This is a genomic window from Mahella australiensis 50-1 BON, assembly GCF_000213255.1.
Lineage (GTDB): Bacteria > Bacillota > Clostridia > Mahellales > Mahellaceae > Mahella > Mahella australiensis.
Window position 1 is genome coordinate 1,727,747 of the sequence record NC_015520.1, and the last position, 115,343, is coordinate 1,843,089.

General features: G+C 43.4%; 106 protein-coding genes, 4 tRNA genes, 1 pseudogene and 2 riboswitches (2 of these 113 running past the window's edge). Of the genes and pseudogenes, 12 read left to right on the forward strand and 99 right to left on the reverse strand.

From position 1 onward, the window contains the following. A riboswitch (purine riboswitch) is annotated at nt 1–57 on the reverse strand; it reaches 45 nt to the left of the window's first position. An 85-nt stretch (nt 58–142) separates the two neighbouring features. From MAHAU_RS16150 to gpr, 25 genes are all read right to left on the reverse strand, one after another. Beyond that, entirely contained in the window at nt 143–289 is a 147-nt protein-coding gene (locus MAHAU_RS16150) for a type II toxin-antitoxin system RelE/ParE family toxin (RefSeq protein WP_083809940.1), read from the reverse strand. 52 nt (nt 290–341) lie between these two features. After that, nucleotides 342–1,877, reverse strand: a complete 1,536-nt coding sequence (gene guaA, locus MAHAU_RS08155) for a glutamine-hydrolyzing GMP synthase (RefSeq protein WP_013781251.1) — start codon at nt 1,875–1,877, stop codon at nt 342–344. Further along, on the reverse strand, nt 1,870–3,066 hold the full coding sequence (larC, locus tag MAHAU_RS08160; RefSeq protein WP_013781252.1) for a nickel pincer cofactor biosynthesis protein LarC: 1,197 nt from the start codon (nt 3,064–3,066) through the stop codon (nt 1,870–1,872). The genes guaA and larC overlap by 8 nt, the downstream gene beginning before the upstream one ends. A gap of 13 nt (nt 3,067–3,079) precedes the next feature. Further along, the gene (gene minE, locus MAHAU_RS08165) at nt 3,080–3,364 is read right to left on the reverse strand and encodes a cell division topological specificity factor MinE (RefSeq protein ID WP_013781253.1); all 285 of its coding nucleotides are present in this window, start codon (nt 3,362–3,364) and stop codon (nt 3,080–3,082) included. A gap of 14 nt (nt 3,365–3,378) precedes the next feature. Next, nucleotides 3,379–4,197, reverse strand: coding sequence for a septum site-determining protein MinD (gene minD / locus MAHAU_RS08170; protein ID WP_013781254.1), 819 nt, complete (start codon nt 4,195–4,197; stop codon nt 3,379–3,381). Then, nucleotides 4,194–4,862, reverse strand: a complete 669-nt coding sequence (gene minC / locus MAHAU_RS08175; protein ID WP_245543967.1) for a septum site-determining protein MinC — start codon at nt 4,860–4,862, stop codon at nt 4,194–4,196. The genes minD and minC overlap by 4 nt, the downstream gene beginning before the upstream one ends. A 5-nt stretch (nt 4,863–4,867) precedes the next feature. After that, nucleotides 4,868–7,237 (reverse strand): penicillin-binding transpeptidase domain-containing protein, encoded by a 2,370-nt coding sequence (locus tag MAHAU_RS08180; RefSeq protein ID WP_013781256.1) that lies wholly within the window; start codon nt 7,235–7,237, stop codon nt 4,868–4,870. A 6-nt stretch (nt 7,238–7,243) separates the two neighbouring features. Beyond that, nucleotides 7,244–7,759 carry a rod shape-determining protein MreD gene (gene mreD / locus MAHAU_RS08185; RefSeq protein WP_013781257.1) on the reverse strand — a complete coding sequence of 172 codons (516 nt, stop codon included), beginning with the start codon at nt 7,757–7,759 and terminating at the stop codon, nt 7,244–7,246. Nucleotides 7,760–7,763: 4 nt separating this feature from the next. After that, nucleotides 7,764–8,624, reverse strand: coding sequence for a rod shape-determining protein MreC (gene mreC / locus MAHAU_RS08190; protein WP_013781258.1), 861 nt, complete (start codon nt 8,622–8,624; stop codon nt 7,764–7,766). A gap of 15 nt (nt 8,625–8,639) precedes the next feature. After that, complete coding sequence (locus MAHAU_RS08195; RefSeq protein WP_013781259.1) at nt 8,640–9,674, reverse strand: rod shape-determining protein; 1,035 nt, start codon at nt 9,672–9,674, stop codon at nt 8,640–8,642. Between the two features lie 24 nt (nt 9,675–9,698). Continuing rightward, nucleotides 9,699–10,394, reverse strand: a complete 696-nt coding sequence (gene radC, locus MAHAU_RS08200) for a RadC family protein (RefSeq protein ID WP_013781260.1) — start codon at nt 10,392–10,394, stop codon at nt 9,699–9,701. Nucleotides 10,395–10,410: 16 nt separating this feature from the next. Further along, complete coding sequence (locus tag MAHAU_RS08205; RefSeq protein ID WP_013781261.1) at nt 10,411–10,989, reverse strand: Maf family protein; 579 nt, start codon at nt 10,987–10,989, stop codon at nt 10,411–10,413. A gap of 3 nt (nt 10,990–10,992) precedes the next feature. Then, entirely contained in the window at nt 10,993–11,244 is a 252-nt protein-coding gene (locus MAHAU_RS08210; RefSeq protein ID WP_013781262.1) for a DUF4321 domain-containing protein, read from the reverse strand. A 156-nt stretch (nt 11,245–11,400) separates the two neighbouring features. Further along, nucleotides 11,401–12,060: a type 2 periplasmic-binding domain-containing protein gene (locus tag MAHAU_RS08215; RefSeq protein ID WP_013781263.1), complete on the reverse strand. Its 660-nt coding sequence runs from the start codon at nt 12,058–12,060 to the stop codon at nt 11,401–11,403. A 12-nt stretch (nt 12,061–12,072) separates the two neighbouring features. Continuing rightward, nucleotides 12,073–13,566 (reverse strand): lysine--tRNA ligase, encoded by a 1,494-nt coding sequence (gene lysS, locus MAHAU_RS08220; protein WP_013781264.1) that lies wholly within the window; start codon nt 13,564–13,566, stop codon nt 12,073–12,075. Nucleotides 13,567–13,605: 39 nt separating this feature from the next. Beyond that, nucleotides 13,606–14,085: a transcription elongation factor GreA gene (gene greA, locus MAHAU_RS08225; RefSeq protein WP_483466651.1), complete on the reverse strand. Its 480-nt coding sequence runs from the start codon at nt 14,083–14,085 to the stop codon at nt 13,606–13,608. A gap of 174 nt (nt 14,086–14,259) precedes the next feature. Further along, nucleotides 14,260–15,213, reverse strand: a complete 954-nt coding sequence (locus tag MAHAU_RS08230; protein ID WP_013781266.1) for a hypothetical protein — start codon at nt 15,211–15,213, stop codon at nt 14,260–14,262. Beyond that, on the reverse strand, nt 15,210–16,112 hold the full coding sequence (locus MAHAU_RS08235) for a hypothetical protein (protein WP_013781267.1): 903 nt from the start codon (nt 16,110–16,112) through the stop codon (nt 15,210–15,212). Before MAHAU_RS08235 ends, MAHAU_RS08230 begins: the two co-directional genes overlap by 4 nt. Nucleotides 16,113–16,136: 24 nt before the next feature. Beyond that, nucleotides 16,137–16,670 (reverse strand): helix-turn-helix domain-containing protein, encoded by a 534-nt coding sequence (locus tag MAHAU_RS08240; RefSeq protein ID WP_013781268.1) that lies wholly within the window; start codon nt 16,668–16,670, stop codon nt 16,137–16,139. Continuing rightward, on the reverse strand, nt 16,667–17,647 hold the full coding sequence (gene dusB, locus MAHAU_RS08245) for a tRNA dihydrouridine synthase DusB (protein ID WP_013781269.1): 981 nt from the start codon (nt 17,645–17,647) through the stop codon (nt 16,667–16,669). Before dusB ends, MAHAU_RS08240 begins: the two co-directional genes overlap by 4 nt. Beyond that, nucleotides 17,644–18,135: a hypothetical protein gene (locus MAHAU_RS08250; RefSeq protein WP_013781270.1), complete on the reverse strand. Its 492-nt coding sequence runs from the start codon at nt 18,133–18,135 to the stop codon at nt 17,644–17,646. Before MAHAU_RS08250 ends, dusB begins: the two co-directional genes overlap by 4 nt. 26 nt (nt 18,136–18,161) lie before the next feature. Next, nucleotides 18,162–19,196, reverse strand: coding sequence for a nicotinate phosphoribosyltransferase (locus MAHAU_RS08255; RefSeq protein ID WP_013781271.1), 1,035 nt, complete (start codon nt 19,194–19,196; stop codon nt 18,162–18,164). A gap of 196 nt (nt 19,197–19,392) precedes the next feature. Next, complete coding sequence (locus tag MAHAU_RS08260) at nt 19,393–19,647, reverse strand: hypothetical protein (RefSeq protein WP_013781272.1); 255 nt, start codon at nt 19,645–19,647, stop codon at nt 19,393–19,395. A gap of 14 nt (nt 19,648–19,661) precedes the next feature. Beyond that, nucleotides 19,662–20,834, reverse strand: a complete 1,173-nt coding sequence (gene spoIIP, locus MAHAU_RS15045; RefSeq protein ID WP_013781273.1) for a stage II sporulation protein P — start codon at nt 20,832–20,834, stop codon at nt 19,662–19,664. Between the two features lie 71 nt (nt 20,835–20,905). Then, entirely contained in the window at nt 20,906–21,883 is a 978-nt protein-coding gene (gene gpr / locus MAHAU_RS08270) for a GPR endopeptidase (protein WP_013781274.1), read from the reverse strand. A 133-nt stretch (nt 21,884–22,016) separates the two neighbouring features. Between gpr and rpsT the strand changes: the two genes are divergently transcribed. After that, nucleotides 22,017–22,283 carry a 30S ribosomal protein S20 gene (rpsT, locus tag MAHAU_RS08275; RefSeq protein WP_013781275.1) on the forward strand — a complete coding sequence of 89 codons (267 nt, stop codon included), beginning with the start codon at nt 22,017–22,019 and terminating at the stop codon, nt 22,281–22,283. A 32-nt stretch (nt 22,284–22,315) separates the two neighbouring features. Here the strand turns inward: rpsT and MAHAU_RS08280 are convergent, their stop codons facing one another. The 19 genes from MAHAU_RS08280 to MAHAU_RS08370 form a co-directional block, all read right to left on the reverse strand. After that, nucleotides 22,316–23,089 carry a CheR family methyltransferase gene (locus MAHAU_RS08280; RefSeq protein ID WP_013781276.1) on the reverse strand — a complete coding sequence of 258 codons (774 nt, stop codon included), beginning with the start codon at nt 23,087–23,089 and terminating at the stop codon, nt 22,316–22,318. A gap of 82 nt (nt 23,090–23,171) precedes the next feature. Continuing rightward, on the reverse strand, nt 23,172–23,354 hold the full coding sequence (locus MAHAU_RS08285; RefSeq protein WP_013781277.1) for a DUF1540 domain-containing protein: 183 nt from the start codon (nt 23,352–23,354) through the stop codon (nt 23,172–23,174). 273 nt (nt 23,355–23,627) lie between these two features. Then, nucleotides 23,628–24,002, reverse strand: coding sequence for an adenosylmethionine decarboxylase (gene speD / locus MAHAU_RS08290; protein ID WP_013781278.1), 375 nt, complete (start codon nt 24,000–24,002; stop codon nt 23,628–23,630). A 162-nt stretch (nt 24,003–24,164) separates the two neighbouring features. Continuing rightward, complete coding sequence (locus tag MAHAU_RS08295) at nt 24,165–26,321, reverse strand: bifunctional 4-hydroxy-3-methylbut-2-enyl diphosphate reductase/30S ribosomal protein S1 (protein WP_013781279.1); 2,157 nt, start codon at nt 26,319–26,321, stop codon at nt 24,165–24,167. Nucleotides 26,322–26,333: 12 nt separating this feature from the next. Further along, on the reverse strand, nt 26,334–27,269 hold the full coding sequence (gene pfkB / locus MAHAU_RS08300) for a 1-phosphofructokinase (RefSeq protein WP_013781280.1): 936 nt from the start codon (nt 27,267–27,269) through the stop codon (nt 26,334–26,336). A 9-nt stretch (nt 27,270–27,278) separates the two neighbouring features. Continuing rightward, the gene (locus tag MAHAU_RS08305) at nt 27,279–28,349 is read right to left on the reverse strand and encodes a bifunctional phosphoglucose/phosphomannose isomerase (RefSeq protein WP_013781281.1); all 1,071 of its coding nucleotides are present in this window, start codon (nt 28,347–28,349) and stop codon (nt 27,279–27,281) included. A gap of 27 nt (nt 28,350–28,376) precedes the next feature. After that, on the reverse strand, nt 28,377–29,240 hold the full coding sequence (gene fba, locus MAHAU_RS08310; protein WP_013781282.1) for a class II fructose-1,6-bisphosphate aldolase: 864 nt from the start codon (nt 29,238–29,240) through the stop codon (nt 28,377–28,379). A 32-nt stretch (nt 29,241–29,272) separates the two neighbouring features. Further along, nucleotides 29,273–29,860, reverse strand: coding sequence for a lysophospholipid acyltransferase family protein (locus MAHAU_RS08315; RefSeq protein WP_013781283.1), 588 nt, complete (start codon nt 29,858–29,860; stop codon nt 29,273–29,275). Next, a complete protein-coding gene (gene lgt, locus MAHAU_RS08320; protein ID WP_013781284.1) occupies nt 29,857–30,675 on the reverse strand; it encodes a prolipoprotein diacylglyceryl transferase in 819 nt (272 codons plus the stop codon). Before lgt ends, MAHAU_RS08315 begins: the two co-directional genes overlap by 4 nt. Nucleotides 30,676–30,796: 121 nt before the next feature. Continuing rightward, a complete protein-coding gene (locus MAHAU_RS08325) occupies nt 30,797–31,777 on the reverse strand; it encodes a glycoside hydrolase family 130 protein (RefSeq protein WP_013781285.1) in 981 nt (326 codons plus the stop codon). An 85-nt stretch (nt 31,778–31,862) separates the two neighbouring features. After that, nucleotides 31,863–32,441 (reverse strand): TetR/AcrR family transcriptional regulator, encoded by a 579-nt coding sequence (locus tag MAHAU_RS15050; RefSeq protein ID WP_013781286.1) that lies wholly within the window; start codon nt 32,439–32,441, stop codon nt 31,863–31,865. 1 nt (nt 32,442) lies between these two features. Further along, the gene (locus MAHAU_RS08335) at nt 32,443–35,598 is read right to left on the reverse strand and encodes an efflux RND transporter permease subunit (protein ID WP_013781287.1); all 3,156 of its coding nucleotides are present in this window, start codon (nt 35,596–35,598) and stop codon (nt 32,443–32,445) included. Between the two features lie 13 nt (nt 35,599–35,611). Continuing rightward, nucleotides 35,612–36,934: an efflux RND transporter periplasmic adaptor subunit gene (locus MAHAU_RS08340; protein WP_013781288.1), complete on the reverse strand. Its 1,323-nt coding sequence runs from the start codon at nt 36,932–36,934 to the stop codon at nt 35,612–35,614. A 182-nt stretch (nt 36,935–37,116) separates the two neighbouring features. Next, complete coding sequence (gene xylB / locus MAHAU_RS08345) at nt 37,117–38,643, reverse strand: xylulokinase (RefSeq protein ID WP_013781289.1); 1,527 nt, start codon at nt 38,641–38,643, stop codon at nt 37,117–37,119. A gap of 332 nt (nt 38,644–38,975) precedes the next feature. Further along, entirely contained in the window at nt 38,976–39,788 is an 813-nt protein-coding gene (locus tag MAHAU_RS08350) for a sugar phosphate isomerase/epimerase family protein (protein WP_013781290.1), read from the reverse strand. A 99-nt stretch (nt 39,789–39,887) separates the two neighbouring features. Next, complete coding sequence (locus MAHAU_RS08355; protein ID WP_013781291.1) at nt 39,888–40,802, reverse strand: carbohydrate ABC transporter permease; 915 nt, start codon at nt 40,800–40,802, stop codon at nt 39,888–39,890. A gap of 13 nt (nt 40,803–40,815) precedes the next feature. Beyond that, nucleotides 40,816–41,772: an ABC transporter permease gene (locus tag MAHAU_RS08360; protein WP_013781292.1), complete on the reverse strand. Its 957-nt coding sequence runs from the start codon at nt 41,770–41,772 to the stop codon at nt 40,816–40,818. Nucleotides 41,773–41,855: 83 nt separating this feature from the next. Then, complete coding sequence (locus MAHAU_RS08365; protein ID WP_013781293.1) at nt 41,856–43,568, reverse strand: type 2 periplasmic-binding domain-containing protein; 1,713 nt, start codon at nt 43,566–43,568, stop codon at nt 41,856–41,858. 169 nt (nt 43,569–43,737) lie between these two features. Beyond that, on the reverse strand, nt 43,738–45,837 hold the full coding sequence (locus MAHAU_RS08370; RefSeq protein ID WP_245543907.1) for an AraC family transcriptional regulator: 2,100 nt from the start codon (nt 45,835–45,837) through the stop codon (nt 43,738–43,740). 457 nt (nt 45,838–46,294) lie between these two features. On the opposite strand from MAHAU_RS08370, the gene MAHAU_RS08375 reads away from it, so the two are divergent. After that, nucleotides 46,295–46,957: an MtnX-like HAD-IB family phosphatase gene (locus MAHAU_RS08375; protein WP_013781295.1), complete on the forward strand. Its 663-nt coding sequence runs from the start codon at nt 46,295–46,297 to the stop codon at nt 46,955–46,957. Here MAHAU_RS08375 and MAHAU_RS08380 read toward each other — a convergent pair. The 14 genes from MAHAU_RS08380 to pta all read right to left on the reverse strand — a co-directional run bounded on the left by MAHAU_RS08380 (nt 46,935) and on the right by pta (nt 62,244). After that, nucleotides 46,935–49,991, reverse strand: a complete 3,057-nt coding sequence (locus tag MAHAU_RS08380) for a glycosyl hydrolase (protein ID WP_013781296.1) — start codon at nt 49,989–49,991, stop codon at nt 46,935–46,937. The two genes, MAHAU_RS08375 and MAHAU_RS08380, sit on opposite strands and share 23 nt — an antisense overlap. Before the next feature lie 74 nt (nt 49,992–50,065). Further along, nucleotides 50,066–50,413 (reverse strand): sulfite exporter TauE/SafE family protein, encoded by a 348-nt coding sequence (locus MAHAU_RS08385; RefSeq protein WP_041644495.1) that lies wholly within the window; start codon nt 50,411–50,413, stop codon nt 50,066–50,068. Then, the gene (locus MAHAU_RS08390) at nt 50,413–50,763 is read right to left on the reverse strand and encodes a sulfite exporter TauE/SafE family protein (RefSeq protein ID WP_041644002.1); all 351 of its coding nucleotides are present in this window, start codon (nt 50,761–50,763) and stop codon (nt 50,413–50,415) included. Before MAHAU_RS08390 ends, MAHAU_RS08385 begins: the two co-directional genes overlap by 1 nt. A gap of 129 nt (nt 50,764–50,892) precedes the next feature. Continuing rightward, nucleotides 50,893–53,526 (reverse strand): valine--tRNA ligase, encoded by a 2,634-nt coding sequence (locus MAHAU_RS08395; RefSeq protein ID WP_013781299.1) that lies wholly within the window; start codon nt 53,524–53,526, stop codon nt 50,893–50,895. Between the two features lie 23 nt (nt 53,527–53,549). After that, nucleotides 53,550–54,059: a CDP-alcohol phosphatidyltransferase family protein gene (locus MAHAU_RS08400; RefSeq protein WP_013781300.1), complete on the reverse strand. Its 510-nt coding sequence runs from the start codon at nt 54,057–54,059 to the stop codon at nt 53,550–53,552. Between the two features lie 108 nt (nt 54,060–54,167). Beyond that, entirely contained in the window at nt 54,168–55,409 is a 1,242-nt protein-coding gene (locus tag MAHAU_RS08405; protein WP_013781301.1) for a M16 family metallopeptidase, read from the reverse strand. A 142-nt stretch (nt 55,410–55,551) separates the two neighbouring features. Beyond that, on the reverse strand, nt 55,552–56,157 hold the full coding sequence (locus MAHAU_RS08410) for a 50S ribosomal protein L25 (RefSeq protein ID WP_013781302.1): 606 nt from the start codon (nt 56,155–56,157) through the stop codon (nt 55,552–55,554). Nucleotides 56,158–56,216: 59 nt separating this feature from the next. Next, a complete protein-coding gene (gene thiI / locus MAHAU_RS08415; RefSeq protein ID WP_013781303.1) occupies nt 56,217–57,389 on the reverse strand; it encodes a tRNA uracil 4-sulfurtransferase ThiI in 1,173 nt (390 codons plus the stop codon). 3 nt (nt 57,390–57,392) lie between these two features. Then, the gene (locus MAHAU_RS08420; RefSeq protein WP_013781304.1) at nt 57,393–58,547 is read right to left on the reverse strand and encodes a cysteine desulfurase family protein; all 1,155 of its coding nucleotides are present in this window, start codon (nt 58,545–58,547) and stop codon (nt 57,393–57,395) included. Nucleotides 58,548–58,555: 8 nt separating this feature from the next. Next, nucleotides 58,556–59,155: a DUF6106 family protein gene (locus MAHAU_RS08425; RefSeq protein ID WP_013781305.1), complete on the reverse strand. Its 600-nt coding sequence runs from the start codon at nt 59,153–59,155 to the stop codon at nt 58,556–58,558. An 83-nt stretch (nt 59,156–59,238) separates the two neighbouring features. Further along, entirely contained in the window at nt 59,239–59,439 is a 201-nt protein-coding gene (gene rpmF / locus MAHAU_RS08430) for a 50S ribosomal protein L32 (RefSeq protein WP_013781306.1), read from the reverse strand. Further along, nucleotides 59,439–59,951 (reverse strand): YceD family protein, encoded by a 513-nt coding sequence (locus MAHAU_RS08435; protein ID WP_013781307.1) that lies wholly within the window; start codon nt 59,949–59,951, stop codon nt 59,439–59,441. The genes rpmF and MAHAU_RS08435 overlap by 1 nt, the downstream gene beginning before the upstream one ends. Before the next feature lie 74 nt (nt 59,952–60,025). Further along, entirely contained in the window at nt 60,026–61,231 is a 1,206-nt protein-coding gene (locus MAHAU_RS08440) for an acetate/propionate family kinase (protein ID WP_013781308.1), read from the reverse strand. Nucleotides 61,232–61,257: 26 nt separating this feature from the next. Then, nucleotides 61,258–62,244 carry a phosphate acetyltransferase gene (pta, locus tag MAHAU_RS08445; RefSeq protein ID WP_013781309.1) on the reverse strand — a complete coding sequence of 329 codons (987 nt, stop codon included), beginning with the start codon at nt 62,242–62,244 and terminating at the stop codon, nt 61,258–61,260. 263 nt (nt 62,245–62,507) lie between these two features. On the opposite strand from pta, the gene MAHAU_RS08450 reads away from it, so the two are divergent. Continuing rightward, nucleotides 62,508–63,566: a YkvI family membrane protein gene (locus MAHAU_RS08450; protein ID WP_041644497.1), complete on the forward strand. Its 1,059-nt coding sequence runs from the start codon at nt 62,508–62,510 to the stop codon at nt 63,564–63,566. 16 nt (nt 63,567–63,582) lie between these two features. Here the strand turns inward: MAHAU_RS08450 and MAHAU_RS08455 are convergent, their stop codons facing one another. The 29 genes and pseudogenes from MAHAU_RS08455 to pheS all read right to left on the reverse strand — a co-directional run. Beyond that, a complete protein-coding gene (locus tag MAHAU_RS08455) occupies nt 63,583–64,758 on the reverse strand; it encodes an NAD(P)-dependent malic enzyme (RefSeq protein ID WP_013781311.1) in 1,176 nt (391 codons plus the stop codon). 90 nt (nt 64,759–64,848) lie between these two features. Then, nucleotides 64,849–64,924 (reverse strand) — tRNA-Ala (locus tag MAHAU_RS08460). Nucleotides 64,925–65,099: 175 nt separating this feature from the next. Next, nucleotides 65,100–66,158, reverse strand: a complete 1,059-nt coding sequence (locus MAHAU_RS08465) for an HD-GYP domain-containing protein (protein WP_013781312.1) — start codon at nt 66,156–66,158, stop codon at nt 65,100–65,102. A gap of 110 nt (nt 66,159–66,268) precedes the next feature. Further along, nucleotides 66,269–66,850: an ANTAR domain-containing response regulator gene (locus tag MAHAU_RS08470; RefSeq protein WP_013781313.1), complete on the reverse strand. Its 582-nt coding sequence runs from the start codon at nt 66,848–66,850 to the stop codon at nt 66,269–66,271. A gap of 39 nt (nt 66,851–66,889) precedes the next feature. Beyond that, on the reverse strand, nt 66,890–68,221 hold the full coding sequence (gene glnA / locus MAHAU_RS08475; RefSeq protein WP_013781314.1) for a type I glutamate--ammonia ligase: 1,332 nt from the start codon (nt 68,219–68,221) through the stop codon (nt 66,890–66,892). Nucleotides 68,222–68,418: 197 nt separating this feature from the next. Then, nucleotides 68,419–69,153: a GltB/FmdC/FwdC-like GXGXG domain-containing protein gene (locus MAHAU_RS08480; protein WP_013781315.1), complete on the reverse strand. Its 735-nt coding sequence runs from the start codon at nt 69,151–69,153 to the stop codon at nt 68,419–68,421. Then, nucleotides 69,150–70,415 carry an NAD(P)/FAD-dependent oxidoreductase gene (locus MAHAU_RS08485; RefSeq protein ID WP_013781316.1) on the reverse strand — a complete coding sequence of 422 codons (1,266 nt, stop codon included), beginning with the start codon at nt 70,413–70,415 and terminating at the stop codon, nt 69,150–69,152. The genes MAHAU_RS08480 and MAHAU_RS08485 overlap by 4 nt, the downstream gene beginning before the upstream one ends. A 6-nt stretch (nt 70,416–70,421) precedes the next feature. After that, on the reverse strand, nt 70,422–70,862 hold the full coding sequence (locus MAHAU_RS08490; protein ID WP_013781317.1) for a 4Fe-4S dicluster domain-containing protein: 441 nt from the start codon (nt 70,860–70,862) through the stop codon (nt 70,422–70,424). A gap of 11 nt (nt 70,863–70,873) precedes the next feature. Next, nucleotides 70,874–72,376 carry a glutamate synthase-related protein gene (locus tag MAHAU_RS08495; RefSeq protein WP_013781318.1) on the reverse strand — a complete coding sequence of 501 codons (1,503 nt, stop codon included), beginning with the start codon at nt 72,374–72,376 and terminating at the stop codon, nt 70,874–70,876. Continuing rightward, entirely contained in the window at nt 72,373–73,464 is a 1,092-nt protein-coding gene (locus MAHAU_RS08500; RefSeq protein WP_013781319.1) for a class II glutamine amidotransferase, read from the reverse strand. The genes MAHAU_RS08495 and MAHAU_RS08500 overlap by 4 nt, the downstream gene beginning before the upstream one ends. Before the next feature lie 461 nt (nt 73,465–73,925). Next, on the reverse strand, nt 73,926–74,780 hold the full coding sequence (dapB, locus tag MAHAU_RS08505) for a 4-hydroxy-tetrahydrodipicolinate reductase (protein ID WP_013781320.1): 855 nt from the start codon (nt 74,778–74,780) through the stop codon (nt 73,926–73,928). Between the two features lie 129 nt (nt 74,781–74,909). After that, nucleotides 74,910–75,048: riboswitch (cyclic di-AMP (ydaO/yuaA leader) on the reverse strand. 140 nt (nt 75,049–75,188) lie between these two features. After that, entirely contained in the window at nt 75,189–75,410 is a 222-nt protein-coding gene (locus MAHAU_RS08510; protein ID WP_013781321.1) for a NifU family protein, read from the reverse strand. Nucleotides 75,411–75,510: 100 nt separating this feature from the next. Continuing rightward, a complete protein-coding gene (gene leuS, locus MAHAU_RS08515; RefSeq protein ID WP_013781322.1) occupies nt 75,511–77,985 on the reverse strand; it encodes a leucine--tRNA ligase in 2,475 nt (824 codons plus the stop codon). Nucleotides 77,986–78,080: 95 nt separating this feature from the next. After that, nucleotides 78,081–78,437: a ribosome silencing factor gene (gene rsfS / locus MAHAU_RS08520; RefSeq protein WP_013781323.1), complete on the reverse strand. Its 357-nt coding sequence runs from the start codon at nt 78,435–78,437 to the stop codon at nt 78,081–78,083. A gap of 74 nt (nt 78,438–78,511) precedes the next feature. Next, nucleotides 78,512–78,733 (reverse strand): CLC_0170 family protein, encoded by a 222-nt coding sequence (locus tag MAHAU_RS08525; protein WP_013781324.1) that lies wholly within the window; start codon nt 78,731–78,733, stop codon nt 78,512–78,514. Between the two features lie 4 nt (nt 78,734–78,737). Then, nucleotides 78,738–79,826 (reverse strand): GerAB/ArcD/ProY family transporter, encoded by a 1,089-nt coding sequence (locus MAHAU_RS08530; RefSeq protein WP_013781325.1) that lies wholly within the window; start codon nt 79,824–79,826, stop codon nt 78,738–78,740. 9 nt (nt 79,827–79,835) lie between these two features. Then, nucleotides 79,836–81,017, reverse strand: coding sequence for a Ger(x)C family spore germination protein (locus tag MAHAU_RS08535; RefSeq protein ID WP_013781326.1), 1,182 nt, complete (start codon nt 81,015–81,017; stop codon nt 79,836–79,838). Next, nucleotides 81,014–82,627 carry a spore germination protein gene (locus tag MAHAU_RS08540; RefSeq protein WP_013781327.1) on the reverse strand — a complete coding sequence of 538 codons (1,614 nt, stop codon included), beginning with the start codon at nt 82,625–82,627 and terminating at the stop codon, nt 81,014–81,016. Before MAHAU_RS08540 ends, MAHAU_RS08535 begins: the two co-directional genes overlap by 4 nt. Nucleotides 82,628–82,688: 61 nt before the next feature. Continuing rightward, nucleotides 82,689–84,686, reverse strand: coding sequence for an NAD-dependent DNA ligase LigA (gene ligA / locus MAHAU_RS08545; protein WP_013781328.1), 1,998 nt, complete (start codon nt 84,684–84,686; stop codon nt 82,689–82,691). Between the two features lie 16 nt (nt 84,687–84,702). Then, on the reverse strand, nt 84,703–86,859 hold the full coding sequence (gene pcrA / locus MAHAU_RS08550) for a DNA helicase PcrA (protein ID WP_013781329.1): 2,157 nt from the start codon (nt 86,857–86,859) through the stop codon (nt 84,703–84,705). Further along, nucleotides 86,859–87,176 (reverse strand): YerC/YecD family TrpR-related protein, encoded by a 318-nt coding sequence (locus MAHAU_RS08555; protein ID WP_013781330.1) that lies wholly within the window; start codon nt 87,174–87,176, stop codon nt 86,859–86,861. The genes pcrA and MAHAU_RS08555 overlap by 1 nt, the downstream gene beginning before the upstream one ends. Further along, nucleotides 87,176–87,928 (reverse strand): fumarylacetoacetate hydrolase family protein, encoded by a 753-nt coding sequence (locus MAHAU_RS08560; protein WP_013781331.1) that lies wholly within the window; start codon nt 87,926–87,928, stop codon nt 87,176–87,178. Before MAHAU_RS08560 ends, MAHAU_RS08555 begins: the two co-directional genes overlap by 1 nt. A gap of 50 nt (nt 87,929–87,978) precedes the next feature. Continuing rightward, the gene (locus tag MAHAU_RS08565) at nt 87,979–88,923 is read right to left on the reverse strand and encodes a transketolase family protein (RefSeq protein WP_013781332.1); all 945 of its coding nucleotides are present in this window, start codon (nt 88,921–88,923) and stop codon (nt 87,979–87,981) included. After that, the gene (locus tag MAHAU_RS08570) at nt 88,916–89,749 is read right to left on the reverse strand and encodes a transketolase (RefSeq protein ID WP_013781333.1); all 834 of its coding nucleotides are present in this window, start codon (nt 89,747–89,749) and stop codon (nt 88,916–88,918) included. The genes MAHAU_RS08565 and MAHAU_RS08570 overlap by 8 nt, the downstream gene beginning before the upstream one ends. A 26-nt stretch (nt 89,750–89,775) precedes the next feature. Continuing rightward, nucleotides 89,776–90,609 (reverse strand): YitT family protein, encoded by an 834-nt coding sequence (locus MAHAU_RS08575; protein ID WP_041644498.1) that lies wholly within the window; start codon nt 90,607–90,609, stop codon nt 89,776–89,778. Nucleotides 90,610–90,672: 63 nt separating this feature from the next. Further along, on the reverse strand, nt 90,673–93,027 hold the full coding sequence (locus MAHAU_RS08580) for an endonuclease MutS2 (RefSeq protein WP_013781335.1): 2,355 nt from the start codon (nt 93,025–93,027) through the stop codon (nt 90,673–90,675). A gap of 19 nt (nt 93,028–93,046) precedes the next feature. Then, nucleotides 93,047–93,406, reverse strand: a complete 360-nt coding sequence (locus MAHAU_RS08585; protein ID WP_013781336.1) for a cell division protein ZapA — start codon at nt 93,404–93,406, stop codon at nt 93,047–93,049. Between the two features lie 90 nt (nt 93,407–93,496). Next, on the reverse strand, nt 93,497–95,884 hold the full coding sequence (gene pheT, locus MAHAU_RS08590) for a phenylalanine--tRNA ligase subunit beta (protein ID WP_013781337.1): 2,388 nt from the start codon (nt 95,882–95,884) through the stop codon (nt 93,497–93,499). Nucleotides 95,885–95,899: 15 nt separating this feature from the next. Then, nucleotides 95,900–96,838 (reverse strand): annotated as a pseudogene (gene pheS, locus MAHAU_RS08595) (phenylalanine--tRNA ligase subunit alpha); the annotation flags it as partial. A gap of 236 nt (nt 96,839–97,074) precedes the next feature. Here pheS and MAHAU_RS08600 point away from each other — a divergent pair. Further along, nucleotides 97,075–97,275, forward strand: a complete 201-nt coding sequence (locus tag MAHAU_RS08600; protein ID WP_013781339.1) for a type II toxin-antitoxin system VapB family antitoxin — start codon at nt 97,075–97,077, stop codon at nt 97,273–97,275. Next, nucleotides 97,276–97,674 (forward strand): type II toxin-antitoxin system VapC family toxin, encoded by a 399-nt coding sequence (gene vapC, locus MAHAU_RS08605; protein ID WP_013781340.1) that lies wholly within the window; start codon nt 97,276–97,278, stop codon nt 97,672–97,674. A 77-nt stretch (nt 97,675–97,751) separates the two neighbouring features. Here vapC and MAHAU_RS15055 read toward each other — a convergent pair whose 3' ends face one another. Further along, a complete protein-coding gene (locus MAHAU_RS15055; protein ID WP_013781341.1) occupies nt 97,752–100,505 on the reverse strand; it encodes a cell wall-binding repeat-containing protein in 2,754 nt (917 codons plus the stop codon). Nucleotides 100,506–100,699: 194 nt separating this feature from the next. Here MAHAU_RS15055 and MAHAU_RS15060 point away from each other — a divergent pair, with 194 nt between their 5' ends. Then, the gene (locus MAHAU_RS15060; RefSeq protein WP_013781342.1) at nt 100,700–101,149 is read left to right on the forward strand and encodes a protease complex subunit PrcB family protein; all 450 of its coding nucleotides are present in this window, start codon (nt 100,700–100,702) and stop codon (nt 101,147–101,149) included. Here MAHAU_RS15060 and MAHAU_RS08620 read toward each other — a convergent pair whose 3' ends face one another. The 9 genes from MAHAU_RS08620 to fusA all read right to left on the reverse strand — a co-directional run bounded on the left by MAHAU_RS08620 (nt 101,150) and on the right by fusA (nt 107,761). Next, on the reverse strand, nt 101,150–101,935 hold the full coding sequence (locus MAHAU_RS08620; RefSeq protein WP_013781343.1) for a TrmH family RNA methyltransferase: 786 nt from the start codon (nt 101,933–101,935) through the stop codon (nt 101,150–101,152). A gap of 3 nt (nt 101,936–101,938) precedes the next feature. Then, complete coding sequence (locus MAHAU_RS08625; RefSeq protein WP_013781344.1) at nt 101,939–102,604, reverse strand: potassium channel family protein; 666 nt, start codon at nt 102,602–102,604, stop codon at nt 101,939–101,941. 13 nt (nt 102,605–102,617) lie between these two features. Then, nucleotides 102,618–103,946: a TrkH family potassium uptake protein gene (locus MAHAU_RS08630; RefSeq protein WP_013781345.1), complete on the reverse strand. Its 1,329-nt coding sequence runs from the start codon at nt 103,944–103,946 to the stop codon at nt 102,618–102,620. 108 nt (nt 103,947–104,054) lie between these two features. Then, a complete protein-coding gene (locus MAHAU_RS08635; RefSeq protein ID WP_013781346.1) occupies nt 104,055–104,963 on the reverse strand; it encodes a TTE1925 family mutarotase in 909 nt (302 codons plus the stop codon). After that, the gene (locus MAHAU_RS08640; protein WP_013781347.1) at nt 104,950–105,228 is read right to left on the reverse strand and encodes a hypothetical protein; all 279 of its coding nucleotides are present in this window, start codon (nt 105,226–105,228) and stop codon (nt 104,950–104,952) included. Before MAHAU_RS08640 ends, MAHAU_RS08635 begins: the two co-directional genes overlap by 14 nt. 154 nt (nt 105,229–105,382) lie before the next feature. Then, nucleotides 105,383–105,459 (reverse strand) — tRNA-Met (locus MAHAU_RS08645). A 1-nt stretch (nt 105,460) separates the two neighbouring features. Further along, a tRNA-Met gene (locus tag MAHAU_RS08650) sits at nt 105,461–105,537 on the reverse strand. 18 nt (nt 105,538–105,555) lie between these two features. After that, nucleotides 105,556–105,644 (reverse strand) — tRNA-Leu (locus MAHAU_RS08655). A 77-nt stretch (nt 105,645–105,721) separates the two neighbouring features. After that, complete coding sequence (gene fusA / locus MAHAU_RS08660; RefSeq protein WP_013781348.1) at nt 105,722–107,761, reverse strand: elongation factor G; 2,040 nt, start codon at nt 107,759–107,761, stop codon at nt 105,722–105,724. A 184-nt stretch (nt 107,762–107,945) separates the two neighbouring features. Between fusA and aroC the strand changes: the two genes are divergently transcribed. The 6 genes from aroC (at nt 107,946) to aroA (ending at nt 114,785) form a co-directional block, all read left to right on the forward strand. Then, nucleotides 107,946–109,106 (forward strand): chorismate synthase, encoded by a 1,161-nt coding sequence (gene aroC / locus MAHAU_RS08665; protein WP_013781349.1) that lies wholly within the window; start codon nt 107,946–107,948, stop codon nt 109,104–109,106. Nucleotides 109,107–109,119: 13 nt separating this feature from the next. Next, complete coding sequence (gene aroB, locus MAHAU_RS08670; RefSeq protein WP_013781350.1) at nt 109,120–110,184, forward strand: 3-dehydroquinate synthase; 1,065 nt, start codon at nt 109,120–109,122, stop codon at nt 110,182–110,184. Between the two features lie 8 nt (nt 110,185–110,192). Beyond that, a complete protein-coding gene (gene hisC, locus MAHAU_RS08675; RefSeq protein WP_041644014.1) occupies nt 110,193–111,281 on the forward strand; it encodes a histidinol-phosphate transaminase in 1,089 nt (362 codons plus the stop codon). Nucleotides 111,282–111,344: 63 nt separating this feature from the next. Next, nucleotides 111,345–112,361: a 3-deoxy-7-phosphoheptulonate synthase gene (gene aroF / locus MAHAU_RS08680; protein WP_013781352.1), complete on the forward strand. Its 1,017-nt coding sequence runs from the start codon at nt 111,345–111,347 to the stop codon at nt 112,359–112,361. Beyond that, the gene (locus MAHAU_RS08685; RefSeq protein WP_013781353.1) at nt 112,354–113,466 is read left to right on the forward strand and encodes a prephenate dehydrogenase; all 1,113 of its coding nucleotides are present in this window, start codon (nt 112,354–112,356) and stop codon (nt 113,464–113,466) included. Before aroF ends, MAHAU_RS08685 begins: the two co-directional genes overlap by 8 nt. 17 nt (nt 113,467–113,483) lie before the next feature. Then, entirely contained in the window at nt 113,484–114,785 is a 1,302-nt protein-coding gene (aroA, locus tag MAHAU_RS08690; RefSeq protein WP_013781354.1) for a 3-phosphoshikimate 1-carboxyvinyltransferase, read from the forward strand. 60 nt (nt 114,786–114,845) lie between these two features. Here the strand turns inward: aroA and MAHAU_RS15065 are convergent, their stop codons facing one another. Next, entirely contained in the window at nt 114,846–115,226 is a 381-nt protein-coding gene (locus tag MAHAU_RS15065; RefSeq protein WP_013781355.1) for a helix-turn-helix domain-containing protein, read from the reverse strand. A 95-nt stretch (nt 115,227–115,321) separates the two neighbouring features. Next, a protein-coding gene (uvrA, locus tag MAHAU_RS08700) for an excinuclease ABC subunit UvrA (protein WP_013781356.1) crosses the window boundary here: on the reverse strand, nt 115,322–115,343 show its end. It continues 2,795 nt past the right edge of the window; only the last 22 of its 2,817 coding nucleotides appear in the window; its start codon lies off the right edge, out of view; the stop codon is at nt 115,322–115,324.

The following is a 115,343-nucleotide window of genomic DNA, read 5'->3' on the forward strand; positions in this document are numbered from 1 at the left end:
GTAGATACTCCCAAACCATATTATTGGGATTATATGAGCTCATATTTCCTTCAACGGTTAAATATTATCAAAATAATCGATGCTTGTCAATAGAAAAATAGAACATTATTTACGTTTGAGCAAATAATGTTCGGATTTAATTCTACAAAACTCGGAGCCAATCGCGTCTCGCATAGAGAATTCTTGCAATATCAACAACTTTTGACTTCTCATCTATTGTGAAAAAAACAACATAATTTTTCACTATTAACTTGCGATAACCAAGCGACGCCAACCGTTCATCATCCATAACGGGCGAATCATAATGCTCGATTTCATCGCATCTAAAGGCTTTTCGTTTACTATTCCCACTCAATGGTAGCTGGAGGTTTGCTGGTGATATCGTATACCACCCGGTTCACATTTTGCACTTCATTGACGATGCGGTTGGATATATTGCTCAACACATCATACGGTATCCTGGCCCAATCGGCCGTCATCCCATCGGTACTGGTCACAGCACGTAATGCTATGGTGTAGTCATACGTGCGCTCGTCGCCCATTACGCCCACGCTGCGCATGCCGGTCAATACAGCAAAGTATTGCCATATCTCTCTATCCAGGCCGGCTTTGGCTATTTCCGCGCGCAATATCGCATCGGCATGGCGCAATATAGCCAGCTTCTCCGGCGTCACTTCGCCTATAATCCGTATAGCAAGGCCGGGGCCGGGAAATGGCTGGCGCCACACAACCTTCTCAGGCATGCCGAGTTCCAGTCCGACCTTTCTTACTTCATCTTTAAACAGATTGCGCAACGGTTCTATTATACCTTTAAAATCTATATCCTCTGGCAATCCGCCAACATTATGATGGCTTTTTATTACAGCAGCATCGCCGCGGCCACTTTCTATGACATCCGGATATATGGTTCCCTGCACAAGGTAATCTATATGGCCAAGTGCCTTGGCTTGCTCTTCAAATACCCTTATGAATTCCTCCCCTATGATCTTACGCTTGCGTTCCGGATCGGTAACACCCTTTAGCTTGCTTAAAAATCGGTCGGAAGCATCGACTACAACCAGATTGACGTTAAATTGCTCCTTGAATACCCTTTCGACCTCTTCGACCTCATCCTGGCGCATAAGACCATGATCCACCAATATACATGTCAACCTGCGACCTATGGCCTTGTGGACCAACATAGCAGCTACCGATGAGTCGACTCCGCCAGACAGGGCACATAAGGCACTGCCATTGCCTACCCTCTCCTTTATGGATGCTACGGTATCCTCTATAAACGATGTCATGGTCCATGTGCCATTGCAGCCGCATACCTTATAAAGGAAGTTTTTAAGCATATCAAAGCCACGTGGCGTATGAGCTACCTCAGGATGAAACTGCACTGCGTAAAGCTTTCTCTCCTCATCCGCCATGGCTGCCACAGGACAATTGAAACTGCTTGCTATCACCTTAAAACCTGCCGGCAGCTCATCTATATAGTCAGTGTGACTCATCCAGCCTACAGTATCTGATTCAATACCATGAAATAGAACGCTCTGGTTATCGATATGAATATCGGTGCGGCCATATTCTCTAACCTGTGCACGCGCCACATGGCCGCCCAGTTGTTTTGCCATTAGCTGTGCGCCATAGCATATGCCCAGTATAGGGATACCAAGCCGGTATATACCATCATCGCAGTATGGGGCGTTATCAGCATACACGCTGGACGGTCCTCCGGTAAATATTATGCCCTTGGGCGCAATGGACCTTATACTCTCCAAAGGCGTATTATATGGTAATACCTCGCAATAAACCTTAGCCTCTCTGACGCGGCGGGCTATGAGCTCATTGTACTGACCGCCAAAATCCAGCACCAATACTACTTCATCATGCATGCTCCAGAGCCCCTTTCAAAGCCTCGGCCAATGCAAACTGATATACATCGCGCAGAGGCACTCCAGCACTATGCGCAGCTCTGGCACAATCTTCATATTCAGGTGCATATTTTACACTGCCGTCGTATTCGGCTGCTTTAACGCGCACCGTTCCCCATGGCGTAGACACATTAACCCAATGGCGCGGCAATGTCATCCGTTCGGCATAATAGCTTCTCACGCCAAATGTTGACGTTTCTTTCATGAGTATATCAGAAAACTTTTTCTCATCTCCTTTGCGGCACAAAACCGTTATCTTAACCGCAGGACGATCCTTTTTCATCATGATGGACGTATAAAATACATCCAAAGCCCCGCCGTCGAACAATCTATCCATGGCATAACCGTATAGTTCGGGGTTCATGTCGTCTATATTGCATTCCAGTACAGCTACCTCATCGCGGCGACTCGACGATTGCTCACCTATTATGATGCGCAGCGCATTGGGTATGTCCAAATCCCTCTTGCCTAAACCATAACCTATACGTTCTACATTCATAAGCGGCATAGGACCGAACTGACGGCATATATACGATAACACCGCTGCCCCTGTAGGCGTAACCAGCTCAGCATCTATATCGGTAGAATATATCGGTACGCCTTTCAATAATTCCAATGCTGCCGGCGCTGGTACGGGCAATAAGCCATGCTGGCATTTGACAAAACCTGATCCTACGTTCAACGGTGAAGCATATACCGCATCAGGTTTTAGGGCATGAAAGCATATGGCTGCCCCTATTATATCTACTATAGAGTCTATAGCTCCAACTTCGTGGAAATGAATTTGATCCAAGGAAGTGCCGTGAATATGAGCCTCTGCTTGCGCCAAACGCATAAATATACCCTTTGCTGTTTGCTTGACATGGTCATCCAAAGCACTGGTGTCAATGATACTCTCTATATCATGAAGATTGCGATGTTCGTGGTGATGATCACCGACTTCATGTTCATGATGGTGCAGCAGCACATCGACGTCAGTACCAGCAATTCCATTTTTTTGCTTTTTAGTTATCTGCAACTCATAACCGTCTATAGGCAATTTAGCCAACTCGCGGCGTAAAAGGCCCTCATCCACCCCGGCATCTAGCATAGCGCCCAGTATCATGTCACCGCTTATGCCTGAAAAACAATCGAAATACAGTATCTTCAAAGTTTCCTCCTGATTACATAGTCTTACCTATGTTCTTAACCTTGCGTATCGGTATATTGGCTACCAATTCCGACGTAGCCCCCCTGCGAACACTAGTGTTTCTGGTCAATTGAACCTGCACGCCGCCTTCATCGATTTCCATATAGCCTGATACCAATTCTATTATATTAGCTTTAAGCATATTGAGTATCTGAGGGGATATGTTGGTTCTGTCTTGGGCTAATACCATCTTCAAGCGCTCGCGCGCTATATCTTTGGAATTAACCTCATCCTTGGTAAAAAACTTAAATAAATCCATAACCGTTCCCTCCATCAAGCATGATCGCTCACGCTGCGCGTGCTTATCCCAAAGAACCGTTTAAGCCTGCTAAGAAATCCTTGGTCTACATTAAATTCCATAAGCGGTACATCTTGGCCTAGTATCCGACGCGCTATATTGTTATAGGCTTGTCCGGCAAGCGATTGCGAGTTGGATACCGCGGGTTCACCGCGATTGGTGGATATTACTATGCTCTCGTCATCAGGGACAACCCCCAGCAAGCTTATACCCAATATATCCAGCGTATCGTCTATGCTCATCATATCGCCGCGGCGCACCATATCCATCTTGAGCCGGTTTATTATCAATTGAGGCTCTTCCAGACCATTTGCTGTCAACAATCCTATGACGCGATCAGCATCCCTTACGGCCGATACCTCAGGTACTGTAATCACAACAGCCCTGTCGGCACCGGCTATGGCATTCTTAAAACCTTGTTCTATACCAGCCGGACAATCTATAAGCACATAGTCGAATTGCTCTTTTAATTCCTCGCACAATTTCTTCATTTGCTCCGGTGTAACAGCCGTCTTCTCCCTGGTCTGCGCTGCCGGTAAAAGATATAATCCATCATAGCGCTTATCTTTTATGAGTGCCTGCTTGAGCCTGCATACCCCCTCCACAACGTCCACTAAGTCGTAGACTATGCGATTCTCCAGGCCCATAACCACATCGAGGTTACGCAATCCTATATCCGCATCCATCAACACCACTTTATTGCCTTGTAATGCCAATGCCGTACCTATATTGGCGGTAGTAGTGGTCTTGCCCACACCACCCTTTCCAGATGTTATGACTATGACCTCGCTCATATGTATCCCTCTCCTCTACGTCGGCTTATTGAAGCCGCTTTTAAATATGGTTCTATTACTATTTCAGAGCCGCTGACATAGGCTATCTCCGGTTGGCTGATAAGCGCTGCATCATTATCGGGGGCACGAGCTATCAGATGTCCTATACGTACCTGCAACGCTCTTATACTCCCCGCAATAATAGCAGCCTTATCGTTTCCATCCGAGCCTGCATGCGCCATACCGCGTATATAACCCGCCACTACGATATTGCCGCCTGCTACGACCTCTGCACCCGGATTTACATCGCCTACCACTATAATATTACCATCATAGGCAATCCTTTGTCCGCTCCTAATAGTATTATATACGAATTTAGCCGGACCTTCAATTATAAGATCATCATTTTCCAAAAAAATTTTCGATGTTATATCATCAGGAGGATCTTTAACAAATACTGGCGCCTCAATTTCTTCTTCTATCAAGTTTTTGAGTTGAGAAATCTCATCCGGTTCCAGCAAGCGACCGGTAAATTGCACTATAAGCCCTGTGCCTTTAAAAAAATCTCCGGCCTGCTGTAGACGCTTGCGCAGAGCATCTTTTAAGCTATCAAATGTTAAATCATCGCCCAAAGATATTTGCAATCCGTCACGGGTACCCTTAAAATTTATACCATTTTCTCTCATTTGGATCAAGGCTTTGCCTCCTCTGTTCGATCGAGTTTAAAATAGGTTTTCAGTATATCTATAGCTACAGGCGATAAATAAGAACCGCTTCGGCCACCCGGTACCACTATTGCTATGGCTATTTCCGGTTTTTCATAAGGCGCAAAGGCCACAAAAACAGCATTACTTTTTTTGGGATCATTCGAGGTCTGAGCTGTGCCGGTTTTACCACCTACTGACATACTAGGATATTGTTTGAGAAACTGGCCGAAGAAAGACGATGCCGTGCCGCCCTCTTCGGTTACCGAATGCATGCCGGCTTTTATAGCCTCTACATATGCCGGATCAAGTTTTAAATCATCTTGTACCTCCGGCTGTATAGTTTCTATAACAGTACCATTATTATCGACCACCTGTTTGACCACATGAGGCGTCATCACTTTGCCGCCGTTTACTACCGCCGATATATAGCGCACTATAGCTATAGGGGTAAGCATAGTTTGCGCCTGGCCTATACCTGTAATAATATGGTCTATAATGCTCCATTGCTGAGTAGCCCATGTGCCTCGCGAGGATGTGAGCGTATCGACCAGTGTATTGTCATCACCTAGATGAAGGTCTTCATCTAGTATAGCTCTAACAGATGTTTTATCATAATATTTGACTTTGAGCAATTTATCGACTGTGGCATTTATTCTCTGCTCCCACTCGGCATTCATTTCCTCTACGTTCAGTGCTTTTTTTATATTATTTGTGATAAACGTCCTCGTAGCAGCCTCACGGCGTCCGGGATTATCCACAAAACTGGATATTTCGCCCGGCAGGTCTATACCGGTCGGCCTGGTTAGCCCTAATCTATCGGCCCATTTATACAGGTTGTCGATACCCATACGGTTAGTTACTTCGAAGAAATAATAATTGCAGGAATCCTTTATGGCATCGCGCACGTCTTCTGGACCATGTGTCTTGCCATGATCATTCCAGTACCAGCATGCTGGCGCGTCTTTAGGATTTAGCGTGTCGTTCAATGTATATAATCCCTTATCTACTATAATGGTATTCGGTGTTACAACGCCTTCCTGGAGAGCGGCCACAGCGGTAGCGATCTTAAAGGTTGAACCAGGCGTATAAGCGCCGGTTATGACCCTGTTCAGAAGGGGATTGCTTTCATCGCTTATAAGCTGCCTGAAATATTTGGCAGCATTATTTCCCACCATCCCATTAGGATCATAAGAAGGATAACTGACCATAGCCAGCACTTCGCCGGTATTTACATTCATAACTACAGCAGCGCCATCATCGGCATATGGGCCCGGTTTATTATATTTGCCATTGCGTATGGCATCTATGGTATTTTTAAGGGATTGCTCTGCCACCTTTTGCAATTCAGCATCTATATTCAATACGACATTGTTGCCCGACTTAGGATCCTTTGCTTTATCAGGTAGCTCTTTTATCAAGCGCCCTACCACGTCTGTCATTACCCAACGCTCACCCAATCTGTCACCTGAGCTACCTGTGAGCTGGTCCTCCATCGACTTTTCTATGCCGCTTTTACCTACCAGAGCTTTTGAAATATCATATCCCTTTGCTTCATACTTATCCTTTTCTTCTTCGGATATTTTGCCGAGGTATCCTACCACATGTGCAGCTGTCTGACCCATGGGATACTGGCGGACATATTGCGTCGATATATTGACTCCGGGCAGTTCTACGCTATGTTCTTCTATTTCAAACACGGTCTTTTGGCTCACATTTATGGCTATAGGCGTGGGTATATACCTCTTATAACCGCTCTGAGACATTTCATATCTTATGGCAACAATCTTTCTGGCTTGCTGAACATCCATATCCTCCGGTATTTTATACTTTTCACGCAAAGCTTTAAAAGCCTCCTCGGCTGAAGCAGATGCCTCTATATTGTTATCATTTTTAAACTTGGCTTCTTTGGCTTTGGCCTTTTCAGCATCATCCGTATCCCAATTAAATGCAAACCCTTTATTGGTCAAAACTATGGGTAGATTATCTATAAAGCCATCGCCATTTTTCTCAAGTATAGCCAGCGTTTTTGTTAATACATCGTTTATAGCCTCATCTATCAGATTATGTCGATACATCTCGACCACATATCGCCGTTCATTAGCTGCCATAACCTGCATATTGCGATCCAATATCTTTCCTCTCGGAGCTTCTATCTTGATGGGACGCATTTTATTTGTCTCGGATTGGTGTAGATAATCCGCCCCATTCACGATCTGCAGATCGGCCAATCTATATAAAAGGGCGCTGAACATAACAATAAACGCCATCACAAAAGCCGTATAGCGCCACTTTAATGCCTTTCTTTGTTTTTTCTCTTCCTCTTTCTTGCTTAGCTTTAAGTTTGCATTTTTCAATTTTTCTCACTTCTCTTTAGAAAAGATATTTTGCTTATTCATGAAACTATATTTCCTATATAACCAATGTAATATATTATATACTATAACACCTACTGCAGCTGTATATAAGCCATTAAATATCGATAAAGTCAAAAGCCCTTGCAGGCTTACCTCCAACCTGGATAACGCAAACATCGCAGCCATAAATACGTTATATATTACAGCCGCGTCAAATGTAATTATAGCAGGCATAATCACGCGATCCACAGCTACTTTATCGCGTAAAACTATAAATCCATAAGCAAAAGCCAAGTACAATAGTGCTGTAGGTCCAACAACATCGGCAAATATTATGTCTTGCAGCAGGCCGCCTGCGATAGCCACGCTGACAGCAGCCAATCGGTCATCCATAAAAGCAAATGCAGCTATCAACGTCAGCAACATATTGGGTTTAACACCCATTACTTCCACAAACGGTAGTAATGTAGTTTCTATGATAAGATCGATGACCACTATAATAGCTATAATAAAGCTCTTCATATAACTACGATCCTACTTCGATATTCTCAACGGGAGATTTTATAACCATTACCTCTTCTATCCTAAGAAAATCCACATGAGGCTTCACCATCGCATACTCCACTTCACCAGTTAACGTCTTTTTTACCTCTTGTACTACGCCTACCGGTATACCCTTTGGAAATACGCCTCCTAGCCCTGATGTTATAACCTCATCCCCTTTATTTAACTTAGAGTCCAATGGAAGATATAGTATTTTTAATAGGTCGGCGTCGGCACCTGACCCGGCTACTAGCATACCCCGGGCCACCCCGTTATCGCGCGTCTTATCAGCTATAATGCTAACCGAGCTGCGTTCATCGATTATAGCCATAACCTTGGCCCAGTGATCGGCTACTTCCATAACGCGCCCAGCTAAACCCTGAGCAGTTATAACGGCCATGTCTACAGCGATGCCGTCAGATGATCCCTTATCTATCACAAATGTTTCAAACCAGTTGCCCGCATTTTTAGCTATGACACGCGCTCCACTCGTCACAAGTTGAGGATTCGCCTCTTTAAAATCCAACATATTTTTAAGCCGTTGATTCTCCTCCTCCAATTCCTTCAGCCTCTGATTCTCTTGCTGCAATTCGTTTATCCGCTGTTGCAACTGGCTGATATCCTTGCCTTGTTGACGGGATAAAACGACATTATCTATAAACGACCTTATACCGTTAACAAAAGTATATACTCCCTTTTGTATAGGAGCCAAAATATCCCCTATAATGCCTTCGGCAGGGCTTACTTGATGGCGTTCTTTTATAGTGACAGCTATAATTGAAGTAAGGGCTATGACCGCTGCTAAAATCAATATAGCAAAACGGTTCTTGAGCAAACGGGGCATAATATAAACACCCCTTTACGCCATATTTTTTGAAGATACTGCTACTTTACTGAGTATATTGATCTCTTCAAGGGCTTTACCGGCACCCATCACAACACAATCCAACGGATTTTCAGCCACGGCTACCGGCATGCCCGTCTCCTGCCTTATCAACTTATCCATGCCCCTTAATAATGAGCCTCCACCGGTGAGCATAATGCCCCTCTCCATTATATCAGCAGCCAATTCCGGCGGTGTTTTCTCCAGTGTGCTCTTTATGGCCTCCAATATGCTTTCCAAGCATTCTTTAAGAGCCTCCTGAACCTCGCTCGATGTTATTGTCAGCGTCTTAGGAAGACCGGTTATGAGATCCCTGCCGCGTATATCTATTGACTCTTCTTTATCCATCGGATAAGCCGATCCTATCTGTATCTTAATATCTTCGGCCGTACGTTCACCTATCATGAGATTGTATTCTTTTTTTATATAGTTTACTATAGCATCATCCATCTTATTGCCGCCCACGCGTGTGGAAACGCTGGTCACTATACCGCCCAACGATATTATAGCGACCTCGCTGGTACCTCCCCCTATATCAACCACCATGCTTCCCGTCGGCTCGGTAACCGGCAAACCTGCACCTATAGCCGCAGCCATAGGCTCTTCCATGAGAAACGATTCACGAGCTCCGGCTTGAGCTGATGCCTCTAACACAGCCCGCCTCTCCACCTGCGTGACTCCGGACGGCACGCATATAACCACCCGCGGATGTACCGGAGAGTATCGTGCCATAGCTTTTTTTATAAATGTTTTAAGCATTTGCTGCGTTATATCGAAATCGGCTATGACGCCCTCTTTCATAGGCCGTATAGCTACTATATTGCCGGGCGTGCGACCTATCATGCGTTTAGCCGCTTCGCCCACAGCCACCACCTGATGGCTTCTGTCATTGCGTATAGCTACCACCGATGGTTCTCTTACCACTATGCCTTTGCCCCTCACATATACGAGCGTATTAGCTGTGCCTAAATCTATACCCATATCCCGTGCAAAAATATCAAGTAATCCCATTTAAATCCTATATCCTCCATTATATCACATAAAATTCTTTTCTTTCAAACTGATTATGGTTCCATCACCTATTATAACATGATCCAATACCGATATTCCGAGTATATCTCCCGCCTGCACCAATCTCTTGGTCGTAGAAATATCCTCATGGCTGGGGCTTGGATCCCCACTCGGGTGATTATGAACCAATATAACCGATGCGCTGCAATGCTTTATAGCGCTTAAGAACACCTCTCGCGGATGCACTATAGACGCATCCAATGTACCTATGGATATATCATCTATGGCTATAACCTTGTTCTTGGTATCCAATTGTACCAGCTTAAAATGCTCCTTTTTCAGATATCTCATCTGGTCCATCAGCAAGGCTGATATATCCTGAGGGGTTTTTATAACCGCTTTATTCATTGCTCCAGTTCGGTTAATACGTCGGCCCAATTCCAAAGCGGCTTTTATTTTACCGGCTTTGACAGGGCCTATGCCTTCTATGGAGCTTATCTCCTCTACGCTGGCCTGCAACAGCCACATCAATCCATTATCGCTCTGCCCGTAGGTCAATACCCTCTGCGCCAAAGCCACCGCCGATTCCTTTTTATTGCCTACCGATATAATTATAGCCAGCAGTTCGGAATTGGATAACACCTCCGGACCGTATTTATATAAGCGCTCCCGTGGTCGCTCCGCCTCGGGCAAATCTTTCATAGTCAAATGATACTCCATCACATCGAGTTCTCCTTTAAAATGCTGTAATGCCACATTGCCCCAGTATCTGAAATAACTTAAATATAGGCAGGCCGACCACGTTATAGTAGCAGCCTTCCACCCTTTCTATAAATACGGCACCTTTCCCCTGTATAGCATAAGCCCCAGCTTTGTCCATAGGTTCGCCAGATGCTATATATCGTTTTATAGTAACCTCATCCATCGGCGACATTTTTACATAGGTAATTTCGCAATCATTTATCTCTAATCTATACTCAGAATCCAATACTGCAATACCGCTGCATACCTCATGATAACCGCCTTGCAAAAACTTCAGCATATCGAAGGCCTGTTTTTCATCTTTAGGTTTACCTAATACTCGGTCATCTTTTACCACTACAGTATCAGCCGCTATTACAGTACGTTGGCCATCGGTTTTATCGTACACATCCCTCGCTTTATCCATAGCCAGGCACATGACCACTTCTTTAGGATGTTTAGCGATCGATATATCCTCGTTTACATTGCTCGGTATTGTTTCAAACTGCAGCCCTATGTTCTTTAACAACCATTCCCTGCGCGGCGATGCCGATGCCAATATCAAACGCTTCATAAGTTATCGCAGATATCCTATGAGCGACAACAGCATGCCTATAATGCTGCCTAGATTGAGCCTTAGCGTCAAACCTAATGTCAGCTTTATAAGGTAAAGGTCCAATTCTAGCGGCTTGGACATGCCTATAACCCAATCGGGTTCAAAGGCCGCTAAGTAATTCCCAAGGATATCTCCTGCTATACCTCCAATAATAGCTCCTGTGAGCAGTATTAAAAGCAAATAGCCCATACCCTTGCTGTTTCTATTGCGCAAGGCAGCTCCTCCTCATCCGTTATTGGCATGCGCATTTTTACTGCGCATCGCACAATAAGTATTATAACATAGCTATTGACATTTTTCGAACTTTTTTTATAAAAATATTTATAAAAAATGCTCTTTCCTATTATGGAAAAGAGCATCTATATGATTTTATTTTACTAATTCGCCGCTGAGCATCAGATTTACCATCCTTATAGCTAACGGTATCTTTTTGCTGTACGCCGGTATACCCAAAATCTTCCCTTTGGTATTATAGCCGGCATTCTCCAATACCTCGTTTCCTTCCACTGATATACCGTAAACCTTGGGCTCCAGTTTTGTTCCGTCCTCTTGTTCTATAGAAGCTTTATATGTTTTTGATGGATCAATCTTTATAGTACCATCTGTTATATATGGTTCCAGGTCTAAAAATAGACCCTGTTTGGCAAATACGTCGAACGTTTTTTGCGAGAATATATAGATATCACCCTGCTGAGCAGCCACTGTAACCATCAGCTTCTGCTGTAAGGCCATATCGCCTTGATCTTTAGGCATTTCATTAGCTTCTACCAAAAGCGGTATATCATAAAAAGATATCTGCTGTAATTCCGGAAAATGAACCAAGGCTTTGTTCCCCAGCTCTTCTAGCTTCTCGGGTTCCTCTATATAATCGTTTACCAGATATATTTCCATGAGCTTTTCGGGAGGAACACGGGTTGCTATGGTATAGACAAAATTCCATACCAGTAGCACCCCTATTATGCCTACAGCGTATTTCCACCAATCATAGGACAAATGGTTCCTTACTATCGTCTTAGTAATTTTATCCAATTATATCGCCCCTTATTGGCTAGTCTTAGGCCGCATGGTTGGAAACAGTATGACATCACGTATGGAATACGAATCGGTGAGCAACATAACCAGCCTGTCCACTCCTATGCCAAGGCCACCGGTAGGTGGCATACCATATTCCATAGCCATGACAAAATCCTCATCCATCATATGAGCCTCTTCATCGCCCGCCGCTCTTTGCTTGGCCTGCATAATAAATCTCTGGCGCTGATCCAGCGGATCGTTCAGTTCGCTAAAAGCATTGGCTATCTCGCGCCCGGTTATGAACAACTCAAAGCGTTCGGCCATCATAGGATCATAATCGGTGCGTTTAGCCAACGGCGATACTTCAATAGGATAATCTAATATAAAAGTCGGCTGCACCAGATGCTCTTCCACAAAGGTCTCGAATACAGCGTTTATAACATTGCCGCGGGTATCAGAATCCTTTATTTCTACTCCAAGACGGCGTGCTAGGGCACGCGCCTGATCATCAGATGCCACAGCTTCGAAATCCTCTCCGGTAAATTCCTTTATGGCATCTACCATACGCATCCTTCTCCACGGAAGGGCCAAATCTATCTCCTGTCCCTGGTATGTTATCTTCAATGTGCCCAATACCTCCTGAGCTATATACGTTATAAGCTGCTCGGTAAGGTCCATCATATCATGATAATCACAGTACGCCTCATACAGTTCTATAGTAGTAAACTCAGGATTATGCTTTATATCCATGCCTTCATTCCTGAAGATTCTGCCTATCTCGTATACCCTTTCAAAGCCACCTATGATCAGCCTTTTGAGATGAAGTTCTGTAGCTATACGAAGGTACATGTCTATATCCAATGCATTGTGGTGTGTGATAAACGGCCTAGCAGTAGCGCCGCCGGCCGTGGTCTGCAATACCGGCGTTTCTACTTCTAAATAACCCCTCGCATCCAAAAAGTTTCTCATAGTTTTTATTATGCGGCTTCTGGTTACAAAGGTTTCTTTAACCTTATCGTTCATTATAAGATCCAAATATCGTCGCCTATAACGTAAATCCGGATCCTGTAAACCATGCCATTTCTCTGGCAGCGGTCTCAACGACTTGGCCAATAATTCGAAGGTTTTTACCTTTACCGATATCTCTCCACTATGCGTCTTAAAAACTATACCAATTACGCCCAATATATCCCCTATATCGAGATCTCTGAACAATTCATAGGCCTCCGACCCTACTTCATCCATCTTGACATATAACTGGATTTCGCCCAATTCATCCATAATATCGCAAAAAGATGCCTTGCCATGACCTCTTTTAGCCATTATACGCCCAGCTATGGATACTTCACAGCCATCCAAGCTGTCAAATTGTTCTTTTACCTCTTTGGAATTATGCGTTATCTGGTATTTCTTGTGAGAAAACGGATTAAGCCCCTTTGCCGTAAGGGCCTCTAATTTATTTCTTCTGATAGCTATAAGTTCATTATCCTCTTGATATTGTATTATATCATCTCTTTCCATTTAAACCTTGGCGCTGCGTCGCGCCTTTCTCCCTTCAGTTTATTTTTTTATATCTACTATGCTGTACCTTATAATACCGTCTGGTACCGTTATTTCCACTATATCGCCTTTGCTTTTGCCCAATAAAGCCTTGCCCACAGGCGATTCGTTGGAAATCTTATGCTTAAACGGATCAGCTTCAGCCGAGCCCACTATGACATACTCTTCATCGTCTCCCATTTCTATATCCCGCAGCACTACGGTTGACCCTATAGTCACTTTATCCGTGGTTATTTCGTCCGCATCGATAACCTTGGCATTGCGGAGCATGTTCTCCAATGTAACTATACGTCCTTCCACAAAGGCCTGTTCATTCTTTGCCTCATCATATTCGGCATTCTCGGATAAATCGCCAAATGCTAAAGCCTGTTTTATTTTAGCAGCGATCTCGCGCCTCTTAACGGTCTTAAGATACTCTAACTCTTTTTCCAGTTTTTCTATGCCTTCCACAGTTAAAAGCGTCTCTTTGTTGATCATTATCATCTCTCCCACTTTTATTGTAATAATTGGGTTTTACTATTATACATAGTCATCATTATATGCGTTAATTTCTCAAATATTCGGTTTAGCTTTAAACTATGCCTTACCCGAATATTATCGACAAACGCTGAGTTCAAATTTTAGATTTTATTCTAGCACCTTTCACCGAATATTTCAAGCTTTAAAAAGTTTCTTTCTTATCTGATTATATGAAAGAGCGCTATCTTCGATTATAAAGCCGGCCAGCTTCATCTCATTGCTGTTTATAATGTTTATTATAGCCTTCAACGCCTCAACATTATAGCCGTCATAGACATCTACTAACCAACCTTGCATCCATCCTATAAGCTCTATCATATACAACGACTCTAAAGGCAATAGCGGCGCTGAGGTATAAAAGAACGGATGGGGATCTACATATCCACCATCTATAACTATGGCGCTTTCATCGAATATGATCCTCTGTTCAGGATAGCAAAGCACGATATCGGCGTTTATTCGGTAACCAGCGGTCAGCTCGGTATCCGTAGATATTAAGATATTATAACGGCGCCCGCATATATCATTGTATAAGTATACGCCGGCAGCTAAACCAAAATCGGTTAATAGCTCTCGTGACAATTCTTTTAATCTTTCTCCATCGCTGCCAGCCAAAACCAGATAATTAACCTTATCGCCCAAATACCGAGCTATCATCTCCCCAGGTGTCCGATCGGCACCTAATACTATTACCTCCTGTTGTGCCCACGAAGATGCTTTCATAGCTAGTATGGATGATATCGCGCATAAACCCGTAGCCCATCGCAACAAGCCCTCCCGGTATACTATATTTATATCTTGCAAATCCGGAAAATCAATAAATGTACACGCCACGCGAGCGACAGCAGGATTATACCTCCGAATAAGCTTCACGCATCGTCTCACAGCGCTTTTGCCTACTTTTTCCGGCAAAAGCGGCAAGGATATGATCTGCCCCATAACATGCTGCCGGTCTGGTTGTTCGACATCATATCGTTTTATAAGGATGTATTTAATGTAAGCGGTAGTTTTTTTAATGAGGCTATGCACAGTTGTTATAGCAGTATAATCTTTCGACATTATCAAAAATATAAAGCGCTCATCTATCATAGATTCTCTACCCTTGGCTTAAAACCTATATCGTCTAATAATTTCAAATAATCCTGCTTGGTCAATTGCTCAGGCCTTTTGCCGGACGCCGCTACCAATATCGCTTCTATAACATTGGTACCAAAAGACCGTCCTTGAAGATCTGGGGTAGATGTTACCAGCATCTTCACACCCCTTTCTCGCAGCAATTCTACATCCTTTGGCGTAACTGTATTGGTGATGATTATCTTGCCAGGCAGGTTATCAGGCAGGTATTTGCGTATATAAATAAAATCGCCGGCTATTATATCGGCCCGCTGATAAAATCTTCCATGCTTAGGCGTGATTTGATCTTGATTACCCCCCACAGGATAAAGCCAGCTAAACGGTAATTGACATAAGACAGGCATCAGCACTACAGCCGCGGCTCGCAAAAGCTTCAGCGAAGTTATCGGTATAGGTATGCCTAAGCTAAATATTAGGTCACCCATAACGAGCTTGGCCCCTAGTTCATCGAAGGCCTCAGCCATACCGAAGCGATCTATCGCCGATACCAGCAACACCTTTTTGTTTCTGATCTTTATATCACATTGTTCGTCTACAAAATACACTACACGGCGTTCCAAAACATTCTTCAATTCTGAACCGTCCACTATGGGTGTCTTTACGGCAGCGTGTACCAGCGGTTTTGAGGATCGTATCATATATTTTGCATTTTCGCTGCCATGCAGATATATATCTATGCCGCCCATACCGAAAGCATCTACCTTGCCATCCAGCTCCCTTATAATTTCTACAGCCTTCTCTATGCTACCATTTGTACCTATGCGTTCTACGAGAAAGTGTTGTCCCAATACATCCAATTCGACTTTATGGTCTCTAGATGATGAGCCCAGGCTCACACTGACGACCCTCTTCACATTATCATACCTCCATATCCTCCATCAAGCCTTTTTATCCTTTATAGATTCAATAACGCTGTCGAGCAAGGCAGGATCTATGTATACGTCCTGAGTCAACGGCGAATGGCCTATATTTATAGTTATAATCTCCTTATCAAGCAGTGCTGCCAACATTTTGCTGCGCATATCGGAAGCTATAACTATGACCACATCGTAAGAACGACCTTTAGCCAACAGGGCCATAAGCTCATTTATCAACTCTGCGCCGTTCTTGCTCTCGGCAAATTCCCTTCGCTCCTGTTCGGTCATAATGATATAAAAGTCTATACCGTGCTTTTCCAATACCGATATGACCTCGTCCTTATTTTTTATAGGAAAACCAGCTACAGCTATATCTTTCCCTTTGTGCACTTCACCTATCCCTTCCAAACGAGAGATAAAGGTACGATCTACATTGAGTTTATCAGCTACCTCTTGCTGCGATAAGCCCGATGAGCGTGCTTCCAAGATTTTATCGATTTTATTATATATTTTTTCTAAGTTTATTACCTTTTCGCCTATATGTATAAGGTTCATTTCATACTCTCCACATGTTCAAGGTAACCCATAAGCAATTTCTTTACATCATCGCTGTTATCCAGACGATTAAGCTTGTCACGCACCAACGATGCATCACGCAGTCCTTTTATATACCATGCTATGTGCTTGCGCATTTGTCTCACCGCCAAATATTCGCCCTTCAATGCAATTTCCATATCGAGGTGTTCTATAGCCTTATTTATTCTATCCTCCGCTGTAGGCAAAGGCAAAAGCTCGCCTGTTCTAAGGTAGTGAATCGTCCTCTTGAATACCCACGGATTGCCACAAGCAGCACGTCCTATCATTACGCCATCGCAGCCTGTATATTCCAGCATTTGTTTAGCATCGTGAGGAGATTTCACATCTCCATTTCCTATAACCGGAATGGATACGCTCTGTTTCACTGCTCCTATAATATCCCAATCTGCTATACCGGTATAGAACTGCTCACGTGTTCTGCCGTGTACCGTTACAGCGCTTATACCGGCATGCTCGGCGGCTACAGCCAATTCTGCTGCATTCACATGCTGCTCATCCCATCCCTTGCGAATTTTCACTGTCACAGGCTGTCGCACGGCATTTACCACTGCCTTCATGATAGAAAAAGCCAACGGTATATCTCGCATCAATGCACAGCCCTCACTTTTGTTAACTACTTTAGCGACCGGGCACCCCATATTTATATCTATGATATCGGGAAAAACATTATGGCATATAATTTTAGCCGCCTCGGCCATTACATCTGGCTCATGGCCGAACAGTTGAATGGCCACTGGTCTCTCTTCAGAACTAACGTGCCATATATCGTCCTTGCTGTTATACAACACACCCTTCGCACTTACCATCTCAGTAGCTACTAAGCCACACCCTTCACGATGGCACAGTATGCGAAAAGCCATATCCGTTACCCCAGCCATAGGCGCCAACAATACATTATTGGCTAAATTAACATCTCCTATAGCCAATAAACTCACTTTACAACACCATCTATCTTCCAGCGGCCATCAGTATATACCATATGCAAGCGTTTTGACGAGTTATTCCATTTTGGGATAACCTGCTTAACGACGTTACCATCCTCATCCTGGCGAGGCACCAGCACTATATCGGTAATTATATCCTCTACCATAATATAAGCCTCTTTAGCCCATGGTGCAAGTATATTGATATGAACCTTAGAACTATGCTTATAAGATGCTATATCAAGGGATTGATAACGTTTTTTAAGTTGATAAAATTCATTATTCAAGTAATTGGAAGTAAAGTATTTGTTCAACTGCTCGATAGGAAGATCGTCTAAAACAGCCTGTGCTTGTTTATCCATGGCTTCATTAACCGTTATATATATATTGGAAAGATTATAAGCCGTGATTCCGCTAAACACCAAAAGCGTAGCTATCAGCGCTATAAGTACCACACGAGTAAGAGTATACACGGCCAATCTCTCCAATATTTTCAGCATTACTACACCTCCATTATAATGTACTATCATTTAACCTTTATGAGTTTAGGATTATCTATAATTCCTGGTATCCGACCACGTTTAGCTATAGGCTTACCGTTTACTTCTTTTATATCCATAGTCATATCTATGGGGTGAGCACCGGATATGTAACTGCCCACTCCAAAAGAATCTACGCCTGCTTGAGCTAATTGGCGTATTTTTTCCGGATAAAGGCCACCTGATACTATTATCTTAACGTGAGGGAAACCAGCTTTGCATAATCTGGCTTTTACTTCTTCTACCAATGCCGGCGTCACGCCGCCTCTTTCACTTGGTGTATCCAATCGTATTCCGTACAATTTATCGCCCAAAAATTCAGCCACTCTGACAGCCTCTTCTGCCTCGTCTTTAAATGTATCTATTAATATAATGCGTGGGTCAGATACTGGCATGGATTCATCATAGGCTTTGGCTACCGCTACAGTATCCCCTGCTATCAAGAAAGCCGCATGAGGTACAGTTCCTGATGGTTCTTTTCCAAATAATTTAGCCCCCAATATACAACTGGCATTGTCAGCGCCACCTACCAAGGCTGCCCTTTCCATCACAGGAGCCACCGCCGGATGGACATGTCTTGCTCCAAAGCACAGCAATTGTTTACCATTACAAGCCTCTTTGCATTCTCTAGCAGCCGTCGCCCATGCACTAGAACTGGCCAAGCAGCCTAATATAACGGTCTCGAACTTGCCGAATTCATCATAACTGCCTTTAATACGTATTATGGTTTCTTTGGGTTCAAATGTTTCCCCTTCTTTTAAACTCCATATCTCAACATTTTTATCGGCCAATATATTAAAGACCTCTTGAACACCAGCCAACATGCCGGGTTTGCGAGCGAATATCTCGGCTACAACCTCGGTATGTGCTAAATTCATATGTTCCAATATTTCCATAGTACGTATGAAATATATATCGGTAGTCGCACCAGCCAGTATTTCGTCGTGCTGCGCGGAATAAAGCTGCCTATCACTTGTTACTTCGTAGCCCTTGACCTGGCTCAGCGTTTTTAGTTCGTCCATATGTATAAATCTTCCGTCCTTTCGAAATAAAATAAATTATTGTTAATATAATAACCCATTTTACAATATTGTTCAACGAAAAAATCATAGAAATGGTTTCAGATATGCATTTAGCTAAAAATAAATGAATATTCAACTGGTTTAGTAACTGGATAGGCTCCGTTTCCGATATCTGTGCAGACAATGACATATGTTATCATTGGGCAGAAGTGATGTGCTGCCACAAAGCATCGAGTATGCCCGACAGCCTGTCCCATATGCGCGCGTCCTGCAACTGTTGGCTTATATTGTCAAAAACTACTGCAGAGCCGGCCTCCCTATTATTCATGGCTGCCAGTGATAAATCAGCTATTATAAAACCACCGATAAACACAAACAAACACAGCATGGTACCAATTATAAAGCATCTGCGCTGTTTTTTTCTTATACGACTGCGTGTAACCCTGTCCACTCTATCTTACCTTTCTATTGCTTTACTATATTAGCTATAGCTTGAGCCAGATATTTGGTTGATTCCAAGGCTTCATCCAATGTATTGTGGTCGCTGCCCACTTCGATCAATACAGCATTGGTAGATATATGTTGGTTATATCGTCCAGTCTTGACCATTATACCCTTACTTATACCCGGAGCCACTTTATCCAATTCATCTTTCAGTTTCAGTGCTAACTTGTAGTTTTCCTTATATTGAGGCTTGTCTTTGAATCCCTGCCCCGTGCCTATTACCATTATTATTCGCGCAGCCGGCACGCCGTTTATGACAACTGTATCATCAGGATTTATATTGCTCGTACCATAAGCATTTCTATGCAGATCCAAAAACATTTTGAGTGTTGGATATTTTTTTATATCTTTTTGTATACTGACCAGCGAATTAGCATATGAGTCATTATAGCTGGGATAATCATGCAATGTAACATCTTGGTAAACATTTATGGCATAATCCTTCTTAAGATAATACGCCAACTGTTTGCCGACCCTCACCATGTTAAAGTCCGTATCGGTAGTACGGCTGTTACTGGGTTTATAGTTATATTTACTGCTCGGTTTATACGACTCGGTAGCATGAGTATGATATATAAGTATCTGAGGCCCGCTGCCGGTAAGTTGTATATCCTCTAAGTCATCGGTTACGTCGTTTATATCTATGTTAACCTCCTCATCGGAATTATGCAGTATTATATCACCGTCTTCATCTTCTATCTTCTCCACGCCCGGCGTTATCCTCGCAGCGCCGCGGCTGGACACGCTTATAGACTGTGGGGCTCCGGCCAGCATAGGTATCTGGAGGTTAAGCAGAGAGTTTGGTTGCCCCATATTTACAGATGCAATGCTGCTTATAAATGAAGCCAGGCTGGCAGATACTTGTGCTTTAGGCGAAGGTTGCCCAAGCAGTACCGGCAATGCCTTGTCAAGGCTGATATTATAGAAATCAGCGTTATCCTGCACCGATATATCCGATGTAGTTTTATCTGACAATTGAGCATTGACTGCAAACGCTGGAGCGGCCGGTTGTTCCATGGGTTCGGTACGGCTTATAAGAAAAAGTCTCAGTACCAGCGCTATTATGAGCGCGATCAATATAATAGCGACGCTATAATACAGCAAGTGAGAAACTTTTATAACCTTAAATCTCATATAGCATCTACCTCGCATAGCAAATAAGTAAAATACTACATATTAATATGCATCGTTCAGCAATAATATGATCAGTTTACATAACGATTCACGTCCTCAAGGGTTACGTTTTCATGGAGCGAGATATTTATACCGTTGGCTATTATACGCGATACATCGTCGATAACGGCATCTATGTCTTTAGGTGTAACCATGAGTTTACCTACATATGGGGATATCACCTCGGTTATTAGGTTGTATTTTTCATCCCTGTCCATGGATTTGAGCACACTATAAAACTGCGTATCGCCCTTGCTCTGTTTCATAAGCGTTTCTATGAGCATATCGATGGTATCGTTAGCCATAGTACCGGCATCTACTACCGTAGGTACACCTATGGCTATAACTGGTATACCCAATACGTCTTGGCTTAAAGCGGATCTATAATTGCCTATGCCAGAGCCTGGATTTATACCGGTATCAGCTATTTGTATGGATGTACTTATCCTATTCATACGTCTTGAAGCCAAAGCATCTATGGCTATTATAAAATCAGGCTTTATCTTTTCTATTATGCCTTCTATGATATCGCTGGTCTCCATGCCGGTAGTTCCGAGTACTCCTGGCGTTATGGCGCATACTGGTCTCAAACCGCTATCCTTATATTCCGGTTTTAGTTCAAGTAGATGCTTGGTCACCATCAATTTAGATATTACGCGTGGGCCAAGTGCATCTGGCGTCACATTCCAATTACCCAGCCCTACTACCAACGCAAGCGCATCTTTATCCACTTTCAGCAATGCTACCATCTCTTTGGCTAGTACGCGGCTGACTTCGTCTTCCACGTCCATATCCCTATCTCTAAGTTTATCAGCCTCAATGGTTATATAAGTACCCATCGGCTTGCCCATAGCTTGTTGCCCTTCTTGAGAAATTATCTTTACCCTTGTAACTTTGACATTAAGGCTGCTCTCGTCTTCAACCTCTACGCCAGGCACCTCGCCGGCATTGCCCTCTTTATATAATTCCCTAGCCTCTACAGCCAAGTCCGTCCGTATATTGTTGTCCAATCGAGCACCTCCGATAAACAATCTTTTCTACTTATGCTCACCAATTAGCGGAATTTTTATACCGCTTGCTTTTTTATCTCTTTCGTGATAAGATAATAGCATTGATTTTTTATATGCATCAGGAGGTGATATTTTGGCAAATATAAAATCGGCTAAAAAGAGGATAGAAATAGCTAAAGCTAATACTTTGAGAAACAAGGCTAATAAGTCCCGTATGAAAACGGCGATAAAGAAATTCGAGATGACATTGGCCAATGGTGATACAGAAAATGCACGCAGAGCTTATACCGAAGCGATAAGCATAATAGACAAGACCGCTTCGAAAGGCATTATTCATAAAAATAAAGCCGCTCGGCATAAAGCAGCTTTAGCTTTTAAATTAAATGCTGTGAGCAAATAATCCATAAAAAGCCCCATTTACTGGCGGCTTTTTTATTTTGCTTTTTGATAGAAGAACGGTTTATAGTTTATAAATCCAAAACGATTGGGCAATATTATCTGTTCCGTACCGCCCACAAATAATATACCGTAAGGCACCAGCGCTTCATAGAATTTCTTATATAACATATTTTTAGCTTCTTCAGTAAAATATATTACCACATTTCTGCATAATATGAGATCATAATAATCGGTTGGAAATGTATCTTTAAGCAAATCTTGTCTTTTAAAATCGACACAAGCTTTTACATCGTCATGTATTCTATACATATTTCCTTGTTTATCAAAATAGTGCTTTATCATATCTGCCGACAAATTTTTCAGACTCTGCTCCGCATATACACCCTCCTGCGCCCTTTTTAGAGCCTCAGCGTCTATATCGCTTGCATCAATACGTATTTTTTGCAAAGGCAAATATCTATTCAGCGCCATGACTAGCGAGTAAGGTTCTTCACCTGATGAACAAGCCGCACTCCATACCCTAGGCGTATGTCCTTTTTGTAATATATCGGGTAATATATCGCGCTCTAAAATCTGCCATTGCATAGGATTTCTATAAAATTCCGAAACATTTATAGTTATATATGTCATAAATTCTTCTCTGGCGGAAGCATCATTTTTTATAAGTTCTATGTAATTTTCATAGTTCCCCATCTGCTTTCTGGCCAACAGAAAATCTATACGCCGCTTCATTTGACGCTCTTTATAAGCAGATAAATCTATGCCCGTAATGTTATATACTTCTTTCTTAAAATCCTCAAAATCCATAAAACTCCCCTTTACCTTAAATCGTGTATATAATATATCACAAAGGCCATTGCTAAAGCAATGGCCTTTGTGATAATCAAATTTACATTTGACCTTTAGGGGTAAAAGTGGCACAATCGGTATCCTGAGAATCATTGGCACCCGGAGGCTGTACTTCTATAGCCTGTGCTTTACATCTATTCCCATTATCCCAATATTGACAGCTATCGACTACACATTTTACACGATCTATAGGGTTATCCAATCTATTCGCTTTGCCTGGCAAAAATATCATCCTCCTTTTAAAGCAATCGGTTTTACTATATAATTATGAGCTTGTTTATGAAAAATTATGCACATGAAAAAGGCCGTGGAGGTTATTGCTCCACGGCTAAGATGTAAAGGGGGTCTCAATGTATTTTGTGAGGTCATTAATTATTATTGACATACTGCAGCAAATTATACATGCACGTTAACAAAAAATGTGCGCACTACATAGCGCACACATTTACACTGCCAAAAGGAAGCAATTCGTTAGGTGTCCTTGCTATTTCGGCAATCAGTAGTTAGCCACTTTTACAGGTTCTTCAAAGATTCCGCGCTTAACCTCGGTAGCAGTCATATGTTCAGCCCGGAACTTCTCTGTTAGATAATTACAGGCATCCCAAGGATTAACTCTAGTACCACACGTAAATACGTCTACGGCTGCATAACCGAATTCTGGCCATGTATGAATAGCCAGATGCGATTCGGATATAACCACTACACCGCTTACGCCTTGCGGGCTGAATTTATGAAAGGCCACTTCCCTGATCTCAGCACCAGCCTCGATAGCAGCCTGTACCATGATTTTTTCCACTGTTTCCTGATCATCCAATATTTCCGGCGCACAGCCATACATTTCTGCCAGAATATGGCGACCTAATGCATACATCTAAGTTTCATTGCCTCCCTCTCATTTAATATCCATTGCAATAGATTAAATTTTAGCAGAATATCCGAAAAAGTCAATAGTTTTTCGCAATAGATTTTATGAAGGCAAATTATCCACCATATTCTCTTGCTTTCTCTCTTTAACGCCGTTTTTCGGCATGATCTAAAATTTATCTTTCATATCGGGATATATATCACCCAGAGTTACACCGCCATCGTCCTGATGAGATACCGAGGTAGAATGATTTTTTTCCTCTCGATCAGCTTTTGCCTTACTCCATTTTTCTTCGCTGTTATTATCAGAATCACCTTGAGCTTCTTTTATGCTCAGCGATATACGATGTTCCTCTGGACGTACGTCCATTATTTTAACTTGCACCTCATCGCCCACTTTAAGCACGTCTTCTACTTTATTTATGCGCTTATTGGCCACTTGCGATATATGTACCAGTCCTTCTAATCCGGGCTCTAACTCCACAAAAGCACCGAAACTGGTTATGCTAACCACTTTACCTCTAACTATATCGCCGACTTTATATTTGTCCATAGCATAATCCCAAGGCTGAGGCTGCAACTGCTTTAATCCTAAAGAAAGCTTTTTATTCTCTTTGTCAGCTGATAATACTATCACATCTACAGTATCACCTGGCTTTACCACCTCTGATGGATGCTTTATTCTTCCCCAGGATAAATCGCCTATGTGAATAAGGCCATCTACACCCCCAATATCCACAAAAGCGCCAAAATCAGTGACGTTTTTCACCTTACCCGTTATGCGCAGACCCTCACGTATATTAGCCCAAGCTTCTTCTTCTTTTTGCCATTTTTCCTGTTCTATGACAGCTTTATGAGATCCTACCGCACGGCGACGCTTTGGAGTTATTTCTATTATCTTAACTTCCATTTCCTTACCCACTAGTACATTTAAATCCTTCACATACCGATCGCTAACATGAGAAGCTGGTACAAATACATCTATGCCGTTGACGTCGAGCAGTATACCACCTTTTATGACCTCTTTTACTACACCGGTAATATTGTTGCCAGTATTGTAGGCATCTTCTATAGCAGCCCACGCTTTTCTGAGCAATAACGGTTTACGCGATAATATAAGGTTATCCTCCTCATTCCGCGCCGTCTTTTTAACTTGGGCCTCTATATCGTCATCTATATGGAAAACTTCAGAGGGACTTACACCTTCATCCAATCCCATCTCTTCGCGAGGTATAACCCCGTCTTGCTTGCCACCAAGACTTACTATTATCTCGCTATCTGAAACACTAGCCACCTTGCCAGAAACCATCTGACCAACATGATATGTGACCAATGTTTCTTCTAATCCCTTAGCGAAATCCACTTCATCGCTACGTCCATTGTCATTATCAGCACCATGTGAAACGCCAGCATCGTTGACCGTTTCCTCTACTGGTGCTTGCTCCGGATGCTCATCAACATGTTCTTCTATATTCTGCTGAGCATCTTTGTTTAATTCTTCCATCTTCGTGATTACCTCCTCTATTATACCATCAGGCGTAGATGCGCCCGCTGTGATCCCGACCACATCGTCGGGCTTTATGGATAAATTATCTATCTCATCCGCCGACTCTATAAGAAATGCCCTATCGCAAACCTTGCAGCATATCTCATATAGCTTGCGGGTATTAGAACTATTTCTACCGCCTATAACTATAACAGCAGTGGATAGTTTAGCTATCTGTAACGCCTCCTCCTGCCTCTGAGACGTGGCGTAACAGATAGTATTGAATATTTGCAGCTCATTCACTTTAGGAAGCAATATCTTCAATATATCTTCCCATTTGCTGCCGTTCAATGTAGTCTGGGCCACTACGCAGACCTTATCCAACTGAGGTAATCGACTAGCCTCATCTACATCATTTACAATGATGGCCGTGTTATTGCACCATCCATTAGTACCTATTACTTCAGGATGATCGGCTTCTCCTGCAATTATTATCTGATAGCCCTTCCTATAGTATTCTTCCACCTTTTTGTGTACCCTGGCCACATAAGGACAGGTAGCATCTATAAATCTTAAATCTTTCGCTTTAAGCCTCTCATATACATCCGGCCCTGCCCCATGTGATCGTATTATGACTAAGCCATCATCTATATCGTCTACATTATTCAGCACTTTAACGCCTTTGCTTGCTAAATCCTCAACTACCTGCGGATTGTGAATTATTGGTCCTAATGTATATATCCTCTCATTCCTGTGCTCTTCTATGCTTTTGTATACATAATCCACCGCTCGTCTTACACCGAAGCAAAAACCCGCGGTTTCGGCCCTTATTATTTTCAATTGCCTTTCACCTCAGCGCTTTATATCGTATATCTCTAATTGGCCAAAAAAGCGCTGTACCGTATCAGACTCAATGGTACCAGCACCATATGTCACAACATTAGCAGTAGCACACGCTGCCCCTAACCTAATCATATCTTTTACACTGTAACCCATCTCTATGCCTGCCGCATATCCAGCCACCATAGAATCACCAGAGCCGACAGCATCCACTACTTCTACATAAGGAGCTTTAACCTTATACACCTGCCCGTAAGCCCATACCAATGACCCTTTCTCACCCATTGAAACCGCTATTATATCTATGCCGTTTTGAGCAATTCCCTCAGCGGCAGATATTATTTCATCATCGTCGGTTATGTTCTTTTGCAATAATGCCTCGAGTTCATGCACATTAGGTTTTATCATCATCGGTTTGCCTTTTATACCCTCTGACAGCGCCTGTCCGCTGGTATCCAGTATAAAAGGTTTCTCTAAACGCCGACATAAAACAGCTATGTCGGCATATATAGTATCAGAAACACCTTGAGGCAAGCTCCCTGACGCCGTAACGACGTTGGCCTGTCCAATTAGATCGTCTAGCTTATTCATAAACTGGTCACAGGCAACGGATGAAATAATGGGGCCTTTCTCCCATATCTCCGTAGTAGTACCTCCATGAGGGTCCAATACAGCTATGCATATGCGGGACTCACCGTCCACATATACGAATTCCGGACGAACCCCCATCTCCTTTACGCCATCCTCTATAAACGCGCCGTTATGGCCGCCTAAGAAACCTGTGGCAGTAACTTGACGCCCTAAAGCCTTAGCGGCCCTAGAAACATTTAAACCTTTGCCACCGGCCAAGGCATGCATTTCGCTCGGTCTAAAATTGCCGCCAGCGTGAAATCCACCAATGGTATATGTTTTATCGATAGCAGCGTTTAAGGTTATTGTAAGGATCATTTAAGCACCTCATTCGGCCATCTTGCGTTTGAATAGATTTATTACCTCTACAGGTGTCGGGTCGACGCCGCGATAAATCGGCGTGTAAAGTGTTACAAAATCACCAAGGTATACGAGCGAAAACAGTCTTGCCAGCCTGCTTTTACCTGTAGCATAGACCTGACGTACTTTACCCATACGTTCGGACAATATCTGTACCGTTATATCCTTGCGCTTTTTAATTTTCTCGGAATCCAGCACGTCATCGCGCAACATTATGAGATAAAACATCTTTATTAACTCTTGAGGCATATCCCAACCTACGGCTTCATCATGATGCAAATTCGGGATAACGTTCCAAAAAGCCATCAATTTGCTGTTCTCGCCAAACTGGTTTTTCCAACGCCACGCTACAGCATCTAAATTATCAAGCGATCCGTATATCAACGGTATATAACCATATAACTCCTGTGCTATCTGTTTTGCCAGATTATTTTCCACAGGAACTTCAGGATTATACTGTTTATTTAACTCTGTAAACAGTGCTATCGTCTCTTCTATATCAGCAGTCTTATCGGATATAAGACCCATTTTAGTAAGCATAACCAGCATGGGTATAAATATGTATCCTAGATCGCGGCGCGGATGCCCTATATCAGCCGGTACGATCAAAAGCGGTATGTTATTTTGCTGGGCTATCTCTTTAAGCTTTCCTCCCGCTGTTATCGCTATAATAGTAGCGCCGGTTTCCATAGCCTGCGACAAGGCATTCAACGTCTCTTCTGTATTACCGGAATGAGACACCACAAATATCAATGAGTGCTCGTCCACAAATGCCGGTATATTATACCCTTGGTTTATAATAACCGGAAGCTTAAGCTCATCGAATAGAAGTGAGCGTATCATACCACCGCTTATGGATGAACCTCCGCCTGTCCCAAGCAATACCAACTCATCCACTTTGTCTGGCAATTCGGGTACTACAAAGTCCTTAACCAACTCCATACCTTCGGCAAATTGTTTATCATAATTCTCTGTAGTTATCAAGGAACCCATGCTATCCAGTTCTCTTATCTTTTTTGCATCATTTAAATCGATCATCTATAACATCCCTTCCAATGTAATATTTTACTCAACAATCGCTTTACCATTGCATCCTATAACGCGTATTTTATCCCTTACAACAACTTCTACAGCATCTCTGGCAGCACCCAAATATTTTCTTGGATCATCTTCATCCGGATTAGCCATAAATATATCGCGTATAGTCCTGGCCATCGGTATCTTTAAATCAGTAGCAAGATTTATTTTATTTATACCACATACTACAGCATTGCGCAACCCTTCATCTGGTACACCAGATGCCCCATGAAGCACTAATGGCACATTTACCATGCTACGTATCTTTTTCAGACGCTCAAAATCCAGTTTCGGCTCACCTTTATAAACGCCATGAGCGGTGCCTATAGCCACAGCCAGATAATCCACGCCGGTATCCTCTATAAATTTGACCGCCTCTTCGGGCACCGTAAAAGTAGCCTCCCTCTCATCGACCGAAATGTCATCCTCAGTGCCGCCGACTTTGCCAAGCTCGGCCTCTACCGACACGCCAGCATAATGGGCTAGTTCCACCACCTTCTTGGTCAGCGCCACATTCTCATCATAGGGTAGTTTTGAACCGTCTATCATAACCGACGTATAGCCTACTCTTATACATTCGACCACTTGCTGATATGTAGTCGCGTGGTCTAAATGCAATGCTATGGGTATATCGGCATCTTCAGCCGCTGCTTTAACGTTGGCAGCCAAAAACTTTGCACCCGCGTACTTAATAGTGCTAGCCGACGTCTGTATTATCAGTGGCGCTCTCTCTTCGATGGCCACGTTTACCACTGCCTGTACAGTTTCCATATTATGTACATTAAATGCCCCTATAGCATAATGGCCGGATAAGGCCTTATCTAGTATTTTTTTGCCTGTTACCAATGACATAGTATATCTTTATCCCTTCTACAAAAATTATGTTACGCTTTTAAGCGAAGTAATGCCTCATACATTATATCACTGATCTCTTCTAATTTGTTAGCGTCATTATTATTTTTAGCATATTGCGATAAATCCAAAGGCTCACCCACATATATGTTTGTGCGACCAAAAAGTTTGTATGGTTCTATAAAAACAGGTATCACCGGAGCGTTTGCCTTCAACGCTATAAGAGCTACCCCTGGCTGCAACATAGCAATATGACCGTCTTTGCTCCTGGTACCTTCTGGAAATATCCCAAAAAGCTCTCCTTTTTTTATCAAATTAAGCGCTTTGCGTATAGCGGTTATATCAGCGGCATTGCGTTTAACTGGAAATGCACCCCAAAGCTTTATGATGTTGCTTAATACGGGAATATGAAAAAGCTCTTCTTTGGCCATAAAGTTTATTGGCCTATCCAACATAGCTCCTATGACCACCGGATCAAGATATGACGTGTGATTGGCATAAATTATGCAGCCACTTTTTTCAGGGATATTTTCCTTATTTACTATGCGCAATCCATACAACAGCATTAGAGTCGGCTTTATTATAAATTTACATATCCTATAAAACCAATCAACCCTCATATATCTCCCACATCATCCTCATCATTTGCGTTTGCCTGTAAAGCAGCGTCTTCCATCGAAAACTGTTGCTTGCCAGTGCGCATCCAGCATACCCTTATAAGCACTGCTACAGCTATAAGGATCAGGCTTAATACCTGTGAAACTCTGAGAGGCCCCCACATAAGGCTGTCTGTGCGCAAGCCCTCTACTATAAAACGCCCTATTCCGTATAATGCAAGATAACCTAAAAAAACATCGCCACTATACCTTTTACGTTTTCTATACCACATAAGGAAAATAAATACCGCCAGATCCCACATAGATTCATAAAAGAACGTGGCCATATGCCACTGACCATCTATGTATACAGCAGCGGGAAACCACTGCCATTTTGGAGAAGAAACCAAATAACCATACGCTTCACCATTAAAGAAATTTCCCCACCGACCTATAGCCTGCCCTAATATAAGGCTGGGTGCTACTATATCGGCCAATCCCCAGAAATCGACCTTACGCACTTTCGCAAATATTATACCCACCAATATACCGGCCAGTACTGCTCCGTATATCGCTATGCCTCCGTGCCAGATCGCTATAATTTCAGATGGATGGGCTCTGTAATAATCCCATTGAAATACAACATAATAAATTCTAGCTCCCACTATGGATATAGGAATAACCCAGAGACAAAAATCTATGAACATATCGGGGTCATACCCCAGGCGCTTAGCTTCGCGCACCGCGAGGTAAATACCCAGCAATACTGCCGCTGCTATAAGTATGCCATACCATCGAACTTCTTTACCAAATATATAAAACGCTACCGGATCTATCATCTTATCACTCCATTTTAAGCAAAATGTAGCCATATTTATTATAAGGCTACTGGCGAGATTTAGTCAAGTGAATATACAACAGTGACGAACCGGTACTGTACGGTTCGTCACTGAGAATAGATCAGTTGGATTTTATAAAGTCTATTATTTCTTCTACCTGAGCAAAAGCAAGACAAGTCACAGTATCTGCTGCTCCATAGTATATAGCTATTCTACCCGTGGGTGCATCGCATAGAGCAGCCGTAGGAAATGTTACATTAGGCACATCGCCAACGCACTCATAAAGCCTCTGTGGCGAAAGCAAATAATTCGAACCTCTATATAGCACCTTCCACGGTTCATCTATATCAAGCAGTGCCGCTCCAAAGCTGTACACAAACCCATTGCACGACGTTAAAACGCCATGATAAAATAGCAGCCACCCTTCGGTAGTTTCTATGGGGATCGGGCCTGCTCCTATTTTTGTACTCTCCCATGGTTTATTTGGCGACATTACATGCCTATGATGGCCCCAATGTATCATGTCAGGACTTTCACTATAGAATATATCGCCAAAAGGCGTATGCCCATTGTCGCTCGGCCTGCTCAACATAGCATATTTACCATGTATCTTTCTGGGGAAAAGTACTCCATTCCTATTAAAAGGTAAAAAGGCATTTTCCATTTGATAAAATTCATTGAAATCATAAGTATATGCGACGCCTATCGTCGGATATCCATGATATCCGTTGCACCATGTAACATAATATTTGTCTTCTATTTTACAAACCCTAGGATCATAAGCATAGTTAAATTTCCCTATATTATCGTCTTCGCATATAAATTCTATACGTTTAGGATCTATATTCCAATTAATACCATCCTCACTGAGTCCCTTATGTACTTCCATTTGCCGGCTTTTAGTATCGCACCGAAATACCCCTGCAAACCCATTCTCAAATGGCACAACAGCGCTGTTAAAGATGCTGTTTGAAGATGGAATTAAGTCCCTCGGTATAACAGGATTGCGCTCATAACGCCATATAACATCATTACATCCAGCCGGTCTGTCCTGCCATGGCATATTAGGAAGTTCAGGACCTATTATAAATTGCTTTCCCATAAACTATCGTCCTCCCAAAATATTTAATTTTATTACGCCACGCTCAGCTAATTTGTGTAAAGAAATCAGCTGAGCGATAACTATATTATACCATACTTATCCCGTGAAAGAATATATCCAGCATCTCCACAGCATTATACTCCTCATGCTCGCAATTATACAAGGTAGCGGCGGCTACTCGGCTGACCATCGCAAGAAATGCCATAGCCGCGATATGCGGTTTTATTTTACGAAAACAGCCTGAAGATATCCCCCCGATTATCACAGAAGCTATCGCTTCTTCTATACGGTGCCTCACATTCATAAACATCTCCATTATTTCTTCGTTGACCTCATTCGGCTGGCTTATAACCACTTTGGCTATTTCAGCATGCTCCCGCATAAAATCTATATTGAACCTCATAAAAGACGACAAAACCTCTTTAGCATTCTTTATTCCTGTTATATGTCGTTCTACCTCTGCTATATACATCTCTACGGCATAACGCATCATCTCTTGAAAAAGCACTTTCTTACTTGGAAAATACTCATATATCGTACCTTTGCCTACACCTGCTGCTACTGCTATATCCTCCATACGGGCGTTGTAAAAGCCTTCTTTTGAGAACACGCGTATAGAGGCTTTTAGTATATCCTCCTTACGGGCTTCTTCCTTGGCAGCCATATTATACCTCCCTGCCGCCTATAGGTATTACATTATCGACAGGCTCATGATGACGGCGGCTGAATCTGTCGAACAGACTATAGATCACAGGCACTATTATAAGCGTTATAATAGTGGATAGCCCAAGTCCGAATATCACCGTTATAGCCATAGGTGCTTCCATCTCCGCTCCCTCGCCTATACCCAGTGCTAAAGGCACAAGGCCGAGTACGGTAGTAAGCGTTGTCATGAGTATAGGGCGCAATCTGGTAGGACCAGCCTTTATAAGAGCTTCCTCACAGCTATAACCTCTGTCCCTTAACTGGTTGGTGTAATCTATAAGCACTATGGCGTTATTGACCACTATACCTGTCAACATTATCACGCCTATATATGCCGGAACGCTCAACGCTTTGCCTGTGAGAAATAATCCGAATACAGCACCACCAAAGGCAAGTGGTACTGCAAACATTATATCAAAAGGATGGATAAACGACTCAAACTGCGCCGCCATTATCATATAAACCAATATAACAGCCAGTATAAGCGCCAAGCCGAGGTCGCCGAACGCATCATTAAGCATCTGACTTTGCCCACTGTAGCTCACGGCATAGCCACTAGGCAATCTGTAGGCATTTATTTTTGCTTGTATATCGGCAGTCACATCGCCCAACGCCCTATCCGATATATTTACGTTAACGCTTATCGTGCGGCGTAAATCCTGACGGTTTATAGCCACCGGCCCTTTAGCTTCCTCCACTTTGGCCAATTCACCAAGCGGAACGTTGCCGCCGGTCATAGTCGGAATCAAAAGCTGGGACAGCTTATCTGGATCAGTTTTATAACTTTCATCGCCATATAATGTCACATCGATTTCGCGCCCTTCAACTTTATAACGCGTAGCCAACTGTCCTTTTATAGCAGATTGAACCGTCGACGCTATGGTAGCTGCATTCAAGCCATATTGCGATGCTTTGTAGCGGTCTATTGTTAAGCGCAGCTCGGGCGCACCTTCTCCCATACTGGTAGTGACGCTGGTTACTCCCGGCACAGTTTCTACAAGCCCCTTTATATCATCGGCAACCTCAGCGAGTGTATCCATATCATCGCCTTTTATATCCACCGATATCGGCGCCCCCATAATCGATGCAGTACCGCCGCCCGTGGCTCCGCTTGCAACATCATTCATTGATGACACCGTTATCTTAGCACCTGGTATATTTTTTACCTGTTGACTCACCCATGCCGCTATTTCATCGGTAGTACGCGTACGTTGTTCCTTTGGCACAAGCGTAACGCTTATGCTTCCAATATTTGTGCTGCTACCGCCCATGCCACCTACCATGGAAACCAGAGCATTCCCTCCCACGGTAGTATATATAGTATCGGCTTCGGGTATCGTTTCCACTATATTTTCTACCTTATTGGTAATGTCGGCCGTCTTGGTATAAACTGTACCTTGGGGCAACTCTATACTTACACTAAATTGACCTTGATCCATAGGTGGCAAAAATTCACTGCCGACAAACGGTATCAGCGCTATCATAGCTATAAAGACTGCTGCTACTATAGCAACAGTTAAGCCCTTATGCTTTAATGCCGACTTGAGCACATTTCTATAAAAACTGTCTAAGCCAGACAATGTTCTGTTAAAAAAGCCATCTATCGACGTCCAGACAGTCCTGCGCTTAGGTTTCCCCTCATCCTCTATGGTCACTAAGCGCGATGCCAGCATTGGAACGATGGTTACGGCTACAACCAATGAGGCTAAAAGCGAAAACGTAACTGTAAGAGCCAGTTCCTTAAAAATCTCGCCGGCTAAGCTCTGAACGAATATTATTGGGAGGAATACTGCTACTGTGGTTAACGTCGAGCCGGTAATAGCCATAGCCACCTCGCCAGCACCATCGCTGGCCGCCTTAATACGCGTTTGCCCTTCTTGTCTGTGCCTGTATATGTTCTCTAATACTACTATAGAATTATCCACCATCATGCCTACGCCCAATGCTAGGCCGCCCATCGATATAAGGTTTAAAGTCATACCCGAAAAATACACCAACACAAAGGTTGCTATGACCGATATAGGTATAGATAATGCTATAACGAGCGAAGAGCGAACATTCCGTAAGAATATCAGCAGTACTATAACAGCTAATATTGCCCCTATTATAGCGTTATTCGCAACATTGTTTATCGACATCTTTATGAACTGCGACTGATCCAATACCGGTATTATCTCCATATTGGGTAATTCTTGGCGCAATTTTTCCAACTCCGCATTGACATCGTCGGCCACCTGAACAGTATTGGCCGTACTTTCCTTTTGCACTGATATGCCTATGCTCTCTTTACCGTTTATTTTATTATATTGGTTTATCTCTTTAAAAGTATCAGCCACGTCTGCTATTTCTGCAAGTTTTACTGTACCACCAGCCGGCGTAGGTATTGTTAATGCCTTTATATCGTCTATGCTCTTGAATTCGCCCATAGTACGGACCACCAACTGCTTGTCATTGCGCACTACTGTGCCTCCAGGCATATTAAGGTTTTCCGCTTTCAAAAGATTGGATATCTGTGTTATAGATAAACCGTATGTAGCCAGCTTCTCAGGCTGTACCGTTATAGATATTTCGCGTTGACGACCGCCGGTTATACTAACCGATGCTACGCCCTCTATACGCTCTATACGGTTATTTATAGTATCCTCTACCACCGCCTGGGCTCTAGATAGATTACCATCCTTGCTGGCTACCGAGATCTGCATAACAGGAAGCATTGTCGGATCAAGCTTTAACACCATCGGATTGGTTACACCGCTAGGCAGCATGCCTTTTATAAGGTCAACCTTTTCGCGCATGTCCAAAGCTGCAAAGTCCATATCAGTACCCTGATTGAATTCTAATATTATTATAGAACTGCCCTCTGTCGATATAGAGCGCACAGAGTTAACATTGGATACCGTACCCAATACACTTTCCAATGGCTTTGTTACCATAGTTTCTATCTCTTCAGGGCCCGCACCCGGATAAGAGGCTGTTACCGCTGCTATCGGCAGATTTATATTCGGCAAAAGATCCAAACCCAATCGACTTAAGGACACGACCCCAAGCACCAATATTATAGCTATTATCATCCATGTCATAACAGGTCGCTTTATAGAACCTTCCCATATCTTCAATTCGACATCACCTCTATTCAGCTATAGTGATGTCAGCGCCATCGGTCAGATACTGTTGACCCTCTACTACGATATTTTGGCCTACATCCAGCCCTTTCTTTATTTCTACCATTTTGCCATCATCCATGCCAATCTCAACCTGCTGCTTTTGAGCCTTTCCGCCGTCAGCTACATATACAACTTTGATACCGTTTTCATCAAGCACTGCTGTGCTAGGCACTACTATAACATCCGTTTTCTTATCCACAGCCAATTCAGCCCGGGCGAACATACCGGCCTTCAAATAATTACCTTTATTATCGATTTGTATGCTAACCGGATAATTTTGTGAACGCGGATCCGGTGTCGGCGATATCATGGTCACCGTCCCATTATATGTTTGATCTGGCACTGCATCGACCTTGATATTTACACTTTGACCTTTTTGTATTTTAGATATATCAGCCTCGGCAACCTGTATGTCCATAAGCAATTTGCTCACATCTATAACATTCATGGGCAGTGTGGTTTGAGCCACCATCTCGCCCTCATCCACATTGACGGAAGCCACTATACCATCTATAGGGGCATATATCTTAGTATTGGTCAATTGATGTTTCGCAAGGTTTAACGCAGCTTCAGCTTGCTTGAGTTGCGCGTTAAGCAGTTCATCGCTAGGTATCTGCATCTTAGATGTAGCTATAGAGCTAATCTGCGTCTGCACTGCTTTTAACGCTTCGTTTACAGAACTCAATCCGTCCTGGGCCTTGGAAAGCTGAGACTCTAGAGCATCTATAGTACTCTGAAGCTGAGCTTTTACCCGCTCATCCGGAGCAGATGCCAATTGTTTTTTAAGATCATTTAGCTGTGACTGCAATTGTTTTACAGTATCATTTAATTGTTTTTGTTGCGATGTCAAGGAATTTTGCTGATCTTTAAGCTTTTTTTCCATATTATCCAGATCTTCTTTTTTCTTTTTAGTATCATTCACATTTATTTTGGCTACATTATAAGCTGCCTGAGCTTGGTCAATTTGCGGCTGTATATCCGACGTATCAAGCTCTAAGAGCAGATCACCTTTTTTCACTGCATCGCCTATTTCAACAGGTATAGCAGTCACTTTACCCGGTAACTTAGGGATTATCATAACATCTTGTATTGGTTTCAGCCTAGCAGTATATTCTCTGCTGTTACCCACGCTGCCTAGAGCTACTTTCTGCACCGATACTGCTACTGCAGCATTTTTTTGTTGATCTTGTGTCGAAGTCTGGGGTTGATCACTACAACCCGTCATCAATAGGCCGACTGTAACAAGCGTTGCGGCCGCTATAGACACCCACTTTATGCTACTATTCAAGTAAGTACACCTCCTGATAAATTAACACGTTAAATTGACTGACCGTTCGGTCGACATCGTTTATTATATATCAGCACCATTTTATTGTAAAGCACAATATTTTATTTCTGCTTCTTAGCACCCTTTATTTTCGCTCTTAACTCTTGGCCACATACAAAAAAAGCGAGCCTGGCGAACCAGGCTCACTCTATCACAGCCACTTTCTTAAATGTGGCTTTTAAATCATTATAAAGCTGTTTATATATGTCATAATACTTATCATATATAGCTAAATTGCCCTCTAAGGGTTGTTGCACCCCTGTTATACGTATGGTGGCCTCACAAGCCTGCGGCACGCTATCATATATTCCAGCTCCTACACCAGCCAACAGCGCTGCGCCGAATGCCGGGCCTTCACTGGAATTAATAGTGGATACTGGATTATGGAAGTTATCGGCCTGCATCTGACGCCATAAGCTACTGCGGCCACCTCCGCCCGAGGCTCTTATCTCATTTACCTCAGCACCCATTTCTCTTATTATCTCTAAGCAATCTCTCAGACTATAGGCTACACCTTCCATAACGGCTCGGAACATGTCCTGCCTTGTGTGCATAGCAGACAGACCGAAAAATACACCTTTGGCATAAGGGTCCAGATGTGGTGTGCGCTCACCCATGAGATATGGTAAATATATAAGCCCCCTACACCCCGCAACAGCTTGGGCAGCTTCTTGAGTCATTATATCGTATGGATCATTGTTTAAAAAAACGCTCAGTTCTTTCTCCATGCCGCCAAAATTATTCCGCATCCACTGCATCGATAAGCCGGCTCCCTGCGTAACGCCCATTATATGCCATGTATTGGGTACAGCATGGCAAAACGTATGCACTCGTCCTTTCGGATCTATACGCACATCATCGGTATAGGCAAACACTACACCTGATGTACCTATAGTAGATGATACAATGCCCGTCTTAACTATACCATTTCCCACAGCACCTGCTGCTTGATCGCCGCCACCACCGACTACCGGCGTGCCGACTTTTAAACCAGTGATATCCGCTACATCCTGTGTCACATAGCCGCTTATTTCGGGCGATTCATATACGGCCGGCATCCATTCCTTATTTATGCCGAGCTTATCCAACACTTCGTCGCTCCATCGCCTGTGAGGAACATCTAAAAACTGCATGCCGCTAGCATCCGATACTTCAGTAGCAAATTCACCTGTTAATTTGAACCTTATGTAGTCCTTCGGCAAAAGTATTTTGTATATTTTCTCAAAAATATCCGGTTGATGTTTTTTTACCCACATGACTTTGGAAGCTGTGAAACCCGTTAATGCCGGATTGGCTGTTATCTCTATCAACCTCCGCCTGCCTATTATGTCGGTTATTTCATCGCATTCAGCTTGAGTACGCTGATCACACCATATAATAGCAGGCCTTAATACGTTATAATCCTTATCCAATAATACCATACCGTGCATTTGTCCAGTCAAACCGATACCTTTTATGTCGGCAGCATCGACGCCACTCTTAGTTATAACCTGCTTTATCGTTTCCACCGAGGCATTCCACCAATCCTCCGGGCGTTGTTCAGCCCAGCCCATCTGTGGTTGATACATAGGATACTCATATAATGCATGAGCCACACTATTGCCATTTTCATCGAACAGTACGGTCTTAGTCCCCGATGTTCCTACGTCTATTCCTAAAAGATAAGCCATTGTTCTACCTCCTAACGAAATAATAGCTCTTACTCACTTCTAAACTATTATATATCATGGCGGGCTTATAAACAATGCTTATTTCCTAGTTTCTGCGATTCGTAATATGGCAAGTTTAGCGCATACAATGATATAAATCCTACGCCCGCTACAGGCTTGACATATATACCGAGCGGGCTTTTGAAGCGTAAGACCACAGCAATCTTTGATTGCGTAGTGGTCCAGCTTCACAGCCGTAGCGAGGTCGAGGTATATATGTCAAGCCTTATGCCACGTAATAATTGCGTATTTACAATTCGTTTCGCTTGAGCAAACTAACGCCGGCTATTTGCTTATGCGGAAAGCATTTTCTTTATATATCTTATATACGCTGGTATGACCAACTCTGGTTCTTCCAGCTCCGGGTGCCATTTTTTCTCCCATTCAAGGGACAGCCATCCGCTATACCCATGTCGCTTGAGTATATCTATGCATTCTGCAATTGGCACATCGCCTTCACCTATAAGGCACAACGTAGCCTCCTTACCCTTACCTTTAGAATCTTTAATATGCGTATGTTTTATATACTTGCCCAACCTTTCAAAGGTAACTTCTATCGGTTCGCCAAAGACTTTATATGGATGATTTATATCCCATAAGACACCTATAGCAGGATTATCTACACGATTTAACACCTGTAACAGGTTATTTGACGAAGAAAAATCTCCATGAGTTTCAATAAGCACGCAGATTCCCTTTCGATCAGCGTATGTGCCCACAGTTTCTAGTCCTTTAGCAACGCGTTTTATCGTTTCTTCCTTTTTCGCTGGATTCGGTATATTATTACCGAACACCCTTATATAAGGCACGCCGAGACTCTGTGCCAAATCTATAGTCTTTTCAGCTTCAAGTATAGCCGCATCGAATCTTTCCGGATCATGAAAAGATGATGATGTATCAAGGCAACAAATTGCTAAGCCTTTTTGTTTTAATACAGATATAGTGTTGTCAATATTTTCCGGCAAAAAAGGTTTCGCTTTGGGTAAGAACATTTCGCCTTCTACGCCTCGTACTTCTATACCGTCATAACCAAGCCGCACTGCCTCCTTCAATATTTTATCCCAACTCCAGTCGGGACATGAAAGCGTCGTAAAAGATATCTTCATCGCTGCCATCCTTTCCAATATTTACTCATTCACTACGGTAAATCGATTACCGTGCATTCGCATAATCCATGATAATATAAGATACATATTTCTGTCCAATTATTCTTTTAGGGAACCGATCATTACACCTTTCACAAAATATTTTTGCAAGAATGGATATAAAGCCAATATAGGTACCGTAGCCACTACTATGGTACAATATTTCACCAGCTCTCTGGCAAAATATACTACGTCTGTCCCAGCTTGCATCGCTGCACCTCCGACTAAATTGCCAACATCGCTCATCGACTGCAGATCATTGGCAAGCAATATCTCCCTCAATATAAGCTGCAATGGAAACAAATTTCTGTCGCGCAAATATATCATAGCGTTGAACCATGCGTTCCAGTGTCCCACACCATAGAATAATACCATAACCGCCAAAACAGCTGTAGATAAGGGAAGTATTATCCTAAATAGAACTATAAAATCATTGGCGCCATCCATTTTTGCCGATTCCTCTAAGCTGTCTGGTATAGCCGCAAATGAGGTACGCATTATAATCATATTATAAGTTGAAATAGCGCCAGGTATCAAAATAGCCCATCTGGTATTTAACATATTCAGATTCTTTACCAACAAATACGTCGGTATCATGCCGCCACTGAAAAACATAGTAAAAGTTACAATAAACATCATCAGGTTTCTCCACAAAACGTTCTTTCTGGAAAGCACATAGGCCCCCAATGAAGTCATGAATATATTTATAGCAGTACCGGCCACTACGTAAATTATAGTATTTTTGTAACCATTAGTTATACTGGGATTCTGAAACACTAATTTATAACCCTCGATTGTGGGATTTCCAAGTGGCCACAAAAGAAGCCCTCTATGTTTCATAAGTTCTATCGGATCGCTAAAAGACGCAAATACAACATAGAGCATCGGGTATATGCAAACTATACAAAGTATAATGAGTATAAAAGCGTTTATTATATCGAAAATCCTTTCACCGGCAGTCCTTTTTACAAGCATTTATTTCACCCCTTTACCACAAGCTTGTTTCCGATACTTTTCTGCTAATAGCATTGGCCGCCACTAATAATCCAAAATTTATCAGAGAGTTAAATAAACCTACCGCCGTACTAAAACTGTAATCAAAATCAAGCAATCCTCTCCTATAAACATAAGTGGAAATCACATCAGCCGTTTCCATAGTGGTAGGATTATAGAGCAGCAGTATTTTTTCATGACCCACGCTCATTAATCCACCCAATCTAAGAATTAAAAGGATGACAATAGTGGGCGTTATTCCCGGAATTGTTATGTGAAATGTTTGTCGCCATCTACTGGCACCATCTATTGTTGCCGCTTCATATAACTGAGGGTCTATGTTTGTTATAGCAGCAAGATATATTATGCTGCCCCAGCCTATTTCCTGCCATATTCCAGAGCCTATATATATTGTTCTGAACCATTCCGGCTTCATCATAAAATTAGTTCTTTGTCCACCCAGCATCTCTATTATATCATTTATTACGCCGTCTGAAGCAGTAAAATCTACTATCAGACCGCACACCACAACCAATGAAATAAAATGCGGAAGATATGTTATTGTCTGGACGGTTCTTTTAAATGTATTATTTCTGACCTCATTTAATAACAAAGCCAATATTATAGGTGCTGGAAATCCCCATAATAAACTATATATACTGATGAGCAATGTATTCCTTATTAATTGCCAAGCATACGGCCCGTTGAAAAAACTTTCAAAATGCTTAAAGCCAACCCATGGACTACCCCATATGCCTTTACCTGGACTAAAATCTTTAAAAGCTATCATAAGGCCATACATCGGCCCATACTGAAAAATTATATAGTAGGCTAAAACAGGTATAGCCATTATATATATATACTTATTTCTTACAAAGTCTTTAGCAATAATCGTTCTCCAATTATCCTTTTTTCCTATATTTAACGGCGATTGGGCTATCGGTGTACTCATAATTTCGGTTCTTCCTTTCTTTCCCAAGTCATATATTTACTGAAAAGGGTAGGGATTTAACCGCTACCCCTTTTAAATAAAAACTATCGTTCATTATACCGTTTAAGAGCCGCTTCTTGAATGGCTATAGCCTTATCAATACCTAAAGATTTTATCTGTTCTACATACTTATCAAAGCTGCTTAATGGTTCTGTGCCCATTATAAATTTCAATATCATCTGGTCTTTGTAAGTATCCACATCGCTCATAATAGACGCGTACTCAGCACCTTCTTGATCTGTCATAGTTATTGGCGGTAAAACATAATCGTCCGGTTGATTCTCCCATGTCACACGATATGATTCCAAGTCTTCCATCCATCTTCTCGGATTTGATCTAAGATCGCTCTTTAGATAAGGTCCATTATGCAATCTAAATACCATATTAATTCTATCGAAACCTTGATAATTATCCTTAGCCAGAGGATATTCATTCCCATCTATTTCTATATGCTCAAGATACTTCGGCCTTCCTTTTTCGTCCAAACCATCATATGTTTTGCCTTCTGGACCAAAGTTGCACAATTTAAATCCATCTTCAGTATAATGATAATCAAACCATTTAACAGCCAATTCAGGGTTTTTGCACGCCGATGTTATAACACCATAATTAGCTCTGCATAAAGGATTCGTATATCTCCAATGAATATCAGATGAGGCATCTTTTTTAGGATAAGGTGCTCCAGCAAATTCTACATTCACAGCCCTAGCCTTCAGTACTAGACCTGTACCCTCCTGCAATACCGCTCCCACCTTTCCATCCATATACAAAGCCTGAGAGCTTTTGTTATCTCTGGTCGGAAAATCAGGATCGATCAATCCCTCGCTATACCATTTATTTATCATAGTTAAATATTCCTTAAATCCGGCCTCAATCGGCCCATATTTAACCTTATTGTCCTTTGTATCAAGATAAAAACCCGGCCCTATATCAAAAGCACTCACAAACGTACCAGCTGTTGTGTCTATACCATTCGGGTGATACATAAATAATATTGGCACTTCAGCATTTTTTTGTTCCTTAAATGCTTTCAATGCAGTATACCATTCATCTACAGCGGACGGGATAGGAAGTCCTAATTCATCCAGCCAATCCTTTCTTATGAACGGTCCAGTCCATGAATTTTCTTTAGCTACATCAAGTGGCACTGGGTTATCAGGCGTACCATATACGTCGCTGGTTACCATGCCAAAACCCGATAGATTTCCTTGATCGGTATATACCTCTTTCTTTAATTGTGGGTTAGATTCTATCGCTTTTTTATAATTTGGGGCATATTTATCTACCAACTCATTCAACCTTATATAAATACCATCGGCTATTGCTCTATCTATACCACCTTTATAACGCTCACCTTGCTCAATGATATCAGGCAAATCACCTGACGCTACCATAAGGTTAAACTGTTCTACTTCTTGTCCTTCAGCCGGATGAACAAACTCTATTTTTACATTAGTTAATTTCTCCAATTCTTGATAAACCAAATTGTGGCTTAGGTCCGTTATAACCTCCTTTGACGTACCGCCAAATGGCACCCAATAAGTAAAGGTTATCGGTTCTTGCGTAAGCGGCAGTGTTACAGTCCCATCGCTTGTTTGTGTGCCCCCTTCTTCCGAATTCTGTCCTTTATCCACCTTTTCTCCAGCCAGTACTGCATCGTTGTCCGATGAGCCACCGGAGCCTCCACAAGCAGCCAATAAGCTACCTATAAGGACCGCCACCAACAAAAGAGCTAACAGTTTAGAATTTCTTTTCACGGCAAATACCTCCTATAAAATTGAAAATGCGTAGACCATATGCTTTGGTCTACGCATTTATTCTAATATGGGTACGATAAAAATGTAAATTATCAGGTGGCGTTATTATACTTGCAATGCTTTAGAATACAGCTATCATCTCTTTGACTACAACTATCATTTCTTTATATTATGGGTTATCAGACATGGTGTCTTTAAATTTACCGGGGGTTATTCCTTCGTATTTCTTAAATGCTCTTATAAGCGCTAAATCATTAGTATAACCTACATTCTGAGCTGTTTCAGACAATGTACAGCCTTGCTTTAATATTTCTTTAGCATGCTTTAAACGCACTTGATTTATATAATCCGATAAATTAATACCCGTTTGCTCCTTGAAAAAATGGGACAGATAGGCTTCGCTAATACCTATCTTATTGGCCAGATATGAAAGGCCTAGCTTATTATTCCTATAATCTTTTCCCACCAAATCAAGTATTATTTCTCTTAATTCCTCATTATGACTTTTTTTATTGGCATTTATATGCTCGCATATCTTTGTAAATATCCCTTTTAGTTCTTGATGCATTTGTTCTACAGTATCGCATTTGCACAGGCTTTCCATGGGAAGCTGTTCCAAACCGATTTCATTCATTATTTTTATTCCAGTGCTCATTATATCAAAAAATAAACACTGCAACAGCTCATAGGGCAATTTCCTCTTTTGAAAGTTTTCTTTCAATGTTTCATCTAATAAAGCAAGAGCCTTTTGAGCATCACCAGCTTTTACATAATTTATAAGTTTGCTTTCAACTTCCAAAGGATAGTAATAATATTCTTTTTTATTTCTTTCTTCTATTTGTGAATAATCTGCTATAACACCGTATCCCATAGCTATTTTATAGTTCATCACTGTAACCGCTTGAGCATAAGAATTTTTTATTTCCTTTATGTTATATACTATACCGCCTATATAAGCGCTAAAGAGTATTGAAAATTCCCCTTGTATAATTCCCTGCACTTTCTTAAGCTCAGCAATTATTTCATCTAAAACAGCATCTTTCATATTAATTATTACATCGATAGTACGCTCATCAGATTCCATTATATAGCATTTACCATATGGGGCTAACACCTCTTCAGCTATATTCGTTATTATAAATTTCGCTAATGCCAATTCCTTTTCTAATTCACTGCTTATAGCAAATTTACTATAATCGTCTATGTGGATGATGCATACCAAAAATTTATTATCATCAAAATGTAGGTTATAAAATTCAAGCGAATCTTTTATAACATCATAATTCACATCTTTGCCAACTAAAAGCCTTTTTAAAAATTCCGACCTAAGTATGGGCATCCTAGCATCCAATTGATGTCTCATTTGTTGTTCATTAATTATGCTAGATATAGCCGTCCGCTCTATAAAGTCGTATTCATCGCGTATATTGGCTATGTTATTTTTATCAGCATGCACCATTAATTGTTGTATAATCTTCTTTATAGGGTTGTAGTCCCTGTATGCCATAAAATAAGCTATTATAATACCCAACACCAAACATATTGCAATTATTACAACAGTCATATATTTTATATCTTGTACTGGAGCTAAATATACATCGCTAGGTATTGCAACCACATACCTCCATCCGATCTGTCTGGATGCGATGTAAGAAAAAGCAACTTCTTTATTATTTATTGTTTTATAAAATATCCCATTGTCAGATTTAACATCATTCAATACATCCAACGACAGTTCGCTATTATCGTTGGATACTACTATTCTATTATTATCATCGATTATATATAAATCACTCTTACTAGTTTCTGCTATCTCCTTCAACATTTGTTGTAATTTTTGTACAGAAATGAGTTGTACAATATTTGCATAGTTACCGGAAGAGTTGTCCAATGGTACCGTTCGAATATACGTTAAGTACTTTCTATCGCTATTGCTGCTGGATTGCATGGTTGGATAGATAAAATCGCTTTTTACAAAACGTTTCTTTAGTACATTATCATACCAATAATCAGGACCTAAGTTCTGATAGCAATATCCCACTCTGTAAAACATTTCAGGGTCATATTTACCATCAGGAGTTAATATAACATCACTGGCGGAAAAATAGACATAAAAGTCATCTATAGAATTACTGACATTTTTGTACGCAGCTAAGTCCTTTATAAGTTGTACAGCATTATAACGGTCAAAACTATTTGAAGGATTGGAAACATACAAAAAACCTTTTACTGCGTTATTTAGCGATACCTCAGTAATTATTTGATTCATCTGATCTATTCTACCATCCAACGTATCCCTTAGCTGTAACAACATTGCGTTATCATATTTGGCGTTCTGCTCCGTTAATGCTGAAATAGCTCTGTTATATATTATACTTCCCGTAGTGATGGGTATGAACAATATTATAATATATGATATAAAGAATCCTATAAAAACCTTGCTGGCTCTTCGTTTTTTTAACCCCATATTCAACACTTCCCCTCCTCAAAGCATACAGAACACATGACTAAGCTCCTGCTTATCATAGCACATTATACATTATATGTATACACTATGCAAGCAGTTCTGCGGTTCCAGTTCATCTTATATAACTATTCATGTACCATCGCGCATAGGCGACGATAACGATTAATCTCAAGATGATGGAAATTAAAGAAATGCTATTATTAGCGCTGAAAATATGATATAGTCTATATAAGCGAAAATAACATTAAGGAAGGACTTTATGGATAAAAAATACGCTGTACTAACGGATTTTGACGGTACCATATCCACTCTAGATATAGGCGACCAGGTTATACAAGAATTTATACGGGTGGATAACGGCAAACAATTGGAAAGCGATTTCCGCAATAAGGTTATAGGATCAGCCGAACTGTACAGGCGGCTGTATGCAGGATTTCATGGTACCGAACAAGACGTGGTCGAATTTGTGAAGGGCTTTTACCTCGACCCTTATTTTAAGCAATTTATAGGCTTTTGCCAACAAAATAACCTAGAGCTGGCCGTACTAAGCGACGGTTTTCAGTATTATATAAAAGCCTTGTTTGAAAAATATGGTATAAATATGTCGGACGTGACCGTATATTGTAACAGAGCGCATTTTAATGCAGATAAGGTTGTACTGGAATTCCCATATCAAAACCCGTACTGCGACATATGTGCCAACTGCAAAGCAGGAGCTTATATAAAATACAAGGATATAGGCTACGATGTTATATTTATAGGCGACGGTTTCTCTGATCGGTACGTTGCTGAGAAAGCCGACATAGTATTCGCAAAAAGCCATTTGGCTCAATATTGCGAGAACAACAGCATAGCCTATATACCGTTCGGCGATTTTAACGATGTAAAAAATGCACTATCTATGATGTTATCATTATCTTAGGCTGCGATGATAAACCGAAACGCGTAAAGCAGTATCTATCCGTCCATATATCATCGCAGTCAATATCAGCATCAGTCCAACCTTTACGATTTGTAAAGCTTAATGGGCCAACAGCGTATAGCTCACCAGCTATATGATGATGTGGGCCCAACAGGTTCCGGCAGCTGCCCATCAGTTCCACTCCCAAAGTATTTTGTCCGCTCTTCAGAACATCAGTAACATCTATTTTATAGGGAGCCCACGGAATATTACCAGCAACTTTTTCGTTTATCCATACTTTGGTAAGTACATCATCTGGTTTTGTGCATAAATCCAAATAAACCCTTTGTCCTAGTTTCAAATGGGGTATGTCGATATGTTGAATGAGTTTTACATTACCTGCATAAAATACCAGGCCCTGTACACTAAGATCGCCAATTGTTACCGTCGTGGGCATCTGGCGGCACACAAAAGGTCCATCGGTAAATACAGCCCTACGGTCTCCATATTTATGATCAGACATGCTATATACACCAAAATGCCCTAAAAGGTATATGCTCTCTATCTCAGTATCGTATGTCATCTTATTTGTCTGCGATTCATGAATATTAGGCGTCGTTAAAAGCTGATAGACATCATCGGAATATTCAAAGTCAGTTTTCAATATAACCTCATTTATGCCACAACAAACATATTTGCTTATATCCACCTTTTTAATGGATTTATCGCGCCACCAACCTATATCATCATATTCCACATGTCGTCCGTTTACCTCTATATCAAACCTAACTGCATCTTCTATGCCAAGATATATTTCCTCATTATAGAAAGGTTGATATTCAACATTAAAGCTAAACTTCAATGCCACCCGGGCAGCTCGTCCCATGCGCAAAAGCATGTCCTGTATAGCTATAACTGGCATCGGCTTAGACCACGGACCAGCATCTACCGATACACAGGCATAATCCAACGTCAGCGCATTATAATCTTCCAACTCTATATACCACTGATCAGCCAAGATAACCGGTATTTCTTCAAGCTGAGCAATATGTAATACAGCCCCATTATTATCTGTTCCGTTTTTATCCAGCAATATAGCATAAGACTGCATGGGCATAAAATTCAATTCAATCGACGTGCTACCTTCAGCATAACCTGCCGATATGACCTCGTATTCTCCATTTTCCAACCGGCATAGTTTGGGATACCAGCTTCCCTCTAATACCATACGCGCACATACACTATCGGTTTGACTTATATTGACCGCAAATATGAGCCTTTGACCGCCATTTATATCCCTTTGCTGAACATATATATAACTTATATCATTGCCATTCTGATCACATATATTAAGCCTCAAATCGCTTAAAGCAACCTTTATCTCACTCTTATCCAACTCTATACACTTTACTTTCGATCTTAACATAACCAAATCATCGCTGTCCCGCCCATTGACAAGCATCGGAAAATTCCCTATCGATATAACCCTTCCGCCTGATTGAACAAAGCGCTGAATCAGTCGCACTGTAGCCTTGTCCAATGTAAAAGCCGGAGGTATAACCACTACCTTATAACGTGCTTTACCTACCGCAAGGGTATGACCATCTACATCAGCATATTCGCTCAATATGCTTTCATCGCCATAATCGTAATCTATGTGTAATTCCATAAGCCAACGGCTCACATCGTTCAAGGCCTCATCCAGTTTCTTTATAGACTCGTTATCGATAGGACTATATTCCATCCAGGCACTGTGCAAAGGATGGAGCACTAAAACATCACATATATGTTGTCCTTCGGTTAGCAACAAGCTCAAACGCGCAAAATAATCGTTAAACAACTTATAATCAGGCCACCACGGTTGCTGGTAAAATAAGCTGGGGGGATAGTCCCTCTTTCGCAAGCCTTTCATGCTGTACCACTCAAGATGCTGACACACAGTATTTACGCCAAGTACGTATTGCCATTCGGCTATCCACTTGAGTTCTTCAAAACTGATGTTCCAACCCGAGCAACCAAACATTTCTGATATAATATGCTTTTGGCCCAGTTGATGAGCTATCGATGATACCTGCTTGACTGTAATCGTTCCGCCTATGCGGCGCAATAGCCAGTCTATGCCAGGCATTTGCATGTAATGATAAAAGGGCATGGCACCTGCTGTACCCCCCATTTGTGCCATCATATTGTCTTCAGACATTACATGCCCGGTAGATACTATACTATGATTCCGGCACCAGTCCCCTATTTGCTTGCTGAAGGCTTCCGTAAATAGACGACTGACCGTCTTCCAAAAGTCATATCTTATGCTTTGGTATCCCTCTATTTTATAAAACAGTGCAGGAAGAACTGAGATTATACTATATCCATGTTCGTTTTCAAACTGTTCGGCTAAGGAAAATGACCACGGAATTCTGTTGGAGGCATACTGGGGTTCATCGGTGAATATACCCTTTATAACGCTGCCAAAGCTATCTTTCATACGCTCATAATATACTTCGTGCGTATTGTCTATAAAGGAACGTATGGCTTGTTCATTTAAAACATCCACATAGTAAGGGTTACTTACCCATCCTATATGCACCATTACCTCCTTGGGCCCCAAAATGGTAATACTTTCTTGGCCTGAAGCATATCTGAAAGTTCTATAACTATCGCCTAGGATATATATACCGATAGTTTCATCAGTCCACGAGATATTATCTGGTTCTATCTGCCGACATTCCAGCCATTTCTGCTGATAGTCGATGCCCAAGGCAGGCACTTTGCCATCGGCAAAACCACTAGGCCATCCATTTTCATCATAAAGCCACGGGCTTATGCCCTGTCGCTTGCCTTCTTCCACGCATATTTCGATGGCTTGCAGCCATTCATCAGACATATACGGCGTCTTTAAACCAGAACGAGCATGCATAAAATAACCGCCCAATCCTGCCTCCTTCATTTGCCTTATTTGCCAACGCAGCTCATCATCATTCAGTTTATCATTCAACGCCCAAAAAGGTATAGCTCTATATTCTTCGGGCGGATTTTTCAGCTGATCCTTCCAATCCAAAGCAACAGCCCTCCTCAACATTCTTCAAGCATTATTCTACCCTAATAGACGCCGATATGCAATACTTATGGTTTTTATGTTTTGCGGAAGAATTCATATATACCCATGATCATGAGGAATATGCCGAACGATATGCGCAGTGTCCTCGATGATAAGCCTATAGCCATCCATGAACCTATCAGGGCACCTGCTATGCCCGATATAGTGATCCATATTGCCAGCTTATATTTTATATTACCGTTTTTCCAATGAATTGCTATAGCTATTATAGCCGTAGGTATAAATGCCGTAAGATTGACGCTCTGGGCAACGTGCTGTTCTATGCCACCGAATAAAATAAGAGCGGGTATAAGTATAGTGCCCCCACCTATACCCATCCCGCTTATAATACCTGATAATAAACCTATGATAAACATCCAGATCAAAATATCATTCTCACCGCCGCTATGATCATAAATACCGCGAATATCTTACGCAAAGTATCGGCAGGTACCACATGCAACAAACGCGCGCCTATATAGCCTCCCGAAACACCGCCTAAAGCCACTTTCCATGTAAGTTGCCAGTCGACGATACCACTTTTGGCATATATAAATATGCTCACGATAGTAAGGGGAAGTATTATGGATAAAGCCGTTGCATGAGCATCATGCTCTTCAATGCCCAATATCATAGACATAGCCGGTACAACTATCATGCCTCCCCCCGAACCAAAAAGGCCGTTGAATAAACCAGTAACAAATCCTATAGCTGTTATCTTTAAGGCTCTCATAAAAAATACCCGTTTATAAAAATTCACGGCATTCTCGGAATCGATATCTCTTCGAAATATAATTTCTCAATATCTGTTCCTCAAATGCCGCTAGTCATACTATGGCCTGAACACCCTTGCTTTATACATTTATTTTTCAAGATGCTCCAATCGCTCTTTTATGCTGTCTATCATAGCCTGATATTGAACTGCCTTATCCCTTTCAGCCTGCACTACTGCGGTAGGTGCCTTGGTAATAAAGCTTTGATTGGATAATTTAGCCTTTGTCCTATCGAGTTCAGCACAAAGTTCATCATATTCCTTTTTCAAGCGCGCTGTTTCCTTGGCTATATCTACCAATTCACCCAATGGTATATATATATCCGCCCGTCCGGTTACCGCAGACACCGCATCGGCAGATATATCGCTTTTATCAGATTTTATACTCAACTCACTTACGCCTGCCAACCTTTCTATATACCGGGCATTGGCTTGAAATAGAGGCTCGTAAGAAGGATCAGTAACCAATACGACTTTCGGCTTTCGGCCAGCCTCCACATTCATTTCAGCCTTTATATTTCGTATAGCTTGTATTACATCCATTATGGACTGCATATTATCTATGCTGTCTTCAAACACAAACTCTGCCTCAACGCATGGCCAATCCGCAAGCATTATTGTACCATACGATCCCGGTAAATGATGCCATATTTCCTCGGTAATAAACGGCATGTATGGGTGTAGCAACCTTAAGATACCATCCAATACATGGCACAGCACATAAAGCGTATTCGTCTTAACAGCCTCGCCCTGCTGAAGCTGTACTTTAGATAATTCTATATACCAGTCGCAGTATTCGCTCCAGATGAAGTCATAGAGTTTTTGTGCCGCAAGACCTAGTTCAAACCGCTCCAGGTTGGATGTCACTTCTTCAACCAACTGACTATAACGTGTCAGTATCCATCTATCCGGCAACGTTAACTCATCAAGCGATGTGGGCTTGATGTCTTGTTCATTTAAATTGAGCAATACAAACCTGGCCGCATTCCATATCTTATTCGCAAAATTACGGCTAGCTTCTACTTTATCCCAGTAAAAGCGCATATCGTTGCCGGGAGCATTGCCGGTTACCAGCGTAAACCGCAAGGCGTCAGCACCGTATTTATCGACCACATCTAGCGGATCGACACCGTTTCCGAGGGATTTGCTCATCTTGCGCCCTTCATCATCGCGCACTATACCGTGTATAAGCACATATTTGAAAGGTATATCACCCATATGTTCAAGGCTGGAGAATATCATACGCGCTACCCAAAAGAAAATGATCTCGTAGGCGGTAACCAAAACATCAGTTGGGTAAAAATAATCTAATTCCAGCGTACGATCCGGCCAACCCAGCGTGGAGAATGGCCATAGCGCCGAGCTAAACCATGTATCCAAGACATCAGGATCCTGCTCTATATCATCAGAGCCGCATTTATCACAAGTATGGGGTCGCTGAGACAATACCATAATATTGCCGCATACGTGGCAGTAATACGCCGGGATGCGGTGACCCCACCACAGTTGGCGTGATATGCACCAATCCTTTATATTTTCCATCCAGTTAAAATATATATTAGCAAAGCGCTGGGGAATAAACTGTATACGGCCATCGCGTACAGCTTCTATAGCAGGTTCAGCCAATGGCTCCATCTTAACAAACCACTGTTTGGACACTATAGGCTCCACTATAGTGGAACATCTGTAGCAATGCCCCACATTGTGAACATGATTTTCAATTTTATCTATAAACCCTTGCGCTTCGAGGTCCGCTAATACAGCGCGGCGAGCTTCATACCTCTCCATACCATTATAACGACCGGCGTTCTCATTCATATGCCCATCATCAGCCATGACGCGTATAACTGGTAAGTTATGCCTTATCCCCACTTCAAAGTCATTGGGATCATGGGCCGGCGTGATCTTTACAGCACCGGTACCGAATTCCATATCAACATATTCATCGGCTATTACCGATATCTCCCTGTTTATAAGAGGCAATATAACAGTTTTGCCTATAACATCTTTATAACGCTCATCATTCGGATTTACAGCTACTGCTGTATCACCCAGCATGGTTTCAGGCCTTGTCGTAGCTACCACCATATAACCTGAACCATCGGTAAACGGATAGCGTATATGCCAAAGGTGACCGTGTTCCTCCTCGTACTCAACCTCGGCATCAGACAACGCTGTTTTACACTCGGGACACCAGTTTATTATGCGATCACCGCGATATATCAAGCCTTTCTCATACAATCGCACGAATACTTCTATGACGGCCCTGCTACATCCTTCATCCATCGTAAAGCGTTCCCGCGACCAGTCGCACGATACCCCAAGCCTTTTCAATTGAGCAGTTATCCGGCGGCCGTATTTTTCACGCCACTGCCATGCTCTCTCCAGAAATTTTTCTCTGCCCAGATCATATTTTGTAATACCTTCTTTAGCTAGTTCATCTTTTATCTTGGCCTCGGTAGCTATGCTGGCATGATCAGTGCCCGGTATCCAAAGCGCATTATAACCTTGCATACGGCGCCAACGTATAAGTATATCCTGTAATGTATTATTCACAGCATGACCTATGTGAAGCTGTCCAGTAATATTGGGAGGTGGCATAACTATGCAAAAGGGCTGTTTATTCTTATCCACTTCAGCCCTGAAATATCCCTTGTCCATCCATTCTGTGTACCATTTATCTTCCACCTTCGACGGATCATAAGCTTTGCTCAACTGCTCCATACTATTCCTCCTATCAATTCAGTTTATATCAATTTATAATAATCGTACAAATATTTTACAAGCGAGGCTACATTAAGCATGACAGCTATTGTCAATACAACCGATGCATACGGCACGTCGAACACCACTGCAACTATCGCTATATAAAATATCACTGCGGCTGCTTTACCGTACCAGCGCGAATAAGCTACTACCTTTTTATTTTTATACAATATGTAAGCACCCAAAGCCGTTATACCTTCTCTCACCAATACTATAATAAAAACAATCCATGGTATCAAGCCGACGCTGGACAATGCAAACAGCATTGCCAGCAACATGGCTTTATCGGCTATAGGATCTAGTATTTTGCCTAAATCGCTTATCATATTATAATGCCTTGCTATATAACCATCTAAAACATCGCTTAATTCGGCCAAAGTAAATACTAAAAATGAATACAAAATATTATTATTGTCCAAACCATAAAAGGTATATAAAAAAACGCCTACCAATCCCAGCCGAAAGGTAGTAAGCACATTGGGCAACGTCATCTTATATCTCCAATCCTAAATATATTAATGCATTTTCATCGCTCCGCTATAACATGGGCATATTATACCATATACTTGCTGCAAGCACAATAAGACGAGTTTCATTTTTTAATAATGCAAATCGTCGGGTATACTGCCGACAAAGGCTGCACAGGTTATATCAGTATTGAATAACCGACTAGCGACAACATTCATCTGTTCTTCTGTAACATCTTCTATTTTTTGCAATATTTCATCTGGTGTAAATATTCTGCCCATTACCAGCTCGGCCCTGCCTAAAGCACTCATACGATTGCTGGTACTTTCTAACCCAAGTACATAGTTGCCCTTTAACTGCTCCTTGGCCCGCTTATATTCTTCATGGGATATCCCATCCTTTGATATATTACGTATTTCTTCTTTTATAAGATAAATCACTTCATTGATTTGCGATGGATTTATAGCAGCATACACGCTGAACATACCGATATTAGGATAAAACGATGGGTATGAAAATACCGAATAGGCCATGCCGCGTTCTTCCCTTATCTTCTGAAATAAACGCGAACTCATGCCCCCTCCTATTATATTATTCAAGGCTAGCAGAGCATACATATCGGGGTCATCCTGCTTGAGCCCCTCCACAGATATGCAGCAATGGATTTGCTCTATAGGTTTTTCTTTTTTTAAAACAGTTGGTTTTACAACGTGAGACGGAAATATGGGCTTACTCTTGGAATTATTATTCCATTTACTGAAGTACTTGTTTATACACCTTACCAACTCATCCTCATCATAACTGCCAGCCACAGCCAATACCGCATTAGATGGATTATACCACTCGCTATAATATTCCATTATAGACCTTTTATCCATATTCATCACATTATACTGGTTGCCCAAAATAGGCATACCAAGCGGATGTTCCCTGAAAAAAGCCTTAGCCATAAGCTCTTGAACCAGATCCTCAGGCGAATCCTCCGCCATGTGTATCTCCTCCGCTATGACGGCTTTCTCCTTCTGAATATCGTCCTCGCTAAGTTTAGGATTCAATACCATATCCGACAATAAATCCAATGCTACGTCTATATGTTCATCCATGACTTTGACATAAAAGCATGTACATTCTTTGGCAGTAAAACCGTTTATTTGGCCTCCCACGCCATCTATTATATCGGCGATATTCTTGGCACTGTGCCGATTCGTGCCTTTAAATATCATATGTTCTATGAAATGGGATACACCGTTATTCTCCAATGTTTCATTTATAGAGCCGCTACCTATCCATAGACCTATGGACACTGATTTAAAGAAAGGCAATCTCTCTGACACTACACGTAAACCATTGGGTAACAATTTTCTTTGATACATTAATACTCCTCCTGCAATAACTAAAAATTGTCGCACATGATTTTGATTATATACTATGTATATACTTTTTTCAACATGGAAAATATAACAGCAGGGTCCCATATAGAATATACGGAACCCTGCCAACGATACGTTATGCAAATTATAATTGTTCTTCCTCGTTATTTTCCTCATTTTCGATTTCTTGTATCCCCGATTTAGTCTCCATTACGGCTAGCACAATTTCATCGGGATTGGAAATTATGCGTACATTTTCCGGAACGTTTATATCGGCGACTTTCAAGCTCTGTCCTACTTCCATATCCGATACATCGATCTCTATAACTTCCGGCAGGCTATCTGGCAAACATTCCACATCCAATTCATCCAATTGAAGCATCACCAGGCCACCTTTGCTCTCTATCAAGCCTTCTCCTTGAAGACGTATGGGTACTTTTGTCTTTATGACCTCGTTCATGAGTATATGTTGAAAATCCACGTGTTCGTACTGTGTACCCATTAAATCATGTTGTAAGTCCTTTATAACAGCGGCCAGCGTTTGCCCTTCAATATTCAGATTCAGCACCGCGTTACGACCATGTTTTGATATAATCTCACGAAGCTCTTTGACAGGCACTTTTACATTAATCGGCGCAATACTTTTGCCGTATACCACACCTGGTATCATGCCACTTCTGCGCAAGCGCGCCGCAGCTCCGCTGCCTGTTTCTTGTCGTTTTTCTATTGCTAAAGCTACTCTTTCTGCCATATTTATCTTCCCCTTTCTTATGTATGCTGATTATATACTACCACAATTCGCCCATATGCTCAAGCTTTTATAGGTACTATTTCCATATTTTCTATAGCACATTGCTCTAGATACTCTATATCCAGTAATTCTTCAGAATTCTCTATAGCTTCTAATTTGGGTTTGGTAACCGGATGGCGCGGCAAAAATACTGTGCAGCAGTCCTCATAAGGCAATATAGAGGTTTCATATGTGCCTATCTTCTTAGCTGCATCCATTATCTCTACTTTATCGAAAGCTATGAGTGGCCTTAATACCAACATATCAACCGCCGCCTCAGTAACAGCCAGGCTATCTATCGTTTGGCTAGCCACTTGGCCAATGCTTTCGCCGGTCACAATAGCCTTGCAGCCATTTTGCCGAGCAAGTTTCTGGGCTATTCGCATCATGAAGCGCCGCGTCAAAATGGTAAGCTGATTATCGGGACAGCGCTCATATATGGCTTGTTGTATATCGGTAAACGGCACCATATGAATTTTTATAGGGCCGGTATAAGCGCTCAATATACGGCATATGTCCTCGACTTTATCCCTTGCCCGCTGGCTGGTATATGGAAAGCTATAGTAATGCACTGCTGACAGCTCCACACCTCGTTTGGCTATCATATATCCGGCTACCGGGCTATCTATCCCGCCTGATATGAGGAGCATGGCTTTCCCGGCAGTCCCCACAGGCATACCTCCGGGGCCATCTATGCGGTTATAATATATATAAGCGTTCTCGCGTATCTCAATATTCAATACGACATCCGGCATATGGACGTCTACTTTTAAGCCATCGATGCTTTCCAATATATAACCGCCGACTTCTCTACTTATATCCGGCGATTTATACGGAAATGTTTTATCCGAACGCCGGCTTTCAACCTTGAAAGTTGTACTGCCGGTTTTGTATGCACGTTTCATCTGCTCAACAGAAACAGCCTTTATGACATCCATATCCTTGTCCACTTCTGCCGCAACGCTTATCGATACTATGCCGAAAACTTTCCTTATTCTAGTTATAGCTTCATCTATTCTCTGCGGTTCAATGCCCCTTACGTAGAAACGCCCCTCGCCTTTGAGCACTTCAGCATTGTCAAATCCCGCTAATGCATGCCTTATGTTTCTGACCAGTGTATTCTCAAAAAAAGGCCTATTGAGTCCTTTAAGATGTATCTCGCCGTATCGTATCAATATAACGGTATTGTTCAAATCCTACCTCCTGCTAAAACGCATCAGCGATGGCACTATTTGTCTCACCGCATTTATAGTATATTCTATATCATCTTGGGTATTCAATGTTGACAAACTGAACCTTATAGCACTTTCACATGAAGCTGTTGGCAAGCCCATGGCTTTGAGCACATGGCTCACCTTTTGTTTTCTAGATGAACAAGCCGAACCCGTGCTGACATATATACCTTCCTGCTCCAAAGCATGGACCAGCACCTCTCCTCTCACGCCATTGAAAGAAATATTCAATATATGCGGCGCTCCTTTATCCACATCCGGCCCATTTATACTGGCGTTGGGCACAGCCTCCAGTATGCCTTTGGCCAGCATCTGTTTCAGACTTAAAAGATAAACGAAACTTTTATCTGACAACGCCTCTACTGCGGCAGCAAAACCTGCTGCTCCGGGCACATTCTCTGTACCCGAACGTATATCCCTCTCTTGACCTCCACCATATATAAGAGGTTTAATCCTTGTACCTTCGCGTATATACAGAGCCGCGATGCCTTTGGGGCCATGTATTTTATGTGCGCTGACGGTCATAAGATCGGCAAATGGCATGAGGGGCTTTAAAGATAGTTTGCCGTAAGCCTGTACAGCGTCGACATGAAAGATAATACGATGATCACTTCTATTTAATAGCGAACCTATATCCTGTACCGGCAATATTGAGCCCACCTCGTTGTTCACGTACATAACGCTCACCAACACAGTGTCGCACCTTATAGTAGCGTTCATCTCATCTATATCGATGTTACCGTACCGATCTGCGCCTATATACGATACGCTGAAACCCTCGTCCTCCAGCGCTTTAAAAGTATTGAGCACCGATGGGTGCTCAATACTGGTAGTTATCAAATGCTTACCAAAGCGCGCATAGGTATGCGCTACGCCTTGTATGGCCAGATTATTGGCCTCGGTACCGCTGCCTGTGAAAATAATGCTTTTATCGTCTGCGCCGATGGAATCAGCTATAATATGCCTGGCATGTTTCAGAATTCTCTCGGCCTCAATGCCCTTTTGATGCAGCGACGACGGATTCCCATAGCTGCACAAAAAGCATTCTTCCATATCTTGTATTGCCCGAGGCAATACCACTGTAGTAGCGCTGTTGTCAAGATATACTTCTTTTGGCATCTCAAGTATTAACCTTTTACCTTTATATTTCGCGGTATATAAGCCTTAAACATATTCAAAAGCTCTTCGCTAGGCTCAAATAGTAAAATACTCCTTACGCCGTCATGGTTAAATAAACCATAGTACAAGCGATCGACATCGTTATTCCTGAAGGCCTTGTATACTTTCATATCTTTCATACTATTGGCCAACCGCTTATAGCTGTCATCGGATACTGGCGCTATACTCTCAAATTCCTTGGCATTAGCCGATAACAATTTCTTACGTTTATTATTCATTATAACAGCTGCTACATCCAGCTCTCCATTGGTAAATGTGTATTCGTATTCAGTACTCTGTTTATTGCGGGTCACATACGCTAAATAAGCCAATCCGCCAAAAGCCACAAGTAATATAGCCGGGGCTATTGCCATAGCAAATTGACCGGATAAGAGCAGCGGTAATATATTCATCAACATGAATAACGCCAATATACCGAAGACTATCATAGCTATATAACTTAAGACATACAATAGCGAATCCATAGTAGTCTTATCCTTCATCACAACTTCTTCATGGAAATTATCCATTAAGTGAAATCCGCCCTTTTTGAGGAAATCATTTTCCATCCATATCCCTCCTTAACTAGTTTTATTATAGCATAAATGTACAACACGAGCAATATAGCCCTCGAAAAACAAAAAAGCAGTATCTATACTGCTTTTTTGTTTTCCTTCTCAGCAATTTTCATTACCTTTTTGCCATCATAATACCCACAATACGGGCATACATGATGAGGCAATTTTTCTTTATGGCATTGAGGGCATTCCATCATTGTCGGAGCGCTCAATTTCCAATTGGCCCTTCTTTTATCCCTTCTAGCCTTTGAAGTTTTGCGTTTAGGTACCGCCATTATCGTTCACCTCCATTTTTATCAAACCAGTTGCTCAAGCCAGCAAGGCGTATGTCGGCGTTCTCGCGTTCACATTCACAGCGCTGATAATTGAGATTAACGCCACATTTTTGGCATAAACCCTTGCATTCCAAGGTACATAGAGATTTCATGGGAATTTCCAGTACTATATCATTGTATATGATGCTATCTATATCCAGATAATTCCCTTCATATATATTGAGAACGTCCCCGTCAGAAACAGCCGTATGCGCAAACTCTTCCTCTAACTTTATAAACAACGGCCACACGAATGTCTCAAGGCAACGATCGCATCTCAGCAGTATAGCACCCGTTATAATCCCTTTCATATTCAATATGCCGTCGCTGTTGCTTATAGTTCCCTCTACATGCACGCTCCACGGTAGCCTCCAGCTATCACCCTTTGTTACGAACTCATCGAGTTTGCCGTCCACTGCAAAGTCCATGATTCCGCTTTCTTGTTCGAGCAGTGCGCCAACATCTATGCGCATCAATTTTATCACCTCTCTTGGGGAAAATACAACATTATTCATTATATAGACTAATATAGGCTCTTGTCAAGTATTCAATTTTGACCTTCTACAATGGACCTGGTTTCACGCGCTATCATGAGCTCTTCATTGGTCGGCACAACAAACACTTTGACCTTTGAATCTTCTGCGCTTATATCGGCTTCTATGCCGCGCACTTTATTCTTTTCTAAATCCAGCTTTATGCCCAAATTCTCTAAACCTTGGCATATACCATTCCTTACGGTAGCATTATTCTCTCCTATGCCGGCGGTAAACACCAGTGCATCCACGCCATTTAATGCTGCTATATATGAACCTATATATTTTTTCGCCCTATAACAAAGCATATCCATAGCCAACTGCGCCCTCTCATTGCCCGCTACCGCAGCATCTTCCACATCTCGCAAATCGCTGCTAACGCCTGATATACCAAGTATGCCCGATTCCTTATTCAAGTAATCATTCATTTCGGATGGCGACATGCCTTTTTTCTCCATGAGATATGTTACCACTGCAGGATCAAGATCGCCTGATCTCGTACCCATTATGAGACCCTCCAATGGCGTAAATCCCATGCTGGTATCTATGGCCTTGCCATGACTTACAGCGCTGATACTGGACCCGTTACCCAAATGGCACGTTATCAATTTAACCTCTTCGGGAGCCTTGCCCAACATCTTAGCGGCCCTCAGCGAGACATACTTATGAGATGTGCCATGGGCGCCGTAACGCCTTATCTTATATTGAGTATATACGTCATACGGTAAGCCATACATATACGCATATCGCGGTAAAGTTTTAAAAAACTCGGTATCCACCACCACCACCATAGGCGTATCGGGCATAAGCTTGCGACAGGCCTCCATTCCCATCAGAGCGCCCGGGTTATGCAGCGGCGCAAATTCTATAACCTCATTCTTCATGGTCTCTATTATCTCATCGGTCAACAGTATAGGATCTATAAACCTCTCACCGCCGTTTACCATCCTATGGCCCACTGCGGATATTTTCGATATATCCTTTATGACACCGTATTCAGGATCGGTTATAGCCTTTATAACGAGCTTAAAAGCCTCGAGATGGTCTTGCACATCTTGCTTTATCTCTGCCTTACCATTTCCATTGTACTGGTGTTTTAATACCGAGCCATCTAATCCTATCCTCTCTACATTGCCTTTAGCCCTCACCGATTCCGTAGTCATATCGATCAACTGATATTTGAGCGACGAACTTCCAGCATTTATAACCAATATATTCACTTTATAATTTCAACCCCTTGCTCTTTCTACATAGATTGTACGGCCGTAATAGCCACTGCATCGACTATATCTTCAGGTTTGCAACCGCGCGATAAATCGTTCACCGGCTTGGCTATACCCTGACATATAGGCCCTACTGCAGTAGCACCGGCCAAACGCTCTACTAATTTATAACCTATATTGCCTGCCTGTAAATCTGGGAATATTAATACGTTGGCCTTGCCTCCTACAGGACTACCAGGAGCTTTTAACTCAGCCACGCTTTCCACTAGTGCCGCATCCACCTGTAATTCGCCGTCCAGAGCTATATCCGGAGCTAGTTGTTTGGCTATTTGCGTAGCCTGCACTACTTTATCCACGAGTTCATGCTGAGCACTGCCTTTGGTGGAGAATGATAACATAGCTACCCGAGGCTCAGCCCCTACGAGGTTCTTAAAAGTATTAGCTGATGTAACGGCTATATGAGCCAATTCCTCAGCGTTTGGATTCGGATTTACACCACAATCGGCAAAGATGAAAACCCCATCGTGGCCATAACTGCTATTTGGCACTTCCATAAGAAAGCACCCAGATACTAGTGCTATCCCCGGAGCCGTCTTTATGATCTGAAGTGCCGGCCGCAGCACATCCGGCGTAGAATGTATAGCTCCAGCTACCATGCCGTCTGCTTGTCCCATTTTAACGAGCATGACACCATAATATAGCGGATCAAGGACCAATTGACGAGCTTTCTCAATGGTAACGCCTTTGTTTTTGCGCAGCTCATATAGCTCCTGCGCCAATCTTTCAGTATCCGGCGAGTTAGACGGATCTCTAAAGGTTACGCCGTCGAGAACTGAAGACGGGGCTGATTTCTTAAACTCGTCTTCATCTCCTAGCATTATCAATTCGGCTATGCCTTCTTTTAATATGCTTTCAGCCGCTTTAAGCGTTCGCTTTTCCGTTCCTTCAGCTAGCACTATGCACCGTTTACTAGCTTTTGCTTTTTCCTTTATACTTTCTAATACGCTCATTTTATTTTATCCTCCCATCGTTCAATATATATTATAAACAAATAAAAAGCTAATTTAAAGCTATAAGCAGTTAAATATTCGTTAAAATCGCTTAAAATCCTTCGATTTTGATAAAGTTCTAATATTGTGATAATTTCGACTAATATTAGCTTATCCGCAGACTATGTTACCATGCTTAAAAATCGATTATGGAATGTTTGATGAATATATTGATTACAATAGAAACATCAAGAAAACTAAAAAATATAAAATGGGGTTTAATAATGATGGATAGAAACATTCCTACGTGGAAGATAGCGGCTACCTATATAGGTACAGTTGTCGGCGCAGGTTTTGCGTCAGGACAGGAGATATTGCAGTTTTTTGCTGTATTCGGCATAAATGGATTATTGGGTTTAAGCATAGCAACCCTTTTATTTATGGTGTTCGGATATATAATTATGGACTTAGGCAGACGTCTCGATTCACGTTCACATATCGAGATAATAAAGTTTTCGGGCAATAATTGGATCAGTACCTTTATAGATTATTTAATAATCTTCTTTTTATTTGGAGCTTTGACCACCATGATAGCCGGCTCAGGCGCTATGTTAGCCCAACAATTCAATATATCCGGTATATGGGGAAACGCTCTTATGACTATAACCGCAACTATAACTGTATTGACCGGTTTGAATGGCGTGGTTAACTCCATAAGTTTTGTTGTACCTTTTCTGCTCATATCGGCTACGGGCATAAGCGTGGTATCGGTATTAAATACACCCTCTGCTTCGGAAATTACAACGATTGCATCAACAGCCGGCAGCTTAGTTAACAATTGGTTATTGTCTGCCGTTTTATATACTTCATACAATATATTGCTTTCAGTATCTATATTAGCACCTCTCGGCTCAAGAGCCGAGAGTAAAAAAGCCGTCAACCGCGGGGCTTTAATAGGCAGCATCGGACTGGGATTGGGAGCTACAGTCATATATCTGGCATTGACTAAAAGCATGGCTTCCGTAAAAAACCTGGAAGTGCCTATGATATTTATAGCCGGCCGCATCTCTTACCCCGTACAATTGATCTACGCTACAGTCCTTTTAACCGAAATATATACTACAGCCGTAAGCAGCCTATATGGTTTTGTAGCTAGAATAACCGATTTGAGGAGCCCATTGGCAAAATTCCTTATAATCGGTACTGCCGTATTGGCTTTTATTGCCAGCCAGCTCGGATTTTCGACAATGATAAAATATTTGTATCCCTTAGCAGGTTACGGTGGTATTGTAATGTTGGTAGTGCTGGTTATAAATAAGATGAAAGTATCCGTGATAAAATGATAAACATATGCGGCGATTAAAATCTTGCCGCCACACCCGTTTTTTGGGCTGCATCAGCTACTGCATTGGCTACTCTAGCAGCTACGTTTTTGTTAAAAGCATACGGAATGATAAAGTTTTCTTTCAGCTCATTTACGCTAACTGATTCAGCTATAGCATAAGCTGCAGCAATTTTCATCTCGTCATTTATCTGACGTGCCCTTACATCCAACGCGCCGCGAAATATGCCGGGGAATGCCAGCACATTGTTTATCTGATTGGGAAAATCCGAACGGCCGGTACCCACTATTCTCGCCCCGGCGCCTTTTGCATCGTCCGGAAATATTTCGGGCACAGGGTTCGCCATAGCAAATACCATCGGTTCGGGTGCCATGGACCGAACCATGTCTGCCGTAAGCACGCCAGGCGATGATACACCTATGAATACGTCTGCACCTTTTATGATATCAGCAAGATTCCCTTTTTTATTATCCAAATTAGTTATAGTTGCCATTTGCCGTTTTATGTCATTAAGTCCTTCTCTTCCTTCATATATAGCACCCTGCCTGTCGCAGAGTACTACGTCCTTTAGGCCCATTTTCATAAGCAGCTTGGCTATGGCTACGCCGGCTGCTCCCGCACCGTTAATGACCACGCTCAGATCTTCCATAACCTTGCCTGTCAACTTCAGGGCATTTATCATAGCCGCCAGCACAACTACTGCGGTGCCATGTTGATCATCGTGGAATACCGGTATATCCAGTTCGGCCTTTAGGCGATCCTCTATTTCAAAGCACCTAGGAGCTGATATATCTTCAAGATTTATGCCTCCAAATCCAGGAGATATGAGTTTTACAGTTTTCACTATCTCTTCCACATCCTTGGTAGCAAGGCATATAGGAAATGCATCAACATTGCCAAATGTTTTAAATAATACAGCTTTGCCCTCCATAACAGGAAGTCCAGCTTCAGGGCCGATATCACCCAAACCCAGCACAGCAGTGCCGTCAGTTACAACCGCTATAGTATTACCTTTGACTGTATACTTGTAGACATCATCGCGGTTCTCATGTATCTTGTTGCACGGTTCCGCTACTCCCGGCGTATATGCAAGACTTAAGTCGTAAGCGGATTCCACTTTTGCCTTGGGTGCTATCTCAAGTTTCCCCTTAAGCTCTTCATGTAGTTTTAATGCTTCTTCTTGAATATTCATATATACATGCTCCTCGCATAATAGCTTTATAAATATATTTGTATACAAAAATAACCCCTGATAAAATCAGAGGTTATTTATTATATTATATGGTGGAGATAAGGGGAGTCGAACCCCTGACCTCTTGAATGCCATTCAAGCGCTCTCCCAACTGAGCTATACCCCCACGTATAACTTTCAGCACCTCTTTCTGCTGACAAAGGATATTATACAGGTTACAAGCGACACTGTCAATACCCCCTTAGATAAAAATTTTAGCGCAAAGTTATAATGCGTGATCATTCAGGCGCTGCTTATATAAGCGAAGGTAACGATTAGCCTGGAAGATAACTGAATAATCATCACAATACATCTTTTATATATAACTCATAGTGTTCCCGCAAATCTACAAAACTGCCGTTCTCAAGCTCTATAAGCGGTCTAGTAGGCAATGCTTTATCCAAATATACGACCCTGCCAATTTCACCATTACTTAACTCCACATTATCGCCAACAAACAAATCGATTATGTGAGAAATAAATGTCCTGACTATGTCTAGATCCAATTTGCCTATACAATTCCACTGCAGTACATCTATTACATAATAAGGCGAGTAATGATCTTTATATGGGCGTTGGCTTATCATAGCATCATATGTATCCATAACAGCCACTATCTTTGCCACAAGCGGTATTTTAGGAGCATTTAGGCCAAATGGATAGCCGCTGCCGTCCTCCCTTTCATGATGAAATAACACGCCATAATATATATTTTTATCAAATTTGCCAGACTTCGACATTATATCGTATCCGTATAATGGATGATTCTTCATCACGGCAAATTCCTTTTGAGTAAGTTTATCTGGCTTATTAAGTATATCTAACGGAATTTTAGCTTTGCCTATATCATGCATAAAACCAGCATAGACTAGATGGAGTAGACTCCTATCAGAAGCTTTAAGCCACCTTCCCATAAGTCCACACAAAATAGCCACATCCACACAGTGCTTGTATGTATATTCGCTTTCGGTCCTTAGCTCCTGTAAGCCACGTACAATGTCAGTACAGTTATTTATCTTATCCACTATTTCCTCAACCACATTCATAGTAGATGCTATATCTACTCTGCCGTTATGCCGTACATTGTCCATAGTATTTTTGATTACATTATGAGCATTATCATATACCTCTTTTAACACATCCTGACTTGCGGACTCTTGAGGTAAATTTGCATCGGATGATAATACATATACGCCCTTTATATCCAACATCTGTAATCTTTTTATCATACGTTGAGTAATCTCGGTATCCTTTGGTATTAACACCGCACCGAACTCCAATGATACATCTTCATTCAAAATCATCCCCGGCCTTAAATCTTCTGTCTTTACAAATATCCTATGCAAACTTTCTGTACTCACGGCAACCTCCGACGAATTATATCTTTATAAATATAATATCGGCACTTGTAGACAGAAACTAGATAGGGCCTAGGAACTACACAGTTCCAAAGCCCTATCTATGCAAATCATTATTTACCGGTTTCATATGCCACTATGATCGCTCTGGCTATATCACGCATAGGCATGCCCTTGTCCATGCTCTGTTTCTGCATTTTACGAAAGGCTTCTTTTTCTGATAAATTGAGCACTTCCATCAATATTCCCTTTGCCCTTTCGACGTCCTTCCTGGCTTCAAGATCGTCCTTTAATTTAGCAACCTCTTGCTCTAGCCTTGATATGCGGCGATAAGATATAGCCACCAATTGCATGGCTTGCAGCAATGCCAATTTGGTAAACGGCTTATTTATATAGGCGAAATCCCATTGACCGCAATGTATATCAATGAAAGTGCTTTGGGATATAGGTGCCATAACGAGAGCCGGTGCTATATGATCCTCCTCGGATATTTTAGCCACTTCAAGACCTCCTGTAACTGGGAGATCAAAGTCTACCAATACTAAGTCAGGATGAATCATACGTACCTTGCGTATAGCACTTGGTCCATCGGTTGCACAATCTATAATATGGTACTCGCTATCAGCCAAATACCGTTTTATCTTCTCTAGTTCCTGGGGTTCGTGTTCGGCTACAAATATATCCTTTCCATCCATCAAACGGCCTCCACCCCCAAATCTTTCTTTGTAAAGTCATTAAAACTGGCTTATATACCGATCTATTTCCCATTGCGATATTTTAGTTCTATACTCATCCCATTCCAACATCTTGGCTTCTACATATTTGGTATATATATGCTCGCCTAGGGTTTCGCGAATAAGCGGATCTTTATCCATTTCTTTGAGCGCTTCATCCAGGCTACCCGGCAAGCTGTCTATGCCGCGCTCTACTCTCGCGCCATCGTTCATATGGAATATGTTTTCATCAACTGAGGCCGGTGGTTGAATCTTGTTCTTTATGCCATCAAGGCCAGCTTTTAACATAACAGCCAATGCCAGATATGGATTGGCTGTAGGATCCGGATTGCGCAATTCCACTCTGGTAGCCGCTCCGCGTTTTGCTGGTACACGTATCAGCGGACTGCGGTTTTTGGGCGACCACGCTATATATACAGGTGCTTCATAACCGGGTACAAGCCTCTTATAAGAATTCACGGTCGGATTGGTAATAGCCGCCATAGCCTTGGCATGCTTCATAAGGCCGCCTATATAATAATATGCTTCCTGGCTAAGCCCTAATGGGCCACTAGGATCGTCAAAGGCATTTTTGCCCTCTTTAGATAACGATTGATTGGTGTGCATACCCGAGCCATTTATACCAAATACCGGCTTGGGCATAAATGTGGCATGCAATCCATGGCGCTTAGCGATAGTGCGCACAACCATCTTAAATGTCATGACTTTATCCGCCGTAGATAAGGCGTCATCATACTTAAAATCAATTTCATGCTGCCCTGGTGCTACTTCGTGATGAGATGCTTCGATCTCGAAGCCCATTTGCTGCAACGTCAGGCACATATCGCGCCGCGCATCTTCTCCTAAATCCACAGGAGCTAGATCAAAGTAACCGGCATTATCATGGGTAACAGTAGTCGGCTTGCCTTCGGCATCAGTCAAAAATAAGAAAAATTCACATTCAGGTCCCACTGACATACCATAGCCCATTTGAGCTGCTTCATCGAGTGCTTTTTTCAGCACATTCCTTGGACAACCTTGAAATGGCGTGCCATCTGGGTTGTACACGTCGCATATCAATCGGGCTACCTTCCCTTCATTAGGTCTCCATGGAAATATAGCGAAACTTGAAGGATCCGGTCTAAGATACATATCGGACTCTTCAATGCGGACGAAACCCTCTATAGAGGAACCGTCAAACATTATTTCGTTATTGAGAGCCTTATCCAGCTCATTGACCGTTATGGCCACATTCTTCAATACACCGAATATATCAGTGAATTGAAGGCGTATAAACATAACGTCTTGTTCCACGGCTATTCGCATTACATCTTCCTTCGAATACTTTGGCATAATATGCACTCTCCTCATTTTATATTTTGGGGTAATATAAGAAAAAGGCGCCTTAACCACTTGATGTTAAGAACGCCATTGTTCTAAAATTATTTTCGCCTTGATCCCATAATAAAATGACATGGGCTCTGGCTGATCTCATTATAACAGATACACCATACAAACGCAACAGAAAATTTTTTACCCCATATATAGGCTCATGAATAAAGCTTGCCGTACGGTCGTTTGCCAAATGGCACTAGTTTTGTAAACGTACCATTCAAAATATCTTCGGCATCGTAGTCGAAATATTCCGCAAACTGCTCTATATACATGCGCAACACCTTTTGGTCTTTATCATCTATGGATTGCATATCGGCTTCCTTGCCCAACCGATATTTGTCCACTTCACCTCTTATATATATCACACCGCCATGCATACCGGTACCACAATAATTGCCTACTACGGACTCATCGGCTTGTAATCCAATGCCCAGCAATATGAGTATGCCTCCTGCCATGTATTCGCCGAAGAAATCGCCTGCTTTGCCACCGACTACTATAGCGGGTATCTTGTCCTCGTATTCCTTCATGTGTATTCCCACACGGTATCCCACATCATCGCGTACGAATATTGTACCGCCGCGCATGGCGTATCCTATGGTATCCCCTGCATGACCATTTATTACAACCTTGCCTGCGTTCATGGTATTGCCTACGGCGTCTTGTGTATTGCCCTTTACAACGATCATAGGGCCATCCATAAAGGCCGCCATATCATTGCCGGGTATACCCTCCACCGTTATGGTCAGGTTACCGCGCATGCCGTCGCCTATATATCGCTGGCCTCGCACATTTAGCACCCTTATATCATCTTCGCCTGAGGCAGCAGCTTGTTTGAGCAAAGCGTTCAGTTGCTGATAATGCATAGCGTTGGCGTCTATAACCTTCATTTGCGTTTCACCCCCAGCAGCTTTTCCTTCCTATAGCTTTTTGGCATATAGACAAAGCCAAAGTCTTCATCCAAAAGTTTATTCTTGAAAGCCGTTACATCGATTTTATCTTTTATAAGGCCTGTCAATATCCCCGCTCGATCGATGTCGGTTAATCGTATAAATCCTACCAATCGATTATCCTTAAATACTGCTTTCTTGTAAACCTTTTTATCGGGCTGTATTACCGATGCCACTTCATAATCATCGCCAGTCGGCTTTATAATGCCGGCTGTTATCATCGGCAAACCGAAGAAAGCTATGGAATTCCTTGCAAAGCCGCCGTCGAATGCGACGTCATCGCCGGCCATATTGCGCCCCGCTACTTCACCCTGTATATATGCATTGGGCCATATAGGCGTCACGCGCTGGTCCTCATAAACGATGTCATAGGCTTCGGCTACATCGCCTGCCGCATATACATCGTTTATATCGGAGCACATATGATCATCGACTTTTATACCTCGATTTATGCTTATGTCGGTATTTGCCACCACATCGGTATTCGGGCGCACACCTATAGCCGTTATTATCATATCGCACTCGATGCTGTCACCGTTTTTCAATATCACCCCCGACGCTCGATCATCGCCTATAACCTCTGTTACGGTGTTGTTCAATATAATGTTTATGCCATGTTCTTCTAATACTTCCTGCACCATAGCCGCAGCCTGCTCATCCAATATAGTGCTCAGTATCCGGTCGGCCAATTCTACCACCGTCACGCTGACGCCACATTTTACCAAACCCTCAGCCGCCTTAAGTCCTATGAGGCCACCGCCTATGACCACAGCCTTTTTACCCGGCTTGGCAATCGCTTTCAATTGCTCGGCATCATCGCGCTTTATAAAAGTATATACACCTTTTTTGTCACTGCCCTTCGTAGGCGGTACAAAAGGCTTGCCGCCCGTAGCTATGAGCAACCTATCATATGTTACCGTTTTGCCATCGGATAGTAGCACCTGTTTTCCGGCTGTATCTATAGAAACCGCCTTCACGCCAAGGAGCAGCGATACATCATTATCCTCATAGAAACCGGCATCTCTATATGCCATTTTCTTGTCATCGACTGTTCCAGCCAACAGATACGATATCAATGGCCTGGAATAGGCGTAATATGGTTCTTCCGATATAACGGTTATATTGCCGGCATCATCTACCTGTCTTATGCCCTCCACAGCACCTACCGCGGCTGCTGAGTTACCTATTATAACGTATTCCACGACGTCTCACCCCCTATTCACATATATGAGCGCTTCGTTCGGACAATGCGATACGCAGGCCGGCTGCGGCAACTCCGGACATAGATCGCATTTTGAAACCACTTTATCTCCATTCTCATTGCGCTTTATAGCGCCATAAGGACAGGCCATAATGCAGGTCCAGCAACCCACGCATTTATCGGTATTACATGCCACGGCCCCGCGCTCATCCCTATGCATAGCACCCGTTATGCATGATTTTATACATGCGGCATCATCACAATGCCGACACTGCAAGCCAAATGATACGGGTTTTGCTTCTTCTACCAGTATACCGGGCAGAGGGCGTGGGTTTTCCACCTTAAAAGCCCAGATGATGTCCTTTGATTGTGAATGGGCTACTATACAATTTATTTCGCATAAGCGACAGCCCACACAGTATTCTTCTAAAGCATATACGCGTTTCATATTATCTATCCTCACTCTCCAGCGGCCTTTATACCCAGTATATCCAGCTCCTTTTGGGTTAGTCCAACGCCTCTTAACATCTCGCGGTTGCCGCGCAGGCTTTCTATGGAATTTATACCCATGCCTCCCAGCATCTCCTTTATCTCATGCTCCCACGCCGTTATAAGGTTAACCAGGCGGCGCGCCCCTATATTGGGATTCAGCCTCTTAACCAATTGCGGGTCCTGCGTTGCTATCCCCCAGTTGCATTTGCCGGTATTGCATTTCTGGCACATATGACATCCTATGGCTATCAAGGCTGATGTAGCTATATAAACCGCATCCGCTCCCAATGCTATAGCCTTTATTATATCGGCGCTGTTGCGCATGCTGCCGGCAGCCACCACCGATACCTGATGGCGTATACCTTCTTCTTTAAGCCTGGTATCCACTGCTGCTATGGCCATCTCTATCGGAATACCGACATTATCGCGTATGCGCAGCGGCGCTGCCCCTGTACCTCCGCGAAAACCATCTATGGCTATAATATCAGCACCGGCACGAGCTATACCTGACGCTATGGCCGCAACGTTATGCACAGCCGCTATCTTAACGCTTATCGGCTTTGTATAATTCGTAGCCTCTTTAAGCGCATATATGAGCTGGCGCAGGTCTTCTATCGAATATATATCATGATGCGGTGCCGGGGATATGGCGTCGCTACCCTCCGGTATCATACGCGTAGCCGATACCTCCGCGCCTACCTTCTCGCCGGGCAAATGCCCTCCAATGCCAGGCTTTGCACCTTGCCCTATTTTTATTTCCAATGCCGCAGCAGTATTCAAATAATCGGCATGGACACCGAATCTACCGGATGCCACCTGAGCTATGGTATTCTTGCCGTAACGGTACAGACTGCTGTGGAGGCCGCCTTCACCAGTATTATAATATATACCGAGCTCAGTGGCCGCACGGGCCAATGCCTCACAAGCATTTAAGCTTATGGAACCGAAGGACATAGCAGAAAACATGATAGGTACCTTGAGTATTAACTGCGGCGTAAGCTTAGTCATAAGCTTACCGTCTTGGTCAAACTCCAACCTATCGGGTTTGCGTCCCAGATATGTTTTGAGTTCCATAGGCTCGCGCAATGGGTCTATAGAAGGATTAGTAACCTGACTGGCATTGAGCACTATTTTATCCCAGTATATTGGATATCCTTGAGGATTACCCATACTGGTCAACATTACAGTACCGCTCTCAGCCTGTTTCTGCACTTCTGTGATAGCCTTTTTGGTCCAATTAGCATTGGCTTTGAATTCCTGTGGATTCGGTATTATAGTTAGCGCATGCGTCGGGCAAAAAGTGACGCAACGCTGGCAATCTACGCACTTAGCATCATCGGCTTTTACTTTACCGTCTTTTTCATCTAGATAATGCACTTCATTAGCGCACTGTCTAACGCATACCTGGCATTGTATGCATCTATTTTCATCACGTACCACCAAAAATTCCGGTAAAACGTAGCTTATCATACTTTCACCCCCTCTAACACACCTATAACCGGCTCTCCTGCTCTAGGTGCCCATATCCTGTCCGGATTAGCACATATCTCTACGATGGCCGATTCCTCACTGGATACATATAGCACATCGCCTTTTTCAGCAGCTACAAGCGGCCTCAACTTTATCCTATCGTTTAGAGCAAGCATAACATTGTTAAAAGCCACTATGATGGAAAACGGCCCGTTCATCATAGCCTTGCCATATACCGCTCTTAAAGCGGTATAAAACGCTTTATTTCCATCAGGCATACGCTCTATCTCATCCCACATAGGCGGGGCCATGATCTTGCACGCTGTCTCCAAAGGCATACCCTGCCGGCGCACAAACAGATCCAAAAGATAGGCCACCACTTCAGTATCGGTCTGCATAGTACATTCATAGCCGAATTCATTGAGGTAATGGCGGTTTGCACCATAAGAAGACAGCTCGCCGTTATGAACCACCGAGAGATCGAGCAGTGTAAACGGATGTGCGCCACCCCACCAACCTGGCGTATTGGTAGGAAAACGGCCATGTGCTGTCCACATATACCCTTCGTAGTTATACAACTGATAAAATTCGCCTATGTCTTCAGGATAGCCCACACCCTTAAATGCGCCCATATTCTTGCCGCTGGATACCACAAAAGCACCGTCTATCCTTTTATTAAGATTGATAACGCATTGAGCCACAAATTCGTCTGATGAAAGCCCTGAAGAAGTCAGCTTTTCCTCTTTGGGTAGTGCAAAATAACGCCATATTATAGGCTCGTTGTTTATCGAACTCACCTTTGTGTTAGGTATGGGCCCTGCTTCGGCGATATTGAAATGCTCGTTCAAAAAGCGCTCACTGGTCTCCCTTGCCTGTTCATCATCATAAAACATATGGAAAGCATAATGATCCTTATATTCCGGATATATGCCATAGGCCGCGAAGCCACCGCCCAAGCCGTTGGAGCGCTCTCTCATAAGAGCTATCGACTGTATTATATCGTTGCCGGAGAACCTTCGCCCGCTGCGGTCCATTATGCCGCTGACCGCACAGCCCGACGGTACCCTCTCGTATTTTTCCCTTAACATCCATAAAACCCCCTCAACGGATTATGAATTTTATTTATCAAGCATCATGCATTTATAAAAACGTAAACAAATGCATTTACTCATATAGCCGCATTTAACTGATTATATATTAAGGATATAATGAGTTAAATGCATAATTTTAATCTAAAACTTGCATAAAAGGGTTAAAATTAAGCGCCTCATCAGAACATACTCAAATGTTCTAATGACGCGCCGAACAAATCTATCTCTGCGCACTTGATCACGCCATTGTGTTCAAGTAATAATATTTTAACATGCAAAACGTAGAAATGCAAATATTTTTTTCAGACTTCTGCAATTCGTAATATATAACTGAAACGGGTGATATAAAGCGAGGTATATATGCCAAGCCTGTAGCAGGCATAGGCTTTATATCATTGCACGCGCTGAATTTGTTATATTACGAATTACAGTTCAGGCTTTTTAGGGTACGTTTGCCATTATGCGTGTGAATCCCTCTGCTTATTGGCAAATCGTTCCAACGCCTCCTCAAGATTCAAAACATCGGCCATATCATAAACGCCCTTTCGTCCGACAATAAATTTAGCTGCTTTAATAGCCCCTTTGGCAAATGCAGAGCGAGTAAAAGACTGATGCATTATCTCCACGCTATCTTCGTCGCTGGCAAACATTACCTTATGTACGCCAACTATACCACCGGCCCTGAGAGAATGTATGGGTATAATATTCGCTCCCCTTAAAGATATGGCGTCATTCTCAGTTAATATCTTAACACTATCCTCTATACCCCGCCCTTCGGATATGCTTTCCGCTATTTTTATAGCCGTACCGGATGGTATATCCTTTTTATCTTTAAAATGCTCTTCTATTATTTCTACATCATAATCATCCAATAATTGAGCTGCAATTTTGCACAAAAACTGTAACACATTTACACCAAGCGTAATATTAGGTGCTATAACCATACCTACCTTGTTTTGAACGGCTATGCTCCGAAGTTTCTGAAATTGTATATCGGTAAATCCTGTAGTTGCTATTACTGCATTTATCTTATTGCGTGCTAGCACTGTTGCATTCGTTATGCAAGCCTCTGGATTAGTGAAGTCTATCGCTACGTCAGGTTTAAAAATCCTTAATCCTTCATTTAGCAAGTTGCTGCCCATTACTTTTATGCCTGTCTCAGATATGCCTAATAGAGTTCCCACATCCTGTCCTATCTTATCACTGCCGGGCCTGCAAACGGCCATAACCAATTGAATATCCTTTCTCCCTATCATGTTCTTCGCTACTATCTTACCAGTTCTACCTAAACCTATCATACATGCTTTAACCATCTCTTACCTCCTTAAAATGACATTATTTGGACTTAAACATCGAATTTATATCCATATTATTACATCTAATGAGGAAAAATAAAACCGTGGAGTCAACCACGGCTTTATTATCATATAATCATATCACCGTTCACTCCCTTTCAACGCTTACGAGGTTAGCTGACAGGCTCGAGCTGAAAGAGTTGCTCTATCCTTTCGGAATACGCCTCATATTATCCTAATGGGTCCCCCGTTTTCCTATATTCAGGAAATTAAGCGAATCAAACTTGAGATGTTTATATTTTAATATTTTTCAGTGCTGATGTCAAGCAAATGTTACCTATAATTGGTATGGAAAGTCTTATATTATAGCCATAACATAAGTCCGAAAAAGGCGTTGCTATATGCAACGCCTTTTTAGTATGAGTCTTATACAGCCACTACTTCTTTTACCTCAGGTACGCTCTCTTTAAGCGTTTCCTCTATACCCTGTTTCAATGTCATCAGAGCAAACGGGCATGCGCCGCAAGCCCCGGTCAATTTGACCTTTACTACACCGTCACTTGCCACATCGACTAATTCCACATCGCCACCGTCAGCCTTTAAAGCCGGGCGTATTTTTTCCAATGCTGCTTCTACTTTTTCTTTCATAGGATTTATCCTCCTCTGCATAAAATAATCGGTCAGCATATATCGCTATATCGCTGTATGGGTATTATATCATACAAAACCTATCATTTCAATTATATTTTTATCTCACAACAATATTTACCAACTTATCCGGCACAGACACAACCTTTATGATGTTTTTATCAGCTATAGACGCCGCTACCTTAGACGACTGCATAGCCAGGATTTTCATTTTGTCCTCATCGGCCCCGGCAGGCATCATAACCTTATCGCGCACCTTGCCATTTACTTGCACCACCACCTCTACCTGCTGTTTTACCAGGGCATCGGCATCGTATATCGGCCATGCTTGCAGGTAAAGCGGAGCACCATGACCCGTCCTATGCCACATTTCCTCGGAAATATGTGGTACAAACGGAGCCAACAACAACAACAACGTTTCTACGGCTTCCATCATAACAGTCGATGGACTATCAGCAGTATCACTCTGATACATGGCATTAACCATTTCCATTATAGCACTTATAGCGGTATTGAAGTTATAGCGTTCGGCTATATCATCGCTGACCTTCTTTATAGTGTAGTTTATGATATAGCGCAACTCTTTATCCCCATCGCTTATTAAATCGGTTTCAGGCTTTCCATTTTCTACCCACTCTTTTACAGCATCGGCATATTGATCCACCAATCTCCATACGCGGTTCAAAAAGCGAAAGCATCCTTCTACGCTTTGATCGCTCCATTCCAAATCCCTTTCGGGTGGCGCGGCAAACAGTATAAACAGGCGTGCCGTATCCGCACCGTATTTATCCACTATGTCTTCCGGGCTTACTATATTGCCTTTGGATTTGGACATCTTGGAACCATCCTTGAGCACCATACCTTGGGTCAACAAATTGACAAATGGCTCATTCACATCTACTAGCCCCAAATCATGCAATACTTTGGTAAAGAAGCGCGAATATAAAAGATGAAGTATTGCGTGCTCTACGCCGCCCACGTATTGATCCACCGGCATCCAATATGATGCCTTCTCTTTGTTGAATGCCTCTTTATCATTCCTCGGATCGGTGTAGCGCAAATAATACCATGAGGAACATACAAATGTGTCCATGGTATCGACTTCACGCCGTGCTGGACCGCCGCATATGGGACATTTGGTATTCACGAAGCTTTCTGATGTAGTAAGCGGCGATTGGCCTGTCCCTGTAAATACTACATCGGTAGGCAGCATAACCGGCAATTGGTCCTCGGGCACTGGCACCTCGCCGCATTTTTCGCAATACACTATCGGTATAGGCGCACCCCAGTATCGCTGCCGCGATATAAGCCAGTCTCTAAGCTTATAAGTTGTTTTGCGTCGACCTAGCCCGTTTTCTTCCATATAACTTATGACACGCTCTATACCGTCTCGATTATCAAAGCCATTAAATTGACCTGAATTTATCATGATGCCGTCATCCTCATAGGCCTGCTCCAGGTCAAAATCCTGTGCGGCATCAGCCGGTTTTATAACAGGCACTATGGGTAATCCATATTTCTTTGCAAACTCAAAATCCCTGCCATCATGAGCCGGCACACCCATCACTGCACCGGTACCGTATTCCATCAGCACATAATTGGCTGTATATATAGGTATACGTGCGCCGTTCATAGGATTTATAGCATATCGGCCGATAAATACGCCCTCTTTTTCGGCTTCGGTCGATGTGCGGGTTATTTCATCGAGTGCTTCTATCTTCTTTTGAAAGTCCTTAACCTGTTTATAATATGGTGTTTTCTTTGCTAATTTTTCTATCAGAGGATGCTCCGGTGCCAACACTACAAACGATACGCCGAATATGGTATCAGGTCTGGTGGTAAATACTGTGATTTTTTCGTTCTTTACATCCTCTATACTGAAGATAACCTCGGCGCCGTAGCTCTTGCCTATCCAGTTACGCTGCATGCTTTTGACCTTATCTGGCCAACCGTCCAGTTTATCTATATCCTGAAGCAACCTTTCAGCATAATCGGTAATTTTGAAAAACCACTGCTCCAAATCCTTTTTACCTACCGGCGTACCGCACCTTTCACAGCAACCAGCGACTACCTGTTCGTTAGCCAGCACCGTGCCACACGACGGACACCAATTAACGCGCGCCTTTTTCTTATAGGCCAGACCGTTCTTATAAAACTGAAGGAACAACCACTGAGTCCATTTGTAGTAAGCCGGGTGACAAGATGCCACCTCGCGATCCCAATCATAACTTATACCTAATTGTTTGAGCTGGCGGCGCATATTGTTTATATTATCCCATGTCCATTTGCTAGGCTCCACACCGTTTTTTATAGCGGCATTCTCAGCCGGCAGACCAAATGCATCCCAGCCCATAGGATGCAATACATTATAGCCCTGCATACGCTTATAACGAGCTATGACATCGCCTATCGAATAATTGCGAACATGACCCATATGTAATTTCCCTGACGGATACGGGAACATCTCCAACATATAATATTTGGGCTTTTGATTGTCTTCCGTCGCCTTAAAAGCTTTGGTTTTTTCCCATTCATCTTGCCATCGGCCTTCTATAGCCTTAAAATCATAAATCAATTACTGTCTAACCTTCCTCTCTTAATAGACATCTATGTATCGACAAATGCTTCGAGCACACTACCCGAAGCATTTGATAAATGCATCTTTATAAATTATGCTTTGGCGGCGACATGTATATTGTCGCCCTCACTCCATAATCTTTCCAGACTGTAAAATTCTCTTTCTTGCTGCCGAAATATATGGACTATCACATCGCCATAATCCATAACTATCCAGCAGCCTTCCCTGTATCCTTCCAGACGCCTGAGTGGAATATGACACTCATCCATTTTCTCTTCGATATAATCGCACAATGCCCTAGACTGTACCGTCGACCTCACGCTGCATATCACGAATTCATCCGCTATAATGGTCATCTCAGCCACATCCAAAACGATTATATCCTGCGCCTTTTTGTCATCCATCATGCGCCCTATCATCAACGCCATCTCTTTTGATTTCAATGCCAAAAAATCATTACCCCCATTTATTTTTGTTTACAAATATATTATACAACCTTTTGGCTTAATTGCAATATCACATCTTAACCGAACAATTTGGCCAATATCTGTATAATTATAAAAATAACCGGCCCGGCTATAATGTATATGATACCTATGGCATGCGAGAAATGAGCCTCTCTTATTAAGCCTTTATGATGCATCTCCGGTGCATCCACTATGATATCGAATAGGCCTATAACGACTACCATGACCATCGTCCATATATTGTAGATGCTCTTTGCGGCATCCATAATACCTGCCATATATCTAGTCTTTTATCCTCCTTATAACAGCTATTGTATATAGAATTATTGGCATAATGAATAATATACCTATACCATATGGTATCAGAAAGCGGAAGAATTTATTTGCCTCTATGATATTTTGCGGTATAAGGGATATTGTATATATGATCGGCACCAAGGGCATGATCAACGGCTTATATTCGGTAAAGCCCAACATTTGTGACAGGACTAGTGCTGCAGCCCATAACAACCCCGCTATGGTAGGCAAAACCATCATAAGCCATAAACCTATAAAGATGGTGGGCAAACGTTCTATGAACATGCCCGGGTATTCCGCCGCTGACAACGCTGATACCGATGGTACAATAGATGTCTTCGCCCCATTTTCTCCTATAGTACCTATAGTAAGGAATATCATAAAGATTCCGATAAAAGCTACGATGACAGAGGCGTACAGTGCCTCTTTGCCTATAGCCCTGGGTTTGCTTAAAAACGGGACTATAATAAAAAGAAGGCTCATTTCCTCCCAATCCGCAATTCCTTTTACGCCGGCTTTTAATATGGGTATAGGGCCTTCGGCCATAAAAGGCAACAGATTATCGAGTTTTACATTCGGTATAACAAATGCAAATAGAAGCAATATAAGCGGCAAAACGCTTATGCCGAGCAGCATCGACATGCGCGATAACGGTTCTATACCGTATCGAGCTATGTATATGGCCGCAACCAAAAAAGAAAACGCTATAACCTCAGTAGGGGTTTTGTCCAACAGAGTCAACTTTGTTATCTCACACATACCCCTAAGCGCCCGAGCTGATACAAGCAGCCAGTACGCAGCCAAAATCATTGACAATACCAATCCTATCCATGCCCCCATTATAATGCAGCTATACTCGACAAATCCGTGTTTATAGAACCTCTTACTCAAGGCACCCATAGCCAGTATTCCAGGCAAGACAAAAGCATATCCCGTCAAATAGGCCAGCCACGCGTCCGGCCCCGATTCCTGCGCTAGAAGACGTGCATCTATCAAAGAACCGATCTCTATCATAGTAGCCACAAGAAAGAACATTGCTTCTTGTTCATTTATCCTATCATTATTTTTAAACATACCTACACCTCAATATTTCATACCAACACGTCGTATCTTAGTATCTACATGCACCGATACCGGCATGGACCCATATATATCATCCCACTTTTTTTCGATGCCCTTCCATTCTTTATAATGATGCTTTTCCATATAATCGCCAAAACCCAAAGCATCGGTCTTATACTGCTTCTGCAATTTATCTATCATGAAATCTATTTCCCGCTCTAACTCTTCCGATACCGCCTGCTCGGCTTTAGCTATATAAGCCTCATCCGCTGTCTTATCGCCGTTTATCTCGGCAATATTGCCTTCCATCCTTATCTCTATAGCCATAGAAGGCTTCTTATCCTTAAAGTCAGCTTTTAACTGGGTATGCTCTCCATATATTTCAAATGTCAAAGACCCTGCCTTGCTTTTAGGATCCTTCACTACTATCTCGCCACCTTTTATCTTTCCCATAACGAACTGCGCAGCTCGGGTCTCTTGCTCTCCCAACCATCCCGCTAACTTACCATCCTTTATAAGGCCGCTGCCAGCTATTTTTATGTCTTTATCTTCAGATATGCTTATGCGCCCCGTAAGCATACTGTATCCATCGCCGAGTTTATGCAGAAAATCACAGAGATCAGTATCTATAAAACGGCCGGTCTTAGCACCCTGCTGTAGCTGATCTGATATAAACATGGAAACCGAGTGAGCTATTTGCGGCTGAGCAGAAAATATATCTTTGGCCGAACCGTCAGCTATAAGCACCTTTATGCCACGCATACTTTCCGGGTCTCGTGCCCAAAAATCCAGTACATCGAGCAGATTATAGCGCTCAGCCAGTTCTTCCCCTATGACGAGCACTTTCTGGTGACCGAAGAATAATACGCGGTCGGAACGAGTGGCCATTTGGCGTTCTATTTCAAAGAAACTCGTACCGGTGCTGCTGTACACCCATGCAGGTTTTTGATTTCCAGCGCTACCTGCATTACTGCTTCCATTATTCTGACCTAACATGAATCTAAATACGGGTATCTCGAGCGTCAGCATAAACGGATTGACATTATATCCTTCTATATTTTCCATACCTTTATTCTTATTGCTTTCGGGCGCCACATCGGCAGCGGCGCCCAACACAAAGGCCTGCTTATCTATTTCTACCTTATCCCAACAACCTGTTAATATCGGCGCTAATATCAATCCTAATATCAATAGTTTTTTCAATGTTTAACGACCTTCTCACGATACACGACGTCACTTGTCTTATCCTTATTCATGCGCTGTTCATCCTGCAGATGTAAATAGCTCTCCCTGGTACGCATAGACACCCACGGCGCCCGTATTATGCTATCTTTAAGGTCGCGCAAGTTCAGCGGTATCCAAGGCGCCATATATGGTATGCCGAAACTTTTTAAGATAGACAGATGGCTGACTATCATCATCACAGTCAATATGATGCCATATAATCCTAGGGTTGTAGCCAAAATCATTAAAATAAAGCGCAATATACGAAAACTTATGGCAAGATCATAGCTCGGTATAGCAAAATTGGCTATGGCAGTCAATGCTACCACCACCACCATAGCCGGGCTCACTATATTGGCTCCCACTGCTGCCTGGCCTATGATAATAGCACCAACTACGCCTATGGTTTGTCCCATGGCACCGGGCAGGCGCATGCCGGCCTCGCGCAGCAATTCCAGTGAACCCTCCATTATAAAGGCCTCTATAAAAGCCGGAAAGGGCAATCCCTCCCGGCCTGCTGCCATAGATAAAGCCAGCGACGTCGGTATCATTTCTGGATGATAGGAAAGCATAGCAATGTAAAGCGATGGTAATAGTAGAGCTACGATAGTCCCTATAAAACGTGTAAAACGTATTAAGCTGCTTATAAGCCAGCGCTGATAGTAATCATCGGGTGCCTGCATGAAACTATTCAGCGTCGTAGGCAGCAGCAGTACGAATGGCGTGTTGTCGACCGCAATGCATACCTTGCCCCCCATCAGCGCAGCGGCCGCTTTATCCGGCCGTTCTGTGGTTTGGATCTGCGGAAACGGCGAGATCCAATCGTCCTCTATAAGATGTTCTATTAAGGCGCTACCTACGACGCTGTCGACATCTATGCCATCTAAGCGCTTATTAAGCTCATCGAGCACATTAACGTTAACGATGCTCTCTATATACATCACCGCCACATCAGTTTTGCTGCGGCGACCGATATGATAGGTCTTGAGCTTAAGCCTAGGATCACGTATATATCGCCGCACCAGCATTGTGTTTATGCGCAAAGTCTCGGTAAAAGCATCTTTTGGACCGCGCACGGTGGGTTCGACAGCAGGGTCGCTCACCTGGCGATGTTCCCAACCTTTAACTTCTACTATGACACACCTGGCTATACCATCTATAAATATAACTGTACTACCGCTCATGATATTAAAGACTATACCATCCATGTCATCGCCTTCTCTCACGCTTGCTGCCGATATCACGGCTTCTTTGGCATAGCAAAAGGCATCATCCGCACCTTCTATTTCAATGTCAGCCATGCGCGATTCCAATGTTAATGGCTTGATTATATAGTTATCGATAAAGTCCGTATTGACCAGACCGTCTAAAAATACCAGTTCGGCTTTCATCTTGCCTGCTATCCTGAAAGAACGGTACACTATGTCGTCGCAGTCCTTGAGTATGGTCTGCATCATTTTTACATTTTTATCCAGTTTTTTATCAAGCTTAATGCCATGATACGATCCATCGGCTGATGCAATGTTGTCGTCGGGATCTTTCCCAAGCACAAAATCTTTTAATCTATGATATATGGTAGACAAATGCATATAAAAAACCTCCGCTACAGATAGCAAACTTTAGGTTAAGTATCTGCAAACGGAGGGTATATTATTCTTGACCGATCAACCATTCGAATTCATTTTCATCTATGACTTTCACACCGAGCTGGAGCGCCTTATCCAATTTGCTGCCGGGACCATCTCCGGCTATAACATAGTCGGTTTTTTTACTGACGCTGCCTGTTACCTTACCTCCCAAGCCTTCGATAATTTCGGTAGCCTGTTCACGCGTATATTTGGAAAGCGTACCAGTCAACACAAATGTAAGGCCGGCCAACGGGGCATTGCCCTTTTGCTTTTTATCGGCCGTCAAGCGTACGCCGGCCGTTTCTAAACGCTTTATCAGATCTTTGGTCTGCTCCTGCTTAAAAAAAGTCACAACGCTCTCGGCGATCTTAGGTCCTATCTCCGGTATGGCAGTAAGCTGTGCCTGGTCAGCCTTCATAAGCTCATATATATCGCCAAATCGTTCCGCCAATATAGATGCGGCTCTTGTGCCAACCAGCGGTATACCCAAAGCGTATAGTAGTCGCGCCAATCCTCTATCCTTGCTGGCTTGTATGGCATTTATAAGATTTTGGGCTGATTTAGGCCCCATGCGCTCCAATTTTACGAGATCCTCATACTTCAGATAGTATATATCGGCTTCATCGCGTATGAGTTTTTTATTCAAAAGCTGCCGGACAACAGCAGGTCCAAGTCCCTCTATATCCATAGCGTCGCGCGATGCAAAGTGTATAAGCCCGCGCTCTACCTGGGCAGGGCATGACACTCCTGTGCATCTTCTGGCCGCTTCTCCGTCGATACGTACTGCATCGGCACCGCACACAGGGCATTTGTCGGGCATTTCAAATATACGCTCGTCACCGGTACGCTTCTCTTTTATAACCGATACCACTTCGGGAATGATATCGCCGGCCTTTTGCACAAGCACATGATCGCCTATGCGTATGTCCTTTTCTTTTATATAATCTTCGTTATGCAGCGTGGCTCTGGAAACGGTGGTGCCAGCTAGTCTGACCGGCTCCAATACGGCTGTCGGCGTAAGCACACCCGTTCGTCCGACCTGCACGACTATATGCTTTATAATCGACTCCTTGCGCTCAGCCGGAAATTTATAAGCTACTGCCCAGCGCGGTGTCTTGGATGTGTTACCCAGTATCTCTCGTTGGCGCAAGCTGTTCACCTTTATCACAAGACCATCGATCTCATATGGCAGCTCATACCGCTTGCCCTCCCATAAACGGCATTGTTCTATGGCCTCATCTATGGTATCGCACGGTATTAGGTACGGCATGATCTTAAATCCTTGTTCTTTGAGAAACATCAGGCTTTCGACATGTGTCTCAAAGGCATATCCCTCTATACGCTGCAGGTTGAATACAAATATGTCAAGATGGCGCTGTGCCGTAATAGCCGGGTCGAGTTGGCGTACCGAACCGGCTGCGGCGTTGCGCGGATTGGCGAATAGGGGTAAGCCATCCTTTTCTCTCTGCTCATTAAGTTTGTAGAAGTACTTCTTAGGCATAAAGACTTCGCCGCGGACTTCTACATTTATGGGCATCTTCAGGCGCAACGGTATCGAACGTATCGTCCTTAAATTGGCTGTAACATCCTCTCCGACAAATCCATCACCGCGCGTAGCACCGCGGATAAACAGACCGTCCTGATATGTAAGCGCTACCGATAGGCCGTCTATTTTGACCTCCAGCACGTACTGTACGTCCTCATTTAGCGCTGCACGCACTCGCCTGTCAAAGTCTCTGATCTCACTTTCGGAAAATACATCGTTCAAGCTGAGCAGTGGCACGCTATGAACTACCGGCTGGAATTGGCCGGACACCTGACCACCTACCCTCTGTGTAGGTGAATCAGGTGTTATAATCTCTGGATATTTGGACTCCAGTTGCTCCAATTCGCGCATCAGGGCATCGTATTCGGCATCAGATATTTCGGGACTATCGAGTACATAATACATATAATTATGATGTTCTATAATCTGCCTCAGTTCATTCACGCGTTGTATTACATCTTCTGTAACAGCCATATTTCACCTCGTCATGTTATATCGGTTCTATCGGTGCATATTTTACCAATAATTGCTTTACACCACCTTTGGGGAACGCCACTTTGAGCTCTATATCCTCGCCGCTACCTTTCACCTCCACTATAGTGCCTACACCGAATCGCGGATGTTTTATCTTCTCCCCCAATTTATAAAATACTTTAGCATCAGCATCGCTCCGATCATGTATTTTGGTAACAGCTATGGAATCCTTGCCTTCAATCGCCTGGCCTACCCCTTCGAGCAATTCCTGCGGTATCTCATCGAGGAATCGTGACGGTATGCCATCCATTATATTACCGAATATCATGCGCTGCCTGGCATATGTCATGTAAAGCTGCTGCCTGGCACGCGTTATAGCTACGTAGCACAGCCGCCTTTCTTCTTCCATCTGGCTTTCCTCGTTAAATGCGCGGCCACTCGGAAAGAGCCCTTCTTCCATACCCGATATAAATACCACAGGGAATTCAAGTCCTTTAGCACCGTGGATGGTCATAAGAACGACAGCATCGCCATCTTCCGACAGTTCATCGGTACCAGATATAAGCGCTACATTTTCCAAAAAAGCCTCCAATGTCGGTTCATCGGCCGAATTTTCAAATTCTTTAACTGCCGACACCAGCTGCCCTATATTATCTATACGCGCTTTGGCCTCATCGGTATCCTCTGCTTCCAATGCTCTAATATAGCCTGTGGCGTCCAGCAACTGTTGTATGAATTCCGACGGAGACAGCAATTCTTTCATAGCCATAAGCTGTACCATAGCATCGGCAAAAGGCTTTATTCTGTTCTTAACCCTGGATGATATTTCATCTATCTGATCTATATTCCATATTATATCGAAAAGCGACTGTCCACTTTTTTGTGCCAAATCCTCCATAGCACGCACTGTAGCATCGCCTATGCCGCGCTTGGGTTCATTTATTATGCGTCTCAAGCTGACACTATCCATCGGGTTGGCTATAACGCGCAGATAGGCTATGATATCCTTTATCTCCTTTCGGTCGTAGAAACGCAGGCCGCCTATTACTTTATACGGTATGCCGGCATAAACCATATTTTCTTCTATAGCCCTGGATTGGGCATTCATGCGGTATAATACTGCAAAATCGCCATAGCGGCGCCCGTCATTCTGCACGCCTTCCAGTATACGGTGGCATATAAATTGAGCCTCGTCATGTTCGTTATAGGCCGCATAGCATCTTATACGCTCTCCCGGTTTATTGGCAGTCCATAGTTTTTTGCCTTTGCGTCCTCTGTTATTCCCTATAACGTTGTTGGCCGCATCGAGTATATTCTGCGTGGAGCGGTAATTCTGCTCCAGCTTTATCACCTTAGCATCCGGAAAATCCTTCTCGAACTCTAATATATTGCGTATATCAGCGCCACGCCAGCCATATATGCTCTGATCATCATCGCCCACGACACACAAATTTTTATAACGGCGCGACAACATCTGCACCATCATATATTGAGCATAATTGGTATCCTGGTATTCATCCACCAGTATATACTTAAACTTTTGCTGATAAAAATCCAGTACATCCGGACGCAATTGAAATAACTCTATGGTCTTCATTATGAGGTCATCGAAATCCAACGCATTATTGCTTTGAAGTTTTTTTTGATAGAGGGCGTAGAGCTGGGCTATCTTGTCGGCTCTAAAATCGCCGCCGAAATATTTAAGGTAATCGGCCGGCCCTATCAGGTTATTCTTGGCGTTGCTTATCTTTGCCTTTATATCCCTATCGGAAAAATATTTGTCGTTAAGGGCCATTTCCTTTACACATTCTTTTATCAAAGTAGATTGATCACCATCATCAAATATGGTAAAGTTACGCTCATAACCTATCTTATCTATCTCACGCCTCAATATGTGGGCACAGCACGAATGGAAGGTGCTTATCCATATATCCTTCGATATAACGCCAACCAGTCCTGCCACCCTCTGTTTCATTTCATCCGCGGCCTTATTGGTAAATGTTATAGCAAGTATATTCCATGGCGATACGCCTTTATCGTTTATGAGATGGGCTATCCGATAGGTCAATACCCTCGTCTTTCCGCTGCCGGCACCAGCCAGCACCAAGAGCGGTCCTTCTGTATAAAGCACCGCTTTTTGCTGCTGTTCATTCAACTGCTTCAAGTGATCCATCAAGCATCGCCATCCTGTCCGGACTTCAATCGATCCAATATGAGCTGATATCCTCCGGCACCGTATTCCAGGCATCGGTTGACGCGGCTTATAGTAGCAGTGCTGGCTCCTGTCCGCTCAGCTATCTCATTATACGTTTCTCCATTTCTCAGCATCTCGGCAACCTCTAAACGCTGGGCCAACGATTTTATTTCATTGATAGTGCACAGATCTTCAAAAAACCGATAACATTCATCGATATCCTTCAATCGAAGTATAGCCTCAAACAGGCGATCAACAGTCGAATTCTTTATTTTAGATTCATAAACCACAGCCATCACCTCACGTAATTTTCCAGCACGCCTATACCCTCTATTTCTACTTCTACTACATCGCCGGGTTTTATGGGTGAAATGCCTGAAGGCGTACCTGTAGCTATCACGTCACCCGGCAGCAACGTCATGACCTTGGATATGAAGCTGACCAATTCCTCCACATTATGCAGCAAAAATGACGTATTGCTGCTCTGCTTGACCTCTCCGTTGACCCTGACTTCCAAATCCAGATAATGAGCATCTAGCCCTCTCGCTATCCACGGCCCCATCGGCGCAAATGTATCGAAAGATTTGGCCCTGGTCCATTGACCATCTATTGACTGCAGATCCCTTGCCGTTACATCATTAAAACAAGTAAATCCGAATATATAGTCATTGGCATCCTCTTCTTCAACGTCTTTACATCGTCTACCTATGACCACCGCCAACTCACCCTCATAATCCACCCTCTGCGACATAGCCGGGCATACTATATAATCCTTATGCCCTATAACGGCTGTCGACGGCTTTATAAAGAGCACTGGATCTTTCCTGGCTTCCTCAGTCATCTCGCTTATATGGTCGGCATAATTCAAGCCTACAGCTACTATTTTGCTCGGCATGCACGGTGCCAAGAGCCTTACTTCGTCGAGCGCGAAACGCTGCGTGGTAATCTCATAGCTGTTAAATACATCGCCTTTTATACGACGCACCGTATCGCCATCGGCTATGCCGTAAGATACGAGATCGTCTTTCGCAAATCGCACTACCCTCATCTTACACCTCCTCATCTATCTAACATTGTGGTAAACCGCGCTCATCGATGTCACGGTTTGCGCTGCAACAACGCTTTGGCCTCGTAAGCTATATCATCCGGCGTAAGCTTATATAGTTTGAGCAAATCATCGGGTTTACCCGATTGACCGAATTGGTCATACAGACCCATGCGTTTCATTATTGTAGGCCTGTATTCCGAAAGCACTTCCGCTACAGCACTACCCAGACCACCGTTTACCACATGTTCCTCTACTGTAAGTACAGCTCCAGTTTCTTCGGCAGCTTTTACAATTATGTCCTTATCTATCGGCTTTATGGTATGAATATCTATCACTCTGGCGTTTATGCCCTCCTGGCTCAATTTTTGCCTTGCCTCGAGAGCGCTGCCTACCATCATACCGGTAGCAATAATAGCAATATCATTACCCGGAGCTGTCTCTACACCTTTGCCCATCTCGAATACATAATTAGCCTTATCGTATATGACTGGAACGGCCAAACGGCCAAATCTAAGATATACCGGACCATCGTATTCAATGGCTGCTTTTACGGCAGCGCGACTCTCCACAGCATCCGCCGGACTTATGACGACCATATTGGGAACGGCTCTCATAAGCGCTATATCCTCTACGGCCTGATGTGAGCCGCCGTCCTCACCCACCGTTATTCCTGCATGGGTAGCGCCTATCTTGACATTAAGCCTGGGATAGGCTATAGAGTTGCGCACCTGCTCGAAAGCGCGTCCAGCGGCGAATATGGCGAAAGTGCTGGCAAATACTATTTTGCCTGTGGTAGCTATACCGGCAGCCGTAGCCATCATATCGCTCTCGGATATTCCCATATTTATAAACCTTTCGGGAAATTTCTTCTTAAATTCCTCGGTTTTAGTAGATTTAGACAAATCGGCGTCCAGCACGATTATATTTTCATATTGTGCTCCGAACTCAGCCAGCGCCAAGCCATAAGCCTCTCTCGTAGCTATTTTATCAGACATTTACCTCTACCCCCAGTTCTTTCAGAGCTTGTTCCTTTTGTTGCGCATTAGGCGCTATGCCATGCCATCCAGCCTGACATTCCATGAAGGATACACCCTTGCCTTTGACGGTTTCGGCTATTATTACCGTAGGTTTACCTTTGGTAGCTTTAGCCTGTTCTACAGCTTCTAATATCTCATTCATATCGTGACCATTTATACACAATACATTCCAACCAAATGCCTTAAACTTCTCATCCACCGGCTCGGGCGATTTAACATCAGTGATAAATCCGTCTATCTGCAGATGGTTATGGTCCACAAACGCCGTGAGGTTATCCAGCTTATAGTGAGCCGCTGTCATGGCCGCTTCCCATACCTCACCCTCCTCTAATTCGCCATCGCCTAAAAGAGCATATACGCGGTAATCTTTTTTATCTATCTTACCCGCCAACGCCATCCCGTTGGCCGCCGATATACCTTGCCCCAATGAACCAGTCGACATATCCACGCCAGGTGTGCGTTTCATATCGGGATGACCCTGCAATATCGAGCCTGCCTGCCGCAATGTCCACAGGTGATCCCTCGAAAAATAACCCTTATGCGCCAACACTGCATACAGAGCCGGAGCAGCGTGCCCCTTGGATAACACAAATCGATCGCGATCCGGCCATTTCGGTTGGTCAGGCCGCACGTTCATCACTTCAAAATATAACGCCACCAATATATCGGCTGCCGACAGTGAACCGCCGGTATGGCCCGAATTAGCCGATGCCAATGAGCAGATGATGTCCGCTCTTACCTGCTTAGCTTTTTCTTCCAGAAACTCAATTTTATTCTGTTGCATACTTCTCCTCCTATGTAATGTAATATCTAAAAGCCTTCACCGTGCACCTCGCGGGCATCGGTTATTATAAGAAAGGCTTTGTTATCTATAGCTGTTATGATTTCTTTAAGCCTTATAACCTCGGTGCGGCTGACCACACAGAGTATGACATCTTTCTTCCTTTGGGTATAAGCACCTCGTCCCTCTAACAGTGTAACACCTCTGTCGATATCATGCAATATGACTTTGGATATTTCGTCCGCTTTATCCGATACAACTATGAAGGCTTTGGCACTGCCCAAGCCTTCTTGAATGAGGTCTATAACATATGAACTGATAAAAAGCGCTATTATCGCATAAAGCGCTTGCTCCGGTCCAAATACCGCACCTGCAAACGTCACTACGGCGGTATCTATCATAAACAGCAACCAACCCATGGTAATATAAGGCATAAATTTATGTACTATTTTGGCCGCCAGATCGGTTCCTCCCGTAGTGGCATCCGAACGAAATACTATGCCAAGACCTATGCCCATAATTATACCGCCGTATACCGCTGCCAATATCTCATTATGTGTCAACGGCTGCAATTTTATAGCGTCTATGAAAAACGAGAGCAATACCGTAGCTATAAGCGTCTTAAATCCAAAACCGGCGCCATGTACCTTTACACCGGCCAAAAACAGCGGTATGTTTAATACCAACATGGTGGTCCCAACAGGAAATTTAAATAAGTAGTATAAAACTGTAGCTATACCACCTACACCGCCGGGCGCTATTTTATTCGGTACAAAGAAGAGATTAAAGGATAAGGCTACTATGAGGGTACCCAAAATAATGCCAAGATAATCATAAAAAACGTCTCTATATTTGCGCCACATATCCGCCAAGCATTGTCTCAAATGCACACCTTCTTTTCACAATCTGGTAATATTATATACAATTTATTTCAGTTTTACCACTGTAACGCCCATTTCACCTTCACCGTAACGTCCTGTCCTATAGGAGGCAACATGGGGATGATGGCCAAGAAAATCCTGTATACCGGTGCGCAATACCCCTGTACCTTTGCCATGTATTATAAAAACCTCTTCCAATCCGCTTATAGCTGCATCATCCAAGTATTTATCTATATTGGCCAATGCTTCTTCCAACATCTGTCCTCTTACATCTATCTCCAATCCAACATCTCGCGAACGGGATGTGCTCGCTGCCTTACCTGTCGGTTGACTTTTGACTTGCGCCTCATGTTCAGGCAATTCTGCAAGATCGGATAAGCTTGCCGCGGCCTTCATTATGCCGACCTGTACCTGCACATTGCCATTGGCATCAGGCGGCGTAAGGATAAAGCCGCTAGCTCTGAGAGGAACGATATATACCTGCATACCAGGCTTAACATTCGTAACCGGTTTGTAATGCTCTCCCGCCTCCTGCTCCGGGCTTAGCTCCTCTATTTCCTTTTTAAGCGTTGTGCGCGCTTGCTCTATGGTCTTATTAGCCTCTTTCGAAGCCTGCATCTGTGCATCACGCAATTCTTTGATTATTTGATCAGCCTGGCTCTTAGCCCTGCTTAATACAACCTTAGCCTCTTGGCGGGCTTTGTGTATTATATCGTTTCTCTTTTGTTCAAGCTGCGTATTTAATTGCTGATACTTTTGCTCCAATAAGCGCGCCTGCTCCAGTACCTGAGCAGCCTCTGCGCGTTCCTTTTCGGCCATATGGCGCTGTTCTTCGAGCTTGCCTATAACGTCTTCAAAACGCAGGTCGCTTTCATTTAGCAAAGCCTGCGCTCTTGCTAAAACTTCATCGCTCAACCCCAATTTACGCGATATGATAAAGGCATTGCTCTTACCCGGTACACCTACTATAAGGCGATACGTTGGCCTTAGCGTTTCTACATCGAACTCCATACCGGCATTTATCACGCCAGGTGTTTTCAATGCATATGCTTTAAGCTGGCTATAATGCGTGGTAGCCGCCACTATAGCACCTTTATGCCTTAATTCATCCAATATGGCCATAGCCAGCGCAGCTCCCTCAGTAGGATCAGTACCAGCCCCCAGCTCATCAAGCAGCACCAGCGAGCGGTGATCAGCCGAATTTAAAATGTGCACTATATTGGTCATATGCGATGAAAATGTGCTAAGACTTTGTTCTATACTCTGTTCATCACCTATGTCGGCATATACGCCTGTAAAAATCCTTATCTGCGTGCCGATGCCAGCCGGTACATGCAATCCCGCCTGAGCCATGAGCGTAAGCAAACCTATGGTTTTAAGCGTTACGGTTTTACCGCCAGTATTAGGGCCGGTAATTATGAGCTGGGTAAATTGACGCCCTAACTCCAAATCTATAGGCACTACTTTATCAGGATCAATGAGCGGATGTCGGGCTCTTTTAAATATTATGCCATCATTCTCTGTAAGCAGCGGCCGTACAGCATTCATCTCAATGCTAAGCTGGCCCTTGGCGAATATCAAGTCCAATTGAGCGAGTATCCCCAAGTCGTTCAATATATCTTCGGAGTGCTGGCCGATCATATGGCTGAACGAGGCAAGAATGCGTTCTATTTCCTCCTGTTCCTGAAGCATGTATGCCCTCAGGTCATTATTGGCCTCCACCACCGCCATAGGCTCTATAAACAGCGTCGCGCCGCTGCCCGATTGGTCCTGTATAAGTCCTTCAAAACTGCTGCGGCATTCCTGCTTTATTGGCACCACATAACGGCCATTCCTTATTGTGACTATAGGGTCTTGCAGCATACGTTGATACTGAGTAGAATGGATTATATCGTTTAATTTATCCCTTATTCTTTGATTGGCCTGCGCTATATGCCGCCGTATATCTTTAAGCTCCGGCGTGGCATCATCGGCTATCTCATCCTCGGATAATATACAGCGATATATCTCATCTTCCACAGCCTTCATGCTGTGTAGGCTATAACAGAGATCCGCTATAAGGTCGGCGTTTTCATTCTCTTGCGCATATCCTTTCATCAATCGGGCGGTCTTTATCACAGATGCTATATCGAGCAATTCTTTAGGCCTTAAAGTAGCACCAACGGCAGCGGCATTAACAGAATCCTTTACATCCCTTATACCTTCCAGTGGCGGTAAACCGAGGCGCCGAATATATGATACAGCTTCATCGGTCTGGCGCTGCCACATATCGATAGTATATTTATCCAGCGAAGGCGATAAAGCCTCTGCCACATCAGCTCCCAATGCAGAAAAAGCTTTGGATTTAAGCTTTTGGATTATCTTGTCGAATTCTAATATTTTTAAGGTTCGATGATCCATTTATTTTTAAAAAGAAACCCTAGGCATTGCGTTGTTCGCTACCCGGGGCCTGATCCTGCCTCTCTGTTTTTTTGTATTTCTGATTTATGTCATAAAGTTGCGGCGACCTGCTCAAAGCGTCTTTGAGCCTTTGAATCTCTTTCTCTAGTTTGCTAGTGCGTTCTCTTTCTTTCAGAAGCTCGTCGGCCACATTCAACGCCGTAAGTATAGCCAGCATGGTGGTGCTTAAGTTAGGATTTATCTTTTCGATATCTTCCATTTTACGGTCCACATAAATAGCCACTTTATGGATGTATTCCTCAGATTCGGAAGCCTTCATGACGTATTCTCTGCCGCGAATCTTAACAGTGGTACGGGTCTTGGTATCGACTTTATCCATTTCTCCACGGCCTTTCTTTAATATCGAATAATCTATTTCTATTATACATCACCACCATCTAATAAACAATACTCTTGTCGAATTTTGTAATTATCCGCGCAACTGTGCTCCTACTTGCTCTCCTAAAGCCCTTATTATACGCTCTTGGAGCTTATCTACCTCTTGATCAGTAAGCGTTCTGTCAGAGGCTCTGTATACTATGGAATAGGCAACGCTCTTATAGCCTTCTGGAATCTGAGATCCCTCATATACATCAAAAAGTTTCACATCCTCTATAAGTTTGCCACCACTTTTCTTTATTACATTTTCTATATCTCTAGCCAATACATGCTTTGGAACCATTATGGCGATATCCCTTTGTACGGCCGGGAATTTGGGCAACGCAACATATGTCCTATCCAAAGTACCGTTGTCCAACAACATATCGAGATCCAGCTCGGCTATATAAATCCTTTTTTCTACATCGAAACTATCCAGTACATCGGGATGAACCTCCCCCATGACACCTACGACAGTGGTGTCAAAAGCAACCTCAGCCGTTCTGCCGGGATGAAAGCCGTCACGTTGAGTAGGTGAAAAGTATATGCCCTTTATGGCTAAAGCCTCTAAAACAGCCTCTATTATACCCTTTAATGTAAAGAAATCGACGTTCCCATAGAGCCCTACGGCTAATCGCATAGGCTGCTGCGGTAATGTAATCGGCGGCAGTTCATTTGCCAAAAATACAGGGGCCGCTTCAAACACGCCAAATGAATCCACCCCGCGGTTTATATTGCGCGCCAATACCTCCAGCATCGATGGTATTAGAGTAGGACGCATGAGGCTCTGATCTTCACCCAATGCATTTTTTATAGTCACCGGCTTAAATGATTCGTCCATTTTTATCCCGGCTTGTTTGAGTTGTCTATATCCGGTAAAAGAATAGGTATTCACCTCATATAAACCGCACGCCGTCAGTACGTCCTTTATATATTCCATAAGCTGTTGCCTAATGTTGCGCCGCCCCACCGATATGCCGCTCTTCATAAGCGTGGGTTTTATTCTATCATAGCCATAAAAGCGTGCCACCTCTTCGGCTAAATCGGCCATCTCCACAACATCCTGCCTGAATGACGGCACTTTTACCGACATACGGCTATCATGGCACTCTACTTCAAAGGCGAGCGGGAGTAGCATAGCCCTCATCTCATCTGCCGAAATAGTAGTACCCAATAAGGCATTTATACTTTCGACATCGGTTTGTATAACGCGCTGTTCCGGTTTAATCGAATATACATCTATAACACCCTGCATGGGTGTACCGGCCCCCAGCATATTGAACAACTCGGCTGCTCTATCCAAAGCCAGTGCAACCAGCTCAGGGTCCAGGCCCTTCTCAAAACGCGACGAAGCTTCTGTTCTCAAGCCCAACTTACGCGACGTATTGCGCACACTGACCTTGTTGAAATTGGCCGACTCCAATAATACGGTATGTGTATCATCGCTTATCTCGCTATTGGCTCCACCCATAACGCCGGCCACAGCTACGGGGTTCATACCATCGGTTATCACAAGCATATCGCCGTCCAGCCTGCGCTGCACGCCATCCAGCGTTTCGAACAACTCTCCGTCATGTGCTGTTCTAACGACTATCCTTCGCTGTTTTAGACTGTTTAGATCAAAAGCATGCATGGGCTGGCCGCATTCGAGCATAACATAATTGGTTATATCGACCACGTTGTTTATAGGCCGGATACCGGCAGCCTTGAGTCTGTCACGCATCCATTTCGGCGACGGACCTATCTTTACATTCGTTATAATGCGGGTGGCATATCTGGGACAAAGCTGAGGACATTCCACTGTTATAGATGCTGCAGCTTCTACCATCTCGGGGCCTTCTTTTACTATCGGATCTAATGCATTGAAAGGCTTCTTAAAAGTCGCGGCAGCTTCGCGCCCTATTCCCATTATCGACAGGCAATCCGGTCGGTTTGGCGTTATCTCAAAATCCACAACCGTTTCCTCTAATCCCAGCACTTTTTTTATATCGGCACCCAACTCATACGGCTTATCCAATATCAATATGCCATGGGTTTCAGCTCCGGGATAATCCTCTTCGGTAAGGCCGAGCTCCTTGCCGGAGCACATCATGCCTTCTGATACTTCCCCGCGCAATTTACCGCGTTTTATTTTAACACCGCCGACCAAATCTGCTCCATGTAAAGCCACAGGTATGTAATCACCCGTCTCTATATTATCAGCAGCAGTAACTATCTGAACTGTAGAGCCACCTATGTCCACCTGGCAGACCTGCAGGCGATCGGCGTTGGGGTGCTTATGCCGCTCTATAATGCGGCCTACCACAACGTTGTTTATCTCCCCACCGAGCTGTTCCACAGCCTCTACCTTGCTACCGCTCATAGTCATGCGATCAACAAAATCCTCTAATGGTACATCTATGTCAACGAAATCCTTTAACCAGCTCAACGGAACTTTCATCTATTATCCTCCCGATCAAAATTGCTTTAAAAATCTATAGTCGTTTTCGAATAGCAAGCGCATATCATCTATGCCGTACTTAAGCATGGTCAGCCTATCCAGACCAAGGCCGAACGCAAAACCGCTGTATTCATCTGGATTTATGCCTACAGTGCGCAATACATTTGGGTGCACCATGCCCGCTCCCAGCACCTCTATCCAGCCCGAGTAACCGCATATGCGGCAGCCTTGACCGTGACACCACGCACATGTGACGTCGACCTCGGCGCTGGGTTCGGTGAATGGAAAGTAATGTGGCCGAAATTTTGTCTTAGTATCCTCGCCATACAGTGCTTTAGCAAATACATCCAATACGCCTTTCAAGTCACCCATCGTAATACCGTGATCCACCACCAGTCCTTCCATTTGATGGAATATAGGCGAGTGCGTGGCATCCACTTCATCTGCCCGATAAACCCTGCCCGGGGCTATTATGCGTATAGGTGGTCTATGACTCTCCATGACGCGGATCTGCACGGGCGATGTCTGCGTCCTCAAAACGATATTATCGGTTATATAAAACGTATCCTGAAGATCCCTGGACGGATGATCTTTCGGAATATTGAGCGCCTCAAAGTTATAATAATCATATTCTACTTCCGGCCCGTCGGCTATTTCAAAGCCCATGCCTATGAATATATCTTCTATCTGGCGGCGTACTATGCTGAGCGGATGTCTACCGCCTATAACCGGCCTTTTGCCCGGCATAGTGACATCTATAGCCTCCGCTTCCAGCTTGCGCTGCCTCTCCATGGCTTTTATCTGAAGTGCTTTATCCTCCAGCAGTACTGTAAGCTCTTCTTTAAGACCATTAATAGCTTGGCCGGTCGCTGGACGTTCCTCCGACGGTAATTTACCCATGCCTTTTAATAGCGAGGTAATCAAGCCCTTTTTACCCATGTATTTAACCCTTAAAGCTTCCAGAGCTTCGGAATCGCTTATCTGTTCCAATTCGTTTACAAATCCTTGTTTTACTTCGTCCAATTCATCATGCAACATCCGAAAATATTAACTCCCTTCGCAACGCATCTCTATGCCTAACATTGTAACAAACTTTCCGTTAAAAGACAATAGCAGCGTTCGATCTCGATTATCGATTCTTGACATCGGTTATAATACACACTATAATGTGTATATGGAGGTGTATAAAAATGCGGACAAATATTGTACTGGACGACAAACTTGTCGAAGAAGCCTTCAGGCTAAGCAACGCTAAAACAAAAAGGGAATTGATACAACTGGCATTAGAGGAATATGTGGATAACCGCAAGCGGAAGAATCTGATGGACTTAAAGGGCAAAATACAGTTTGCCGACGATTATGATTATAAAAGCATGAGGGAAGGCATTTGAATGGTCTTAGTAGATACATCGGTTCTGATAAAATTTTTTAAAGGATTAAGAAATGAAAAAGTAATCCGATTTGAAGAAATAATCGAGAAAGATATACCTTATGGCATCAACAATTTCATTTATCAAGAATTGATTCAAGGGGCAAGGACCGAAAAAGAATTCAATTTGCTCAACGATTATCTTAAAAGCCAAAGGTTCTATGAGTTAAAGAATGGGACTAAATCTTTTGAAATGGCAGCAAGGTTATATATGAAATGCAGGAAAAGCGGCATTACGGTACGAAGCACAATCGATCTGCTAATAGTGCAGATCGCTATTGAAAATGATCTTTATCTGTTGCATGATGATAATGACTTCACAAACATTTCAACGGTAGAAAAGAAACTAAAAGTGTATTAAGTCGATGATCGGCTATTATAGCAAGAGAGACCTGCCTATGTGCAGGTCTCTCTTGCTATATTTCTAATATGTTTCTCCTATTTTGACGGCATTATTTTGTTCCTTATATACCCTTCCACGCTGTTATCAACCACGCCTGTACCGCCCATTATCATGACCCTGCTATCCTCATTTATGATACTATCTAAATAGGCATCCGCATTTTTGTCTAACTGCTCTTGCTGCGTATACAGTACGGCGCTTTTTTCGATCGAACCTACATATCCCGCTGCTACGGCGTCGGCCAACCCATTGTAGCCTACCATGACAGCATTTGGCAGTTTTAACCTTTCAGCCAACGCTATGCTCGTAGCTATTCTATCTATCCCGCCTGCGCGTACAACAGTACCGCTTACCAGTTCTTCTAACTCATCGGCTACTACTGGCGATACAACGCCTGTACCACCCACTATTATGATATTCTTTATGACGGACTCGTTCAAGATGTTTCTTGTGGAAACAGGTATGCTGTTTCTATTCACCATCAGGAGCGGCATGCCGTCGCTTACCGCCGGACCTGCAGCCAATGCATCGGCCGGAGCATAACCATTAACCACAATAGCGGTATCCTTTAATTGACCGCCCAATTCTTCGGCCTTATTAGCTATCGCTGCAGCAGTAGCTTCTCGATTATCTCCATAAATTCTCGTTACAGTGTATTTTTTGTCGACCAATTCTTTCTCTATATCTTCGGATATTACCGTAGGTCCTCCAAGCAGATATACATTCTTAACACCAGCATGCATCATATATTTATCTACAGCAGCCGGAATCTCATCGGTATTGGTTAGCAATATCGGTGCTTCTAAAGTCCCAGCTAACATGTTCGCCGCTAATCCATCTGCAAAATCGTTGGTATTTGCGGCCAGTATTACCGTAGATGTCAGAGGATAGTATTTTTTGGCGGCTGCCACAGCGGTTTCAAATCTGTCCTGGCCGCTTATCCGTGCCGGAGGTACAACATCAACCTTTATAGGAAGAATATTGCTTATATAGGTGTTGACGCCGTCGTTTACCTCTGCCCATATATTTACAGTCACATCATCTGCGGGCCTGTTCTGTGCCGTTACGGTACCATCCGCAGCTACTTTCAACACATCGTCATTGTAGGATTGGTATGTGATAGCTGCATTGGAAAGATCGATATCTTCGCCTGTTTCATCTTTAGCTGCTATACTGAGTTCAACAGTTCCGTTTGAATCGGCCGATATTGAATCCTTATCTGGCGCAAGCGATACATCTACATCTGCTTTGTTCAATGTAAAGCTGTCATAGAGGAATGTGTCCTTTACCACCGTATTCGCCTCACTGTCAAATCCGGTCATATAAGTATCAAATTTAACGCTATCCTCGGATACAGTTACCGCCACAAAAGTGGGAGCCCTATAAAAATTCGGATTGGCCTCTTCCTGTTCATCGTCGGTGCTCGGTCCAAGAGGATTAAGCGCATGCCCCACAGGCATAGCCGAATCAATATCCAAGAAACCGTAATCCGGTGCAACGGGGTCATATTCCGAGATCCAGTCATTATCCTTGAGCGGGGAATAGAATTTGAGAGTGCTCCCGCAATTTGCCACATAATATAACGGCGCATGCCCCGGAGCCTTGGCGCTATATGTCCTATCCCCTATCTTTTCTGTAACATCCGCCTTATAACCGTTCAGTTTTACAAGGCCGCGGCTCAAGACATGGTCGTGCCCTTGGAGTACCATGTCCACATCCAATTCGACAAAAACCGGAGCCAGACGCTGCCTCAATAACTTGACATCGGCATCGTCCATATGGTCTCCGCCTGAATACGGAGTTTTGTGCATGCCGACTATCGTCCATTTGCCCTCATCTTTAGCTTCGGCCACTTCCTGGCGCAAAAAAGCAATCTGTTTTTCCAAATCCTCGTCTGCGCGATACTCCGTATTGAGTATTATAAAACGGGCTGCTCCATAATCAAATGCATACGTTACAGGAATACCGTCTATTTGGCTTAACCATGTATAGTGGCTTGCCATGCCGTCTGCTCCGTCCTTGTTAGGACCGCCATCATGATTGCCCATGGTGGCTGCCACAGGCAATTCGGATATCCAACTACCGCTATATTTATCGTTATACTGCTCATTTCCCGGCTGATTGAAGAAGCCTTCCCACTGCCCCTCATTAGGCGTTTTATCTGTAAGGTCACCGGCTATATAGATAAAACGTGCATCCGGAAACATTTCCTTTGCGATATCCAGATTTGCGTTCCAAGCCTTAGCATGAAAGCCGCTTACTTGCGGATCAGCTACATAGATGAATGTATATGGATCTTCCGATGCCGGCGCTGTCTTGAAATTCCTCACCTCTCCGGTTATTTTAGTTTCACCATCGTAGGCGACAAGGCGATAAGAATACTCTGTGTTCGGTTTCAATTCATCCAATGTCGCTGAATAGAAGTTTTTCTCAGTTATGACTTGTCCATTCTCGTCTTTAATGATCGATTCGACCACAGTTCTCTTCTCGATACTCGCCTCATATGTTACCGCTGTGCTTTCCTCGGCATTCTTCTCCCATACTTTAACCTGTGCATCGGTCAAAGTCGTATCGATCGTTGTCCAATTGATGCTGATACTGGTTTGCGGGTCATCAGTCATGGCAAGGCCTATCTGCTGCGGCAATTTTGCAGCGGGTATTTCATCTCCACTGGCTAAAGCTGTTTTAAGCATCGCAGACGTTGTAATCCCCGATATCATCACCAGTATTGCCAATAATAACAATAAGGAACCAGCACATAATTTCTTCATGCCGAATCTTTTAGACATTGTATTTTACCCCCTCTATAGTATAATTAATTTATATAGATTCACTCACCGGTGTGAATCCTCTTATAGAATAGCACTATAGAGAAAATTTGTGTTAAATTCACGTAAATGCTATGTTAAGTTTATGTAAAATCTGTTAACTGGAACTTTTGGGTTTGTTCATACGTCTATACAGATAGGAAGGAGTGAACATCGTGAAGAATATTTTTACAATAATATTTATTGCGCTGGTTATGATACTAGGAACACTGGCTTGTTCATCATCAGGCAATAGCAACACAGCCCAAAATAATATAAAATACGAAAAAATAGACGTCTCAGATGCCCCATTAAAACTACAGGAAACTATAGAGCAGGTAAAGAAGAAAAAAGGTTATATCTATTACACTGAAAACGACAGCGACTACATCTATGTAGCAGCCGGTGAAAAACCCACAGGCGGATATACCGTTGAGGTATTGGACCTTATCGAGAACAAAAATGGCAAACTTACGCTTACAGTACGCTTTACTGAGCCCGGCAAAAACGATATGGTAACGCAGGTTATCACTTATCCTTATGCACTGATACGATTTAAGGCCATTGACAAACCTGTTGAAGTAATAGATGAGAGCAACGATAAACTTCCCCAATTGGGCCAGTGATCAGTTAGTGGAGTACCAGCGGCGTGATATCTCATACATTATTATGCCGGCTGCGATAGACGCATTGAGCGATTCTGCGCGGCCGGGCATACCTATGCTAACCGTATATGCCGCATTATCCATAACCTTATCACTTATACCCCGCGCCTCATTGCCTATAATGATAGCTGTTCTGTCAGCTAGAGGCGCCTCATCTATATCTATCCCGCCGCGTGGCACAGCTGCCAATACAGATACTCGCTCCATTAATTCGGTCAATGCTTCAGGCAATGGAACATCATTATAAACCGGCATATGAAACGACGAACCCATAGCGGCGCGCAGTACTTTAGGGTTGTATTGATCAGCGGTACCTCGACCGGCTATAACAGCGCTAAAGCCCATCGCATCCGCTGTGCGTATCATGGTACCTACATTTCCCGGGTCCTGTACGGCATCCAATACCAACAGCAGGCAGTGTTCGAGCATCATTATCTCATGCCAATCCCTTTGTTGTTGTTTTAATACAGCAAGGACGCCTTGCGGTGTTGCGGTATCTGCAATATTGACAAATACATCAGGCAAAACCGAAAAATTATCTATATCTCTATCGATAATGAGTTTCAGAAGAGTGCTGTCACCGAAATCGGATGAATAAACAATAAATAAGATATCCTCATTTGCCTTTATAGCCTCTTCTATCAACTTTGCCCCTTCAATAAAATATAGGCCGCTTTTCTTTCTCCCATGCGAGGAGGCAAGGCTTCTTACCAATTTAATGCGCGGGTTACCATCGGAGATAATCATATATTAGCCTGCCACTCTTCCGGATAGCGCCTCTAATTTACCTATATCATCAGCAGTACCTACTACTATTAACACATCGCCTTTGCGAAGCACATCATCCGCTTTGGGCGTCACATTTATTGATTCCCCTCGCTTTATAGCTATAACATTTATGCCATACTTTGTACGCATGTTTAGCTCTTTAAGCGATTTACCAACCCAAATGGGCAATACTGACAATTCCATTAAGCTATAATTGGGTGACAACTCTATATAATCCATTATATTGGTAGATACGAGGTTATGAGCCACGCGAATCCCCATGTCTCTTTCCGGAAATACTACTCTATCGGCCCCTATTTTGTATAGCACTCGTGCATGCATATCATTCTGGGCTTTCGCTAACACATATTTAACGCCAAGTTCCTTTACTATCATAGTAACCATTATGCTGGCTTCTATATCGCCTCCGATAGCCACCACAGCCACATCAAAATTTTTTATGCCTAGTGACTGTAATACGCCTTCCTCGGATGCATCGCCTTGAACAGCATGCGTCGTATAATCCGATATAGCGCTGATCAATTCCTCATTTTTGTCTATAGCCAACACATCATGTCCCATTTCGTATAAAGTTTTGGCCACGCTTATGCCAAATCTTCCTAACCCTATAACTGCAAACTGCTTCATAAAAACCTCCATATTATCCCACCATAATTTTTTCTTCAGGATATCTGCATAAGTCCTTCATCCCATGCTGCCTTTGCAGCAGCGCTACGGCAATGGTAAGCGGTCCCACCCTGCCGGCAAACATAGTAAACGCAAGTGCTATTTTCGAAACCGCCGACAACGTAGGCGTTATGCCTGTAGATAATCCCACTGTACCAAAAGCCGATACGGTTTCAAACAGTACTTTTATAAACGCTTGATTTTCGGCTAAAGACAATATAATAGTAACCGCTGATATCAAACCTAATGCTAGCACAGCTATGGAAAGCGAGCGCATCACCAGCGTCCATGACAGCCTTTTGCCGTATATATTGACATTCTCTCTGCCTCTGAGCACAGCAGCCACCGCTAAGATTATGGTACTCAACGTGGTAGTCTTTATACCACCGCCAGTAGAAGCAGGAGAAGCGCCGGTATACATGAGCAAAATGGTCACAAACTTGGATGCATCGGTGAGGTCTCCTTCTGAGATGGTGTTGAAACCGGCTGTCCTTGGTGTTATAGATTGAAAAAGAGCAGCCATAGCCTTAACTGGTACGGACAAAGGGCCGAGCGTTTTTGGATTATTATATTCCACAAAGAAAAAGAACAAAAAACCAGCAACTATCAACACAGTAGTAGTAGTAAGCACCAGTTTTGTATGCAGCGAAAGGCGCTTTACATGCCAGTTGTAGAACACATCCATTATGACAGCAAAGCCTATACCCCCTATTATGATCAGGCCCATTACAGTGAAGTTTATAATTATGTCACCTACAAACGGAGTAAAGCTGACAAAATCCCCTATAATATCGAATCCGGCGTTATTAAATGCCGACACAGCGTGGAATAAAGAGAAATAAAGCCCTTTGCCTATACCGTAAATCGGTATAAAGCGCGTCGATAGTAACGCCATACCTGAGAGCTCAAATAATGCCGTGGTTATCAATATGCGCTGCGTTAGCTTGACCAAACCTTGCAGTGAAAACTCGTTCAATGCCTCCTGTATCACCAGACGCTCTTTCAGACCTATACGCCTTCCAAGCAGCATAGAGGCGAGCGTGGCCATAGTCATAAAGCCGAGGCCACCCGCCTGTATCAATAGCATTATCACTATCTGGCCAAACAGCGACCAATAAGTGCCGGTATCCACCACTACCAGGCCAGTGACACACACAGCTGATGTGGCCGTAAATAGCGAGGTAATGAAGTCAGTATTTTGTCCCGCTGCAGAAGATATGGGCAGCATCAACAACAGCGTGCCCGTAAGTATTATAGCGGCAAAACCCATAACTAATATTTGTGTTGGAGTAAATCTAGTCAATATAATACCTCTTATTCATTTATAAATTATTCAACTATAAATTTGCTCCAACTATTATACCATCAATAAATAAAAAATAAAGAGCCTTTGCGTAAAATTTTCTTTAATTTAACTCAAGCCGATGGCTTTGATTAACTCATCGATTTGCCTTTCATCATCAGACGGCATGGATATATTATCGAATAGCAACCATTCTTCGCTATGCTCTACCGATTCGCCAGGCTGCAACTCTACCATGGGGCCTAGCGACTCTATCTCGGTCATAAAGTCAGTGGTATACGTCTCAAACGATACACCGAAATCAGGGTAGGCAGCATCAGGCTGATGCTTATACCGTTTTACAAACATATGCCCGTGGTTGGCATAAGCTGCCCAGCCATATTCGTTTGAAAGGCCAAATTTAAACGGCGGCTCACAATCAGGATCCTGAAGCAGCGTTATGTATTTATCACCCCAACACACCCTATGATCGTTCATTTTTGAATAAGGCCACAACACTAGAAGCCGATTGGCCAGCAGGCCTGTATCCCTTTGCGGTTGAGGTACTATCTCTTTTCCCCCGGTAGCCATAACCGTCAATGCCCATGGCGCCAATCGTACGGGCCAAAGCCCTTCGTTGATCAATCTATGTTTTATATTGACAGCAGCTTTATCAGCAGCCATCGTTATTTCCATTTCTTTTTTTATATGGGTCTCAGGTTCGGTATCTTGGCTGAGTTTTATTCCATCATCTATGATGCTCCATGCTACCGGCTTATTGTCTGGAATATACGAACGCGGCTTTGCTTCCGGACTATGCCATAACCTATGCCCGCCATATATGTACCACTCATCCCCGCCTTTCTTGCCTACCTGATCCTTTCTTTCACAAAATTCATTTACATCGCCTTTAAAACCAAAACGTATTATGCGCGGGCCCACATCTGTGGTAGCCACTATATCAATTATTCCGTTGGATACCTGGATACAATTATCCCACCCTGCATAATGAATTTTATGCACATCAATCATTGTCATATGTACCATCCTCCTTTTCAAATTTATCCTCGATTTTATCCAAACGCTCCACAATCGTTTGCTGTCCTTGCTTTAACCCTGCTATATCGACCTCTACCTTATCCATGCGCTGTTCTAAAGCACCCACACGTTGCTCAAGCCTATCCATACGTTCATCGAAGTGCTGCTCAAGCCCATGTATGCGCTCATTGAAGCGCCGCTCTAGATTATCCATGGCATCCAGCACTCGATTAAAACCATCCATCATGAACTTCTCGTCTACCACAAATACTGGCCCTCCTTTGCTCAAAATTTACTAATATTATTATAGCGCTGTTTATAGAAAAAGTCACTAGCAATGTTAGAATCGGTAACATAAGGTTCTATGCAAAATAAAATACCTGTTGAGAATTGTAGACTTCTCAACAGGTAATAAAAATTGGTGGCGGTGAGTGGATTCGAACCACTGACACTGCGGGTATGAACCGCATGCTCTAGCCACCTGAGCTACACCGCCATGGTTGCGGGGGAAGGATTTGAACCTTCGACCTTCGGGTTATGAGCCCGACGAGCTACCTGACTGCTCCACCCCGCGACGATATAATAATCTTGCTGGTGCCGGAGACCGGAATCGAACCGGTACGGCTCTCTCGAGCCGCGGGATTTTAAGTCCCGTGCGTCTGCCAGTTCCGCCACTCCGGCAATATTTTGACCAGCAACAACTATTGTACACCACTGTAATGCCTCTGTCAAGAGGCATTACAGCATATTTTTTATCCTTATTCTTCCTGTTGTGCTCGTTTGGCTTCCTCTATAATTTTAGCCGCTATATTAGAAGGTACTTCTTCGTAACGCTCAAAACGCATTGCAAATGTCCCTCGGGCCTGCGTCATAGACCTGAGCTCAGTGGCATATTTGAACATCTCGGCCATAGGTACCTCAGCCACTATTTGCTGCAAACCGCCTTCCACCTGGTTCATGCCAAGTATGCGCCCCCGTCTCTTATTTATATCGCCCATTATATCTCCCATGTATTCTTCCGGAACAATAACCTCTACATGCATTATAGGCTCCAATAAAACCGGATCAGCTTCTGCTATACCCTTCTTATACGCTAGAGAGGCTGCCACCTTAAATGCCATTTCTGAAGAATCTACCGGGTGATATGAACCATCGTATAATATGGCTTTAACCCCTATCAACGGATATCCTGCCAACACACCATGCTCTATGCACTCCCTAAGGCCTTTCTCTACCGCAGGTATGTATTGACGCGGTACCACGCCACCCACTATCTTGTCTTCAAATACAAACGTCTCCGAGGAATCGTTCAAAGGTTGAAATTCAATCCATACATGACCGTATTGGCCGTGTCCACCAGTCTGTTTTTTATGCTTGCCTTCCGCTTTGGCAGATTTACGAATGGTCTCCCTATAGGGTATTTTAGGGTCCCTTAATATAACATCGGTACCGAACTTACTATGAAGCTTCTGGGTTATAATCTCCAAATGCAGCTCCCCAATACCCGATATGAGCATATCGCCGGTTTCCACATTTTTTTCTACTGTAAACGTGGGGTCTTCTTCAGCCAGCCTATGTAATCCCATTGATATCTTGTCTTCATCGCCTTTGGATTTAGGCTCTACCGCTTTAGATATAACCGGAGCGGGGAAATCTATACCTTTCAATCTAACAGGATGCGCAGGATCGCATAATGTATCCCCTGTAACAGTATACTGCAGTTTAGCTATAGCCCCTATATCACCGGCGTTTATGGCATCTACTGGTACCTGTTTTTTCCCTCTCATCAGATATATTTGTCCGACTTTCTCGGTTTTATCCTGATTAGAGTTATACACAGCGGTATCAGAGGTTAAACGGCCCGACTCCACACGGAAAAGTGAGAGTTTACCCACAAACGGGTCAGCCACTGTTTTAAATACTACAGCGGAAAATGGCTTATTCTCATCAGCCCCTTTGTCTTTAGGCGAGGGCATATAATCTATTATAGCATCCATAGCATAATTTATGCCTGCCACAATAAATCCAGCGCCGCACAATACGGGTACTACAGAACCATCCAAAACGCCTGCTTTTATGCCCCGCTTTATCTCATCAATGGTTAATTGTTGGCCATCAAAGAACTTCTCCATCAGCGCTTCATCGCCTTCAGCGGCCGACTCTATAATGGCTTCACGCGCTTCCTGCACGCTATCGTTCATATCGGGAGGGATAGGGATCTCTTTGGTTTGACCATTATTATCTACAGCATATGCTTTGAGTTCGATCAGATCTATAAATCCAGCAAAACGATCGTTTTGCATAATAGCCAACTGCAATGGCAATATATGAGTGCCATATTTATCTTTGAGCTGAGATACCGTTTTATCGAAATCAGCATTTTCTCTATCCATCTGGTTAACAAACACCATTTTAGACAAACCATATTGGTCAGCATAATCCCATGCTTTTTCTGTGCCGACCTCTATACCCGACACGGCACTAACCACTATCATCGCACCGTCTACGGCTCTCAAGCCTTCCAGCATCTCGCCTACAAAGTCGAAATACCCTGGGGTATCTATTATATTTAATTTGCAGTTATGCCATTCAATAGGTAATACAGAGGTATTCAGCGATATCTTCCTCTTTATTTCTTCGGGATCGTAATCCGATACTGTATTGCCCTCGGTCACTTTGCCCAATCGATCAGTGGCCTTACCCAAATACAACATCGCCTCAGCTACGGTGGTCTTGCCATCGCTGCCATGGCCTACCAAAGCTACATTTCTCAATTCATCAGCATGATAATCTTTCAAAGCACATTCCCCCTGATTCGAAATATTTAGCTTCCGCTATTGGTTTCATTATATCATAGAATTAATATTAATTTAACACGAATTTAACACAAATTCAACTTTATTTGCATCGCCCGGGGCATATTGCGTTGCATGCCGTTTTGGTATAAAATAATTTCAATATATAAAGAGAGGACGGTTGGCCATGCTCAGATACCTTACAGCCGGCGAATCCCACGGGTTTATGCTAAGCGTCATAATAGACGGTATGCCTGCTAATGTGGATATAAACACCGATGATATCAATGTCGAACTTCAGCGCCGTCAACGCGGTTACGGCCGCGGCGGCCGCATGAAAATAGAAAGCGATAGCGTGCATATAGACGGCGGTATACTTCATGGTAAGACTACCGGAGCCCCCATAGCGCTGCATATATGCAATAAAGATTGGTCCCACTGGCAGGATTATATGGACCCCCAAGCGCCGCCGCCAGATGATAAAAAAACCGTTACCCGTCCCAGACCGGGACACGCTGATCTTGCCGGTGCCATAAAGTATAATCTTCAGGATATCCGCCCTGTATTGGAGCGATCCAGCGCCCGCGAAACGGCTGCTCGGGTAGCGGTCGGAGCTGTTGCGCGCCAGCTTTTAAAGCCGTTAGGCATAGGCATTTGCAGCCATGTAACGCGAATAGGATCTGTAGCATTGAGCGAACAGCCCCATTCCATTGATAAAATTGCCGAATTAGCCGACGCATCGCTCGTGAGGTGCATAGATCCGGCAGTATCCAAAGCCATGATGGCTGAGATAGATAGCTGCCGCCGGCAAGGCGATTCGCTAGGAGGAGTATTTGAGGTCATAATATACAACGTGCCTGTAGGGTTGGGCAGTCATGTGCAATGGGACCGACGCTTGGATGGCTTGCTGGCTCAGGCCTTTATGAGCATACAAGCCATAAAAGGTATAGAGATAGGCCTTGGCTTTCAAGGAGCCGCTATGCCTGGCTCCACGGTCCACGATGAAATATATTACTCATCGGAACACGGGTTCTATCGGCAAACCAACAATGCCGGCGGTATAGAAGGCGGTATATCCAACGGACAGCCTATAGTGATTCGCGCCGCGATGAAACCTATACCCACACTATACAAACCGTTAAACAGCGTTGATATAAAGACCAAAGAGGCTTTTAGCGCAAGTATAGAGCGATCGGACATATGTGCCGTACCGGCGGCCAGTATAGTAGGCGAAGCCGCAGCGGCATGGACTATGGCCTGCGCTGTAGTGGAAAAATTCGGCGGAGATTCTCTAGAAGAACTCAAGCGCAATTATATGGGATATATAAAACAAGCGAGTGAGATGTAAAGGAGCTTTTATAATGGAGATTGTAAATGTAGAACTCAAGAGCCGCTCTTATCCGATATTTATAGGAACCGGACTGCTACAAGATGCAGCTTCGCTGCTCAAACCTTGGATAAAAGGCAAGGCCATGATCGTAACCGATCAGAATGTGGAGCTTCTATATGGTCAAACGCTGCCAGCATCCTTCACAGAAAACGGTATGACAATCCATATGCAACCGATGCCCCCCGGTGAAACCACAAAAACTATGGATCATGCCATGGAACTATATACAGCGGCCTTAAAAGCCGGCATGGATCGCCGCTCATGCATCATCGCTCTGGGCGGCGGCGTTATAGGCGATCTGGCAGGTTTTGTTGCAGCCACATATATGCGCGGTATCGACTTTATACAAATACCGACTTCGTTATTGGCCCAGGTAGACAGCAGTGTAGGAGGCAAGGTTGCTGTAGACCATCCTATGGCCAAAAACATTATAGGAGCATTTCACCAGCCAAAAGCTGTTATAGCCGATATATCCGTTCTCAAAACATTGCCCAAGCGCGAGCTTTCAGCCGGATTAGCCGAGGTAATAAAATACGGTGCAGGCTTGGACGAGGTTTTTTTCTATTGGCTGGAACAACATATAAGTGATATAATGTCATTAGATGAAGCAGCCTTGGCATACGCCGTCAAGCGCTCGTGTCAAATAAAAGCCGGTATAGTTCAGAGCGATGAAACAGAAAACGGCAAAAGAGCACTGCTCAATTTCGGGCACACCTTCGGCCACGCTATAGAGGTAGAAGCAGGGTACGGCGCTTATCTGCACGGTGAAGCTGTATCCATAGGTATGGTATACGCCGCCAGATTGGCTAATATCATGGGACTCACAGATAAAAGCTATACGGAGAGGTTAATCAAGCTTCTCAAAGCCGCTTCCTTGCCCGTAGAGCCTCCAGGCATAACTATGCGGCAGTTATTGCCGGCCATGTATCACGACAAGAAGGTCGCCGACGGCAAGCTGACTTTTATACTGCCCACCGGCATCGGTCAAACAGGTATATTCAGCGATATACCAGAGAATTTACTGCTGAAATTATAGAAAGGATGATGATAGTGCTAAAACCGAGAGAAGTTATACCCAAAATGAAACCTTATATACCCGGCAAGCCTATCGGCGATGTAAAGCGCGAACTGGGTTTACAAAACGTTATAAAGCTGGCATCCAATGAAAACCCTTTAGGGTGCTCGCCGCTGGCCAAAAAAGCCATATCAGACATGATGGGCGAACTGGCCATCTATCCCGACGGCAATTGCACCGAATTGAGACAGGCTATGGTCAAAAAACTCAATGTCAAGCCCGAGCAATTGATATTCGGAAACGGCTCGGATGAAATAGTAGAATTGATATCACACGTATATATAGAACCCGGCGATCAGGCTTTAATAGGTAACGTTACGTTTTCAGAATACCAGGCATCCGTTGAGCTGATGGGCGGCCAATGCATAGAGGTACCTCTTAAGAATCATACATTTGACCTCGACGCATTTTATAGCGCCATAACCGACAAGACCAAGGTTATATGGCTGTGCAACCCCAATAACCCTACGGGTACCATATATTCGGGCGTAAAACAACTGGAGTTTATAGATGCAGTACCTAAAAACATACTCGTCGTCATAGACGAGGCATATAACGAATATACCGATGATCCGTCTTATCCGGAAAGCATAAATTTGGTAGATAGGTATGATAACATCATAGTATTGAGAACTTTTTCCAAAATATATGGTTTGGCCTCATTGAGGCTAGGCTACGGTATTGCAAATCCGGCTATTATAGACCTGCTGAACCGCATAAGGGCGCCGTTTAACGTAAACAGCGTCGCTCAATCAGCCGCCCTGGCCGCGCTTGAAGACAGGGATTTTTTATCCAAAAGCAAGCAGAATAATGATGAAGGCAAGAAATACCTGTATGCTGCTTTCGATGAAATGGGTTTGGAATATATACCCACACAGGCCAATTTCATTATGGTAAACGTTGACCGCGATAGCCGTCAGATATTCCGCGATTTATTGACTCACGGCATCATAGTTCGTTCGGGTGAAATCTTTAAAATGGACAATTGGATCAGGGTAACAATAGGTACTCCCGAGCAAAACGAGGCGTTCATAAGCGCATTAAAAGAGGTCCTATAATACCAAAAGCAGAAGAATGGTAGTATGGTGAAAACATAAATCATAGAAAGGAAGCATGGTAATATGGTTATAGTAATGAAACCCAATGCAACCCAACAACAAATCGATAACATATCGGAATATCTGAAAAAACTCGGCCTTGGCGTTCATATATCGACGGGAGCCGAGTACACCATAATAGGCATTATAGGGGACAAACGCCTATTGGGCGATACCCCCATAGAGCTTATGCCCGGCGTGGAAAAGACCATACCGATAGCCGAACCATACAAATTGGTCACTAAAACTTTCAAACCCGAACCTACTGTCATAGAGGTACGAGGCCACAAGATCGGCGGCGGCTCTCTAACGGTGATAGCCGGTCCATGCGCTGTAGAAAGCGAGGAACAAACCCTGGCCACGGCCATAGCCGTCAAAAATGCCGGCGCTCATATGCTGCGCGGCGGCGCATACAAACCTCGGACATCCCCTTATTCATTTCAAGGCCTGGAAGAAGAGGGCCTTAAGATATTGGCCGAAGCCAGAGACGCCACAGGTTTGCCCATTGTATCGGAGGTTATCTCGCCGGCCACTTTGGAAATATCCTTGAAATACTTGGACATCATACAGATAGGCGCACGCAATATGCAAAACTTTCAGCTCCTCCGCGAGGCCGGCCAGGCTCGAGTGCCTGTCATACTGAAGCGCGGCATATCGGCCACCATAGAGGAATGGTTAAATGCAGCCGAATATATAATGAGCGAGGGTAATTACCAGGTCATACTGTGCGAACGTGGCATAAGAACTTTTGAAACCGCCACGCGTAATACGCTGGATATAAGCGCCGTACCAGTATTAAAGGAGAAGACACATTTGCCGGTAATAGTAGATCCCAGCCATGGCACCGGTAAACGCGACTTAGTTATACCTATGTCGCTGGCTGCTATAGCAGCCGGCGCTGACGGGCTTATAGTGGAAGTGCACCGGGATCCATTGCATGCATTATCCGACGGCCCTCAATCCTTAGCGCCAGACGACTTCGCTGACCTTATGAAGAGAGTAACGATTTTACACGACGCTATGGAGCATGTAAATGGATGATATAGCTGCGGTAGCCGTAGTAGGTTTAGGGCTCATAGGAGGTTCCATAGCCAGGGCACTAAGGTACAAGGCTGATATTCATCGCATAATCGGCATAGATAAAAATGCCGATTATGTCCATGCAGCCCTTGAAGATAATGTAATATCGGACGGTATAGTAGTGGATGATCCAAATATACCAGGCCCAATCGACGCCGATATCGTTTTTATATGCACGCCCGTCTCTTCTGTTCAAGCAATGGTAAGCGCTATCGTACCGCATGTCAAAAAGGGCTGTATACTAACCGATACGGCTAGCGTTAAAGCGCCTATAATGTATGGTATAGAAACTATTTTGCTCGGCGATACCATTTTCATAGGCGGCCATCCAATGGCCGGTACTGAGAAATCAGGATATCATGCCGGAAACAGCCGTCTATTGGAAAATGCCTACTATATATTGACACCACCTTCAACATGCGATGATGAAGCGTTAGACAAATTATCGCATATAATACGCTCGATGGGGGCTATACCTGTAATAATGGACGCAGATACGCATGATGAGGTAGTAGCCGCTGTAAGCCACCTGCCGCATGTATTGGCATCTTCGCTCATGCATTTTACAAAGGACCAACATAACGCCGAATATATGAAATTACTGGCTGCCGGGGCATTCAGGGATATGACGCGAATAGCAGCATCGAATCCATACATGTGGCGCGAAATATGCCTGGCCAACGCCTCCGCTGTAAAACGGTCTATAGATGACTTCATAGCCGTATTATCGCGTTTTGCCAATATGTTAGACGATAAGGATGCTGAGTCAATTTTATCCTATTTTATCGATGCCAAACAGTGGCGCAGCGATATGCCGATTGTAAACAAATCATATGTTTATCCCACATTCGATATAATAGTAGACGTAGACGATAAACCCGGTACAATAGGAGAAATAGCCACACTACTTGGACAACACAGCTTGAATATAAAGAATATCGGCATATTAAACAGCCGCGAGGATACATCGGGGGCGCTAAAGATATCCTTCAGCGACAGGGAAACACAGCGCACCGCTGTCGATATACTGCAAAGCCATGGCTATAAAGTGTTTGCCGATTCATAGGAGGTTGGTAAGATAAAATGAAAATAAACATATCCCCAAAAAGCCATATAAGGGGTTCAATAACCGTACCCGGCGACAAATCCATATCGCATAGAGCTGTGATGCTCAGCTCTATAGCCGACGGCATCACTTATATAGACGGCTTTCTCATGGGCGCCGACTGCTTAAGCACCATCGCATGCTTTAAAGAACTCGGCGTATCCATCGATGTAAGCGGCGACAGGGTATGCGTACAAGGTGTCGGTATGCATGGCCTCAAACCGCCGACGCACCCGCTGGATGTCGGAAACTCAGGCACTACTATAAGGTTGCTGAGCGGCATACTGGCCGCTCAGCACTTTAGCACCACTTTAACCGGCGATGCATCCATACTCTCCCGTCCCATGATGCGCGTTGTGGAACCGTTGCGCCAGATGGGAGCTGAAATAAACAGCCCTGATGGGGGCATACACGCTCCTTTAATAATACATGGCAAACCGCTGCACGGTATAAATTACGCTATGCCGGTGGCCAGCGCACAGGTCAAATCCGCCATATTGCTGGCCGGTTTATATGCCGATAGCCCTACAACCATAACCGAACCTTATCCAAGCCGCGATCATACTGAACTAATGCTCAAAGCTATGGACGTACGTATTTTAGCCGATGAGCTGGACTTTGAGAGCCCCCGTTCCACCACCATATGGCCTGCGCAAGCGCTGCACTGCGCGCATATAAACGTACCCGGCGACATATCGTCGGCTGCGTTTATCATAACAGCGGCTATGCTGTGCCCTGAATCGCATATAACTATACAAGATGTCGGCATAAATCCAACGCGTACCGGCATACTGGATGCATACAAGGATATGGGAGCCGACATAACGATATCAAACCGGCGCTTATGGAATATGGAGGAGGTAGCTGATATATCCGTAGCCACCAGCCGCCTGCACGGCATAACCATAAGCGGCGGCATTATACCCCGTCTTATAGATGAAATCCCGATACTGGCAGTAGCGGCCTCGTTAGCCGAAGGGACTACCGTAATAAAAGATGCTCAAGAACTGCGCGTGAAAGAAAGCGATAGGATAGCTGCTATAAGCCATATGCTGCGCAATTTCGGGGCAGAAGTGGACACAACCGATGACAGCATAATCATAAAGGGAAAATCGCGTTTAAAAGGATGTCACACAAATCCGAAAGGTGACCACCGCATAGCTATGGCAGCGGCTATAGCCGCCTTGCTAGCCGACGGTAATACTTCTATAGAAGGGGCTGAATGCGTTGAAGTGTCGTTTCCGGGGTTTTTTGAACTGCTGAATTCGCTTGGTTACTAGGACAAAAGTCCTTATCGCATATTATATGTCCGCTTTTGCTTATTTATGCCATTTTTGCGGTTATTTATCGTCTCTGGCCCTTTGCCTTTTGCTTTTTATACCGTACAGATGGGTGAGCAGGCTTTCTTTTTCATCGGCTGTTATATAATCCAGCTCATCTAGCGCTTCCCTTATATCCGGATCGCGCAGTATAAAATCCGCTTTATTGCCCGCCTTATATGTCGTGCGTGCTACTCCGCATCTATCATCGGTACGACCTAACAAATAATCCACAGATACGTTAAAAAAATCCGCCAAACGGCATATCGTCTGAAAATCCGGTTGCCTTTTATCCGTTTCATATAGAGAAAGAGCGCTGCGTGAAATACCCAATACATTAGCCAATTCCTCTTGCGTCATCTTCCTCTCTTTGCGCAATTCCACCAAGCGTTCATATAACATAAAATAATACCACCGCTCTATAATATAGTATTATTATAAGAGCAGGTGGTATTGGCAGGCAATTAATGTAACTAAAAGCAGCATATCAGCATTTTTCAGCTACATACCGTGGCATCT

What these genes read in the sequence shown, in the direction of transcription:
- MAHAU_RS16150 (WP_083809940.1), bottom strand. Translation starts at nt 289, where the DNA reads ATGGATGATGAACGGTTGGCGTCGCTTGGTTATCGCAAGTTAATAGTG.
- guaA (WP_013781251.1), bottom strand. Translation starts at nt 1,877, where the DNA reads ATGCATGATGAAGTAGTATTGGTGCTGGATTTTGGCGGTCAGTACAAT.
- minE (WP_013781253.1), bottom strand. Translation starts at nt 3,364, where the DNA reads ATGGATTTATTTAAGTTTTTTACCAAGGATGAGGTTAATTCCAAAGAT.
- minD (WP_013781254.1), bottom strand. Translation starts at nt 4,197, where the DNA reads ATGAGCGAGGTCATAGTCATAACATCTGGAAAGGGTGGTGTGGGCAAG.
- minC (WP_245543967.1), bottom strand. Translation starts at nt 4,862, where the DNA reads ATGAGAGAAAATGGTATAAATTTTAAGGGTACCCGTGACGGATTGCAA.
- mreD (WP_013781257.1), bottom strand. Translation starts at nt 7,759, where the DNA reads ATGAAGAGCTTTATTATAGCTATTATAGTGGTCATCGATCTTATCATA.
- mreC (WP_013781258.1), bottom strand. Translation starts at nt 8,624, where the DNA reads ATGCCCCGTTTGCTCAAGAACCGTTTTGCTATATTGATTTTAGCAGCG.
- MAHAU_RS08195 (WP_013781259.1), bottom strand. Translation starts at nt 9,674, where the DNA reads ATGGGATTACTTGATATTTTTGCACGGGATATGGGTATAGATTTAGGC.
- radC (WP_013781260.1), bottom strand. Translation starts at nt 10,394, where the DNA reads ATGGAGTATCATTTGACTATGAAAGATTTGCCCGAGGCGGAGCGACCA.
- MAHAU_RS08205 (WP_013781261.1), bottom strand. Translation starts at nt 10,989, where the DNA reads ATGAAGCGTTTGATATTGGCATCGGCATCGCCGCGCAGGGAATGGTTG.
- lysS (WP_013781264.1), bottom strand. Translation starts at nt 13,566, where the DNA reads ATGGAAAGAGATGATATAATACAATATCAAGAGGATAATGAACTTATA.
- MAHAU_RS08230 (WP_013781266.1), bottom strand. Translation starts at nt 15,213, where the DNA reads ATGATAGATGAGCGCTTTATATTTTTGATAATGTCGAAAGATTATACT.
- MAHAU_RS08240 (WP_013781268.1), bottom strand. Translation starts at nt 16,670, where the DNA reads ATGAACCTTATACATATAGGCGAAAAGGTAATAAACTTAGAAAAAATA.
- MAHAU_RS08250 (WP_013781270.1), bottom strand. Translation starts at nt 18,135, where the DNA reads ATGCTGAAAATATTGGAGAGATTGGCCGTGTATACTCTTACTCGTGTG.
- MAHAU_RS08255 (WP_013781271.1), bottom strand. Translation starts at nt 19,196, where the DNA reads ATGGACGAACTAAAAACGCTGAGCCAGGTCAAGGGCTACGAAGTAACA.
- spoIIP (WP_013781273.1), bottom strand. Translation starts at nt 20,834, where the DNA reads ATGAGATTTAAGGTTATAAAAGTTTCTCACTTGCTGTATTATAGCGTC.
- MAHAU_RS08280 (WP_013781276.1), bottom strand. Translation starts at nt 23,089, where the DNA reads ATGGATTTTGAGGATTTTAAGAAAGAAGTATATAACATTACGGGCATA.
- speD (WP_013781278.1), bottom strand. Translation starts at nt 24,002, where the DNA reads ATGTATGCATTAGGTCGCCATATTCTGGCAGAAATGTATGGCTGTGCG.
- pfkB (WP_013781280.1), bottom strand. Translation starts at nt 27,269, where the DNA reads ATGATCCTTACAATAACCTTAAACGCTGCTATCGATAAAACATATACC.
- MAHAU_RS08305 (WP_013781281.1), bottom strand. Translation starts at nt 28,349, where the DNA reads ATGATCGATTTAAATGATGCAAAAAAGATAAGAGAACTGGATAGCATG.
- fba (WP_013781282.1), bottom strand. Translation starts at nt 29,240, where the DNA reads ATGTCATTGGTAACAGGCAAAAAAATACTAGATAAGGCCTTATCCGGC.
- MAHAU_RS08315 (WP_013781283.1), bottom strand. Translation starts at nt 29,860, where the DNA reads ATGAGGGTTGATTGGTTTTATAGGATATGTAAATTTATAATAAAGCCG.
- lgt (WP_013781284.1), bottom strand. Translation starts at nt 30,675, where the DNA reads ATGATAGATCCGGTAGCGTTTTATATATTTGGTAAAGAAGTTCGATGG.
- MAHAU_RS08325 (WP_013781285.1), bottom strand. Translation starts at nt 31,777, where the DNA reads ATGGGAAAGCAATTTATAATAGGTCCTGAACTTCCTAATATGCCATGG.
- MAHAU_RS15050 (WP_013781286.1), bottom strand. Translation starts at nt 32,441, where the DNA reads ATGGCTGCCAAGGAAGAAGCCCGTAAGGAGGATATACTAAAAGCCTCT.
- xylB (WP_013781289.1), bottom strand. Translation starts at nt 38,643, where the DNA reads ATGGCTTATCTTTTAGGAATAGACGTAGGAACATCGGGGACTAAGACC.
- MAHAU_RS08350 (WP_013781290.1), bottom strand. Translation starts at nt 39,788, where the DNA reads ATGAAGATATCTTTTACGACGCTTTCATGTCCCGACTGGAGTTGGGAT.
- MAHAU_RS08355 (WP_013781291.1), bottom strand. Translation starts at nt 40,802, where the DNA reads ATGCTTGTAAAAAGGACTGCCGGTGAAAGGATTTTCGATATAATAAAC.
- MAHAU_RS08360 (WP_013781292.1), bottom strand. Translation starts at nt 41,772, where the DNA reads ATGAGTACACCGATAGCCCAATCGCCGTTAAATATAGGAAAAAAGGAT.
- MAHAU_RS08370 (WP_245543907.1), bottom strand. Translation starts at nt 45,837, where the DNA reads ATGAATCAAATAATTACTGAGGTATCGCTAAATAACGCAGTAAAAGGT.
- MAHAU_RS08375 (WP_013781295.1), top strand. Translation starts at nt 46,295, where the DNA reads ATGGATAAAAAATACGCTGTACTAACGGATTTTGACGGTACCATATCC.
- MAHAU_RS08390 (WP_041644002.1), bottom strand. Translation starts at nt 50,763, where the DNA reads ATGAGAGCCTTAAAGATAACAGCTATAGGATTTGTTACTGGTTTATTC.
- MAHAU_RS08395 (WP_013781299.1), bottom strand. Translation starts at nt 53,526, where the DNA reads ATGGAGCAGTTGAGCAAAGCTTATGATCCGTCGAAGGTGGAAGATAAA.
- MAHAU_RS08400 (WP_013781300.1), bottom strand. Translation starts at nt 54,059, where the DNA reads ATGACGTTGCCCAATGTGCTTACTACCTTTCGGCTGGGATTGGTAGGC.
- MAHAU_RS08405 (WP_013781301.1), bottom strand. Translation starts at nt 55,409, where the DNA reads ATGTATCAAAGAAAATTGTTACCCAATGGTTTACGTGTAGTGTCAGAG.
- MAHAU_RS08410 (WP_013781302.1), bottom strand. Translation starts at nt 56,157, where the DNA reads ATGGCAGAAAGAGTAGCTTTAGCAATAGAAAAACGACAAGAAACAGGC.
- MAHAU_RS08420 (WP_013781304.1), bottom strand. Translation starts at nt 58,547, where the DNA reads ATGCCAAAAGAAGTATATCTTGACAACAGCGCTACTACAGTGGTATTG.
- MAHAU_RS08425 (WP_013781305.1), bottom strand. Translation starts at nt 59,155, where the DNA reads ATGGAAAATGATTTCCTCAAAAAGGGCGGATTTCACTTAATGGATAAT.
- rpmF (WP_013781306.1), bottom strand. Translation starts at nt 59,439, where the DNA reads ATGGCGGTACCTAAACGCAAAACTTCAAAGGCTAGAAGGGATAAAAGA.
- MAHAU_RS08435 (WP_013781307.1), bottom strand. Translation starts at nt 59,951, where the DNA reads ATGCGCATAGATGTTGGCGCACTGCTCGAACAAGAAAGCGGAATCATG.
- pta (WP_013781309.1), bottom strand. Translation starts at nt 62,244, where the DNA reads ATGAGCGTATTAGAAAGTATAAAGGAAAAAGCAAAAGCTAGTAAACGG.
- MAHAU_RS08450 (WP_041644497.1), top strand. Translation starts at nt 62,508, where the DNA reads ATGATGGATAGAAACATTCCTACGTGGAAGATAGCGGCTACCTATATA.
- MAHAU_RS08455 (WP_013781311.1), bottom strand. Translation starts at nt 64,758, where the DNA reads ATGAATATTCAAGAAGAAGCATTAAAACTACATGAAGAGCTTAAGGGG.
- MAHAU_RS08470 (WP_013781313.1), bottom strand. Translation starts at nt 66,850, where the DNA reads ATGGATGGAAAGGATATATTTGTAGCCGAACACGAACCCCAGGAACTA.
- glnA (WP_013781314.1), bottom strand. Translation starts at nt 68,221, where the DNA reads ATGCCAAAGTATTCGAAGGAAGATGTAATGCGAATAGCCGTGGAACAA.
- MAHAU_RS08480 (WP_013781315.1), bottom strand. Translation starts at nt 69,153, where the DNA reads ATGAAGGTTATAGACGCCAACGCTATGCATTATCAGCAACTGAACGCT.
- MAHAU_RS08490 (WP_013781317.1), bottom strand. Translation starts at nt 70,862, where the DNA reads ATGAAACGCGTATATGCTTTAGAAGAATACTGTGTGGGCTGTCGCTTA.
- MAHAU_RS08495 (WP_013781318.1), bottom strand. Translation starts at nt 72,376, where the DNA reads ATGATAAGCTACGTTTTACCGGAATTTTTGGTGGTACGTGATGAAAAT.
- MAHAU_RS08500 (WP_013781319.1), bottom strand. Translation starts at nt 73,464, where the DNA reads ATGTTAAGGGAAAAATACGAGAGGGTACCGTCGGGCTGTGCGGTCAGC.
- dapB (WP_013781320.1), bottom strand. Translation starts at nt 74,780, where the DNA reads ATGGTTAAAGCATGTATGATAGGTTTAGGTAGAACTGGTAAGATAGTA.
- MAHAU_RS08510 (WP_013781321.1), bottom strand. Translation starts at nt 75,410, where the DNA reads ATGAAAGAAAAAGTAGAAGCAGCATTGGAAAAAATACGCCCGGCTTTA.
- MAHAU_RS08525 (WP_013781324.1), bottom strand. Translation starts at nt 78,733, where the DNA reads ATGGCAGGTATTATGGATGCCGCAAAGAGCATCTACAATATATGGACG.
- MAHAU_RS08530 (WP_013781325.1), bottom strand. Translation starts at nt 79,826, where the DNA reads ATGTTTAAAAATAATGATAGGATAAATGAACAAGAAGCAATGTTCTTT.
- MAHAU_RS08540 (WP_013781327.1), bottom strand. Translation starts at nt 82,627, where the DNA reads ATGCATTTGTCTACCATATATCATAGATTAAAAGATTTTGTGCTTGGG.
- ligA (WP_013781328.1), bottom strand. Translation starts at nt 84,686, where the DNA reads ATGGCTGTTACAGAAGATGTAATACAACGCGTGAATGAACTGAGGCAG.
- pcrA (WP_013781329.1), bottom strand. Translation starts at nt 86,859, where the DNA reads ATGGATCACTTGAAGCAGTTGAATGAACAGCAGCAAAAAGCGGTGCTT.
- MAHAU_RS08555 (WP_013781330.1), bottom strand. Translation starts at nt 87,176, where the DNA reads ATGGCTGTGGTTTATGAATCTAAAATAAAGAATTCGACTGTTGATCGC.
- MAHAU_RS08560 (WP_013781331.1), bottom strand. Translation starts at nt 87,928, where the DNA reads ATGAGGGTAGTGCGATTTGCGAAAGACGATCTCGTATCTTACGGCATA.
- MAHAU_RS08565 (WP_013781332.1), bottom strand. Translation starts at nt 88,923, where the DNA reads ATGTCTGATAAAATAGCTACGAGAGAGGCTTATGGCTTGGCGCTGGCT.
- MAHAU_RS08570 (WP_013781333.1), bottom strand. Translation starts at nt 89,749, where the DNA reads ATGCAACAGAATAAAATTGAGTTTCTGGAAGAAAAAGCTAAGCAGGTA.
- MAHAU_RS08575 (WP_041644498.1), bottom strand. Translation starts at nt 90,609, where the DNA reads ATGTGGCGCAAATATAGAGACGTTTTTTATGATTATCTTGGCATTATT.
- MAHAU_RS08580 (WP_013781335.1), bottom strand. Translation starts at nt 93,027, where the DNA reads ATGGATCATCGAACCTTAAAAATATTAGAATTCGACAAGATAATCCAA.
- MAHAU_RS08585 (WP_013781336.1), bottom strand. Translation starts at nt 93,406, where the DNA reads ATGGATAAAGTCGATACCAAGACCCGTACCACTGTTAAGATTCGCGGC.
- pheT (WP_013781337.1), bottom strand. Translation starts at nt 95,884, where the DNA reads ATGAAAGTTCCGTTGAGCTGGTTAAAGGATTTCGTTGACATAGATGTA.
- MAHAU_RS08600 (WP_013781339.1), top strand. Translation starts at nt 97,075, where the DNA reads ATGCGGACAAATATTGTACTGGACGACAAACTTGTCGAAGAAGCCTTC.
- vapC (WP_013781340.1), top strand. Translation starts at nt 97,276, where the DNA reads ATGGTCTTAGTAGATACATCGGTTCTGATAAAATTTTTTAAAGGATTA.
- MAHAU_RS15055 (WP_013781341.1), bottom strand. Translation starts at nt 100,505, where the DNA reads ATGTCTAAAAGATTCGGCATGAAGAAATTATGTGCTGGTTCCTTATTG.
- MAHAU_RS08620 (WP_013781343.1), bottom strand. Translation starts at nt 101,935, where the DNA reads ATGATTATCTCCGATGGTAACCCGCGCATTAAATTGGTAAGAAGCCTT.
- MAHAU_RS08625 (WP_013781344.1), bottom strand. Translation starts at nt 102,604, where the DNA reads ATGAAGCAGTTTGCAGTTATAGGGTTAGGAAGATTTGGCATAAGCGTG.
- MAHAU_RS08635 (WP_013781346.1), bottom strand. Translation starts at nt 104,963, where the DNA reads ATGACAATGATTGATGTGCATAAAATTCATTATGCAGGGTGGGATAAT.
- aroC (WP_013781349.1), top strand. Translation starts at nt 107,946, where the DNA reads ATGCTCAGATACCTTACAGCCGGCGAATCCCACGGGTTTATGCTAAGC.
- aroB (WP_013781350.1), top strand. Translation starts at nt 109,120, where the DNA reads ATGGAGATTGTAAATGTAGAACTCAAGAGCCGCTCTTATCCGATATTT.
- hisC (WP_041644014.1), top strand. Translation starts at nt 110,193, where the DNA reads ATGATAGTGCTAAAACCGAGAGAAGTTATACCCAAAATGAAACCTTAT.
- aroF (WP_013781352.1), top strand. Translation starts at nt 111,345, where the DNA reads ATGGTTATAGTAATGAAACCCAATGCAACCCAACAACAAATCGATAAC.
- MAHAU_RS08685 (WP_013781353.1), top strand. Translation starts at nt 112,354, where the DNA reads ATGGATGATATAGCTGCGGTAGCCGTAGTAGGTTTAGGGCTCATAGGA.
- aroA (WP_013781354.1), top strand. Translation starts at nt 113,484, where the DNA reads ATGAAAATAAACATATCCCCAAAAAGCCATATAAGGGGTTCAATAACC.
- MAHAU_RS15065 (WP_013781355.1), bottom strand. Translation starts at nt 115,226, where the DNA reads ATGTTATATGAACGCTTGGTGGAATTGCGCAAAGAGAGGAAGATGACG.